The sequence below is a fragment of the Streptomyces sp. NPDC000878 genome (assembly GCF_053599695.1).
The window spans coordinates 114,114-203,067 of the sequence record NZ_JBSFMT010000010.1; the positions used below are offsets into that span (position 1 = coordinate 114,114).

Genomic DNA, 88,954 nt, shown 5'->3' on the forward strand with positions numbered 1-88,954 from the left:
GGCTCATGCCCTCCATTCAGCCGCAGTTTTACCTCCGAGGCAAACCCCTTGCCTCAGAGGCAAACTGTACGGCTCCCCCTCGCCGACCCGTCCCTCTCCTACCGCTTGGCCACCGCCTCCTACCTGTTGGCCACCGCCTGCTTGACCAGTGTCTTCCCGAAGTCCCACATCAGCCCGCTCCCACCGTGCGCGTCGTCCATCACGGCGGTGAAGGCGTCCACGAACCGGTCCACCTCCCGTTCGCCGACGACCAGCGGCGGAATCAGCTTGATCACCTCCAGGTGATCGCCGGAGACCTGGGTCAGGATCCGGTGCCGTTGCAGCAGCGGTACGACGACCATCTGGGCGAAGAGCCCCTTGCGCGCGGCCTGGAGCATGGTCCAACGGCTGCGCAGCTTCAGCGACTTGGGCTTACCGAACTCGATGCCGATCATCAGGCCCCGGCCGCGTACGTCGGCCAGCAGCTCGTACTTGTCGACCAGCGCCGCCAGCCGCGACCTCAACTGGTCGCCGGTGGCCCGGGCGTTGGCGACGATCTGCTCGTTCTCCATGACCGACAGCACGGCGAGGCCCGCTGCCATGGCCTGGGCGTTGCCCCCGAAGCTGGCCGAGTGCACGAGGACGCGGTCGATCGACGAGTAGACCTTCTTGAAGATCCACTCCTTGCCGAGGGTGGCTCCGACGGGCACATACCCGCCGGAGAGCGCCTTGGCCACGCACACCAGGTCGGGCTCGACCCCCTCCTCGTGCTGATAGGCGTAGAAGTCACCGGTCCGCCCGAGGCCGGTCTGCACCTCGTCCGCGATGAGCAGCGCCTTGTGCTTGTGCAGCAACTCCTGCGCGGCGCGCAGATATCCGGGGGGTGCCTCGTGCACGCCCTTGCCCTGGATCGGCTCGACGATCAGGGCGGCCACGTCGCCCTTCTTCAACTCCCGTGCCAAGGCGTCGAGATCACCGAGCGGTACGGCCGTGTCGGGCAGCAGCGGGGCGAAGCCGTCCCGGAAGCCGTCCTCGCCGTTCACCGACAGGGAGCCGGTGGTCAGGCCGTGGAAGGCGTGCGCGCAGTACAGGACGCGCGGCTTCCCGGTGGCATACCGGGCGAACTTCAGCGCGGTCTCCACCGCCTCCGTTCCGCTGTTGCCGAAGAACACCCGGTCCAGATGCGGGCTGTGGGTGAGGAGCCGCTCCGCGAGCAGTCCGGGCAGTGGCTGGCAGTCGAAGCGGGTGAGGTCGGCGAGCTGGGCGTCGAGGACGTCGTGCAGCGCCTTGCGCACCACGGGGTGATGGCGGCCGAGGCCCATCACCCCGAACCCGGCGAGCATGTCGAGGTAGTCGTTGCCGTCCGCGTCCCAGAAGTACGCGCCCTCGGCCCGCTCGTAGACCTTGTCGAAGCCGATGGTGTGCAGCATGCGCGGGAGCTGGTGGTTGAGGTGCTTGGCATGCAGCTCGTAGCGTTCGGCGCCGCGCTCGGCCAGCAGCGCGCCGAGGTCGAACTCCCCCGACGGGGAACCGGGTTCAGCGGTCGTCATTCCTGTTTCTCCTTGGCCTTCCCCTTGGGCGGCTCTTCCTTGGACAGCTCGTCCTTGACGGCCAGCCCTGCGCTGATCCGCCCTGCGATCTCGACGGGCGTGAGGCCGATGTCGGCGAGCACCTCACCGCGCTTGGCGTGCGCGAGGAACTGCTCCGGGATCCCGAACCGCCGTACGGGTACGTCGACATCGGCATCGCCGAGGGCGAGCGCGACCGCCGCGCCGACCCCGGACGCCCGGCTGTTGTCCTCGACGACGGCCACCATCCGGTGTCCGGCGGCGAGCCCCGGCAGCGCGGGGTCGACGGGCTTGACCCAACGCGGGTCCACGACCGTGCAGTTGATGCCGCGTGCCTCCAGCAGCTCGGCGGCCTGGAGACACACCGGGGCCATCACCCCGACGGCCACCAGGAGCACCTCGGCGGCCTCCTCGGACCGGTGCAGGACATGCATGCCGCCCACATGGCCGACCGCCTCGATCGCCGGCCCCACCGACTCCTTGGGGAACCGGATCAGCGTGGGCGCGTCGTCGACGGCCACCGCCTCCCGCAGCTGGGCGCGGAGTTGGTCGGCGTCGCGCGGTGCGGCGATCCGGAGTCCCGGCACGACCTGGAGGATGGACAGGTCCCACATCCCGTTGTGTGACGCGCCGTCAACTCCCGTGACACCGGCGCGGTCCAGCACGAACGTCACCCCGCACCGGTGCAGCGCGATGTCCATCAGCAACTGGTCGAAGGCGCGGTTGAGGAAGGTGGCGTACACGGCGACGACGGGATGCAGACCCCCTGTCGCCAGCCCCGCCGCCGAGACGGCCGCGTGCTGCTCGGCGATCCCGACGTCCCACACCCGGTCGGGGAACCGCTCGGCGAACTTGCCGAGGCCCACGGGATGCAGCATGGCCGCCGTGATCGCGACGACGTCGTCCCGCTCCTCCCCGATCTTCACGATCTCGTCGCCGAACACCGAGGTCCAGGAAGGCCCGTTGGAGGGCGCGAGGGGCTCGCAGGTGAGCGGGTCCATCACCCCGACGGTGTGGAAGTGGTCCTCCTCGTGCGAACGCGCGGGCTCGTAACCGCGGCCCTTCTCCGTCAGACAGTGGATGAGCACGGGTCCGTGGAAGCGTTTCGCGCGCCGCAGCGCGGACTCCACCGCCCCGATGTCGTGCCCGTCGATCGGGCCGACGTACTTCAGCCCCAGGTCCTCGAACATGCCCTGCGGCGCGAACGCGTCCTTGAACCCCTTCTTCGCGCCGTGCAGCGACTCGTAGATGGTGTTGCCGATGACGGGCGTGCGCAGCAGGACGTCCTTGCCCCAGGCCAGCACCTGCTCGTAACTGTCCGTCGTCCGCAGGGTCGCGAGATGGTTGGCGAGGCCGCCGATGGTCGGCGAGTAGGAGCGTTCGTTGTCGTTGACGACGATGATCAGGGGCCGGTCCTTGGCCGCCGCGATGTTGTTGAGCGCCTCCCAGGCCATCCCGCCGGTGAGCGCGCCGTCGCCGATGACCGCGACGACATGCCCCTTCTCGCCCTGCACCTCGCGGGCCTTGGCGAGCCCGTCGGCCCAACCGAGTGCCGTGGAGGCGTGGCTGTTCTCGATGACGTCGTGCTCGGACTCCTCACGCGAGGGATAGCCGGACAGGCCGCCCTTGCCGCGCAGCTTGGAGAAGTCCTGACGTCCCGTCAGAAGTTTGTGTACGTAGCTCTGGTGGCCGGTGTCCCACAGGATGCGGTCGACCGGTGACTCGAAGACGCGGTGTAGCGCGATGGAGAGTTCCACCACCCCCAGATTGGGGCCGAGGTGGCCGCCAGTCCTGGCGACCGCGTGCACCAGGAACTCCCGTATCTCGTCGGACAGTTCACCGAGTTCCACCTCGGACAGCGCCTTCAGGTCGCGTGGTCCCCGGATGTTCTCCAGAATTGTCACGCTCGGGCCCCCTCTTCTTCCGTACTCGTCAGCCCGTGCTGCTGTTCAGCTCACGGTGACCGCCGGTTCCCCCGACGCGACGCCGTCCTGCTCCATCTGTTCGGCGATCTTCATCGCCTCCTCGATCAGGGTCTCCACGATCTTCGACTCGGGCACGGTCTTGATGACCTCGCCCTTGACGAAGATCTGCCCCTTCCCATTGCCGGAGGCGACCCCGAGGTCCGCCTCCCGTGCCTCGCCGGGGCCGTTGACCACACACCCCATGACGGCGACACGCAACGGCACTTCCATGCCCTCCAGACCTGCCGTTACCTGGTCGGCGAGCTTGTAGACGTCGACCTGGGCCCGCCCGCAGGACGGACACGACACGATCTCCAGCCGACGTTGCCGCAGGTTCAGCGACTCCAGGATCTGGATGCCGACCTTGACCTCCTCGGCGGGCGGCGCCGACAGCGAGACCCGGATGGTGTCCCCGATGCCCTCGCTGAGCAACGCCCCGAAGGCCACAGCCGACTTGATGGTCCCCTGGAAGGCGGGACCGGCCTCGGTGACGCCCAAGTGCAGTGGGTAGTCGCACTGTTCGGCGAGCTGGCGGTAGGCGTTCACCATGATCACCGGGTCGTTGTGCTTGACCGAGATCTTGATGTCCCGGAACCCGTGCTCCTCGAACAGCGACGCCTCCCACAGCGCCGACTCGACGAGCGCCTCCGGCGTCGCCTTGCCGTACTTCTGGAGCAGCCTCCGGTCCAGGGAACCGGCGTTGACGCCGATGCGGATCGGCGTGCCGTGGTCGCCTGCGGCCCGCGCGATCTCCCGCACCTTGTCGTCGAACTGCTTGATGTTGCCGGGATTGACGCGCACGGCCGCGCAGCCGGCCTCGATCGCGGCGAACACGTACTTCGGCTGGAAGTGGATGTCGGCGATCACCGGGATCTGCGACTTGCGCGCGATGGTGGCGAGGGCGTCCGCGTCGTCCTGCGTGGGGCAGGCGACGCGGACGATCTGGCAGCCGGACGCGGTGAGTTCGGCGATCTGCTGAAGCGTGGCGCCGATGTCCGACGTACGCGTCGTCGTCATCGACTGGACCGACACCGGGGCCCCGCCCCCGACCGCCACCGGCCCGACCTCGATCCGCCGGGAGACCCGGCGCTCGGCGATCGGACGGACCGGTACCTCGGGGACGCCCAAGGAGATGGCGGTCACGACGTCACTCCCTGTTCCCGGCGACGGTCTCGCGCATGGCGCGCAGGGACTCCTTCAGGGACCCCATGGTGGCCATGACGGCCGTCGGCTCGTAGCCGCAGTGCGCCATGCAGTTGGCGCACCGGTCGTCCTTGCCGCGGCCGTAGGAGTCCCAGTCGGTCTTCTCGATGAGGTCCTTGTACGTGGTCACGTACCCGTCGCTCATCAGGTAGCAGGGCTTCTGCCAGCCGAACAGCGAGTAGTTCGGGATCGCCCACGCCGTGCACGGGAAGTCGACCTTGCCCTCCAGGAAATCCAGGAAGAGCGGGGAGTGGTTGAGCCGCCAGCGCCGCCTGTTCCCGCCGCCGAAAGCCTTCTTGAACAGCTCGCGGGTCTGCTCGACGCCGAGGAAGTGCTCCTGGTCGGGGGCCTTCTCGTAGGCGTAGGCGGGCGAGATCATCATCTCGTCGACCTGGAGGTCGTCGTTGAGGAAGTTGAGCACCTCGATGATGGTCTGCGGGGTGTCGGTGTTGAAGAAGGTCGAGTTGGTGGTGACCCGGAAGCCGCGCTTCTTGGCCTCCTTGATGGCGGCCACGGCCTCGTCGAACACCCCCTCCTTCGCGACGGACTCGTCGTGCCGCTCACGCAGACCGTCGATGTGCACGGCGAACGCGAAGTACGGCGAGGGCGTGAACTTGTCCATCTTCTTGCGCAGCAGCACGGCATTGGTGCAGAGGAAGACGTACTTCTTCCTCGCCACCAACTGCCGCACGATCTCGTCGATATGAGGGTGCATCAGGGGTTCGCCGCCCGCGATGGACACCATCGGGGCCCCGGATTCGAGGACCGCTCCGACGGCCTGGGCGACCGGCATGCGCTGCTTGAGCACCCCGGCCGGGTGCTGGATCTTGCCGCAGCCCTCGCACGCCAGGTTGCAGGCGTAGAGCGGTTCGAGTTCGACGATCAGCGGGAACTTGTCCCGCTTGCGGAGTTTCTGTTCGGCCAAATATGTAGCGATCTTGATGGTCTGGCGGAGCGGCATGGCCATCTGACTCACCTCCTGGGGAGCAGCAAGGAACGGTGCCATTCGACAAATGCTGGAAGGACCGAACGAAGAACGCGGAAAGCTGATATTCCACCGCGTACCGTGCCGATCCGGACGAGTTCATGTTCTGGAGCGTCCACGACCACCCGTACGGCCGCAACCGGGCGCACGCCCGTGCGCACGGCGCTGTGGAGCGTGGCCGCCGACTCCATGTCGACCGCGATTGCGCCGGTCGCGAGCAGATCCGCCCGCTCATGGCCGCGTACGACGTGGTCGGAGCCGGTGAGAGGGCCGGTGTGGACCGTGCGTCCGGGGACGGCACGCACCAGTTCCTTGACGAGAAGTTCGACGCCGTCACAGCGGGTGACGCCGCGCGGGTCCCGGGTCTCCTCGGCGACCACCAGGTCACCGGGGTGCATCCCCGGGGCGAGTCCCGCGCAGAAGCCCGTGGCCAGCACGACGGCGTCGCGCAGCGCCGGGCCGGCGAGGGCCCGGGTGACGGCCGCCTCGGCCGCCTCGGGCCCCATGCCCGTACGCAGCACGGTGACGGGCCCGTCGCCGCGCGTGCCCCGGCGCAGGGCGAGCCGTTCGATGCCGAGCGCACAGGCGATCAGCAGCGGGGCCGGCTCGGGCTGCCTGTCCATCAGCCCCCCTTGACCTTGCCGGACGACTCGGCGAACGGCTCTCCGTGGACGTACCGGCCGAGCGCGGTGAGCGGGAAGACCTGGCGGTAGAGGTGGTAGTTGATCGAGAAGTCCCAGGGGAAGCCGGTGCCGGTGAAGTAAGGCTCGTCCCAGGAGCCGTCCGGCAGCTGGGTCGCGGCGAGCCACTCGACACCGCGTTCGACGGCCTTGGAGTCGTGCTCCCCGGCGGCCAGCAGGGCGAGCAGCGCCCAGGCCGTCTGGGAGGCGGTCGAGGCGCCCCGGCCGCTCCAGCCCTTGCTGTCGTTGTAGGAGCGCAGGTCCTCGCCCCAGCCGCCGTCCTCGTTCTGGACCTTCTCCAGCCAGTCCACCGCGCGCCGGATGGCCGGGTGCGCGGCGGGCAGGCCTGCGGCGGCCAGCGCGGGCACCACGGAGCCGGTGCCGTAGACGTAGTTGACGCCCCAGCGGCCGAACCACGAGCCGTCGGGCTCCTGTTCGGCGAGCAGCCACTCGATGCCGCGCCGGGTGCGCGGATCGTGGGACATGCCCTCGACGGCGAGCATCTCCACGACATGCGCGGTGACGTCGGCGGACGGCGGGTCGATGACCTCCCCGAAGTCGCAGAACGGCAGCTTGTTGGGGAGCGAACTGGTGTTGTCGACGTCGAACGCGCCCCAGGCGCCGTTCTTCGACTGCATCCCGAGGTTCCAGCGGACCCCGCGCCCGATGGCCTTCTCGACCCGCTCCGGATCGTGGTGCCGGACCCGGCGCAGCGCCAGGACGACCTCGGCGGTGTCGTCGATGTCGGGGTAGTTGTCGTTGTGGAACTCGAACGCCCAGCCGCCCGGCGGCAGTTCGGGCCGGCGTACGGACCAGTCGCCGGGTCTGACCACCTGCTCACCCAGCATCCAGTCGGCGGACCTGACCAGTTGGGGATGGTCGGCGGGCACGCCCGCGTCGGCGAGGGCGATGACGGCGAGGCAGGTGTCCCACACCGGCGACTGGCAGGCCTCGATCATCCGGGCCCCGTCCTCGCGCCACACCGTGAAGCGGTCCAGGGACTCCAACCCGGCCCGCATGACCGGGTGTTCGAGGTCGTAGCCGAGCAGGTGCAGGGCGATCACCGAATAGACGGCGGGCGGCTGGATGCCTCCCCAGCAGCCGTCGTTCTCCTGGCGCTCGATGATCCAGCGGGCGGCGGCGTTCATGGCGGCCTTGCGCAGCCTGCGTACCGCGACCTTGCGGTAGCCGTGCAGGGCCTTGTCGAGCCGCTGGAAGGCACCGTCCCAACTCACCAGCGGGGCAAGGGACTTGCCCGGGTTCGGCATCCCGGCGTCGGTGTGCAGCTCGTCGAGCGGGAAGGGCGCCGGGCGGACCGGGCGTTTCGCGCTGACGATGGTGAGCGGCACGATGGTCTGCCGGGCCCAGCAGCCGAAGTCGTAGATGTTGAGCGGCATCCACTTCGGGAAGTAGATGAGTTCCGGCGGGAGTTCGGGAAGGTCGTCCCACTTCCACCAGCCGAACAGGGCCAGCCAGATCCGGGTGAAGACCCGGGCGGCGGCGATGCCTCCCCGGTCCCGGATCCAGGCGGACGCCTTCGCCATGTGCGGCGCGTCCGGGGCGTCCCCGGCCAGCCGCAGGGCGACGTACGCCTCGATGGTGGCGGAGAGATCTGAGGGTCCGCCGTAGAAGGTGGCCCAGGTGCCGTCGTCGCGCTGCTCGCCACGGATGAACAACGCGGCTGCCTGGATGGTCTGTTCGTCGCGGATGCCCAGGAACTGACGGAGCAGGAGATCCTCGGCGTCCATCGTGACGTTGGTCTCGAGGTCGCCCTTCCACCAGCCCTGGGCGTCCTGCCGCGCGAGCAGATGATCGGTGGCGCGCCGCACGGCACGCACGGCGGCATCGTGAACCCCTGCCGCCACAGGGGCGTCGGTGTCGGTTTCGCTGGCCGAGGCAGCGCGGGGCGGCAGTGCCCCGGTGCTTCCGTCGGTCGTCGCTGTCATGGCTTCCCCTTCGTGCAAAGTGGCATGTCTCTGCTGTGGGTCCGCCGTCGGCCGGTGCGCCGCTGAACGCGGCGCCGGTCGGCGACTACGCGAGGCTTATTCGACCGATAGTGATCATCTCTTTCGTACGACGACGAAGTCGGCGAGCGCCGTGAACTGCGCGCGCACCCGGTCGGGCATGTCGATGGCGTTCAGCGCGTCGACGGCGATGGTGTGCTGCCGGCGCGCCTCCTCGGCGGTCCACTCCCGGCCGCCCGCCTGTTCGATCAGGGCGGCGCGGACGGCGAACTCCTCCTCGGAGAAGTTCTCGAAGTCACTGCTCTTCGCGTCGGCGGCGAGGAGTTCGCCGAGCCGCTCGGCGGCCGGGCCGCTCGCCGCGAGGGCGGCGACGACGGGCAGGGACTTCTTGCGCTGGCGCAGGTCGCTCCAGGTCTGCTTGCCGGTGGCCTCCGGGTCGCCCCAGATGCCGAGGAGGTCGTCGACGGCCTGGAAGGCCAGGCCGAGGTGGTAGCCGTACTTCTCCAGGGTGTCGGCGGTGCGGTCGTCCGCGCCGCCGAGGACCGCGCCGATGGAGCTGGCGCAGGCGAGCAGGGCGCCGGTCTTGTTGCCCTCCATCTCCAGGCACTCCTCGACGCTGACGCGGTCGCGGTGCTCGTAGGAGATGTCCTGCGCCTGGCCGTCGATGAGGGCGCGGGTCGCGGTGGTGAGGCGGCGGGTGGCGCGGCCGGCCTCGACGGTGCCGAGTTCCAGGAGGATCTCGTTGGCGAGGGCGAACAGGGCGTCGCCGACGAGGATGGCCTGGGCGGGGCCGTGCACCTTCCAGACCGTGTCGCGGTGGCGGCGCTGTTCGTCGCCGTCCATCAGGTCGTCGTGCAGCAGCGAGAAGTTGTGCACCAGCTCGACGGCGACCGCGCCGGGGATGCCGACCTCGGGGTCGGCGCCGGTGACCTCGGCGGACAGCACGGCGAGCGCGGGGCGTACGGCCTTGCCGCCGTCGCCGGCCGCGGGGTTGCCCTGGGCGTCGATCCAGCCGAAGTGGTAGGCGGAGACGGTGTCCATGGGGGCGGCGAGACGGTCGATGGCCGTCCGCAGCACCGGGGTGGCCAGGGTCCGGCCGCGCTCCAGGAGCGCGGTCACGTCCACTACGTCGGCAGCCTTCGGGGCCGGGGGCACAGTGGGCACAGTCTCTCCTCTTGGTGCGGTGCTGGGGGTGCGGGGGCCCGTCGCGTGCTGATGGTCGAGCATCAGGCCGCCTCCTCGACGTCGAAGAGGTGGTGGCGGGGCCGGCCCAGGGCGCCCAGTGCGGCGCCGGCCGCACTGACGCCGCTGCGGACCGCACTCTCCATGGTCGCGGGCCACCCCGTGGCGGTCCACGAACCGGCCAGGTACAGGCCGGGGGTCTTGGTGCGGGCGCCGGGCCGCAGCCGTCCGACGCCCGGGGTGGGGGCGAACGTCGCTGTCCGCTCCCGGGTGACGAAGAAGTCCCGTACCTCGGCGCCCCGCGCGCGGGGCAACAGCCGCTCCAGCTCCGGCAGATACCGCTCGCGCAGCGCCGCCACGGGTTCGTCGATCTCGTCGTGCGCCGCCGACTGCGACAGCGCCAGGTACTGGCCGTCGCCGCCGAGCCCGGACGCCTCGGTCCGGTCGAACACCCACTGCACCGGGCTGCCGAGCGCCGCGAGGAACGGCGTGCTCAGCACCTTCCGGTCGTACACCACATGCACGTTGAGGATGGGCGCGGTGCCGATCTCCAGCAGCCGCTCGGGGGCGTCGAGCGCACCCGCGGGCAGAAGATCATGCGCTTCCTGCTGGGCCACGGCGAGCACGACGGCGTCCGCGTCGAGCGTCTCGCCGGGAACCTGAACGCTCCAGCGCCCGTTCTCGTTGTGTTGGATGGAGGTGACGCGTGTACGGACTTCGGTACGCACGCCCGCGGAGTCGAGCGCCTTGCGGGCCAGAGTGTCGTGCAGTTCGCCCAGCGGGACGCGCGCCCAGCCGATGTCGGCCGCGCCCGGGTCGGACAGCAGACCGGTCTTGAACACCATCGCGGCGAGCCCGAGGGACGAGTCCCCGGCCACCGCGTTGAGGGTGGCGACCCCCACCAGGTCCCACAGTGCCTCGACGGCACGCGGCGACTGACCGTGCGCGGCCAGCCAGCTGCCGAAGTCCTGTGCGTCCAGCGCCGGGTCCGCGAGGTCCAGCGCCTTCAGCGCGAGTGCGGCACGCCCTACTCTGGCGCGCTCCGCGAGCGAGAGGTGCGGATACGTGGCCAGGCTGCGCCCGAGATGCAGCGGCACCGGCAGCGCATCGCGCCGGAGTCTGCCCAGGCGCCGCCCGACGGGTTTCGCCACGTCGACGACCGGCACATCGAGACGTGCCTGCACCGGAGCGAGTTCGGCGGCGTCGATGCGGTCGAGGAACCAGCGGTAGGCGGTACAGCAACGCAGGTACACATGCTGGCCGTTGTCGACGGTGAGTCCGTCGCGCTGGAAGGAGAAGGCGAGCCCGCCGAGCCGCGGCCGGCCTTCGAGCAGTGTGACGCGGACTCCGGCGTCGGCCAGGGACAGCGCCGCGGTGATGCCCGCCAGTCCGCCGCCGACCACCACGGCGCTCTTCTCACCGTGGTGGCCCGGACGTTCTCCGGGCTGCGAACCGTCGCTCATCGCGCACTCCCCCCTGTGCACCCACCGTGCCGGACGAACGCCGCACGGCAGGCCGTTGAAGTCAGGGACGCCGTCCCCGACCGGAGGGTTGCGCACCGTTTCGTCTCGGTCACATCACCTTGGACCGGATTGTCCATCAGGCCCGCCTCCTGACGGTCCGCCGGGAGACATGCCGGGCGTCCAGACCGGACAGGCCGCGCACCGCGACGTACGCCTTCTCGCGTCCGGGCAGCGAGACCCGGCCGCGCAGCACGGCCTCCGGCTCGCGCTCGATGCGGTCGAGGAGCCGTCGGTAGATGCCGGCCATGGCGGCGACACAGGCGCCGCTGCGCCGGTCGAGCATGGGCAGCAGGCCGTAGCCCTCGGCGAACAGGGCGCGGGCACGCCGCACTTCGAAGTGGACGAGGCCCGCGAAGTCGGAGCCCTCCGGCGGGTTCGGCCCGTTGAACCCGGCCGAGCAGCCGAACTTGGCGAGGTCGTCGGAGGGCAGATAGGTCCGCCCGCCCTCGGCGTCCTCGCGGACGTCCCGCAGGATGTTGGTGAGCTGGAGCGCGAGCCCCAGCGTGTCGGCGTACTCCGAGGCGCGTTCCGCTCCCCGCGCGCCCTTCTCGGTGCCGAACACGCCCAGGGACAGCCGCCCGATGGCCCCGGCCACACAGCGGCAGTAGACCTTCAGGTCGTCCCAGGTCTCGTACGTCTCACCGCGTACGTCCATCACGACGCCGTCGATGAGTTCGTCGAGGCCGCCGAGAGGGATCGGGAAGTGTGTCCCCGCGTGGCTGAGGGCGACCGCGACGGGGTCGGTGTCGTCCTCGTCGACCGCGCCCTCGCGCACCCGGCCGAGCAGTGCTCTGGTGTCCTCCAGCCGTGCCGCCTTGACCTCGGGGGCCAGTGTGCCGTCACCGATGTCGTCGACGCGTCGCGAGAACGCGTACAGGGCGGACATGGCACGCCGCTTCGGCGTCGGCAGCAGTCTGATGCCGTACGCGAAGTTGCGGGCCTGCTGCCCGGTGACGGCCTCGCAGTAGCTGTAGGCGGCGAGTACCGGTGCGGACACGTGTGGTTCCGACTCCACGGTCCGGATCACCCCTCTCCTCGCAGAGTTGTGCCCACCTGGCGCAGCAACTGGATCCTGCCGGGCTTGGGCGGGCCGGGAAGTACGTCGTATTCGGCGGCGGCGATCGCCTGGATCGCCGCCTTTCCCCCCGCCACGAAACCCGCGAGCAGCAGCTTCAGCCTGCCGTGGACGCTACCCACGAGGGGGGTGCCTTCATTCAGCAGGTCACGGGCGCGTTCCGCTTCGTATGCGATCAGTGCGCGCACCGACGCTCCTGCGGTGGGGACGGCGAGATCCGCCTCCTGGACGTGAAAGCGCTTCATGTCCTGGGCGGGCAGATAGATCCGGTCGCGGCCGAGGTCCTCGGCGACGTCCTGGAGGTGCTCGACGATCTGGAGGGCCGTGCACACGGCGTCGGAGCGGCGGATCCGCTCGGGCGTCGCGGTGCCGGTGACGGCGAGGACGAGACGGCCGACGGGGTTCGCGGACAGCTCGCAGTAGGCGAGGAGATCGTCGTACGTCTCGTACCGCTTGACCAGTTGGTCCTGGCGGTTGGCGGCGATCAGCCCGAGGAACGGCTCGGGGGTGAGCGAGCGGCGGCGCACGGTCGGCTGGAGCCGGCGCAGCAGGGGATGCCGCGAGGTGCCGTCGAAGACCCTGCGCAGGTCGGCCTCGAAGGCGTCGAGGAGGACGAGCCGGTCGTCGGCCGCTTCGGGGGCGACGCCGAGCAGACGGGCGTCCGCGCCACCGGGGGCCAGGTCGCCGTCGCCGATGTCGTCGACGAGTCGGGCGAAGCCGTAGACGGCCATGAGGTCGGTGCGCCAGGCCTTGGGCAGGAAGAACGGTGCCACGGGGAAGTTCTCGTCCGCGGCCTTGTCGAGCGTGCCGCGCTCCGGGTCGGCGGTGCGCGCGGGACCGGTCGCCGTCACCGTTCGCTGCCCGGGGCGGGGACGGCACACGCTGTGGGGAGCTGGGGAGTTTCCGTAGCCATCGCCGTCACATCTCCCGTTCTACACTGCTGACCCAATGGGCACTATTTCGGACACGCCGCCCAGCCGTCCGCGCGGCGGTCCGATGCCGGGTGTCGCGCGGTATCGCCCTACTTGCCGCGATTCAGCACTGGTACAGCTTACGTTGTACAACGCGGCGTGGTCCGTCGGGGTGTCCTGCGCATCACAAGAACGAACCGATTGGCGTCAAGATTCCTGGGGCGGGCCGGAGTTGACGTTTCCTTTGCAGACGCGGGGCCCCGCCGGAACAGTTCCGGCGGGGCCCCGATTTCACCCGGCGACCCGCCGGGCGACTGTCCGCTACTTGCCGGTGAACTTCTCGTACTCCTTGAGCACCTCGTCCGTCGGCCCGTCCATGCGCAGTTCGCCGCGTTCCAGCCACAGGACGCGGTCGCAGGTGTCGCGGATGGACTTGTTGTTGTGACTGACCAGGAACACCGTGCCGGCGTGCTTGCGCAGCTCGCGGATGCGGTCCTCGGAGCGCTTCTGGAAGGACCGGTCGCCGGTCGCCAGGGCCTCGTCGATCATCAGTACGTCGTGGTCCTTTGCGGCGGCGATGGAGAACCGCAGCCGCGCCGCCATGCCGGAGGAGTAGGTGCGCATCGGCAGGGTGATGAAGTCGCCCTTCTCGTTGATGCCCGAGAAGTCGACGATCTGCTGGTAGCGCTCCCTGATCTCCTCGCGGGACATACCCATCGCGAGGCCGCCCAATATGACGTTCCGTTCGCCCGTGAGGTCGTTCATCAGGGCGGCGTTGACGCCGAGGAGGGAGGGCTGCCCGTCCGTGTACACGTGCCCCTTCTCGGCGGGGAGCAGGCCGGCGATGGCTCGCAGCAGGGTCGACTTGCCGGAGCCGTTGGAGCCGATCAGGCCGACGGCCTCACCTCGGTAGGAGGTGAAGGAGACGCCCCGTACGGCGTGCACCTTGCGTACGCCGGGTGACTCGCCGCGCCTGATGATGCGGCTCAGGGCGGAAGTGGCGCTGCCCTTGCCGGTCTTGGCGCCGTTGACGCGGTAGACGATGTGGAGTTCGTCCGCGATGACAGTGGGGATCTTGCCCCCGGGAATCGGGTCAGCCACGGCCGTACCTCTCCTCCGCCTTCCAGAAGTACACGAAACCGCCGAGGGCGAGGAGCGCGGCCCAGCCGCCCGCTACCGCCCAGACGTGCGGGGGCAGGTTCTCCGAGCCGTAGCCGTCGATGAGCGCGAAGCGCATCAGGTCCATGTAGATGGCGGCCGGGTTCCACTGCAGGACGTCGGCGAGCCACTGGGGCTTGTCGGCGAGCATGACCGGGATGGAGAACATCACGCCGGACGCGTACATCCACGTACGCATCACGAACGGCATCAGCTGGGCGAGGTCCGGGGTGGACGCGCCCCACCGGGCCATGATCAGCGCGAGGCCGGTGTTGAAGAGGAACTGGAGGACCAGCGCCGGGATGATCAGCAGCCAGGACGCCTTGGGGTAGCTGCCGAAGCCGACCGCCACCACGAACAGCACGATCATCGAGAAGAGCAGCTGCTGGAGCTGTTGCAGCGCGAAGGAGACCGGCAGGGCGGCGCGCGGGAAGTGCAGGGCGCGCACCAGGCCGAGGTTGCCGGAGATAGCGCGGACGCCCGCCATCACCGAGCTCTGCGTGAAGGTGAACACGAAGACGCCCGTGACGAGGAACGGGATGTACACCTCGCGCGGCATGCCTCGGTCGGCTTCGAGGATCACGCCGAAGATGAAGAAGTACACGGCCGCGTTCAGCAGCGGTGTGGCCACCTGCCACAACTGGCCGAGTTTGGCCTGGCTGTACTGGGCGGTCAGTTTCGCCTGCGAGAAGGCGAGGATGAAGTGACGCCGTCCCCAGAGCTGGCGGACGTACTCGACGAGTCGGGGACGGGCGCCGCTCACGGCGAGCCCGTACTTCGCGGCGAGTCCGGCCGCGGAGAGGCCGTCGTCGGGTGACGGTCGGTCGCTCACCGCGACACCGCCGTCATGCGTTGTCTCACTCACAAATGGAAACTTTCGTCTTCAATATGCGCAGCTGAACGGGGCAGAGCACGGGCCGGGGAGCAGAATGCGGTCGGCCCGTGGGGCTCTCAGGGAGAGCTTGTCAGATCACTGGGGGGCGGCCCAGTCGGGTCAGCCGCCACACCGTACGCCACCGGATGGGCCGACGGGGTCCGCACGGGGTGGTCAGGCCCTCCTTGAACCCGCCCCACCAGGCTCTGAGCGCCGGGCGGGAGGGCCTTCGGAGGAGTGTGAGGAGCAGCCAGTCCCCCAGATACACGGGAACGAGGGGTGCCGGGAGGTTGCGGCGGGCCAGCCAGACCCGGTTGCGGGCGACCATGCGGTGGTAGACCGCGTGCCGCGAGGGCGCGGTCGTGGGGTGGTAGAGCAGCATGTCGGCCCGGTAGTCGATCATCCAGCCCGCGTCGAGGGCCCGCCAGGCCAGGTCGGTCTCCTCGTGGGCGTAGAAGAACTCCTCGGGGAGGATGCCCACTTCGGCGAAGACCTTCGTACGGACGGCGTTGGCGCCGCCCAGGAAACTCGTGACGCGGGAGCTGCGCATCGGGTCCGTGGTGCCCGGGCGGGGCACATGGCGGCGCTGGGTGAGGCCGGTGTCGGGGTCGGCGATGCGGAAGCTGATGATGCCGAGTTCCGGGTCGTCGGTGAAGGCCCGGCGGCACAGCTCGGCGGTGTCCTGGTGGCCGAGGAGGCCGTCGTCGTCCAGGAACATCAGGACGTCGACGTCGCCGCCGGCCGGGCCGAACGCCTCGATGCCGACGTTGCGTCCGCCGGGGATCCCGAGGTTCTCGGGCAGTTCGACGGTCCGTACGCCCTCGGGGAGGTCGGGGACGGGCGAGCCGTTGCCGACCACGACGATCTCGACCGGGTCGCCCTCCTGTTTGGCGATCGAGTCGACGAGGGCGCGCAGTTCGTCGGGGCGGTTGCCCATGGTGATGATCACCGCGCCGACTCTCATGGCGCTCCTCACCGCAGCCTGCTGGAGGCGAGGATGGACACGAGGTGCAGCACGGTCTGGAGGATGGCGATACCGGCCAGTACGGCGATACCCAGACGGGTCCAGAACAGGCCGCCGCCGAAGGCGTCGAGGATCGCCACGAAGAGGATGAACAGGCTCGCCTCGACGCCGCCGATCAGCCGGTGGAACTTCAGGGCGGCGGCAGCCTTGCGGGCCAGGGCGAGCCCCTCGGAGCGCGGCACCGACAGCTCCTCCTTGGCCGCTTCCAGGCCGCTGCGGGACCGCGCCACGTCCACCAGGTCGGTCTCGGCCTTGATCAGGATCGCGCCGAGGGCGGCCAGGGTGCCGAGGAACGCCCACAGCCACTCGGGCGCCCCGGAGCCGTCCCACAGGTCGGCGCCGCGCAGCCCGAAGCCGATCAGCAGGGCCGACTCGGACAGGTAGTGGCCGATGCGGTCGAGGTACACGCCGGTGATCGAGGTCTGGTTCCGCCAGCGGGCGATCTCGCCGTCGACGCAGTCGAGGAGCAGGTACAGCTGGATCAGTACGGCACCGAGAACGGCCCCGGTGAGGCCGGGCACCAGGAGGGCCGCGCCCGCCAGACCGCCCGCGACGACCATCAGGTACGTGAGCTGGTTGGGCGTGATCCTGGTGTCCACCAGGTACGGGTCGACCCGCAGGGACACCTCGCGCATGTAGAGGCGTCCCGCCCAGTGCTCGCCGCTGCGCCGGTCCTTCACCCCTTCGGGGTGGACGACAGGGCGTAGTTCAGCTACCGATGGCCTTGACATAGTCCGCGTACGTGTCCTTGATCTGGTCGTTCGTGAGGTCGAGGTGTTCCAGGATCGTGTAGCGACCGGGTCTGGTCTGCGGGGCGTACTCGACGACCCGTACGAACTCGTCCGTGGTGAAGCCGATCTCCTGCGGCAGCACCGGCAGCCCGTGTCGGCGCAGCACCTCGGCCATGTACGCCGACTCCTCGTGCGCGCCCCGCAGGTACATGGCGAAGGCGGCGCCGAGGCCGCACTGTTCGCCGTGGCTCGCGGCGCGCCTGGGGTACAGCAGGTCGAAGGCGTGGTTGATCTCGTGGCAGGCGCCGGAGGAGGGGCGGGAGTCGCCCGAGACCGACATGGCGATACCGGTGAGGACCAGCGCCTCGGCCAGCACCTGGAGGAACGCGTTGTCGCCGACCCCGCCGGGGTGGCGCAGCACGGCCTCGCCCGCCTGGCGGGCCATCGCGGCGGCGAGCCCGTCGATCTTCTCGCCGTTGACCTCGCACGCCAGTTCCCAGTCGGCGACCGCGGAGATGTTCGACATGGCGTCGCCGATCCCGGAACGCACGAACCGCGCCGGGGCCTCGCGGATCACGTCGAGGTCGATCACGACGGCGATCGGGTTCGGTACGCCGTACGAGCCGCGCCCCGCGTCGTTGTCGAGGGTGGCGACCGGGGAGCACAGGCCGTCGTGCGCGAGGTTGGTGGCGACGGCGACCAGCGGCAGGCCCACGCGGGCCGCGGCGAACTTGGCGCAGTCGATGATCCGGCCGCCGCCGAGGCCGACCACGGCGTCGTAGTGGCCGGACTTGATGGCATCGCCCAGTTTGACCGCGTCGTCGATGGTGCCGCCGGCGACCTCGTACCAGCTCGCGCCGGGCAGCGCCGGGGCGAGCCGCTCGCGCAGCCTGGCGCCGGAACCGGCGCTGATCGCGACGGCGATCTTCCCGGAGTGCGAGATCCGCTGGTCGAACAGCACGTCCGCCAGATGGTTCAGGGCCCCCCGGCGGATGTCGACGACGACCGGCGAGGGGATCAGCCTCGTCAGTACCGGCACGCGATCTCCCGTCCTCGGGCGAGATCGTCGTGGTTGTCTATCTCGACCCACGGGACCTCGCCTATGGGCGCCACGTCGATCCTGAAGCCGCGGTCGACCAGTTCCTGGTAGCCGTGTTCGTAGAACTGCTGGGGGTCGGTCTCCCACACGGTCTTCAGGGCGTCGGCCAGTTCGGTGGCGGCGACGCCCTCGATGAGGGTGACGCCGATGTACTCGCCGGTGGCCTCGGCCGGGTCCATCAGCTTGGTGATCCTGCGCACGCCCTTCTCCGGGTCCACGATCACCTTCATCTCCTCGTCGGCGAGATCCTTCACCGTGTCGAGGGCCAGGATGATGCGCTTCCCGTCACCGCGCGCGGCGAGCAGGGTCCGTTCGACGGAGACGGGGTGCACGGTGTCGCCGTTGGCGAGGATGACCCCGTCGGCGAGGGCGTCCCGGCCGCACCACAGGGAGTAGGCGTTGTTCCACTCCTCGGCGCGGTCGTTGTCGATGAGGGTGAGCTTCAGCCCGTACTTCTCCTCCAGGGCCGCCTGCCGCTCGTACACGGTCTCCTTGCGGTATCCGACGATGATCGCGACCTCGGTGAGGCCGATCTCGGCGAAGTTGGCGAGGGTGAGGTCGAGAACGGTGGGGCCGTTCTCGTCGCCCGCGGGGCCGACCGGCACGAGAGCCTTGGGCAGGCTGTCGGTGTAGGGGCGCAGACGCCGTCCGGCGCCGGCCGCCAGCACGAGGCCGATCATGCGGGTTCTCCTTCGTCGTGTACGGCGGGCGCGCCGCCCTGGTGGGCGGCCACCCAGTAGCGGATGCTCTCGGCGAGCACCAGCAGGGCCACGGCCACGGCGAGGACCGTGAGCGCGACCACGAACTGCGAGGCACTGAGCAGCGCGGCCAGTACGACGACCACCAGCGTCCGGCCCTCGTGCCCTCCGCTCGCCCGTACCAGCCAGCGCGGGGGCGCTCCGGCGTTGCCACGGATGCGGTACACCGTGTCGTAGTGATGGTAGGCGACGGCGGCCACGAGGCCGAAAGCTGCGGGAAGTGCTCCGTTTACCTCCGCTTTGCCCGCGAGAAGGAGGACTGTGCCGTATTCGGCGGCCCGGAAGAGCGGGGGGACGAGCCAGTCGAGGCGGCCCGTGAGGGGCAGTGCGACCGCGCCGCCCGCGCTGAGCACGTACAGCACGGTGAGGGCGACGGGGATCGGGCTGCCGTAGGAACACACCCATACGGCGAAGATCAGCACCGCCGTGCCTTCCAGCGCGACGAGGAGGCGCGAACCGCCCACTGTGCGCCCGGGGATGCGCGCGACCGACTCCGCGAGCGGCCCGCTGTCCGCCAGGTCCGCCAGGGCTTGTGCGCCGCGCTCGGTGCGCTGCGCCGTTCGGGTGAGTGAGCGCAGGACGCGCCCCGCCGTGGTGTACGCCGCCGCGAAGCCGCAGCCGATGAGCAGCACGGTGAAAGTGATCCGCGGGGTCGTCACGGCCGTCAGTACGGCGATCAGGGCCCAGCGCTCGCCGATCGGCAGGACGATCATCCGCCGTACCCAGACCGTCCAGCCGACGCTGTCGAGGCGGTCGGAGAGGGCGGCCGTGGGGCTGGTGTTGGCGGTCGCGTCGTGGTTGGCCTCGTTGAAGGAGAAGTCGACGACGTGCCGGCAGGTCTGGAGGATCATCGCGCCGAGGGCGAGGGCCCATACGTCGTCGCCGCCCCGGGCCGCCCCGAGGGCGAGGCCCGCGTAGTAGGCGTACTCCTTGGCGCGGTCGAAGGTGGCGTCCAGCCAGGCGCCGAGCGTCGAGTACTGGAGGGAGTAGCGGGCGAGCTGGCCGTCCGTGCAGTCCAGGACGAAGGAGAGGAGCAGGAGCACGCCCGCCGCGACGAAGCCACCGCGCGTGCCGGTGGCCGCGCAGCCGGCCGCGATCAGCGCGGTGAGCAGCGAGGCGGTGGTGACCTGGTTCGGGGTGAGGCCGCGGCGGGCGCACCAGCGGGCCAGGTAGCGGGAGTACGGGCTGACGCAGAACGTGGTGAAGAAACCGTCCCGGGACTTCACGGCCGACTTCAGGCGTACGGCCTCGTCGTCGACGGCGGCGACGGCCTGCCGTGCCTCGTTGCGGGCCTGCGGGTCGGCGGGGACGGCGGCGGTCAGGCTGCCCAGTTCGGGGCGGTGGACGTCGGCGCCGTCCGCCTCCAGGGCGAGGGCGATGCGGTCGGCGAGGCTGTCCACGGCGACGGCGGAGGCGGCTTTGCCGGGGCCCGTGGGGGCGTCCGCGTCCGTGGAGATCTCCCGGGCCAGTACGCGCGTCAGGGCCGTGCGGCCGGCGTCTGGCTGTGCCGTCACGGCGCCCGGTACGGCGGCGAGCGGGAAGCGGGGGTCGGTGAGGCCGAGGCGCAGGGCGTGGAGGTGGCCTACGAAGCGGGCGTCGACGATGGCGACCCGCTCGTCGCAGGGTGCCTCGGCGAGGAGGGTCTCGGTGCCGGCGACGTCGGTCGCGCTCCGCACGTCGAAGCCGAGGGACCGCAGATCGTCCTCGATCGACGATCCGGGAACCGGCTGACCCGTGAGGATGGCGGTCGGCAACCGAACTCACTCCCTGGACACCGACGCGTGCACGCCGGTCATTTACATGATGGTGGGGGAAACCCTGACCCACGGTGGCCGGGCAGCATGTCGGCAGAGGTTATCGGATGAGGCCGCGACCGTGTTCACCGGCTGTTCACGGTCGGATCCGTGGCAGACCGGTGACCGCCTCGGCCCGGTCATCATGAGTGTCCCGGCCCGCCGCGCACAAACCGTGACCCGGGCCGGGGACCGCTCCCGCCGCCGTCGCGGACCCGCACCGGAGTGATCCGTGAACTCCTGACCTGCGGTTCGTTTCCGCAGGTCAGGGCACATGACAACGGTGTTCAGTGCCGCGTTGCCACATACCCCCCACCCGTAGTTCACTGATCACGGGACAGGGTTCGGAACGACACAGGAGGCGGCTTCCATGGGGGCTGGGCACGATCACGGACACGCGCACGGCGCACCGGCCACGGGTACGGCGGCAGCGGCGTACCAGGGGCGGCTGCGTATCGCGCTGGCCATCACGCTCACCGTCATGGTGGTCGAGGTGATCGGCGGGGTCGTCGCCGACTCGCTCGCGCTGATCGCGGACGCGGCGCACATGGCGACGGACGGGCTGGGCCTCGGCATGGCGCTGCTCGCGATCCACTTCGCGAACCGCCCGCCGAGCGGCAACCGCACCTTCGGGTACGCCCGCGCCGAGATCCTGGCCGCGCTCGCCAACTGTCTGCTGCTGCTCGGCGTCGGCGGATACGTCCTGTACGAGGCGATCCAGCGGTTCGTCACGCCCGCCGAGACCGCGGGCGGCGTGACCGTCGTCTTCGGTCTGATCGGCCTGGTCGCGAACATGATCTCGCTCACGATGCTGATGCGCGGCCAGAAGGAGAGCCTGAACGTGCGCGGCGCCTTCCTGGAGGTCGCGGCGGACGCGCTGGGCTCGCTCGCGGTGCTGATCTCGGCGTTGGTCATCATGGCCACGGGCTGGCAGCGGGCCGACCCCATCGCCTCGGTCGTCATCGGTCTGATGATCGTCCCGCGCACCGTCAAACTGCTCCGCGAGACCCTGAACGTGCTCCTGGAGGCGGCTCCCCGGGGCGTCGACATGGCGGAGATGCGGGCTCACATACTGGCGCTGCCCGGCGTGGAGGACGTACACGATCTGCACGCCTGGACGATCACCTCCGGGATGCCGGTGCTGTCGGCGCACGTGGTCGTCAGTTCGGACGTGCTGAGCGGGATCGGGCACGAGAAGATGCTGCACGAGCTTCAGGGCTGCCTGGGCGACCACTTCGACGTGGAGCACTGCACCTTCCAGTTGGAGCCGGGCGGGCACGCGGAGCACGAGTCCATCTGCCACTGAGACCGCTTCCGCGCGCGTCACCAACGGAACGCAGCCGTCCGGCGCGCGCCCGCGTCCCCTCCTTCAAGCCCCCCTTGCGGGCGGTTCCTCGGCCGGGGAACAGGGCACGATTGACTATCCGGTCGCTGTCCGGGGGCTTTCGCGCCTGACATGCGGGGGGTGCCGCGAAGTGCCGGGAGTGCCGGATTCGTACGGCAGACTTGGGGCTCGAAGACCGAGGCGAAGGATGGGTATGCCGATCACACCTGCCACCGCGACGCACAACAGTTCGTCGAACGGCACCGCAGAAGCGATCTTGCTCGAGCTGGTCGACGAGAACGGCACGACGATCGGAACCGCCGAGAAGCTCTCCGCCCATCAGCCGCCAGGCCTGCTGCACCGGGCCTTCTCCGTCTTCCTCTTCGACGAGCAGGGCCGACTGCTGCTCCAGCAGCGCGCGCTGGGCAAGTACCACTCCCCCGGTGTCTGGTCCAACACCTGCTGCGGCCACCCCTACCCCGGTGAGGCGCCCTTCGCGGCGGCGGCCCGGCGGACGTACGAGGAGCTGGGGATCTCCCCGTCGCTGCTCGCCGAGGCGGGCACGGTCCGCTACAACCACCCCGACCCGGAGTCGGGCCTGGTGGAGCAGGAGTACAACCACCTGTTCGTCGGGATGGCGCAGTCGCCGCTCGCACCGGACCCGGAGGAGGTCGGGGACACGGCCTTCGTGACCCCGGCCGAACTGGCGGAGCGGCATGCGAAGGAGCCGTTCTCGGCCTGGTTCATGACCGTGCTGGACGCGGCCCGCCCGGCGGTCCGGGAGCTGACGGGCCCGACGGCCGGCTGGTGACGGCAGCCGCTAGGGCCTGTCCGGCGGACAGGCCCTAGGGCATCAGCTGCGCGGGGGTGAGCGGCAGGGCCGCCCAGACGACCTTGCCTCCGCTCGCCGTGTGTTCGATGTCGCACACCCCGCCCGCCTCCCTGGCGATCTCGCGGACCAGGAGCAGTCCGCGTCCGCCGGTCCGGCCGTGGTCGGCCTCCAGGGCGGTGGGGCGGTAGGGGTGGTTGTCCTCCACGGACACCCGCACCCACTCGGCGCCGACGGCGACCTCCACGGCGAGCGTCGGCGACAGGAGCGCCGCGTGCCGGACGGCGTTCGTCGCCAGCTCCGAGACGATCAGCAGCAGCCCGTGCACCAGGTCGGGCGAGGCGGGTACGCCCTGCCGGTACAGCAGGTCCCGGACGGCGTGCCGTGCCTGCGGGACGGAGGCGTCGACGGCGGGAGCGGTGAACCTCCAGACCCCTTCGTAGGGAAGCGGATCCAGGGGTCTCCGCTCCATGGGTACGCCGTCGTCCGCTGGGCGTGCGTCCGACTCGCGCCCATGGTTCTCCATCGTCCGGTCGCCGCCCTCGCGCTCGATTGTCACCACACGACGAGTGTTGGTAACGCCGGGTCCCCACCGGAGAACTGAACAGAAGTCAGCACGTATCGAGCGCTTCTGACGCATGGCGTGCGACGCAAGCGCGTATGCGACTGGACCTGGCCATCTCGTGCCGACTTCGTGAACTATTCGGGTTGTACGGGTTTGCCTGCCGCCCTCGTCGGGCCTTCGGCACCGGCGGATACGATCCGGCCCATGGAGCCGCAGCTGACCCACAGTGCCGCCGACGGGGTCGCCACCGTCGTCATCCGCAACCCGGCCAAGCGCAACGCCATGACGGCCGGCATGTGGCGGGCGCTGCCGCCGCTGCTCGACACCCTGGCCGCCGATCCGGACGTGCGTGTCCTGGTGCTCACCGGGGCGGGCGGGACGTTCTGCGCGGGGGCCGACATCTCGACGCTCCAGGGTTCGCCGGAGGAGGCGCAGCGGCTGGCCGTGCTGGCGGAGGACACCCTCGCGGCCTTTCCGAAGCCGACGCTGGCGGCGGTGCGCGGACACTGTGTGGGCGGCGGGGCGCAGCTCGCGGCGGCCTGTGATCTGCGGTTCGCCGAGGAGGGGGCGCTGTTCGGGGTGACACCGGCGAAACTGGGCCTGGTGTACCCGGCGTCGTCCACCCGGCGGCTCGCGGCCCTGGTGGGTCCGGCAACGGCCAAGTACCTCCTGTTCTCGGGCGAGCTGATCGACACCGAGCGGGCACTGCGCACCGGGTTCCTCGACGAGGTGCTGCCCGGGGGCGAACTCGACAAGCGGGTCGCGGAGTTCACCCGGGTCCTCACCTCGCGCTCGCGCCTCACCCAGGCGGCGGCGAAGGAGTTCGCGAACGGGAGCACCGACCGGGACGCGTACTGGGCCGAGCAGGCGCGGGACGGCGGCGAGGCGGCGGAGGGGGTGGCCGCGTTCCTGGAACGGCGGCGGCCGGACTTCTCCTGGACGGGTCCGGCCTCGTCCACGTGAGGGGTGGTGCTCGTGCCGGTCTCGCTCCGCCGGAAGGGCTGGAAGGGCGTGGCAGGCAGTGCCGCGAAGTGTTGTCGGTCTGCTGCGGCAACGTCGTGGCTGGTCGCGCCCGCGCGGCGGAGCCGCATGTTGGCACAGCCCCGCGCCCCTTTGGGGCGCGGTTGTCAGTGTCACCTGCCACAATTGCCGCGCAACCTCAGTGGAGAAGGCGGTACGGGATCGTGACGACACCCCTCGTAGGGTCCATCGAAGGCAGGATCGCCGAGGAACTCGGCGTACGGGAGCGGCAGGTGAGAGCCGCCGTCGAGTTGCTCGACGGGGGTTCGACGGTTCCCTTCATCGCCCGCTACCGCAAGGAAGCGACCGAGATGCTCGACGATGCGCAGCTGCGCACGTTGGAGGAGCGGCTGCGCTATCTGCGGGAGCTGGAGGAGCGGCGGGCCGCGATCCTCGATTCGGTGCGCGAGCAGGGCAAGCTGACGCCCGAGGTCGAGGCGCAGATCCGCGGTGCGGAGACGAAGGCGCGCCTGGAGGACATCTACCTGCCGTTCAAGCCGAAGCGGCGGACGAAGGCGCAGATCGCGCGCGAGGCGGGCCTTGAGCCGCTGGCCGAGGGCCTGCTGGGCGACCCGTCCGTCGACCCGCTGGCGGCTGCGGCGGCCTTCGTGGACGCCGACAAGGGCGTCGCCGATGCGCAGGCCGCGCTGGACGGCGCCCGCGCGATCCTCACCGAGCGGTTCTCGGAGGACGCCGACCTGATCGGCGAGGTGCGCGAGCGGATGTGGGTGCGCGGGCGGCTGGCCGCCAAGGTGAAGGAGGGCAAGGAGGAGGCGGGCGCCAAGTTCGCCGACTACTTCGACTTCGCCGAGCCCTTCACCGCCCTGCCCTCGCACCGCATCCTCGCGATGCTGCGCGGCGAGAAGGAGGACGTCCTCGACCTGGTCCTGGAGCCGGAGGAGCCGACGGAGGGCCCTTCCTCGTACGAGGGGATCATCGCCCACCGTTTCGGGGTCGCCGAGCGCGGCCGTCCCGGCGACAAGTGGCTCAAGGACACCGTGCGCTGGGCCTGGCGGACCCGGATCCTGGTGCACCTCGGCATCGACGTGCGCCTTCGGCTGCGTACGGTCGCGGAGGACGAGGCGGTCAACGTCTTCGCGGCGAACCTGCGCGACCTGCTGCTCGCCGCCCCGGCCGGCACGCGCGCGACGCTGGGGCTCGACCCCGGATTCCGTACGGGCGTGAAGGTGGCCGTCGTGGACGCGACGGGCAAGGCCGTCGCCACGGACGTGATCTATCCGCACGTACCGGCGAACAAGTGGGACGAGGCGGTCGCCAAGCTGGCCCGCCTCGCCAAGGAACACGCGGTCGACCTGATCGCGATCGGCAACGGTACGGCGTCCCGCGAGACGGACAAGCTCGCCGGCGAACTCATCACCAAGCACCCGGAGTTGAAGCTCACCAAGGTGATGGTGTCCGAGGCGGGCGCGTCCGTGTACTCGGCATCGGCGTTCGCCTCGCAGGAACTGCCGGACATGGACGTGTCGCTGCGCGGGGCGGTGTCCATCGCGCGGCGGCTGCAGGACCCGCTGGCCGAACTGGTGAAGATCGACCCGAAGTCGATCGGGGTCGGGCAGTACCAGCACGACCTGTCCGAGGTGAAGCTGTCGCGGTCGCTGGACGCGGTGGTCGAGGACTGTGTGAACGGTGTCGGTGTCGACGTCAACACGGCGTCCACGCCGCTGCTCTCGCGGGTCTCCGGCATCTCCTCCGGGCTCGCGGAGAACATCGTCGCGCACCGGGACGCCAACGGGCCGTTCAAGTCGCGGTCCCAGCTGAAGGGGGTCGCGCGGCTCGGGCCGAAGGCGTACGAGCAGTGTGCGGGGTTCCTGCGGATCCGGGGCGGGGACGATCCGCTGGACGCGTCCAGTGTGCACCCGGAGGCGTATCCGGTGGTGCGGCGGATGGTGAAGTCGGCGGGGAGCGGGGTGGCTTCGCTGGTCGGGAACACGGCGGTGCTGCGGTCGTTGCGGCCCGATGACTTCGTCGACGAGACGTTCGGTCTGCCGACGGTGACGGACATTCTGCGCGAGCTGGAGAAGCCCGGGCGTGACCCCCGGCCCGCCTTCAAGACGGCCACCTTCAAGGACGGGGTCGAGAAGATCGGCGACCTGTCCTCCGGGATGGTGCTGGAGGGTGTGGTCACGAACGTGGCCGCGTTCGGGGCGTTCGTGGATGTCGGCGTCCACCAGGACGGGCTGGTGCATGTGTCCGCGATGTCCAAGACGTTCGTCAAGGACCCGCATGACGTCGTGAAGTCCGGTGACATCGTCAAGGTGAAGGTGCTTGACGTGGACATTCCCCGGAAGCGGATTTCGTTGACGCTGCGGTTGGACGACGAGGCGGTGCCTTCCGGGGAGCAGCAGGGGGGTGGGGGGCGGCCTCAGCAGCGTGGGGGTCGGCCGCCTCAGCCTCGGCAGCAGCGGCAGGGGCAAGGTGGTGGAGGGGCTCGGCAGGGGGCGCCCGCGCCCGGGAACAGTGCGATGGCGGATGCCTTGCGGAAGGCGGGGTTGGTGGATCCCAAGCGGAGGTGAGTACGGGTGCCGGGTGCCCTTCGCTGTGAGGGCACCCGGTGCTGGTGCTGAGGGGCGGGTAGGTCGCGCAGCCCGGCGCTGTACGGGGTGCCGCCCTCGGTGGGACGGGAGCCGCCCCTAGCGGCACGCATGCCCGCAGCGAGGCGGGCCTGCTTTCAGGGGCGCGGGGAACTGTGCGACCAGCCCCCACCGGGCCGCGGCCGAGCGAACTACGGCAGCTCCGTCACCTTGCCGGCAGCCACCTCGAAGCGCCGCGTCACCCGTACCGCGTCCAGCATTCTGCGGTCGTGGGTGACCAGGAGGAGCGTGCCCTCGTAGGAGTCGAGGGCCTGTTCCAGTTGTTCGATGGCCGGCAGGTCGAGGTGGTTGGTCGGCTCGTCCAGGACCAGGAGGTTCACGCCTCGGCCCTGGAGAAGCGCCAGGGCTGATCTGGTGCGCTCGCCCGGGGACAGCGTCGCCGCCGGACGCAGGACATGCTCCGCCTTCAGACCGAACTTGGCCAGGAGGGTACGGACCTCCGCCGGTTCCGTGTCCGGGACCGCCTCGCAGAACGCGTCCAGCAGGGCCTCGGGGCCGTGGAAGAGTTTGCGGGCTTGGTCGACCTCCCCGACCACCACACCCGAGCCGAGCGCGGCGTGCCCCGCGTCCAGCGGGACGCGGCCCAGCAGGGCGCCCAGGAACGTCGACTTGCCGGCACCGTTCGCTCCCGTGACCGCGATCCGGTCCGCCCAGTCGATCTGGACGCTCACCGGACCGAGGGTGAAGCCCGCGCGGCGCACCTCCGCGTCCCGCAGGGTCGCGACCACCGAGCCGGAACGCGGGGCCGCCGCGATCTCCATGCGCAGTTCCCACTCCTTGCGCGGCTCCTCGATCACGTCCAGGCGTTCGATCATGCGCTGGGTCTGACGCGCCTTCGCGGCCTGCTTCTCACTGGCCTCGCTGCGGAACTTGCGGCCGATCTTGTCGTTGTCGTTGTTCGCCTTGCGCCGGGCGTTCTTGACGCCCTTGTCCATCCAGCCGCGCTGCATCTGGGCCCGGTCCTGGAGGGCGGAGCGTTTGTCGGCGTACTCCTCGAAGTCGTCGCGGGCGTGCCTGCGGGCGACCTCGCGCTCCTCCAGATAGGCCTCGTAGCCGCCGCCGTACAGCCTGATCTGCTGCTGGACCAGGTCGAGTTCGAGGACCTTCGTCACCGTGCGGGTGAGGAACTCCCGGTCGTGGCTGACGACGAGCGTGCCGGCACGCAGGCCCTTGACGAAGCGTTCCAGGCGCTCCAGACCGTCGAGGTCCAGGTCGTTCGTCGGCTCGTCGAGCAGGAAGACGTCGTAGCGGGACAACAAGAGCGAAGCCAGGCCCGCCCTTGCCGCCTGGCCGCCCGACAGGGACGTCATCGGCTGGTCCAGGTCCACGGTCAGGGCCAGGGAACCCGCGACCTCCTCCGCCCGTTCGTCCAGGTCGGCGCCGCCGAGGTCGAGCCAGCGCTCCAGGCTCGTCGAGTACGCGTCGTCCGCACCCGGGGAGCCGTCCACGAGGGCCTGGGTCGCCTCGTCCATGACCCGCTGGGCCTCGGCCACGCCCGTGCGGCGCGCGAGGAAGTCGCGGACGGTCTCGCCCTCCCGACGCTCCGGCTCCTGCGGGAGATGACCGACGCTCGCGGTCGGCGGGGAGAGGCGCAGTTCGCCCTGCTCGGGCGTGAGCAGCCCGGCCAGCATCCTGAGCAGCGTGGACTTGCCCGCGCCGTTGGCACCGACGAGCCCGATCACGTCTCCGGGCGCGACGACGAGGTCGAGCCCGGAGAAGAGCGAGCGGTCGCCGTGGCCGGCGGCGAGGTTCTTGGCGACGAGGGTGGCAGTCATCAGGGTGCCGATCCTAACCGCCGCCCGCACTCCGCCGCGTCCGGGATTTCACCGGGCCATCGGCTCCACCAGCACGGTTCCCGACGTACGCGCCACGATGAACGACTCCCCCCTCACCGCCTTCGCGTCCAGTTCGATGCGGTGTCGGCCGGGTTCGAGGATGCCGTCGAAGACGTCGTGCGTCTGGGTGCGGTACAGGCGGTCCAGGCGGTACGCGGTGAGGTGGACGCGGCAGGTCGAGGTGACCTCTATGCCCGCCTCGCCGTCGGCCGCGACCAGGCGGGTGAGGCGGCGCCGTTCCAACGGGCTGCGGTCCAGGGCGTGTTCGATCTGGGCGACGAGAAGCGGGACGATCGGGGCGAGCCCGTCGACGTACGCCACCTCGACGCCCGCGTGTTCGAAGGAGCGGCGTACGGCGGCACGTTCCTCCTCGTCGACCGCGCGGCCGAAGGCGACGGCGCCGTAGCCGCGCAGTTCGTCGGCGGGGACGTCCGTGGCGTCCCGGGTGATGTCCGCGCCGATCCCTATGGTGCGCAGGGCGGCGGCGAGCTTGGCGAGGACGGCGACCCGGGCGCCGATCAGCAGCACCCGGCGGCGGGCAGCGCCCGGCTCCACGGACTCCGTGGCCTCCGCGGTGTCGAGGAGGGAACCGAGAGCCTCCCGGTACTCGGCGCCCGGGAAACGGAAGGGCCCGATGCCGTGGTAGCCGTTCAGCTCCAGGTCGGCGTGGGTGTCCGTCTGCCAGGCGAAGTCGCGCCACACATAGTCGTCGCCGTCCTTCTCGATGGCCGCGGTCACGGCACCGCACGCGAGGTCCGCGCACTCGGGACAGCCGTAGATGACGTACCGGCCGCCCTCCAGGGGTGCGTCGGCCTCCAGGAGCAGGCCGCGGACCTGGGCGGTGAAGATCGCGGGTGGGACGTCGGAGGCGAGCGGGGAGACCGCGTCGAGGTCGGAGAGCTGGTAGAGGAGGGGACGGCCGTCGACGATGAAGTCGAGGAAGTCCCGGTGGACTTGGTAGTCACCGTTGGCGAGGACTCCACCGGCACGCATCGCCGGTGCCAGGCCGAAGGTCGCGTACTCGGCAGACATGCTGTGAGTATCCCCAGACTGGGAGCGATCTGAGCACGGCATGACATATTCCGCTACCGTCCCCGCGTGGAGACGCGGCGGAGTGGTGACGTGATCGTGGTCGGCGGCGGGGTCATCGGCCTGACGACGGCGGTCGTACTGGCAGAGCAGGGCCGGCGGGTCCGGGTGTGGACGAGGGAGCCCGCCGAGCGGACCACCTCGGCAGTTGCGGGTGCGCTGTGGTGGCCGTACCGGATCGAGCCGGAGGCGCTCACCTGGGAGTGGGCGCTCGCGTCGTTCTCCGTCTACGAGGAACTGGCGGAGCGGCCCGGGGAGACGGGCGTACGCATGGTCGAGGGTGTACAGGCCGGGCAGCGGCTGGACGAGCTGGGGCCGTGGGCCGCGCGGATACCGGGGCTGCGGGAGACGGGTGAGGGCCTTTGGGCGCGGCTGCCGTTGATCGACATGCCGGTGCATCTGGGGTGGCTGCGGGAACGGTTCCTCGCGGCGGGCGGGGTGGTGGAGGAACGGTCCGTCGGGAGTCTCGCCGAGGCGACCGGGGCCGACGGGGTGGACGTCGTCGTCAACTGCACGGGGCTGGGCGCCCGCGATCTCGTTCCCGATCCGGGGGTACGTCCCGTGCGGGGGCAGTTGGTCGTCGTGGAGAACCCGGGGATCACGACGTGGTTCACGGCAGCGGGGCACTCCGGCTCGAAGACCACGTACTTCTTTCCGCAGCCGGGCGGGCTCATCCTGGGCGGCACGGCAGAGGATGACGCGTGGTCGCTCGTGCCTGATCCGGTGGTGGCCGAGGAGATCGTGCGGCGCTGTGCGGTTGTTCGGCCGGAGATCGCGGGGGCGCGGGTGCTGGATCATCGGGTTGGGCTGCGGCCCGCCCGTGGGGCTGTGCGGCTGGAGCGTGAACTCCCTGCCGACGGGCGGGTGTTGGTGCACAACTATGGGCACGGTGGGGCGGGGGTTACGGTCGCTTGGGGCTGTGCGCGGGACGCTGCGCGGCTTGTCGGGGGGTGAGTGGGTTTGTTTTTTGCTGCGGGTCGGTGGGGGCTGGTCGCGCAGTTCCCCGCGCCCCTGTCGGGGGCGCTGGCGCGCCACCCGACATCACCGGCCCAGCCCCCCTCCGCCACGGACAACCCGGTTCCGGCCCCCCTCCGCCACGGACCACCCGCCTCCTGCCCGCTCAGCAGGCCGTGTCCGGCTCCCCCTCCGTCAGGTGGTACGGGGCCCGCTCGTCCAGCAGCAGTGGTACGAGCGCGCGCAGTGACTGGCGCAGGGGGACATAGGCGCCGTCCTCCCCGTCCGGGCGTACCCGTACTCCGTGCAGCGACAGCTCGTCGGCCACCTCCGTGTACTGGTCCCCGGTGAGCCGGTAGCCGCACGCCGGGTCCTCGATCACCTCGGACGGTTCGGCCGGGTCGTTGTCCGCGCCGCCGAGGTAGACCGGGCCGGTGTCCCGGTAACCGGCCAGGCGGGCGGCGCCGGTGGCCGCGTCGAGCTGTCGGCCCCGTTCCCCGGCGAAGCTGAACAGGCCCTTCAGGGCGGCCAGCTGGGAGTCCACCCGGCGCCGGTTGTTGTCCGGCTCCGGCGTGCCCTCCGTCAACGGCTCGACGCGGCTCTCGATCAGCAGCCCGACCGCGTGCTTCACGCCGGACATGTTCCGCAGGATGCGCTCCTGCCCGTCCCCGGCGACCTGCCGGATCGGGTCACCGGTGACCGGGTCGGTCCAGATGCCGTACGTGCCGGTCGTGAACCCGGCGCTCCCGGCGGCCGGCCGGACGTACGTCTGCGACAGGGTCTGTGCCTCGGAGTGCACGGCCGCGTCGGTGTTGAGGTTACGCGGCCAGAGGTCGAACAGGTCCTTCTCGTAGTACAGGGGGGTCGCCCCGTACTCGTGCAGGTCGTAGACGACGTCGGGTTGGCGGTCGCGCAGGACCGTCGCCATCGCCCGTGCTTCCGCCGTCTGGAGGGACAGGTGGTCGCGGTTGATGTCGATGCCGTCGCTGTTGCCCCGGGTGTCGGCGGCCCGGCCGTCGGGGTTGGCCGTGGGGACGACGAGCAGGGTGGTGCGGGACAGGAACTCCTTCGTCCGCGCGTCCTTCGCGTATGCCAGGTCGCGGATCGTCGTGAGACAGGCCTCGCGGCCGGACGGCTCGTCGCCGTGCTGGCTGCAGATGAGCAGCACGGTGCGGGTGGTCGGGCGTTCACCGATGCGTACGAGTTGGACGGGGCGGTTCTGTTTGGTGGTGCCGATGCCAGTGAGCGTCACGCGGGCGCTTGCCCGGTCGACGGCGGTGAGGAAGTCCTGTTCCTCGGGCTGGCTGGTCCAGCGGGCGCCGTTCGTCTGCTCGAATCCCGTGCGTGGGGGCGCCGGTTGGGCCTCGGCCGCGTAGGCGGGGGCCGACAGCAGGGGTGCGGCGAGGGCTGCGGCGATCACCGTGGCAAGACGCGGTTTCATATCGCTCCCGGGATGCGGTGGGCGGCGCGCGGGTCGCGTACGCCGTCGAGGAGGGACGGGCTCGGGGTGGCCGTGACGGTACCGGCCGTGGCCTGCGCGAACGCGCCCGCACCGCCGACGAGGGGCACCCTGGCCGTCGTACGGGACAGGTCGAGCGTGAGGGTAGGGGTGGTCGACGGCGGGTCGATGAGGTCCTTGTCCGTGCCTGCGACGATCAGGGCTAGGCGGTGGCCCGCCGGGATCACGTGGTCGCTCGCGTGCAGGTCGAGGGCGATCGTGTACGGCTTGCCCGGGGTGAGCGGGGCGCCCTTCGCGGCCGAGGCGTGGTTGCCCAGGTCGGCCCAGCCGCGGCTGAGGATCGTGTAGTCGACGGCCGTCGTCTTCGCCTGCGTCACGCGGAAGCAGGAGCTGTCGCCGGTGGTGCCCGGGCCCCAGCAGGTGCGGTCGGTGAGCGTGGTGATGCCCTCGGCTGCGTCGGCGTAGTCCCGGATGGTGTCGGGGCCGAGGTCGACCAGGACGGCGGTCAGGTGGGCGGTGGTGGTGGTCGGGGTGGCCGTCACGGTCACCGTGGACGAGCCGGACACGCGCAGGTCGGCGGCGAGTGGTGCGGTGGTGAAGCCGGCCTTGCCCGGTGTCGAACTGTCGATCTGCGCCGACCAGTCGGTCTCGCTCAGGGTCGGGTCGTCGGTGAACTTCTCCGTGCCGGACTGCTTGCGCAGGCCGAGGGTGCCGACGCCGGGCTGTTCGCCGGTGCCGGGGCGCAGGGTCACCGTGTCCGTGGAACGAGGCGGCCAGACGGACGAGGTGACCCACTGGTCGGGGTGGCGCTCGATGTCGGCCATGGGCTCGTCGTCGATGCCGTTGTCGTAGCCGAGGAGTTCGTGGTCGAACCAGCGGTGCAGGGTGTCCACCCAGGTGGCGCGGCGGAAGTCGAAGGGGTCGACGTGGCCGGTCTGGGAGAGCCAGATCTTGCGCTCGACGCGGTTCTTCGCGAGGGCGTCCCACCACTGGCCGAAGTGCTTGGGGCGGACGTTGAGGTCCTGCTGGCCGTGGATGACGAAGACGCTGGCCTTGATCTTCCGGGCGTCCTTCACGTAGTCGCGCTCGGTCCAGAAGGACGTCCAGTCGCCGGTGCGAGGGGCTCCGGCCACGATCTTCTGCTGTACGGCGGCGCACTTGGCGCGGGCGGCCGGGCTCTCGACGTAGTCCGACAGCCAATCGGGGCCGGAGTCGTAGAGGGGGGCGCCCTTGGCGAAGTAGTAGTCGTACCAGGAGGAGATGGCGCTGATCGGGACGATCGTCTCCAGGCCCTTGACGCCCGTGGCGGCGACGCCGTTGGCGATCGTTCCGTCGTAGCTCTTGCCGATCATGCCCGTCTTGCCGTTGGTCCAGGTCGCCTTGGCGCGGTCGGTGCCGGTGCGGGTGGTGTAGGCCTTGGCGCGGCCGTTCAGCCAGTCGACGACGGCCTTCGCGGACTGGATGTCGGAGCGTCCGCCGACGTCGACGCAGCCGTCGGAGCGGTTGGTGCCGGCCAGGTCGACGCCGACGAAGGCGTAGCCGCGCGGTACGAAGTAGTTGTCGTAGAACAGCGGCATCTGGACAACGTTGCCGTTCGCGTCGTACGTCTTGCGCTGACTCTCGTTGCCGCGTCCGCAGCAGGAGTAGTAGGGGCTCGCGTCCATGATCACGGGTACCTTGCGGCCCTGCGCGGCGAGTTCGCGCGGCCGGACGATGTCGACGGCCACGCGGTCGGTCTTCCCGTCGCTGTCGCCGTCGAGGCCGGTGTCCACCCAGACGGCCTCGCGGATCGCGTTGTCGTACGAATAGACGGGTCTGCTCTCCCGTGGGGCGCTGTGGGCGACGGCCGGGGTGAGCAGGGCGGCCATGAGGGCGGCGGTGGCCGCCGTCGCGAGCGTTCTCCAGGTCGTGAAGCGCGTGCGTTTCGGCATGTGCCGGACGGTACTGCGGTCAACTCCCGTGCAAAAGAGGGTCTCTTGGGCCCATGACGGCCGAATGGCGATCGTGTGACAGGGGTGGCCATGGACACACCTGGCCTCACAGATGACGAATCGGCTCACGGATTTCCTTAAGCATCCATAGCGATTCGCCATCTCCTCGGGCCAGGCCGCGTGTGAGTGCGGTGGTCGAATGTGTGACCTTTACGCGGGGGTGTCGTTGAGCTGATCGGATGACAGCACCACGAGCGGGAGGGGGCATTGGTGGGACGGAAGCTGCCGCTCGGTGAGGGTGAGACTGCCCGTACGGCCTGCGCCCGTGGCCTGCTGCGCGCCGCAGTTGACGAGAAGTCGGGTGAAGTCCTGTCGGCTGGTGTGCTGGTGGAGCGGGTGGGGTGGGCTGCTGATCTTGTGTCCGGGATGGTCACCGCCCTGCTGGCCGAGCGCTGGAACACCGTCGATGTGGGCGTGCTGGCCGGTGGCGAGGATGCCGGGGGCCGGGCGCTGCCGTCGAACGCGTGGATGGCCCTGCGCCGTCTGGGCTGGACCGTCGGCCCGGCCGAGGACATCCGGGTCAATGACCGCATCGTGCGGATGGCTCAGGAGACGGCTGGGCGCACGCTGCGCTCGGCGAAGTGGCGCGCCGACCTCACTACCGGGGTTCTCGCGACCTGGCCCGCGGACCCCGCCAAGCGCACCCCGGACGAGTGGGACGCGGTACGTGCGGCGGTGCCCGGCGGATGGTTCCTGCCGTCCAATGTCATCAAGGGCCGGACCCGGCAGGTCGCCGCCTTCGTGAACAAGCATCGCCGGATGCCGGTCGATGTGTTCGAGGTGGAGACGGCCCCCCGCGTCGCGCGGATGCTGTTGCTGTCCGCGTGTGACGGGCAGCAGGCCACCATCGAACGCGCCGACGATCACAGCCGGGCACTGCTGCGCCTGCAACTGCCCACCCGCCCCGACCCGCGTTCCTACGCGAACTGGACGTGGGTGGCCTGCCCCATCACGCTACCGCCGACAATCCCCGCGAACGCGGTGCTGCACCTGCCCACCCTGCGCATCGACCAGGGCAGGGTGCGGGCCGATCTCGCCTACACCCACCCGGTCCCGGAGCCGCAACGGAGCGGGCATGTGGTCGCGCTGGGCGTGGACTGGGGCCTGAACACCCTGCTGTCCGCCGGGGCCGCCCGCCTCCACGACGACGGCACCATCACCGCCCTCGGGGCCGGTGGCATGTTCCGCGCCGCAGGCGTCCTGGCGAGACAGCACCGGCTGCGCCGCCTGTCCGAACACCTGCACACCAAGGCCGACCTCCCCCACGCTCGGCTTCGCTCGCGCGGGGGGACCCCCATCCAGCGGCTCACCGGCGGGTGCGAACAGCACGCCCTGACCGGTCGGCATGCGGTCCTGGCCGAGGAGATCCGGCACGTCTCCACTCGCCGGTCGAACCTCAACGACGCCCTCGCTGCGGCTGCCGCCCGTTGGGCCGTGGACCAGGCCATCGCCGCCGGGGCGAGCGTCATCCACGTCGAAGACCTCCGCTCCGTGGAAGCCCGCGGCATGGGCCGCACCCACAACACCCGCATGTCCCAGCAGATACGCGGACAGATCGTGGACCGGATGCGGCACCTCGCCGCCGAGACCGGTATCACCGTCCCGGCCCGGGGCACCTCCAAACACTGCCCCCGGTGCCTGGTGCCGCTGCGGCATCGCAAGGCCCCCGACCGGCCCACCACACCCGGCTGGAGATGGGCCCTCTGCCCCTCCTGCGGCTGGCAGGGCGACCGCGACCAGGGCGCCTGGCAGCGCATCGCCGCACGCGGCCTCACCCACCAGACCAAAAGCGTCACCGATCGCACCAGCGGCGCCATGGCCATCCCCACGGTAGTGGAGAAGCTCGAAGCGGGCGCGGTCGTCACACCCGAGCCGAAGACCAGCCGGACGGACCGGTCCAAGACCGGACCCACCCGGCGACACGCAGCACGTCCGACGCCCAGGCGACGCCGGACATCCTCCCCTACCCGCCCCCCGGGTCCGGTAGGCCAGCGTCCGGAGGGACACGCACCAACGGGCCGGACCCGGCTGCCCCGCGCAGCCCACCGGCACCAGAGCGTGACGACGATCAGCACACCCACCACCAGCCGGCACCGGCCGCGAGGAGCAGCACTGGGTGCAGGCTTCCACCTGCACGCCCACGCCACCCCTCCACAGTGGGAAATCCCGTTGCCAGACACCACGTCTGACATGGGATCGCTTAGCCAATCAGAGACGCTGCGAACAGACTTCTGGAACGGGATCGCGGCGACCAACTCCGTGCACGACGTGCACGGAGACGCGATCCTCACAAGTACGCGGATCCGCCTGACACGTTGAGGGTCTGGCCGGTCAGGAAGCCGCTGCCCTCGTCGATCACGTACAGGAGTGTCGAGACGAGGTCGGACGGCAACTGGGTGCGCGGTACGGCCTGTTGGGCGCGGACGTGCTCGAAGCCGCCGTCCGCGCCGACCGTCCGCTCGGCCGTCGCCGTACGGACCATGCTGGGGGCGATCGCGTTGACCGTGATGCCGCAGGGGCCGAGGGCCGAGGCGAGGGCGCGGGTGAAGCCGATCAGGCCCATCTTCGAGGTGACGTAGGGGACCATCGTCGGCGGGGCGGTGAGGACGGCCGCCGAGGCGATGTTCACGATGCGCCCCCAGCCCGCAGCCCTGAGGTGCGGCAGTACGGCCTGGGTGACCAGGAAGGGTGCTTCCAGGTTCACGCGCATCACGCGCCGCCACTCCTCCGGGGTCGTCTCCTCGAAGGGCGAAGAGGGGTAGACGCCCGCGTTGTTGACGAGGATGTGCAGGGTCCCGAAGCGGTCGATGACGCGTTCCAGCGCCTGCCGTACCTGGGTCTCGTCGGTGAGGTCGGCGGTCAGCTCCAGGTAGTCCAGGACCTTTCCGGCGGTCTCGGGCTGCGGGACCAGGTCCAGGCCCGCGACCCGGTAGCCGTGGCCCGCGAGCGCCACGGCGAACTCGTGGCCGAGGCCCTGTGCCGCGCCGGTCACCAGTGCGGTACGCGTCTCCATGGGGCGAGTGTGATGAGGCCCCGGCCGCTCGGCAAGAGCGCATTTCACTCGCCGGAACGGCCCGGTTGCCGCCCGCGCCCAGGGGGCCCACGCTGCGGTGCACCCCCCGCCACCGTTGCAGCCGCCCGTACGGGAGCCGTGCCCGATGACCGAGACCGAGCGTGCCGTGGACGACGCCGAGCGCGCCCGCGAACAGGACGGCGGGCGGCGGCGGTTCAGGGTGCCGCCGCGGCTCGCCGGGCTGCTGCCGCGCCGGGTCGTACGGGACGAACTGGGCGTCCTGCTCGTCCTGGGGCTGCTGATCGCGGGCATCGGCATTCCGTATCCCGACTTCCTGGCGAGCGACAACCTGCTGTCCACCGCGCACAACTCCGTGTACATCTCGCTGATGGCGTGCGGGATGGTGTTCGCGCTCGCCATGCGCGAGGTCGATCTGTCGGTGGGCGGCACTTACGCGATGTGCCTGGTGGTGGGGGCGCTGCTGGTGCGGGAGGGCACTCCGCCGTGGCTCTCGGTGCCGGTGATGCTGGCCACCGGGATCCTGCTCGGGGTGTTCAACGCGCTGGTCACGACACTGCTCGCGCTGCCGTCGTTCATTGTCACGCTGGGTACGCTGCTGCTGTTCCGGGGGGTCGGGCTGGCCCTCGCGGACGGCAAGCAGATCACCGATCTGCCGTTGGACGACTCGTTCTTCACCCTCGCGGGCGGCGACGCGGGCGGAGTCCCGTTCGCGCTCTGGGTGCTGCTCGCGGTGGTCGTCGTCCTCTCGGTGGTGCTCGCCCGCACCCGCTTCGGAGCCCGGGTGCGGGCGATCGGCTCCAACCCCGACGCCGCCGCGTTCAGCGGAATCCCCGTCGTCCGCACCCGAGTTCAGGCCCTGGCTCTGTCCGGCCTCACCACCGCTTGCGCCGCCGCCCTCGCCCTCGCCTTCTACGGCGCAGGCGACCCGACGCTCGGCCAGGGCTACGAGTTGCAGGCCATCGCCGCGTGCATCATCGGCGGCACCCCGCTGGCCGGCGGACGTGGTTCGGTGATCGGTGCGGTGGCCGGGGCGATGATCCTGTCGGTCGTGGCCGCCGGGCTCGTGTTCTTCGAAGTCCCCATCAACTGGACGTCGTTCGCGACCGGCGGGGTCATCCTCGTCGCGGTCGCGGCCGACAGCGCGCTGCGCCGGACCGGACGTCGACGCAAGTAACTCCCTCCACCTCACCGCCAACTCCCCACACCGAAACGCCAAGTGCCCCTGTGAGCCGCTCCCTTGGAGGCCCCGATGCACCGCCGACTCCGTACGCTGTCCGCCGCCCTCGGCGCACTGGTACTGATGGCCGCCGCCGGATGCGGCGACTCCGACAGCGGTTCCGCCGGTTCGGGCGGGAAGCTCAAGATGGGCATAGCGGTCGCCAACATCTCTCTCAACTTCGCGCACGAGATGGTCCTCGGCGCGGAGAGCGCCGCCGACCACGCGGGGAACATCGACTTCAAGGCGGTCGGTCCGCCCAACACCGACGGGCCCGCCGAGGTGCAGCTCTTCCAGAACCTGACCGCCCGCGCCAAGGACGGCATCGTCCTGGAGAACCTGGACCCGCCGATCTTCACCCGCCCGGCCGCCCGCGCCGTCGACCAGGGCATCCCGATCGTCGCCCTGGACACCTCCCCCACCGACGGCAGCAAGGTCACCTTCTATGTGGGCAACGACAACTACGCGCTGGGCGAGTTGATGGCGACGGAGGCCCTGAAGCGGCTCGGCGACGACCCGAAGGGCGAGATCGTCATCGGCGTGCCCAACCCCGGGACGCCGGTGCTCGACAACCGGGCCGAGGGGATCGCCGACACGTTCGCGCAGAAGGCGCCGAACGTCAAAGTCCTCGGCCCCTTCCAGACGTACAGCGATCCCGGGCAGAACTACAGCTCCTGGTCGGCGCAGGTCAACGCGCACCCGGACGCGCTCGCCTTCCTCGGGGTCGGGGACGCCGACAGCTACAACCTCGCCAAGATCAAGAAGTCGGAGGGCGGGAAGTGGCTGACAGCGGGCTTCGACGTCGACCCGAAGACGCTCGACGCGGTCAAGGACGGCTCGAACTTCGTCACCATCGACCCGCAGCACTTCCTCAAGGGCTATCTGTCGACGGCGATGCTGATCGAGGCGGTCCGGGAGAACGACGGGAAGCTGCTCGACGGCTGGTTCCTGTCGCCGGGCGGGGTGGTGGACTCCTCCAACATCGACGAGATCATCACCCGCCAGAAGTCCGCGGAGGCGGCGTACGACTGGTACAAGCCGACGATCGACAAGCTGCTCGGCGACCAGCAGGCCAACATCAAGCCGCTGAAGGACGCGCGCTGAGATGACGTACGGCGATGTCCTGGTGGCGGAAGGACTGGTCAAGTCCTACGGCGGGGTACGGGCGTTGGACGGCGCCGGGATCAGGCTGCGGGGCGGCGAGGTGCATGCGCTGGTCGGTGAGAACGGGGCCGGCAAGTCGACGCTGGTACGCATCCTTTCGGGGACGCTGGCAGCGGACGAAGGGGCGGTACGACTGACCGACGACACCCAAATCGCTGTCGTCTCGCAGGAGTTGAGCCTCTTCCCCGACCTCACCGTGCGGGAGAACCTCTTCCCGCACCGTCCGCCGCGCCGCTTCGGCCTGCTCGACCACGGCGCCATGGACCGGGCGGCCCGGCCGGTCCTCGCCGACCTGGGCCTCGATGTCGAGCCGGGCACCCTGCTCGGCGAACTCCCGTTGGCGGACCAGCAGTTGACGGAGATCGCCCGCGCCCTCCTGCGCCGCCCCGGACTCCTGGTCCTCGACGAACCGACGTCGGCGCTCCCGGCCGCCGCCGTGGACCGCCTCGAACGCGTCCTGCGCACCCTCACCGGGCGGGGCATCGCGGTCCTGTACGTCACCCACTTCCTGGAGGAGGTGATGCGCTTCGCGCAGCGCGTGACGGTCCTGCGGGACGGCCGGGTCGCGCTGGCCGGGGTGCCACGGGCCGAACTCGACGTACCCGAGCTGGTGACGGCGATGCTCGGCGGCCGGCCCGAGCCACCGGCCCGCCGGACGCGCAAGGCGGTCGACACCTCACCGCCGCCGGTGGTGCTGTCCGGGGTGAGTGTGCCCGGACGGCTCAGGGATGTGACGTTCACCGTGCGGGCGGGCGAGGTCGTCGGGGTCGCGGGGCTCCAAGGGGCGGGCCATCTGGGCGCGTTGGAGGTGGTGTGCGGCCGTACGGCGGTCTCCGCGGGGCGGGTCGACATAGGAGGCCGGGGGCAGCCGCGTTCGCTGCGGGCGGCCGTACGGGCCGGGGTCGCGTTCGTACCGAGCGACCGGAAGCGGTACGGGCTGATGACCGGGCGGACGGTGTGGGAGAACGCGACGGCGGTGAGCTGGCTGGCGCTGGGCAGGGGCGGTGTCATGCCGTCGAGAGCCCAACTGGTGCGTGGGACGACTGATCTGACGGAGCGTCTGCGGCTGCGCGGCGGCCCGCACGACATCGTGGGCCGACTCTCCGGCGGCAACCAGCAGAAGGTCGTCTTCGCGAAGTGGCTCGCGACCGACCCGGCGATCGTGGTCCTGGACGATCCGACGCGGGGCGTCGACGTCGGCGTACGGGCCGAAATGCACCGTATCGTCGGCGAGTTGGCGGCGGGCGGCGCGGCCGTCCTGGTCGCGTCGACGGACCTCGCCGAACTGACGGAGGTGTGCGACCGGGTGCTGGTGTTCGTGCGGGGGCGGATCACGGTGGAGGTGCACGGGGAGCGGCTGACGGAGCACGAGTTGGCGGTGGCGATGCAGCGGGGGGTGCCGAGGGCGGGGTGAGGGGTGTGATGGGCGAGGGATGACGGGTGAGGGGTGACGGGGACGGGTGACAGGGTGATGGGAAAGGGGCGTGTGGTTCAGGCCGAGAGTCGCCTGGTCAGTGCCCTGGCCGCCGCACACACATGGGCGCCGACCCGGTCCACGTCGAGGCGGCGGGTGCCGCCGGTCACCGAAATGGCGGCGACGGGGCGGGAGTCGCGGCCGTAGACCGGGGCAGCGACCGCCGAGATACCTACCTCGGCCTCCTCCAGGTTGACGCCGTAGCCACGGGCCCGGGTCAGGGCCAGGTCGCGGGCGAGTTGGCCGGGCAGGGTGAGGGTGCGGGGCGTGAGGCGGGGCAGGGAGGCCCGGGGCAGCCGGGGGTCATGGGCGAGGAAGATCTTGCCGGTGGCCGTGCAGTGCGCGGGCAGCCGCCCACCCGTGCGGGAGACGATCGGCGTGGCTCGGCGGCCGGTGATCTTCTCCAGGAACAGGGTGTCGGTGCCGTCCGGCACGGCCAGGTGCACGTTCTCCTTCGTCGCGTCGTGCAGATCGCCGAGGAACGGCAGTGCCGTGTCCCGCAGTTCACGGACGGACGGCGCCGACTGGCCGAGGACGAAGAGGGCGAGCCCGATGCGGTACGAGCCCTCGGGGGTACGTTCGACGAGCCCCAGCCGGACCAGTTCGCCGATCAGCCGGTGCGCGGTCGGCTTGGGCAGCCCGGTGCGCAGGGCGAGTTCGGCGAGGCTCAGCGCGGTGTCGGAGTCACCGCAGACCCGCAGCAGCGTCACGCCCCGCGCGAGCACCGACTTCGGAACCGGTCCGTCCGTCATGGGGAGATGGTCGGGCCATGGGGGCCGGGTGACAAGACGCGCGTGACTATGAGTCCGGAACGTCGCCCTACTGCTGCCGCAGCGGTACGTCGAGCAGCAGCGGCCTCGTCAGCTCGCCCGCCCCGGCGACGATCTCCCGTACGTGCTCGGCGCCGGTCGCCCGTACCGCGTCGACGCCGAAGAAACGGGCCGCCTGGGTGAAGTCGAGCGGCCCCAACTCCGTGCCGGGGCAGACCCCTTGGCCGCCCATCGCCGCGTAGGTGTCCTGGAGGGTCCGGTACACACCGTTGTTCATGACGACGAAGAGCACAGGGGCCTGCGTGCGGGCCGCGCTCCACAACCCCTGGAGCCCGAACAGAGCGCATCCGTCCCCCAGTACGGCGACGACCGGCCGCCCGGGCTCGGCGAGCGAGCGTCCGACGGCGGCACCGATGCCCCAGCCCAGCCCGCCGCCGACGGTGTGCGTATAGCTTCCGGGCCGGTCGAGCCGTACGAGCCGACGCAGCAACAGCCCTACTGTGATGGCCTCTTCGACCACCACGGCGTCCGGCGGCAGCCCCCGCGCCACGGCGTGCGCGGCGGCCCAGGGCGCGAGCGGTGCCGGGGAGTACGCGGCCAGGGCGGCGGCCTCCGCCCGCTCCCGCTCGGCGCTGTGCCGCTCACCGGCGCGCAGGATCCGGGCCTTCGCGGTGTGCGCGGGCACCTGGCTGCGCAGCAGCTCGGCCAGCTTGTCGAGAGAGGGCGCGAGCGCGCCCACCAGCCCGGCGTCGACGGGGAAGTTACGGCCGATCTCGTCCGGGTCGGAGTCCAGCTGTACGACGGTGACGCCGGGCGGGAGCGCGGGCCCGGGCGTGTAGTGGTGAGGCGTGAAGGCGTGGGCGCCCACGATCAGGACGGTGTCGTACGGGGAGAGCGCGGCGCGGATCGCGTCGTGGCGGGGCGGGAGCATGCCCGCGTGGAGGGGGTGGGTCGTCGGGAAGTCGAGCCAGTCGGCCATGGGCTGGTGGTGGACGGTGGCACCGCAGGCCTCGGCGGTCCGGACCAGGGCGTTCACCGCGTCCTCGCGGCCGACTCCGTCACCGGCGACGATCACGGGGCGGGCGGCGGCGCCGAGGAGAACGGCGGCCCCGTCGAGCCCTGCGGCCGGCCCGGGCCGGGGCGGGACGCTGCGGGCAGGCACCTCGACCTCGGTGTCCTCAGCGAACAGGTCCATGGGGACGGAGAGGAAGACGGGCCCGGCCGGGGGCCTGACGGCCAGGGCGAAGGCGCGGCGCAGGGCGAGGGGCAGGTCGTGGGCGTGCTGGATGTCGAAGGTGGCCTTCACGGCGGGGGCGGCGAGGGAGACGAGGTCGCCGGAGAGCATCGGGTCCTGCTGGAGGTGGCGGCGGTCCTGCTGGCCTGCCATCACGACGAGGGGGGTGCGGGAGCGGCGGGCGTTGAGCAGCCCGATCAGTCCGTTGGCAAGCCCGGCGGCGATGTGGAGGCTGACGAAGGCGGGGCGGCCGGTGGCACGGGCGTATCCGTCGGCCATGGAGACCACGGCGCCTTCGTGGACGCCGAGGACGTATTCGGGGGTGTCTGCTTCGGTGCCCTCGGTGTGCGCGAGGGCGGCGAGGAAGGGGAGTTCGGTGGTGCCGGGGTTGCCGAAGACGCGGTCCACGCCTTCGCCGCGCAGGATTTCCAGCAGGGCGAGGGCGGGACGGGATCCCATGGGGGCTCCTCGGGGGCGGTGGGACGAGGACCGGTTTGGTTGCCAGTCAGCGTCCGATGCCGGTGCACGAGGGGACAAGGGGGGCGTGTCGCTGAGCGATACGGTTTCTCGCCCCCGCCGCCCTTACCCGTCCCATCCTTCTGGGGGCTGCGCCCCCAGACCCCCCTTTCGCGCCGAACGCGCTCGTCCTCAAACGCCGGACGGGCTGATGGTGCGGGCCGGTGCTGAAGTGCGGTGGGGGTGAGTGGGCGGGGGAAATGGTGGGCTGGGCGCGGTTGTCGTCGAACGCCGGCCGGGGTTGGTCTTTCAGCCCGTCCGGCGTTTGAGGACAAGGCCCGTTCAGGGCCGTAGGGGGGTCTGGGGGCGCAGCCCCCAGGGGATGGGAACGGGTAGGGGCGGCGGGGGCGAGAAAACTACCGGTCCCCGAACCCCTCCCCCTTCTCCGCCCTCTCCACCAGCAACCCCGGCGGAGCAAACCGCTCCCCATACCGCTCCGCCAACTCCCGCGCCCGCGCCACAAACCCCGGCAGGCCGCCCTCGTACCCGTTGATGTACTGGAGGACACCCCCGGTCCACCCCGGGAACCCGATCCCGAAGATCGAGCCGATGTTGGCGTCGGCGACCGACGTCAGCACGCCCTCCTCCAGCAGCCTCACCGTGTCCAGCGCCTCCGAGAACAGCATCCGTTCCTGCATGTCCACGAAGGGAATCTGCGTACCGTTCCCACCCTCCGCACCCTCACCACGCCCGAAGTACTCCCGCAGCCCCGGCCACAGCCCCGCCCGCCTGCCGTCCTCCCCGTACTCGTAGAACCCGCCGCCCCCACTCCGCCCCGTACGGCCGAACTCGTCCACCATCCGGTCGATCACCGCCTCCGCGGGATGCGTCGGCCACGTACCGCCCGCCTCCTCCACCGCCCGCTTGGACTCCGCCCGGATCTTGCGCGGCAGGGTCAGCGTCAGTTCGTCCATCAGGGAGAGGACCTTCGCCGGGTAGCCCGCCTGTGCCGCCGCCTGTTCGATCGACGCGGGCTCGATGCCCTCGCCGACCATCGCCACGCCCTCGTTGATGAAGTGCCCGATGACCCGTGAGGTGAAGAAGCCGCGTGAGTCGTTGACGACGATCGGGGTCTTCCTGATCTGGCGGACCAGGTCGAAGGCGCGCGCCAGCGCCGCCTCCCCCGTCCGCTCACCCTTGATGATCTCGACGAGCGGCATCTTGTCGACCGGCGAGAAGAAGTGCAGCCCGACGAAGTCGGCCTGGCGTTCGACGCCTTCGGCGAGGGCGCTGATCGGCAGCGTGGAGGTGTTGGAGCACAGCAGCGCGTCCGGGTCGACGAGGTGCTGGATCTCCTGGAACACCTTGTGCTTCAGCGCCGGGTCCTCGAAGACCGCCTCGATGACCGCGTCGCAGCCGGCCACGTCCTGCGGATCGGCCGTCGGCGTGATGCGGGCGAGCAGTTCGTCCGCCTTCTCCTGGGTCGTACGTCCCCGGGAGACGGCCTTCGCGCACAGCTTCTCGGAGTAGCCCTTGCCCCGCGCCGCCGCTTCCGCCGAGACGTCCTTGAGGACGACCTCGATGCCCGCGCGGGCGCACGAGTACGCGATTCCCGCGCCCATCATCCCGGCGCCGAGCACCGCCACCCTGCGCACCGGGCGCGGCTCGAAGCCCCTGGGCCGGTTGGCGCCCGAGTTGACGGCCTGGAGGTCGAAGAAGAACGCCTGGATCATGTTCTTCGAGGTCTGTCCGGCGGCCAGTTCCACGAAGTAGCGGGCCTCGATGACCTGCGCGGTCTCGAAGTCGACCTGGGCGCCCTCGACGGCCGCCGCGAGGATGGCGCGCGGGGCCGGGTAGGGCGCGCCGTTCGTCTGCTTGCGCAGGTTGGCGGGGAAGGCGGGCAGGTTCGCCGCGAACTTGGGGTTGGCGGGGGTACCGCCCGGGATGCGGTAGCCGGGCTTGTCCCAGGGCTGGTGCGACTCGGGGTTGGCGTCGATGAAGGCGCGGGCCTTGGCCAGCAACTCGTCCTGCGTGGCGGCCACTTCGTCGATCAGGCCGTTCTTCAGGGCTCGCGGGGCGCTGTACTGGGTGCCCTGGAGCAGCACCTTCAGCAGCGCGTCGGCGATGCCGAGCATGCGTACCGTACGGACGACTCCGCCGCCTCCGGGGAGGAGACCGAGGGTGACCTCCGGGCAGCCGATCTTCGTGCCCGGCGTATCGAGCGCGATCCGGTGGTGGCAGGCCAGCGCGAGTTCGTAACCGCCGCCCAGGGCCGCGCCGTTCATCGCCGCGACCACCGGCTTGCCGAGGGTCTCGATGCGGCGCAGGTTCCGCTTGATGGCGAGGCCGCCCTCGAAGAGTTCCTGGGCCGTCTCGGGGGTGACCTTGATGAGGTCGCGCAGGTCGCCGCCCGCGAAGAACGTCTTCTTGGCGGAGGTGAGGATGATGCCGCGGATCGTGTCCTTCTCGGCCTCCAGCCGGTCGGTGACCACCGCGAGGGAGTCACGGAACGCCTGGTTCATGGTGTTCGCGGACTGGTCGGGGTCGTCGAGGACGAGGGTGACGAGACCGGTGCGGTCCTGTTCCCAGCGGATGGTGGTGCTCTGTGTCATGACGGGGATCTCCGTGGAAGCTCAGAGGTCTTCAGAAGTCTTTGGTGGTGCCGAATCGGCCGAATCGGCTGAATCCGCCGGGAGTTCAGATCCGCTCGACGATCGTCGCGATGCCCATCCCGCCGCCCACGCACAGCGTGGCCAGGCCGTACCGCTTGTCCTGGCGCTCCAGTTCGTCGACGAGCGTGCCGAGGATCATCGCGCCGGTGGCGCCCAGCGGGTGGCCGAGCGCGATGGCACCGCCGTTGACGTTGATCTTGTCGAGGGAGAGGCCCATGTCGCGGGCGAAGCGGAGGACGACGGCCGCGAACGCCTCGTTGATCTCGACGAGGTCGATGTCGTCGATGGTCAGCCCGGCCTTGGCGAGCGCCTTGCGGGTGGCGGGCGCCGGGCCGGTGAGCATGATGGTGGGCTCGGAGCCGGACACGGCGGCGGAGACGATCCGCGCGCGCGGACGCAGCCCGTAGCGCTCGCCGACCTCCTGGGAGCCGATGGCGACCAGCGAGGCGCCGTCCACGATGCCGGAGGAGTTGCCCGCGTGGTGGACGTGGTCGATCTTCTCGACCCAGTGGTACGTCTGGAGGGCCACCGCGTCGAAGCCGCCCAGGTCGCCGATGTCCGCGAACGAGGGCTTCAGCCGGGCCAGGGAGTCGGCGGTGGTGCCGGGACGCAGGTGTTCGTCGTGGTCGAGGACGACCAGGCCGTTGCGGTCCTTCACCGGGACGAGGGACCGCTCGAAGCGGCCGTCCTTCACCGCGGTCGCCGCCCGCTCCTGGGACAGCGCCGCGTACTCGTCGACATCGCGCCGCGAGAAGCCCTCAATGGTGGCGATGAGGTCGGCGCCGATGCCCTGCGGCACGAAGTTGACGGCGAGGTTCGTCATCGGGTCGTTGAACCAGGCGCCGCCGTCCGAGGCCATCGGCACCCGGGACATCGACTCGACGCCGCCCGCGAGGACGAGGTCCTCCCAGCCGGAACGCACCTTCGCGGCGGCCATGTTGACGGCTTCCAGACCCGACGCACAGAAGCGGTTCTCCTGGACGCCGGCCACCGTGTCCGGCAGTCCCGCGACGACTGCGGCGACCCGCGCGATGTCGGAGCCCTGGTCGCCGACCGGCCCGACCACGCCCAGCACGACGTCGTCGATCGCGGCCGGGTCGAGGTCCGGGAAGCGGTTCCGGATCTCGTGGATGAGGCCTACGACGAGGTCGACGGGCTTGGTGCCGTGCAGGGCTCCGTTCGCCTTGCCGCGCCCGCGCGGGGTGCGGATCGCGTCGTACACGTACGCTTCGGTACTCACTGGAAGGCCTTTCGGGGAGGGTTGGGCGAGCGGGCGTCGGCCGGGGTCAGCCGCCATCCTTCAGGAGTCGGGGCACGTCCCAGTCGCGCGCCACGTCCGCCGTGTCGGCGCCGGGCTGGGCGGGGCCGCTGTGGATCGACGTGTGGGTGACGGAGAAGCGGGGTGCGGGGGCGGGCTGGGTGATGCCGCCGTGGTCGGTGAAGGTGCCGCGGGCGGCGAGGTGCGGGTGGTGCGGGGCCTCGCGCAGCGAGAGAACGGGCGCCACACAGGCGTCGGAGCCCTCGAAGACCGCCGTCCACTCGTCCCTCGTACGGGATTTGAAGCGCGCGGTGACGGCCTCGCGCAGGTCGTTCCAGCGGGTGATGTCCTTGCGGGCGGCGGAGTGGTCCGGGAGGCCGAGCAGGTCGAGGAACTCCGCGTAGAACTGCGGTTCCAGCGCGCCGACCGCCATGTACCGGCCGTCGGCGGTCTCGTAGGTCCCGTAGTACGGGCAGCCGCCGTCGAGGAGGTTGGCGCCGCGTCGGTCCTGCCAGCCGCCCGCCGCGAGCATGCCGTGGATCATCGTGGCGAGATGGGCGGCGCCGTCGACGATCGCGGCGTCCACGACCTGGCCGGTGCCCGTCGCGCGCGCGTGGTGGAGGGCGGCGAGGACGCCGACGACGAGGTAGAGGGAGCCGCTCGCGTAGTCGCCGAGGAGGTTGGCCGGGGCGGGCGGCGGTGCGTCCGGGCTGCCGATCAGGCCGAGGGTGCCGGTAGGGGCGAGGTAGGCGATGTCATGCCCGGCGCGGCGGGCGAGCGGGCCCTCCTGGCCCCAGCCCGTCATCCGGCCGTAGACGAGCCTCGGGTTGCGGGCGTGGCAGCTCTCGGGGCCGATGCCGAGCCGCTCGGCGACACCGGGGCGGTAGCCCTCGACGAGGATGTCGGCGCGGGCGGCGAGGTCGAGGACGCGGGAGGGGCCGTCGGGCGCCTTCAGGTCGACGATCACCGACCGCTTGTTGCGGTTCGTCACGTCGTACTCGGGGTCGATGGCGAGTCCGGTGCCCCCGGGCCGGTCCACGCGGACCACGTCGGCGCCCAGGTCGGCGAGGAGCATCGCGGCGAACGGGCCGGGCCCGATGCCCGCCAGCTCGACCACCCGCACCCCCGTGAGCGGGCCGCCTCCCGCCGCCTCCGCCACTGACATCGAGCCCTCATCTCCCGTGACACCACCGACAACCGATGCGACACCAGCGATGCTAGGAACGCGTTCCACTCCGCACAAGACTTCGCCGGGCACATATTAAGCAAGCGCTTGGCCAAGCCCTTCCCGCCACTGGCAGTCACGGACCGGCCGCACGCCTCCACTCCCCCTCACGCTAGCCTCGACCACCGACAACGGCGTGGGACGCACAACGAGAGGTGTCATGAGCAGGCCGAGCAGGATGGAACGCCCGTACGACATCGTGCTGTTCGGAGCCACCGGCTTCGTCGGCACACTCACCGCCGAGTACCTCGCCGCGCACGCGCCCGAAGGTCTGCGCTGGGCGGTCGCCGGCCGCAGCCGGGACCGGCTGGAGTCGCTGCGCGAGCGCCTCGTGGGCCTCGGCAAGGCCGCCGAGGTCGGGGTGCTGGAGGCGGACGTGTCCGATCCGGCCTCGGTCCGCGCGCTCGCCGGGCACGCGCGCGTGCTGGCCACGACGGTGGGCCCCTATCTGACGTACGGCGAGGAACTGGTCGCCGCCTGTGCGGACGCCGGCACGGACTACCTGGACCTCAGCGGGGAAGCCGAGTTCGTCGACCTGGTGTACGTCCGGCACGACGCACGCGCGCGGGAGACCGGCGCCCGGCTGGTGCACGCCTGCGGTTTCGACTCCGTCCCGCACGACCTGGGCGCGTACTTCACCGTCTCGCAGCTTCCAGAAGGGGTGCCGCTGACCGTGGACGGGTTCGTGCGCGCCGACGCGATGTTCTCGGGCGGCACGTTCGCCTCGGCGCTCAATCAGCTCTCCAGGGGGCCGCAGCTGCTGGCCGCCGCACGCGACCGCAGGCGGCACGAGCCACGGCTGCTGGGCCGCCGGGCGACCGCCCCCTCGGGCGTGCCCCGGTACGCCAAGGAGGTCGACGCCTGGGCGCTGCCGCTGCCCACCATCGACCCGCAGGTCGTGGTGCGTTCGGCCCGCGCGCTGGAACGGTACGGCCCCGATTTCCGTTACCGCCATTACGCGGCGGTACGACGGCTGCCCATCGCGGTGGGCGGGGTGGCCGGGGCCGGTGCGGTGTTCGTGGCGGCCCAAGTGCCGCCCGTGCGGCGCTGGTTGTCCGGGCGGCTGGAGCCCGGGGACGGGCCGAGCGCGGAGAAGCGGGCGAAGAGCTGGTTCACCGTGCGGTTCGTGGGCGAGGGCGGCGGTCGGCGGGTGTTCACGGAGGTCGCGGGCGGCGACCCCGGCTACGACGAGACGGCGAAGATGTTCGCCGAGTCGGCGCTCTCCCTGGCCTTCGACGACCTCCCGGCGACGTCCGGGCAGGTCACCACCGCCGTGGCGATGGGCGACGCGCTGATCGACCGCCTGCGCAAGGCGGGGATCACGTTCCGGGTGGCGGCGAGCCTCTGACGGACAGGCCCGTCAGAGGTTCACTGGGCCCAGCCGGTGACCGTGTAGATCATCCCGACGATCCAGGCGAGTCCCGCCAGTACGGCGACGATCAGCGCGGCCGTGACGGCGCGCTCGACGGGCTGGGCGGGGCTGGCGGCGGGCTTCGGGGCGCGGTGCGTGGTCATGGACACAGCCTGCCGACAGCTCCGGCCCGCCGACATCCGTACAGGTACTCAGAACACATACTCAGATGATCACTTGAGTCCCTCGGGAGCTCCCCGGCTCCCCTGCTCCTTCAGGCGGTCACTTCCTTCAGGGCCTGCCGGCACAGGGCGTCCGCCCGGCGTGTCGTCTCCGGGAGGCGGTAGTCCGGGGTGAGCGCCAGGACGTGGGCGCAGGCCGTGTCGAGGGTCGTGCGGTGGCCGACCGAGACGAACACCGGCTTGACCGCGTCCCGGGTGCGCAGGGCACGGCCGACCTCCTCCGGGCCCGCCAGGAGTGGGGCCGCCGATCCACACCGGGCGCCCGGCTCCTCGTACGTGAAGGTGAACGGGTTCTTCGCGACGCCGATCGTGGGGAGCCCGGTGAGGACGCCGAGGTGGCTGGCGAGGCCGAAGCGGCGCGGGTGGGCCAGGCCGTAGCCGTCGCAGACGACGAGGCCGGGCGGTACGGGCAGCGTGTCGAGGGCGGCCAGGACGGCCGGGATCTCACGGAACGCGAGCAGGCCGGGCACGTACGGGAAGGGGACCCGTCCGACGGCCGTGGCCTCGGCGACGACGTCGAGGCTCGCCGCGTCCAGGACGACCGCGGCGGCCACGACGAGGTCCCGTTCGTCGTCATAGGCGACGTCGACGCCCGTGACGTGCCCCGTCCCGGCCGGCGGTCCCGGCTCGTCGAGCACCACCCGCGACCGCAGCTCGTCCTGGACCGCGCGGGCGTCGTCCTCGGTCGTGGGCCAGTCCGCCGGAACGGGCACGCTCGTCGTCATCTCCATGGTGCCGACGAGCGTACGGCCCCCGCGCCACAGGTCACTTGCCGCCCAGGGCCCGCTTCAGCTGCTCCTTGTTCATGTCCGAGCGGCCGTGCACGTTCCGCCGCCTGGCCTCCTCGTAGAGCTGGTCGTACGTCGGCCCCTGGGCGCCCTTGTGCGAACGCAGACCGCCGCGCCTGCCGGACGACATGTCCTCGGTGGACGTACGGCTGGCGGTCTTGGACTCGCCGGCGCGGGCGCGTTCCTTGTTGACGGTCCGCGCGGCGATCTCCTCGGCGCGCTTCTCGCTCTCGCCCCGGTCGAGAGCGCTCTCCTTGATGTGTTCGTACTGGCGTTCCCGCTTCGGGCTGGCACCGCGTGGCATGGCCGTTCACTTCCTTCGCTCGCGCTGTCCTCTCGGGCTGGTGTCGGTGAACGGGTACCCAGGCCTCACGATTCGAGCCGTGCCACGCGCCCCTTCTCCCCGGCGGCCCAGCAGCCCAGGTCGGGGGTGCAGTCCACGGTGTCGTACGAGCCCGTGTCGACGGTCTTCCAGGTGCGCCCGGCGTCCGTGGTGAGGTCCGTGCCGGTCGGGCCGACCGCGAGCGCGGCCGTGCGGCTGTACGGGAGCCAGGCGACGCCGGAGCGGTAGGCGGGCGGGGATGTCGCCGAGGTGGTCCAGGTACGGCCGCCGTCCGCGGTGACCGCTCCCGCGCGCGGGGAGGCCTGGTCGGCTCGGTAGTCGCCGCCGACCGCGAGTCCGTGCGTGCGGTCGCGGAAGGCGAGCGCGAAGACACCGCGCGCGCCGTCGCCCGCCGGGATCGGTGTGTCGGAGGCCGTCCAGGTGAGCCCGCGGTCGGCGGAGTGCAGCACACGCGCGCGTGCACCCCCGCCCGTGGCCAGCCAGACGTCACGCGGCCCGGAGCTGACCAGGCACTGCCCGCTCGCCGCGAAGCCCGCCTCGCCGTCCAGCGCGGCCGGCATGCCGTCATTGGGGAGCACCTTCCAGGAGCGTCCGCCGTCGCTGGTGGAGAGGATGCGGAACTTGCCGTCCACGGGGTCGCTCATCGCGAGGCCGTGGCTGCGGTCGAAGAAGGTGAGGCAGTCGTAGAAGGCCCTGGCGTCGGTGTTGCGGAAGGACTCGGTCCAGGTCGTGCCGCCGTCGTCGGTCCGGTAGACCCGGGAGGCCTCGCCCTCACCGATGGCCAGGACCACGGCGCGCCGCGCGTCGAACGCCTCGATGTCCCGGAACTGGAGTTCGGCCGCGCCCGGCGGAGAGACGTTCCGCCAGCTCGCCCCGCCGTCGGTGGTGCGCAGTACGGTGCCCGCGGTACCGGCGACCCAGGCGGTGTTCCGGCTGACGGCGGACAGTCCACGGAACCGGACGTCGGCGGCGCCGCTGTCCTTCGGCGCCCAGTGCGGCGCCCGGTGCCCGGAGGCGGCGCCCGTCCCCTCGTACGCCTGCGCGGGGGCGGCCAGTCCGGCGGCCACGGCGGCGAGTGCCGCCGCGTACGCACCCGCCGCCACCATTCGCCCTGTCCGTCTCGTCCGGCTCGCCCGTATCGTCCGGCTCGCCTGTCGCTTCGTGCCCAAGATCCTCATGGCGGGCGAAGGTAGCATTGAATCCTCCCCTCCCTGGAAGGGAAGGGGATTCCTGGCTCAGGCCGCCTCCTGGAGCAGCGCTCCAGGAGGTCTTCTGCCATCGGCACCAGCCGGGTTGAGACCAGCCCGGACGAGCATGACGCGTGCGGAGTTCTTGTCCCGTGGGGACACGTTTGCGCACGCGGTGCAGGTGTAGGTGCGCTCACCCAGCGGCAGTGCGTGCTTGGCTCTCGCATCGCAGCGCGCGCAGTCCATCGTGGTGTACGCGGGGTGGACAAGGCGGATGTCCCGCCGGTGCTTGCGGCCCATCCCGATCAGAGCGGCCTTGGTGGCGCCGACAGCGGCGTCAGCGGCCTTACGGGCCATCGTGGTCTTGGCGAGGAACTTCGGGCGGAAGTCCTCGACAGCGATGGCATCGTGGTCACGGACAACCTTCTGGGCCCACTTGCGGCCGGTGTCCTCACGCTGCCGGGCTGCCTTCTTGTACGCCTTCGCCCGCAGTCTCTTCGCCTCGCGGTAGCCCTTCGATCCGGGCTGGCCCTTCTTCGGCTTGCGGCGGGCCATCATCCGGTCGTACCGGGCCACCTTCGCCCGCGCCTTCCCACCGTGCCCGGCGTGCGGCAGGTCGTGCGCGTCGGACGTGGTGGTCGCCGTCTCCTTCACACCCCAGTCGACGCCGAGGACGCGGCCGGTCCGAGGCAGCAGCTGGACCTGAGCGGGTTGAGGGTCGCCAGTGCCTCGTGCTTCTTCTTGTACGTGGGCATCCCGGCCCTGCGTGCCATGGGCAGGCGCTCGGTGATGTCCTTGTGCGCCTTGGCGCGGGAGCGGCCGAAGTCTCGGATGATCTGCTGCTGGACAACCGACGAGCCCTCACGCAGCCACGGCGTACGGGCGCGGGCCTCGGTCAGCATCCTGTCGAGCTGAGCCGGGCCGCACGTGGCCTTCTGGCCGGTGGCCTTGTTGCGCAGGTGCACGGCCCTGGACTTGGCGACGCACTCATTCCACACCCAACGGCATCGGTCCCACTCCGCCGCCAGGGCGGTGCAGGCCGTGGACGACACACGCAGCCGGAAGGTGTACCGGGTATGCCCGACCTCCGCAGCCGCCCCCACCTGCGCCATCTCGCCCCCTCACGGTCCCCGACCGGGACACCGTGCCGTCCCGAACCCTCCGAAGGACCATACGTACGACAACCGCACACACATCCCCCGATCCCACGTCCGCCACCCCAACCAGCGATCACAGGCACACGCGTTCGCTTCACCTCGGCGATGCCGACAGCGGTTGGACGCTCCACGCCCTGAACCGAACGCGGCGACGCCCCACGTCGCGACACCCGGATGCGATTCCTCCCCGCAAGAAACAGGTGAATGAACTCGGTGACAGAGGTCACTCGAAATTCAGGTGCACTGATTGGCTCATTCCGGCGTCTCCTTCAGTGTGCGGCCCGTTCCATCCAGGAGTCCGGCCAACCGTCACAAGGGAGCAGGCGTTGTCCACCACCGTCATCGAGCAACTCGTAGAGGCCCGTCTCGTCGCCGCCGCACCGCGGATGCCGAGCATTCCCGCAACGCTCACCTACGACCGGAGCGACCCGTTCGCGGTCCGGATGACCTTCCCCGCGCCGGCCACACTGGAGGGCGTGGAGGTCTGCTGGACGTTCGCCCGTGAACTCCTCTCCGACGGCATGCGGGAGCCGCAGGGCCACGGCGACGTCCGGGTGCGGCCGTACGGCTACGACCGCACGGTCCTGGAGTTCCACGCCCCCGAGGGCACCGCGGTCGTCCATGTCCGCTCGGGCGAGCTGCGCCGCTTCCTCGCGGCCACCACGGAGCTGGTGCCCGTCGGCCTGGAGCACCTGCAGACCGACCTGGACCACGACCTGGCGGAGCTGATGCGCGACGCCCTGTGACAGCCCCTGTGGCAGCTCCGTTTAATGCTTTGACAGCCTGAAACGCCTCTTCCTACGCTTGCAGCGGTCCTGTTGCCGTCGATTGGAGAAGGACGTTGCTCTACTGAGGTCCTGAGACACCGCGCCCCACACCCTCCAGTGGTGTGTGTGCGCAGCGTGCGACCTCGGTGTTCGAGCCGTCCGTGCCTCCCTCCGGAGCAGGGCCTTTCTCGTGTCACCCGGACACTCCCGCCCGCCGCCCGTCGGTGTCTCGATACGCGCTTGCCCAGACCGCATCAAGCAACCGCGAGGCCGTATGTCCGCCACCACCTCCATCGCCATCACCTCCCTGTCCTTCGCCTGGCCCGACGGCACCGCCGTCTTCGAGGGCCTCGACGTCGCCGTCGGCCCCGGCCGCACCGGGCTCGTCGGCGTCAACGGCTCAGGAAAATCAACCCTGTTGAAGCTGATCGCCGGTCAGCTCCGGCCCGCCGACGGCACCGTCCGTGTCGCGGGCGACATCGGCTACCTCCCGCAGAACGTCACCCTCGACACCGCCCTGCGCGTCGACGAGGCACTCGGCATCGCCGCCAAGCGGGCCGCGCTGCACGCCATCGAGGCGGGTGACGTGGCCGAGGGGCACTTCGAGACGATCGGCGACGACTGGGACGTAGAGGAACGCGCCCTGGTCACGCTCGGCGAACTCGGGCTCGGCCACATCGAGTTGGACCGCACGATCGGCGAGATCTCGGGCGGCGAGTCGGTCCTGCTGCGGCTGGCCGCGCTGCTCCTCGCCCGCCCGGACGTCCTCCTGCTGGACGAGCCGACCAACAACCTCGACCTGTACGCGCGTCGGCGCCTCTACACCGCTGTCTCGTCCTGGCCCGGGGTGATGGTCGTGGTCAGCCACGACCGTGAACTCCTGGACCTGGTCGACCAGATCGCCGATCTGCACTCCGGCGAGGTCACCTGGTACGGCGGCAACTTCTCGGCGTACGAGGAAGTGCTCGCCACCGAACAGGAGGCCGCCGAGCGGATGGTGCGCGTCGCCGAGGCCGATCTGAAGAAGCAGAAGCGCGAACTGGTCGACGCCCAGGTCACTTTGGCCCGGCGCAAGCGGTACGGGCAGAAGATGTTCGACCAGAAGCGCGAGCCGAGGGCTGTCATGCGGGTGCGCAAACGCACGGCGCAGGTGTCCGCCGGCAAGTACCGCATCCTGCACGAGGAGAAGCTCGCCGGCGCGAAGGAACGCCTCGACGAGGCGGTGGACGCCGTACGGGACGACGACGAGATCCGCGTCGACCTGCCGTACACGGCCGTACCGCCGGGCCGTACCGTACTCACGCTCCTGGACCTGGAGTTGGCGTACGGAGCGAGCGCGGGCTCCTTCGATCTGCGCGGGCCGGAGCGGGTCGCGCTGATCGGGCGCAACGGGGCGGGCAAGACGACGCTGCTGCGGACCATCTCCGGGGAGCTGGCACCGGTCTCCGGCGAGGCACACGCGCACGTGCCGCTGCGATTTCTGCCGCAGCGGCTCGACGTTCTCGACGACGAGCTGACCGTCGCGGAGAACGTGGCCCGGTTCTCGCCCGCCGCCACCAACAACCGGGTCCGTGCCCGGCTGGCCCGCTTCCTGTTCCGGGGCGCCCGCGCCGACCAGCCGGCGGCGACCCTGTCGGGCGGCGAACGCTTCCGCGCCGCCCTGGCCGCCCTGATGCTGGCCGAGCCCGCACCCCAGCTGCTGATGTTGGACGAGCCGACCAACAACCTGGACATGGCGAGCGCACGACAGCTCACGACGGCCCTGGAGTCGTACGAGGGCGCACTGATCGTCGCCAGCCACGACCTGCCGTTCCTGGAGTCGATCGGGATCACCCGGTGGCTGCTCCTCGACGGCGAACTGAGGGAGATCTCCCCGGAGGAGGTGGGCTGACCGACGGGCGGCCGACGGGCTGATCGAGGCGTTCCAGGCAGGGGTGCGGGCCCCTGTCTGACCTCCGGGGCTTTTGTCCGCACCGGCCCGCCCTGCATGATGTGCGCGGACGCCCCCTGCGATTCGGAGTTCCGCCCGTGCCCAGCAAGAAAGCCCTCATACGCCGCCCCAGCCCGCGCCTGACCGAGGGCCTCGTCACGCACATCGAGCGTGAGGAGGTCGACGCCGGCCTCGCCGCACGGCAGTGGGAGGCGTACGCGGAGGCGCTGCGCACGCACGGCTGGGAGACCGTCGAGGTCGATCCGGCGGACGACTGCCCGGACTCGGTGTTCGTCGAGGACGCGGTGGTCGTCCACCGGAACGTCGCGCTGATCGCCCGGCCCGGCGCCGAGTCCCGGCGCGGTGAGACGGGCGGCGTCGAGGAGGCGGTGGCCCGCCTCGGCTGCTCCGTGAACTGGGTCTGGGAGCCGGGCACCCTGGAGGGCGGTGACGTCCTCAAGATCGGCGACACCCTCTACGTCGGGCGGGGCGGACGGACGAACGCCGCCGGTGTGCAGCAGCTCAAGGCCGTGTTCGAACCGCTCGGCGCCCGGGTCGTCGCCGTACCGGTGAGCCAGGTGCTGCATCTGAAGTCGGCGGTCACGGCGCTGCCGGACGGGACCGTGATCGGGTACCCGCCGCTGGTGGACACCCCGTCCCTCTTCCCGCGCTTCCTGCCGGTGCCGGAGGAGTCGGGAGCGCACGTGGTGCTGCTGGGCGGCGGGAAGCTGCTGATGGCGGCGAGCGCGCCGAAGACGGCCGAGCTGCTCGCCGACCTCGGGCACGAGCCGGTGGTCGTCGACATCAGCGAGTTCGAGAAGCTCGAGGGCTGTGTGACATGCCTCTCGGTGAGACTCCGGGATCTGTACATCTGACCGGGCGATCGGGGTACCCGTTCAGCTCTGGACCTGCGGGTCCGGGGCCGTGGCGCGTATCGGCCGTGAACCCGCTGATCAGCGATCTTTACCGCACTCTTAACCTACGGTCGCGTAACCTACGGAAACGTAGCCTACGATGCCGTAGGTTACGTACTGGAAGCCCGCTCACCCGCTCGCACGTCATTCTGGAGCATTCATGACGATCACTTCTCCGCACCTCGGCAGCCCGTCCGGCGCCTGGACCGACGCCCGGCTGCTGTTCGCCCTGGAAGAAGTGGTCGAGACGGAACTCAACCGGCACCTGAAGGTCGCCAAGGACTGGATGCCGCACGAGTACGTGCCGTGGAGCGACGCCCGCAACTTCCCCGGTTTCTTCGAGGACGGCGAGGCCTGGGGCAAGGAGCAGTCCAAGGTCACCGAGCTGGGCCGGATCGCCCTGGTCGTCAACCTGCTCACCGAGGACAACCTCCCCAGCTACCACCACGAGATCGCCAGCCTGTTCGGCCGCGACGGCGCCTGGGGCACCTGGGTGCACCGCTGGACGGCCGAGGAGGGCCGGCACGGCATCGTGATGCGCGACTACCTGCTCGCCTCGCGCGCGGTCGACCCGGACCAGCTGGAAGCCTTCCGGATGGCCCACATGGCCGAGGGCTTCGAGTCGGACAACCGGCACTCGATGCTGCACTCGGTGGCCTACGTCGCCTTCCAGGAGCTGGCCACCCGCGTCTCGCACCGCAACACCGGCCACCAGTCGGGCGACCCGGTCTGCGACCGCATGCTGGCCCGCATCTCGACCGACGAGAACCTGCACATGGTTTTCTACCGGAACCTGCTGAAGGCCGCCTTCGACCTCGCTCCCGACCTGACCATGCAGGCGGTCCGGGACGTGATCGTCAACTTCCGGATGCCCGGTCACGGCATGCCCGGCTTCGAGCGGGCCGCCGCGCAGATGGCGATCGGCGAGGTCTACAACATGCGCATCCACCACGACGACGTCCTCCAGCCCGTCCTGCGCCACCTGAAGGTCATGGACATGGGCGACCTCGGCCCCGAGGGTCTCCAGGCGCAGGAGGAGCTGGGCATGTTCATGGGCGGCCTGGACTCGGAGGCCTCGAAGTTCGACGAGAAGCTCGCGGCCCGCAAGGCCCGCATGGCGGCCCGCGCCGCCGGCTGACCGACCTCGGCCCTCCGGTCGCTCGGATCCGCCTAGGGATCTCCGCGCCGGTGATCCCGGCCGGCCCGCTTTCCGCCGGGGCCCGCGGCGGAGCCGCTGACATCACAGCCCCCGGAAACTCACTCGTACGCCGTCACCTCGTCCAGCGCCGCGTCCCGTACGTCGGCCTCGGGGTGGCGGCGCAGTGCTGTCAGCCGCTCGCGCCAGGGCGCGGCCCAGTCCGTACGGCTGCCCAGCGCCCCGGTGACGGCCACCGCGAGCAGCCCCTCGGCATGGCCGCCGTGGGCGGTCAGACGGCCGACCTCGGCCAGCAGCACCTCGGGGTCACCCTCCTGTTCCCGGCACTCCAGGCGTGTGCCGAGTTCACCGGCGGTGCGGACGGCGAGGGCGGGGCGGCCCGCGGTGAGCGCGGCCAGCTGTCCGAGAGGGGGCGGCTGGGCGTCGAGGTCCAGGTGGTACGCCGCCAGGGTCGCGGCCTGCGGTACGTGGGTGTCGTACCTGGCGAGCAGCTCGCTCGCGGCGAGGGCGGCGGGCCGGGCGGATGCGGCGGCCGGTCTGCCGTACTGGACGAGGCAGGAGACGACGTACTCGACCCGACGCCGGGCCGGACGGTCGCGCCGCTCCCCCGCGTCCAGGTCGGCGTCGTCGGCCGCCGGGTGCTCGGCGAGGGTCCGCAGGGCCTCCAGGAGCCAGTGCGCGCCCTGCGGGGAGCCCTCGGCGACGGTCACCAGGCCTCTGGCCGCCACATGCCAGTTCGTCCGGTCGTCGAGGTTGGTCGCGGCCCGGACCAGCACCGCGGGCGCGTCCGGCGACCAGGGCGTCCAGTGGGCCAGGGCGCCGAGGGCGAGGGCTGCGGTCTCGGGGTCGTCGGTGGCGCACACGGCGTGTACGAGGTGGGCGTAGCGCTCGCGGTGGGGTTCGGGCAGGTCGAGGGGGCCGACCCGCAGCACGGCCCGGCGCAGCACCGGCTCGGCGACGGCCGCGTCACGCAGCACCTCCCAGACCGGTTCGTGCGCCACGAGCGCGCCCGCGAAGGCCACACACGCGGTACGGACGTCGCGGTGGGCGCCGGGCCGCCCGTACGTCTCGCAGAGCAGCGTCGCGGCCGACGGCGCCGGGAGCCGGGTCGCGGCGAGCCGGACCGCCTCCTTGCGGCTGGTCACCTTGACGTCCGGCGCGCGCAGCACCTCGGCCAGCTGTCCTGCCAGCAGCGACGGCGGCGCGTACCGGGAGGCCCGGGTGGCCGCGTGGACGGCGACGCGGGCCCGGTCGCCGCCCGCGTGCGCGAGCAGGTCGGGCAGCGCCTCGTGGGGCCGGTCGGTGCGGGAGAGCGCGGCGAGAGCGGCCTCGGCGAGGACGACGTCCCCGGAGCCGGTCCACTGCCGTACGAGCGCGGCGCCGAACTCCGGGACGTACGCGGCCTGTTGAATCGCGCCGACCCGACGGTACAGCGGCAGCGCGGAGTCGTCGGCGACGTCCGCCAACTGCCGTACGAACTCTCGCTGTTGGCGGGGTCGCCAGCGTCGGACGCCGTCGTGGCCCGGTGCGGTCCAGGTCTCGCGCTTCGGGAGGAAGCGGCCGTACGGCGGGGTCTCGGCGAGGAACGGGTCGAGCAGGTCGGTGCGGCGGCGGGCGAGGATGTGCCAAACCGACGGCAGTGCTCCGGCGGAGGGTTCGTGGGCGAGGATGCGCGCGACGCGTTCGTCGCGGGTGGTGCGCGGCTCCAGCCAGAGGCCGATCGCCGTGCGTACGGTCTCGTCCTTGCCGCCGTAGCGGATCGCCTGCCAGAGCAGGTCCTGGAGTTCGGCCATGCCCGCGGCACGGCGTCCGACGGCGCGGGCGAGGGCGAACGTGAGGCTGTAGTCGGCCTTTTCGGCGCCCGCCTCGATCCATGGGCGCAGCGCCTCGTACACACGGTGTTCCTGGCCGCGTGCGAGGGTCCGGTCGAGGCGGCCGAGGTCGGCGGTACCGGTGTGGCCGGTGATGCGGACCAGGGTGCGCAGCGCCCAGTTCACCAACTCCCGTGGCCCGCCCGCCGCGTGCTCGCGCAGCACCGCCAGCGCGAGGGTGCTGAGCCGCTGCCGGGTGAGGGCGGAGGAGTCGCGGGACTCGACGGCGTCGGCGGTGATCCGGTCGAGGTGCGGTTCGGCGTCCTCGGTGAACAGCGCCGCGCGGATGTCGGCCAGCGCCCCCAACGCGGCCGAGCGAACGGGGTCCTGCTCGTTCCGCAGCCGTCCCATGTCCGCCAGTACGGCGGTGACCGCGGCCGGGTCGGCGGAGCGCGCGGCGTTGCGGATCAGCAACGGCCAGGCCAGGGCGCGGTCTTCGGCGGCGGGGCGGCGGGTGGCGTCGATGAGCGCGGCGCGTGCCTCCTCGACGGGCAGGAACGATTCGACGAGGAGTACGGCGTGCCAGGCGGCGCCTCGCTCACGGGCGGCGGCGGCCATCCGGCGCGCCTCGTCGGGTGCGTGGGTGCGCGGCAGCGCCGCCAGGATCGCGTGGTCGACGGTGACGGAAGCCGTACCCCGGCCCTCCTGCACGGCCGTGAGGAAGGCGTGGCGGTTGGCGGGTGGCATGGCGGCGAGCAGCACCGGGAGGTCTCCGGAAGCAGCCAACACCCTTCCATGGGCGATGAGTTCGGGAGCCCCGGAGCGGGCCAGCGTGCGCAGCACGGAGGTGTTCAGCCGGCGCACACCCAGGCCGGCCCAGCCGGGCGTGCCGAGCAGGCGCAGTACGCGCTCGGGGGCCTCGGCGGCGAACATGCCCATACGGGAGGTGAGTTGACGGGGGAACACTCTGGGCGGCCGTCGCTCCAGGAAGCCGAGGACGCGCAGGGGGTCGTGCGGCGCGACGGCGGCCACGGCTGCGGCGAAGGCCTCCCACCAGGAGTCGTTCAGCGCGGTCGGCAGTTCGGCCAACTCCCGCTCCACCACGTCGAGCAGGAGGTCCGGATGGCGTCGGGCGAGCGCCCGGCAGCCGTCGAACGCATGGAACAGCTCAGGCAGCAGCCGCGCCACCGTGTCCGCAGTACACCCGGGCAGGAGTCGTGCCGCCTCGGCGTCGCCCCAGTCCTGCCGCACTCCGTCCAGCAGCCGGTCGGCGAGTGCGGTGCGCCCGCCCGCGACGATCGCGCGCAGCAGGTCCCGGCGTACCGTCTCGGAGGCGTCGGTGAGCCCCGACTCGTAGGCGGAGTCGGGGATTTGAAGGCTGTCGGCGGCCCGCAAGGCATGCCCGCGCACAAAGGGGTCGGGGTCGACGATCCGGTCCGCGATCCATTCGGTGTCGCGACCGACGGCCGCGGCGACGACCGCGAGGTCACGTCCGTACGACCCGCGTTCCTCCAGCTCCGTCAGCACCGGTCGCAGCGGTGTGAACTCCCTTGCGCGTGCGGCGAGTTCGCGCATGCGCTGCGGGTACGGAAGCGGGTCGAGAGCGTTCAGCAGACTGTCGACCTGCTGCTGCGGGGTACGGGGCATGAGCTGGATTGTGCCCGCTCGGAAGCGGTCGGCGTACGGGAATTGCCGTCCGAGAGGTCAGCGGGAGGTCAGTGGGTGGTGGGCGAGGTGCGCCGGAGGTGGAGCCGTTCCTTCTCGGAGAGACCGCCCCAGACGCCGAACCGTTCGTCGTTGCTGAGCGCGTACTCCAGGCAGGCGGGGCGCATCTCGCACATCCCGCAGATGCGCTTCGCCTCGCGCACCGAGCTGCCGGGCTCGGGAAAGAAGAAGTCGGCCCCGGTCTCCGCGCACAGGGCCTGCGCCTGCCAGGCGCCGTCCATCGGGGTGATCGTCTCGTAGTGCATGCACGAGATCGTGCCGGACGGCGAAAAACGTTCGCTCAACGTCCGATCAACGCCGGATGCAGGAGCCGTCCATCGCGCGGCCCCGGCATCCCGCCGTTCGTAGGATCATGCTCCCGTCGGATGCGCGAGCGCACGGCGGCGCGCGGAGTGTCTTGGAACAAGGCGCGTCTCCCTCTTCACCCAGGGTGACCGCCTCCAGCGCCCACCGCGCACTGCGGCACTCCGGCAGCGATTGTCAGTGGGCGGTGCAAGACTCGGCAGAGCAGGCAACGGGTCCCTCGCAGAAGGCGGGGCCCCACAGAGGAGGGCAAAGATGCTCACCACCCGTTTCGTGACCGGCGCTCCGAACTGGATCGATCTCGGCACCCCCGACATCGAGGGTGCCACCGCCTTCTACCGTGCGCTCTTCGGCTGGGACTTCCGGTCGGCGGGCCCCGAGGCCGGCGGGTACGGCTTCTTCCAGCTGGGCGGGAGGACCGCCGGGGGCGGCATGCAGATGACCGAGGAGCAGGGGGGTGCGCCGTCCTGGACGGTGTCCTTCCAGACCCCGGACGTCGACGCCACCGTCAAGGCCGCCGAGCAGGGCGGGGGTGCCGCGCCGATGCCCCCCATGGACGTGATGGACGCGGGCCGGATGGCCGTCCTCACCGACACCGCCGGCGCCGTCTTCGGCCTCTGGCAGCCCGCCCGGATCAAGGGCCTCGAAGTGACCGGCGAGCCCGGCTCCCTGTGCTGGGTGGAGCTGTACACGCATGACGTGCCCAAGGCCGCCGCGTTCTACGGCAAGGTGCTGGGTCTGGAGACGTCGGGGGTGCAGTTCCCGGGCGGCTCGTACACCTGTGTCAACCCGGCGGGCGCCGGGGAGGACGGGATGTTCGGCGGCGTCATCGACATCGCCGACGACCCGACGGGCACGGAAACCACCCCGTACTGGCTCCCGTACTTCGAGGTCCCCGACACCGCCGCGACGGTCGCCAAGGCCCAGGAACTCGGCGGCCAGATCCGAATGCCGGCCACGGAGGTGGAGAGCGTAGGCACCGTCGCCAAACTGACGGACCCGTACGGGGCCCGCTTCGCGGTGATCAAGAGCGTGCAGGTGTAGCGCCCCAAAGGGGCGCGGGGAACTGCGCGACCAGCCACGACGGCGCCGCAGCGGACCGACAACCCAACGCGGCACCCCCAGTGGAGTGCCTAAGCCGAGGCGCGCCGAACCAGCGTCGTCGGCAGCACCACACTCGACGCCGCGTCCACCCCGCCGCCCAGCAACAGCCGCGCCATCAACCTCCCCATCTCCTCTATCGACTGACGCACCGTGGTCAGCGGCGGGTCGGTCTGCTCGGCGACCGCCAGCATGTCGTCGAAGCCAACCACGGCAACATCCGACGGCACCCCCCGCCCACGTTCACGCAGAACACGCAACGCACCCGACGCAGCAAGATCGTTCGCGGCAAACACGGCATCCAAGTCCGGACGCCGGTCCAACAGCTCCCGCATCGCCCGCTCCCCGCCCGCCGGAGTGAAGTCGCTCTCGGCGATCAGCCGCGGGTCGGCGTCGGGCGCGACCTCCCGGAACCCGTCGAGCCGGTCCGCCGCCGAGGTCTGGTCGAGGGGGCCCGTGATGTGCGCGATGCGCGTCCGCCCCAGGTCGACGAGATGCCGTACGGCCGCCCGCGCGCCGCCCCGGTTGTCGCTGTCGACGTACACGGCATCGCGTGTGCCCTCGCTCCACCCGGGCCGGCCACCGAACACGGTGGGCACGCCGGCGCGCTGGACCAGGCCGGGCAGCGGGTCGTCGAGGTGCAGGGAGAAGACGAGGGCCCCGTCGACATGCCCGCCGGCGAGATACCGGCCGACGCGGGAGTGGTCGTCGCGCCCCTCGGTGAGCAGCAGCACGAGCTGGGAGTCGTGGGCCGTCAACTCCTTGCTGATGCCCCGGAGTTGGAGGGCGAAGAAGGGGTCGGCGAAGACCCGGGTCTCCGGTTCGGCGATGACGACGGCGACGGCGTCGTGCCGCCGGGTCACCAGGGAGCGGGCCGCCTGGTTGGGCACGTACCCGAGTTCCTCCACGGCCTGCCTGACCCGTTCGACAAGGGGTTCGCGCACGCCGTCCCCGCCGTTCACGACACGTGACGCGGTGGCCCGGGAGACACCTGCCCGTGCGGCCACGGCCTCCAGGGTGGGACGCGACGCGGTCTCGGTCACTTCGGGGCTCCTCATCGGCGGTTGCCGATCAGGATAGTCCCGGACTGGCACCGGATGAGAGCGCTCTCGGAGCCGGTCAGTGCTCGTGCGAAAGCTGCGACTCCCCCGCCCCACCAGAAGCACCAGACGCACCCGCAGCGCCCTCCGCACCCACAGCGCCCTCAGCACTCGCGGCACCGTGCGGCTCGTACCCGGGAATCGTCCCGTCCGTCTTCCGTACCAGGAACAGCCCCGCCATCCCCATGTCCGAGTGGCTCTGCACATGGCAGTGGTACATCCACGCGCCCGCGCCGACCCCCTCCCCCGCGATCACCTGGAAGCCGAAGGAGTCCGCCGGGCCCACGATCTTGTTGTCGAGGACCTGACTCGGGTCGTCGGGGCCGGTGAGCAGGCCGGTGCGGTTGTCCGCCCAGCGATGACCGTGCATATGGAAGGTGTGGTAGTACTCGCCGTGCGTGATCATCACGAACTCGACGCGATCCCCCACCGTGGCCTCGAAGTTGGGGCTCTGGTGGCCGGGCCGGTTGTTGATCGTCATGTCGTTGAAGACGATCGTGTACGTGGTGTCCGGGAGGATGTCTCCCTTGCGCCGGACGATCACCGGGCCGTAGAGGCCCTTGCGGATGCCGCCGGTGCCGTGTTCGGTGCCGACGACATGGTCGTGGTAGTGCCAGTAACCGGCGCTGCCCGCCCGCCAGGTGCCGTCCGTGCGACGGCCCGGGGAGTGGGTGCGCCAGGTGTAGGTGCGGCTGCCGCCGGGCTCGACCTCGCTGTGCGACAGTTTCGTCCCGTCGCTGGAGATCTCGTAGTCCAGGCCGTGGACGTGCAGACTCACGGCCACCTCCGTCGTGTTCTCCAGGGTGATGTGCGCAGTGTCGCCCTCGTTCAGCTCGATCAGCGGGCCGGGGACGGACGCGGTGCCCTTCGCGAAGCCGTAGCCCATCTGCCCGTCGACGAGCCGCTCGGCGTACAGCTGGATGTGCCGTACCTCGCCGCCGGCCGGGGCCGTCTTCGGGGGTAACGCGGCTGTGGCGGTCGCGCTGCCCGCCTCCGGGGCGACCGACAACGATGTCGCGACGGCCGCGCCGCCGAGCAGCATCCGCCGGTTGAAGTCACGTCTGTCCATGCCGAACTCCCCACCCTGGTACGGAAGATGCGCAGCGGGAACGAGAGGAACCGCTGAGACGGTAGCGGCCCGCCACCCGTTTATCCACACCCAGGACAAAGTTCGTGCGATCCCGGTCATACCTCTTGGCGGGCCGTCCAAAGGGGTCTAGCTTCCTTGGCGTTTGCTGTGACCGAAGAGGGGTGGGTGACCACATGCGGTTCACATCGCATCAAAAACCTATGGCTTTACGAGAGTTGAGTGGGCGGAGACGGGCCTGGGCGGCCACCGTGGCCGCCACGGTCGTCACCGCAGGGCTGCTGTCGGGGCCGGCCGCAAATGCGCGGCCGGCCCCCGAGCCCTCCGTGACAACGATGTCCGTCAAGTCGCCGCCCGGCGGCAGCGGTGTACGTGTCCTGGTCTTCCACGGTTCGGCGGCGGCCGGGGACGAGTCTCCGGTCGTGAACGCCGGGATCGAGGCGATCGAGCGGATCGGGCTGTCCGGCCCGGTGGAGCAGCGCTACGAGGTCGAAGCCACAGGCGACGCCTCCGTGTTCACGGACGGGGCCCGGCTCGGGACCTTCAACGCGATCGTCTTCCTGACCGGGGGCGGTGACGTCCTCGACCCGGAGCAGGAGGCCGGGCTGGAGACGTACATGGAGGCCGGCGGCGGTTTCGTCGGTGTCCATGACGCGGCCCGGGCGGAACCGTACTCCGACTGGTTCACGGGGCTGGTGGGCGCCCGACCGGCGGCGACCAGTCCAACGGCCGTGCAGCGGGCGACCGTTGAGGTCGGTGACCGGAGGCATCCGGCCACCAAGGACCTGCCGGTGCAGTGGAAGCGGCCGGACCAGTGGCTGAACTGGGTGAAGAACCCGTCCGGCGAGGTGCACACCGTGGCCCGGGTGCGCGAGTCGACGTACCAGCCCGGTGCGAGCGCCAACGGCTGGGACCACCCGGTGAGTTGGTGCCGTGACTACGACGGCGGACGTTCCTTCTACACCGCGATGGGCGGCACGGTGTCGTCGTACGACGAGACGGACTTCCGTACCCATCTGCGCGGGGCGCTGCTGTGGACGACCCGGCTGGCCCAGGCCGACTGCAAGGCCACCATCAACGGCAGCTACAAGGCGGAGCGGCTGACGCAGCCCAACCAGCCCGGACAGAGCGACCAGATCGGTGAGCCGCACGGGCTGGTGACCGCGCCCGACGGGCGGGTGTTCTACATCGGCCGGGGCGGCGCCGACTCGTCCCAGCCGGTGGTCACCGACTGGAACAACCCGGACATCGGCAAGGGCAAGGGGCAGATCCACGTCTACGACCCGAGGACCAAGAAGGTCACTCTGGCGGGCGAGTTGACCGTCTTCGGCAACAAGGGCGGCGGGGACGAGCTGATCAAGGTCGAGGAGGGGCTGCTCGGGATCGAGCTGGATCCGTCCTTCGAGCGCAACGGCTGGGTGTATCTCCACTACACACCCCACTCGCGGATCAACCGCGACACCAGGATGGCCGAGCGGTACGTCTCCCGTTTCACGCTCGACCTCGCCACCAACCGGCTCGACCTGAACAGCGAGAAGGTGCTGCTCAAGTGGCCGGTGCAGATCCACAGTTGCTGCCACTCGGGCGGCGGGATGGCCTGGGACTCCCAGGGCAATCTGTACATCGCCACCGGTGACAACAACTCCAGCCAGTTCAGCGAGGGTTACTCCGGCAACAACCCCCAACCGGCCTACAAGGGCGTGTCGTTCGCCGACGCCCGGCGCACCGCCGGCAACACCAACAACCTCAACGGCAAGATCCTGCGCATCCATCCGGAGTCCGACGGCACATACACCCTGCCCCAGGGCAACCTGTTCACGGGACAGGAGACCGACGAGGGCGGCGGCAAGACGCGCGGCGAGATCTATGTGATGGGGGTCAGGAACCCGGCCCGTATCGCCGTCGACAAGACGACGGACACCCTGTACGCGGGCTGGGTCGGTCCGGACGCGGGCGCGCCCTCGACCACCTGGGGCCCGGCGAAGTACGACACGTTCGCCGTCATCACCAAGGCGAGCAACCGGGGTTGGCCGTACTGCATGGGCAACAAGCAGCCCTACCGCGACCGCAATCTGCCCGATCCGTCGAAGCCGCTGGGCTGGTACGACTGCGACCACCCGAAGAACGAGTCGCCGAACAACAACGGCCTGGTCAACCTGCCGCCGGTCACCGGCAACAACATCTGGTACTCGCCCCAGGGCGGTGCCCCGGACTTCCCGCGCGACGCGAACGGCGTCCCGTCCTACAAGCAGGCGGAGAGCACGTATCTGCTGCCGTGGCTGAAGGGCGGCGGCCAGGCCGCGATGAACGGTCCGGTGTACCGCTACGACGCGGCGAGCGCGAGCACGACCAAGTGGCCGGCCTACTGGGACGGCAAGTGGTTCGTCGGCGACTTCTACGACGCCGACCAGCCGCGCAACGCGGTGCTCACCGATCCGAAGACCCAGGGCGACGGCGGACTGCCCGTCCACTCCGAGTCGTTGAAGAAGATCGTGCCGATCGGGAACGACGGCATCAAGAACCTCATGGACTGGAAGTTCGGTCCCGACGGCGCGCTGTACGTCCTCGACTACGGCCGGGGTTTCTTCACCTCGGACGCCAAGTCGGCGCTGTGGCGGGTCACTTACACCGGCGGGGGCCCGACGCCCGCGGTCGGCGATCTCGCGAGGGGAGCAGCGGAGTGACACGCAGACGCAGACACCTCTGGACGGCCCTGTTGGCGTCCCTGTTGATGGTCCTCGGACTGACGTCGGCGGCGGGAGCGCGCACCGCTGCCGAGCCGGCCGCCGAGCCCGCAGCCGCGCAGGTCCTCACCTGGACGGCGGGCGACGACATCACCAAGTACGCCTCCGTACCGGCCACGGCGGTGGCGGGCGCGACGACGATCGTCTTCGAGAACAGTGTGGCGACGGGCAACACCATGGGAATGCCGCACACGTTGACGTTCGACGTCGTGGACCCCGAGTACAACAACGACGTGCCGCTCAACATCCTCGCCAACCCGAACGACGACCAGGGCGGCCGGCACACCGCCGAGGTCACGCTCACCCCCGGCCGCTACCGCTACTACTGCACGATTCCGGGCCACGGCCAGATGCAGGGCATCCTCGTGGTCACGGAGGGCTCCGGCTCCGACACGACGGCCCCGGAGACCTCGGCGACCGTCACCGGTGCGCAGAACTCGCAGGGCCAGTACGTCGGTTCGGCGAGCGTGGCGATCGGCGCGACCGACGAGGGCTCGGGCGTCGACCGGGTCGAGTACGCGATCGGGGCCGACGGCGCCTGGCAGCCGTACACCACGCCGGTCGTGATCGACCAGGTCGGCAGCCATACGGTGCGCTACCGGGCGTTCGACAAGGCGGGGAACGCCGCTGCCGAGAAGAGCGTCGCGTTCACGGTGGTCCCGCCGCCGACGGAGGACACGGCGCCGCCGGAGACCTCGGCGACGGTGAGCGGCGAGCAGAACCCGGACGGGGCGTATCTCGACATGGCGACGGTGACCGTCTCCGCGTCGGACACCGGGTCCGGGGTCAACACGGTCGAGTACGCGGTGAACAGCGGGAGTTGGCAGGCGTACACCGGTCCGGTGATGGTGCATCAGGTCGGCAGCCACACCGTCCGCTACCGCGCCACCGACAAGGCGGGCAACGTCTCCGCCGAGAAGAGCGTCGCGTTCACGGTCGTGGCACAGCCCGCCGAGGACACGACCCCGCCCGTGACCGGCGTGACCGTCGAGGGCACCCGGAACGCGAACGGCGCCTACGTCAACAGCGCCAAGGTGACCGTGAGCGCGACGGATCACGGCGGTTCAGGCGTCGCCACGGTCGAGTACTCGCTCGACGGCGGCCCCTATCTGGCGTACACCGCACCGGTGGTCGTCGACCGGGCGGGCGCGCACACCGTCACGTACCGGGCGAGCGACAAGGCGGGCAACACCAGCGACGCCCGCCCGGTGAGCCTCACGGTCGTGGCGGGCGGCGGGGTTCCGGCGCCCAACTGCCCCGAGTACGACGAGCGGTTGACGGTGATCGTCGGCACGGTCGACTCGGGTGTGCCCAACCGGGTCACCAACAACCGGTGCCGGATAGGCGAGTTGATCGAGGACGAGCGGGAGTGGACGTCCCACGCTCTGTTCCTCAAGCACGTACGGACCGTGCTCGACCAGCTCTTCAAGGACGGCGCCATCGACGAACGCGAGGACGCGGCGATCGACGAGGCGGCCCGCGAGTCCGGCATCGGCAAGCCGGGCCAGACCGAGGGCTACCGCACGATCCTGGACGGTACGCCGGAGTCCTTCGCCAAGTGGCAGCAGGTGGGCGGCGGTTCGTTCGCGCCGAACGGCGACGGGTCGATCACCAGCGGCACGACGGTCGGGGGCCTGGGCATGCTGTGGTTCCCGGAGCGAAAGTACGGCGACTTCTCCCTGAAGCTCCAGTGGCGTGACGACGCACCGGGCACGGGCAACGCCAACTCCGGTGTGTTCGTACGCTTCCCGTGGGTCCACGACCACCCGGAGGAGACCCGCCCGGAATGGGTCGCCATCAAGTACGGGCACGAGGTGCAGGTGCTCGACCGGCCCGACGGCGACATGTACAAGACCGGCTCCATCTACGGCTTCGACCGCGTGGGGCTCGCCGCGGCGGGTGTCACGCAGAAGGGCACCTGGAACGACTACGAGATCCGGGTGGTCGACCAGCACTACTCGATCTACCGCAACGGCGTCCTGATCAACGAGTTCGACAACATCGGCGGCCAGGACTTCACCCCGCCCCGCTCGGACGACCCGGGCACGGACGGCCGACGGTTCGCGTCCGGATACATCGGCCTCCAGGTCCACGGCACGACCGACGTGGTCTCGTACCGGGACATCCGGATCAAGGACCTGTAACCATCTCCGTGTACAGCCAAGTCGGCGAACTCAGTCCTTCCGGGCCCGACTTGGCTGCACACGCTTGGGCTCGCCCGGCATCTTCGGGTACTCCGGGGGATACGGCAGGTCACCGAGTCCGTGCTCGTGTTCGTCGCGCCGGGCGAGTTCGAGCAGGGCGTCGAGGGAGAAGGCGTGGTCGTCCATGTCGGCGTGGACGTCGCCGAGTTGGGCAAACCGTTCGGGCATGGTGGCGAGGTCGAAGTCGCGGGGCTGAGCGTCACCGACCTCGTCCCAGCGCAGGGGTGCGGAGACAGGAGCGTGCGGCCGAGGCCGTACGGAGTAGGCGGAAGCGATGGTGCGATCTCTCGCCGTCTGGTTGTAGTCGACGAAGATCCGCTCCCCGCGTTCCTCCTTCCACCACTTGGTCGTCACCTGCTCCGGCATCCGCCGCTCCAGCTCCCGCCCGACGGCGATCGCCGCCCGCCGCACCTGCGTGAACGTCCACCGCGGCTCGATCGGCACGAAGACATGCAGCCCCCGCCCGCCGGAGGTCTTGGGCCAGCCTCGCAGCCCCCCGAACTCGTCGAGCACGGCCCGCAGTTCGTGCGCGGCGCGGACGGCGTCGCCGTAGTCCGTACCGGGCTGCGGGTCGAGGTCGATGCGCAGTTCGTCGGGGCGGTCGACATCGGCGCGGCGCACCGGCCAGGGGTGGAAGGTGAGGGTGCCGAACTGGGCGGCCCACAGCACGGCGGCGACCTCGGTCGGGCACATCTCGTCCGCGCTGCGACCGCTGGGAAAGGTGATGTGGGCGGTCGGAATCCAGTCGGGCATGTTCTTGGGCGCCCGCTTCTGGAAGAAGTTCTCGCCGGCCACCCCGTCCGGATACCGCTCCAGGGTGGTGGGCCGGTCACGCAGCGCACGCAGGATGCCGGGGCCGACGGCGAGGTAGTACTGGGCGAGATCGAGCTTGGTGAAGCCACGCTCCGGAAAGAAGATCTTGCCGGGGCTGGACAGCCGTACCGTCCGCCCGAACGCCTCCAGCTCCACCGCTTCACCCATGTGAGTCACGGTAGGCGTACCGCGTGAAGCTCGCATACCGGGCGATTACGGGCGGGGGCGCGCAGAATCGAGCTATGGATCTGCCGGTCATGCCCCCCGTGAAACCCATGCTCGCCAAGTCCGTGGCCAGGATCCCCCCGGACATGCACTACGAGGCGAAGTGGGACGGCTTTCGGGCCATCGTGTTCCGGGACGGCGCCGAGGTCGAGATCGGGAGCCGTACCGGAAAGTCCCTGACCAGGTACTTTCCCGAGCTGGTGGCCGCCCTGCGGGAGCGGTTGCCCAAGCGGTGTGTGGTGGACGGGGAGATCGTGATCGCGCTCGGTGGGCGGCTCGACTTCGACGCGCTGACCGAGCGGATCCACCCGGCCGCGTCCCGGGTGCGGACGCTGGCCGAGCGGACGCCCGCCTCGTTCGTCGCGTTCGATCTGCTGGCGCTGGCCGACGAGTCGCTGCTCGACGTTCCGCTGACCGACCGGCGCGCGCTGCTCACCATGGCCTTGTCCGGCGTAACCGCGCCCGTGCATGTGGCGCCGGCGACCACGGACATCGAGGTGGCCCAGCGGTGGTTCGAGCAGTACGAGGGGGCCGGGCTCGACGGTGTCATCGCCAAGCCGCTCACCCTGCTCTACCGGCAGGACGAGCGGGCGATGTTCAAGATCAAGCACGAGCGGACGGCCGATGTCGTGGTCGCCGGGTACCGGCTGCACAAGAGCGGGCCGATCGTGGGTTCGCTGCTGCTCGGGCTGTACGACGCCCGGGGCACCCTCCAGCACGTCGGGGTGAGCGCCGCGTTCCCGATGAAGCGGCGGGCCGAACTCGTCGAGGAGCTGGAGCCGCTGCGGCTGGCGGACGTGAGCGAGCATCCGTGGGCCGCCTGGGCGGACGAGGCGGCGCACGAGGCCGCGCGGCTGCCGGGGGCGCCGAGCCGGTGGTCGACGAAGAAGGACTTCTCGTGGATCCCGTTGCGGCCCGAACTGGTGGCCGAGGTGGCGTACGACCACATGGAGAACGGGGTGCGCTTCCGGCACACGGCCCGCTTCCGCCGCTGGCGCCCGGACCGTACGGCCGACAGCTGCACGTACGACCAGTTGGAGGAGCCGGTGGGGTACGACCTCGCGGAGATCCTCGGCCCGGAGGGCTGAGGTCACCCCCGGGGGACCTCACACGTGGGCCGTTCGGCCCCTTCACCGCGCGCGATCAGAATCAATCGGGTATGGCCACCAATGAACAGATAAGCGCACAATCGTAGATACGGACTGGTGGCGACGGTGGACATGCGACAGATCGCGCGAACGGCACGCACACGGCGCCGCGGAACGGCCACGGCGGCGCTGGTGGCCGCCGCCCTGACGGCCTCCCTGATGGCCGGCTGCACCTCGGGCGACCGCCCCTCGGACGACGGCCGCGGGCAGACCCACAGCCGCAGCCAGGAACCCGACCAGCGCGAATCCGAGGGGCACGACCCGATGAGTGCCGGCTCGGCCCTCGCCGTGAAGATCGACAACGTCCGCGCGGCCCGCCCCCAGACGGGCCTGGAGGCGGCGGACATCGTGTACGCCGAGCAGGTCGAGGGCGGTCTGAGCCGGCTGATGGCGGTGTACGCGACGCGGCTGCCGAAGGCCGTCGGGCCGGTGCGCAGCGCACGCGAGTCGGACCTGGAGCTGCTGCGTCAGTTCGACGAGCCGACGCTCGCCTTCTCCGGGGCCCAGGGCAAGCTGCTGCCGCTGATCGACAAGGCGCCACTGAACGCCGAGTCGCCGTCGTCGGCCGCTTCCGGCGCGTACTACCGGGGCGCCGGCAAGGCGGCACCGCACAACCTCTACCTGCGACCACAGCGGCTGCTCGACGCCGCACCCGGAGCGGCGGCGCTGACGACCGGCTTCCGGTACGGCGCCGCCCCCGAGGGCGGGACCCCGGCCGACTCGCGCACCGTCCGCTTCCCGTCGGCGCGCTTCACGTTCACCTGGGACGCGGACCGGCACGCCTGGCTGGTGTCGATGGACGGCACCCCGGCCCTCGCGACCGACGGCGAGCGGCTCGCCGCTCCGACGGTCGTCGTGCAGTACGTGAAGGTGCGCGAGTCACGGTTCCACGACGTCCTCGGCAACAACTCGCCGTACACCCAGACCGTGGGCTCGGGCCGGGCCCAAGTCCTGCGCGACGGGCGGGTGTTCGAGGTGGAGTGGCGGCGCGGGTCGGCCGCGGACGGGACGGACTTCACGACGGCGGACGGTACGCCGGTGAACTTCGCGAAGGGCCAGGTGTGGGTGGTGTTCGCGACGGCGTGACCAAGTCCCCGTACGGCTCAGGCGCGGTGGCCCAGGCGTTCCTCGATCGCCGACTCCGCGTCGGCCCTGGCGGCGCCGAGCGCCTCCCGTGCCTCCTCGGCCGAGGCGAAACCGAGGGCCGCCGCCAGCTCCGGCCAGCCGGTGCCCGCGGCGAGCAGTGCCTCGGCGGCGGCTCCGGCGGCGACGAGCGAGGCGCGGCGGGCACGGTCGAGTTCGGCGAGCGTACGCAACATGTCGGGCGCCGTCGCGGCATCGGCGAGACCGCCCTGGGCCGCGCGCCGGGCCTGGTCGGCGGTGACCCACCAGTCGGCAGGGGTGTGCGGGGGCCGGGTGCCGAGGGTCGGGCTCACGGGGGGTTCGCCTTCCGTGCCGGGTGGCGTGCTGCGTGGAACCCCAGGGTAGCCCCGCGATCCGAACAGTGGAACTACTGGTCCGTCCAGCGGACCAATGGCACCCCATCGCCACCACCGGCGATCGCGGTCACCCATCGCCGACCCGGTCAGCCCATGGCCGACTTGCGACCGACCACCTCACACGCGATCGGCCACCTCACGCCTCGAACGGCAGCCCCGCCCGCCCCAACTCCCCCGCCGCCCCGCGCAGCGCCCCCGCGAACCGCGTCACCCGCTCCTGCGTGAACCTCGTACTCGGCCCGCCGAAGGACAGCGCGGCCACCACGGCCCCGGTTCTCCCCCGCACCGGCACCGCCACCGCCGACAGACCCTCCTCGCGTTCGCCGTGACTCACGGCGTACCCGTGGTCGCGGGCCTCCTCGATCCAGGTCCGCAGGGTCGCCAGATGCGCGGCCCCGTGCGGCGAGGCCTCCGCGACCCGGAGCAGCAGCGCGTCGGGGGCGTCGAGGAGCAGGGCCTTGGCCACGCCGCCCGCCCAGAGCGGGAGTTCGTCGCCCACCCGCACGACCTGGCGCAGCGCCTGCGGTCCCTCCTCCTGGGCGATGCAGACACGGCGGATGTCCCGGCGTACGTACAGATGCACGGTCTCCTTGTGCTCGGCGGCGAGGTCGCGCAGCAGCGCCTGGGCCGCGGCCGGCAGTCGCCAGGCCTGTTCGGCGAGCCGGGACCAGCGCAGCAGTGCGGGGCCCGCGATGTAGCGGCCGTGCTCGTCGACCCAGAGGAGCCCGTTGAGCCGCAGGGTCTGGAGCAGTCGCAGCACGGTGGTCTTCGGCAGCCCGGAGGCGCTGACGATCTCGCGGATGGTCAGCGCGGGGCGGACCTCGTCGAAGAGTCCGAGGATGTCGATGGCCCGCTGGACGGTACGCATCCCCGCGGGTTCGGACTCGGTCGCGGCCCCTGCCCCTGCCCCGGATGCTCCGGCTGCCATCGCTGTTCCTCCTCGGCTCCGGACCGGCCGTCCCATGGTCAGGGCGGCGGTCTCGCCCCTGCACGGTATCCGTTCCAGGTCCGCTGGGCGGACCCGGTGGCAGGAAGCGAACCAGGTCAGCGCTGGGAGGCGAGCGGTTCCGCCGGGTTGCGCAGGCCTTCCGCGGCGTCGGCGACGCGCTGGATGAGGTCGAGGAACACGCTCTGTTCGTCGGCGGAGAGCGGGGCCAGGAAGACCTGGTTCATCCGGGCCGTCCGCACGGTCAGCTTGCGGTGGGTGCGCACCCCGTCGTCCGTGGGGCGCAGCAGGGAGCGGCGGCCGTCCTCCGGGTCGCGCACCTTGTCGATGAGGTCCCGGCGGCCGAGCCTGCTGACGACCTCGGCGACCGTGGACCGGTCGAGGCCCACCCGCTCCCCGACCGTGCGCTGGTCCATGCCGGGTTCGGCGACCAGCGCGTTGAGGACCGCGAACTGCGGTGAGGTGATCTCCTCGGAGACCATCGTGTTCCACAGCAGGTAGTGCGCCTGCTGCAGTCGCCGGGCGAGGTGCCCGGGGTGGGTGGAGAGGTCCACCGCGGCCATGTCAGCTCCTGGGGTCGTCTGCATGGGCGTACAGAATTTCGTTGGTGTACTGACGATACAGCCCTCCCCTCCCCCCTGTCTCCCGTCTGAACACAGGCCTTCCACCTGCTATTTTCCCACCCCTCTTGACGGCGTGACCCGTGGGTGGCAGCGTGAAGGAAACCTTGCTGAAATACTCAGTGCCCTGAGTAATCGCGCACAGGGACACACGGAAGACGCTCGGAAGAGATGGGGCTTCACGGATGGACAAGGTGGTCGCCACAGCCCTGGAGGCGGTGGCCGATGTGCCGGACGGCGCGTCGCTCGCGGTGGGCGGGTTCGGGCTCAGCGGAGTGCCGAACGTGCTGATCCAGGCGTTGTACGAGCGCGCGGTCTCGGGCCTGTCGGTGGTGTCCAACAACTGCGGGGCCATGGAGTCCGGCCTCGCGGTACTGCTCGCGGCGGGCCGGATCGCCCGCGTCACCGGCTCGTACATCGGCGCGAACAAGGAGTTCGCCCGCCAGTACCTGGCCGGTGAACTGGAGGTCGAGCTGATCCCGCAGGGCACGCTCGCCGAGCGGCTGCGCGCCGGCGGCGCCGGTATCCCCGCCTTCTTCACGCCCGCCGGCGTCGGCACCCAGGTCGCCGAGGGCGGACTGCCCTGGCGGTACGACGGCCAGGGCGGCGTCTCGCTGGCCTCACCGCCGAAGGAGGTACGGGAGTTCGACGGCACGGAGTACGTGCTGGAGCGCGGTATCCGCACCGACTTCGCGCTGGTCAGGGCCGCCAAGGGCGACCGGCACGGCAACCTCGTCTTCAACAAGTCGACCCGGAACTTCAACCCCCTCGCGGCCATGGCCGGCCGGATCACGGTCGCCGAGGTCGAGGAGCTGGTCGAGCCCGGCGAGATCGACCCGGACGCCGTGCATCTGCCGGGCATCTTCGTGCAGCGGGTCATCGCCCTCACCCCCGAGCAGGCGAGCGCCAAGATGATCGAGCAGCGGACGGTGAGCAGCTGATGGCCTGGACACGTGAGGAAATGGCCGCGCGGGCCGCACGCGAGCTGCGCGACGGGCAGTACGTCAATCTCGGCATCGGGCTGCCGACGCTGATCCCCAACTACCTCCCGGCCGACGTCGAGGTGATCCTGGAGTCGGAGAACGGCATCCTGGGCACCGGCCCCTACCCGACCGACGACCATGTCGACCCCGACCTGATCAACGCGGGCAAGGAGACGGTGACCGTGCTGCCGGGCGCCTCCTTCTTCGACTCGGCGCTCTCCTTCGGGATGATCCGGGGCGGGCACATCGACGTCGCCGTGCTGGGCGCCATGCAGGTGTCCGCCGGGGGCGACCTGGCGAACTGGGCGATCCCGGGCAAGCTGATCACCGGGATCGGCGGCGCCATGGACCTCGTGCACGGGGCCCGCACGGTCATCGTGGTCATGACGCACACCGCGAAGGACGGCTCCCCGAAGATCCTGGAGCAGTGTGAACTCCCCCTCACCGGCAAGGCGTGTGTGAACCGGGTCATCACCGATCTGGGTGTTCTCGACGTCAACGAGGACGGGCTGGTGCTCGTCGAGACCGCGCCGGGTGTCACGGTCGAGGAGATCGTGACGAAGACCGCCGCGAAGGTCCGTATCCCCGAGGAGATCCAGTCGTGAGCCGTCTCAAGGACGTCTACATCGTCGACGCCGTCCGCACCCCGATCGGCCGCTACAACGGTGGCCTCGCGTCGGTGCGCCCGGACGACCTCGGCGCCCACGCCATCCGTGAACTCCTCGCCCGTACGCCCGACCTGGACCCCTCGCGCATCGAGGACGTCTACTTCGGCAACGCCAACGGCGCCGGCGAGGAGAACCGCAACGTCGCCCGCATGGCCGGCCTGCTCGCCGGGCTGCCCACCTCCGTCCCCGGGGTGACGGTCAACCGCCTGTGCGCCTCCGGCCTCGAAGCCGTGATCCAGGCCGCGCGCGCCATCGCCGTCGGCGACGCCTCCATCGCGCTCGCCGGTGGCGTGGAGTCGATGACCCGGGCGCCGTACGTGCTGCCCAAGAACGACCGGCCCTTCCCCGCCGGGCACACCGAGCTGTACTCGACCACCCTCGGCTGGCGCATGACCAACCCGAAGATGGATCCGCAGTGGACCATCCCGCTGGGCGAGTCCGCCGAACTCATCGCCGACAAGCACAAGATCAGCCGCGAGCAGCAGGACGAGTTCGCCCTCGCCAGCCACCAAAAGGCCGCCGCGGCACAGCAGTCGGGCCTGTTCGACGCCGAACTCGCCCCCGTCAGCATCCCCCAGCGCAAGGGCGACCCGGTCGTCTTCGGCGCCGACGAGTCCGTACGTGCCGACGCCTCCCTGGCGGCCATGGCCAGGCTCAAGCCGTCCTTCCGCACGGAAGGCGGCACGGTCACGGCGGGCAACGCCTCCCCGCTCAACGACGGCGCCGCCGCCCTGCTTCTGGTGGACGAGGAGGGGCTGAAGGCCACCGGCCGCGAACCCCTCGCCCGGGTCTCCGCGACCGGCGTCTCTGCCATCGACCCGGACTACTTCGGCCTCGCCCCCGTCGAAGCCGTCAACCGGGCACTCGCCAAGGCGGGCAAGGCATTTGACGATCTGTCAACTCTCGAACTGAACGAGGCGTTCGCCGCCCAGGTCCTCGGCTGTGTCGCCGAATGGCCCGAGTTCGACCCGGCGATCCTCAATCCGCAGGGCGGGGCCATCGCCATCGGCCACCCGCTCGGCGCATCCGGCGCCCGCCTCGCCGGGACCGTCGCCCACCAACTCGCCCGCCAGGGCACGGGAGTCGGTGTCGCCACCCTCTGCATCGGCGTGGGCCAGGGCCTCGCCCTCGTCCTCGAACGCTAGGAACTCCCCATGGCTCTCTCCCAGTCGGACATCGACATCGAGGTCGGCGACCTCCAGGACGCCTACGACAAGGCCGTCGCCGAAGGCGCCCCCGTACAGAACCATCCGCCGCGCGACTACGCCCCGTACCGCAGCTCGGTGCTCCGCTACCCCAAACAGCCGCTGGTCGCGGTGAACGGCGGGGACCCGGAGACGGTCGAGCTGTCCGGGCCGGTGTTCGGTGCCACCGACATCACCGACATCGACAGCGACCTCACCGTCCAGCACCAGGGCGAGCCGCTCGGCGAGCGCATCACCGTCTCCGGCCGGCTCCTCGACCGCGACGGGCGGCCCGTGCGCGGCCAGCTGATCGAGCTGTGGCAGGCCAACGCCTCCGGCCGGTACGCGCATCTGCGGGACCAGCACCCGGCACCGCTCGACCCCAACTTCACCGGTGTGGGGCGGGTCCTGACGGATGATCAGGGGCGGTACAAGTTCACCACGATCAAGCCGGGCGCGTACCCGTGGCGCAACCACACCAACGCCTGGCGGCCCGCGCACATCCACTTCTCGGTCTTCGGCACGGCGTTCACCCAGCGGCTCGTGACCCAGATGTACTTCCCGAACGACCCGCTGTTCCGCTACGACCCGATCCTGCGCTCGGTGACCGACGAGGCCGCCCGTGACCGGCTGGTCGCCCAGTACAACCACGACCTGTCCCAGCCCGAGTTCTCGCTCGGCTACGAGTGGGACATCGTCCTCGACGGTCCCTCCGCCACCTGGATCGAAGAAGGCCGCGACTGATGAGCGTCTCCCCGCAGAAACCTCTCCCGACCCCGTCCCACACCGTCGGCCCCTTCTACGGCTACGCGCTCCCCTTCCCCGAGGGCGAGCAGGTCGCGCCCAAGGGCCACCCGGACACGATCACCCTCCACGGGTACGTCCTGGACGGCGAGGGCGACCCGATCCCCGACGCCCTGCTGGAGTTCTGGCAGGCGGCGCCCGACGGCTCCCTCACCGGCGCCCCCGGCTCACTGCGCCGCAACCCGGTGACGGGCGGCTACCTGGGCCGCAACGGCACCGACTTCACGGGCTTCGGGCGGGTCGCCACCGACGCCGACGGCCACTTCGCGCTGTACACGCTGCCCCCGGGCAACGCCGGTCTGCCGTACATCAGCGTCTGCGTCTTCGCGCGCGGTCTGCTGCACCACCTGTACACGCGCGCGTATCTGGCGGACGGCGCCGACCCGCTGCTCGACTCGCTGTCGGCCGAGCGGCGCGCCACGCTGGTCGCCGCCGAGGGCGAGCGGCGGACGTACCGTTTCGACATCCGCCTTCAGGGCGAGGGCGAGACGGTCTTCCTGGAGTTCGAGTGACACCACCTGCCGATGCCGCTACCGACGACGACGCCGACACCGGCCTGCTCTCCCCCGGGTGGGCCGGTTCCCCGGCGGCCTCCGCGACGAGCGACACCGCGTATCTGCGGGCCCTGCTGGACGCCGAGGCCGCGCTGACCCGCGCGCAGGCCGGGCTGGGGCTGGCGCCCACGGAAGCGGCGGAGGCGGTGGACACAGCGGCAGGCTCCCTGTCCGCCTTCGACGTACGGTCGATCGCGCTGCGCGCCCGGGCCGGCGGCAACCCGGTGATCCCGCTGGTCGCGGACCTGACGGCGGCGGTCGGCACGGAGTACGGGCCGTACGTCCACCGGGGTGCGACCAGCCAGGACATCCTGGACACGGCGACGATGCTGGTCGCCGCCCGCACCCTGGACCTGGTCCTCGCGGACCTCGACCGCACCGCACGGGCCCTCGCCCGCATGGCCGCCGACCACCGCGACACCGCGATGCCGGGCCGCACACTCACCCAGCACGCCGTACCGACGACCTTCGGTCTGAAGGCGGCGGGCTGGCGCTCGCTGGTGCTGGACGCACGCGACCGCCTGACGGCCGTACGCCACCGTCTCCCCGCCCAACTGGGCGGCGCCGCAGGCACCTTGGCCGCGTTCACCGTGTTCGGAACCACCGACACGCAGGCCCTGGTCGCCGCCTACGCCCGCGAACTCGGCCTCGCCGAACCGGCGTTGCCCTGGCACACCCTGCGCACCCCGGTCGCGGACCTCGCCGGGGCGCTCGCCTTCACGGCCGGGTCCCTCGGGAAGCTCGCCGCCGATGTGCTCGCCCTCGCCCGTACCGAGATCGCCGAGGTCTCCGAGGGCAGCGGCGGCGGTTCGTCGGCGATGCCGCACAAGGCGAACCCCGTACGGTCGACGCTGATCGCCGCAGCCGCCCGGCGCGCGCCGCAGCTCGCGGCCACCCTGTACGGCACGCTGGTAGCCGAGGACGAACGGCCGGCCGGTGCCTGGCACGCCGAGTGGGAGCCGCTCAGGGAGCTGCTGCGGGTCACCGGGGGCGCCGCCCGGGACGCCGTCGAACTGACCGAGGGACTGCGGGTCCACGCGGATGTCATGCGCCAACACCTGGGCCTCACCCACGGGTTGATCGTCTCCGAGCGCCTCGCCGCCGAACTCGCGCCCGTGCTGGGCCGGGCCCGCGCGAAGGCACTGCTCACCGAAGTGGCCGCCCGTACCTACACCGAGGGCCGATCGCTCGCCGAACTCCTCGCAGAGGAGCCGGAGTTGAAGGACCTGCCCCTCGACGAGCTGATCGACCCCGCCCGTTACACCGGCTCCGCCGGAGACCTCACCGACCGTGCTCTGGAGCGACCGTGACCGACAAGCTGCTGCACCACCGCGTCGAGGGCTCCGCCACCGCTCCCCCGCTGCTGCTCGGACCCTCGCTCGGGACGTCGTACGCCCTCTGGGACAAGGTGGCGCCCGAGCTGTCCGTGACGCACCGGGTGGTCCGCTGGGACCTGCCCGGGCACGGGGGTTCGGCGCCCGACCTGATCGGGCCCGGGGCCACCATCGGCGACCTGGCCGCGCTGGTGCTGGCGCTCGCCGACTCGCTCGGGATCGAGCAATTCGCCTACGCGGGCGTCTCGTTGGGCGGCGCCGTCGGTCTGCATCTGGCCGTCCACCACCCGGAGCGCGTGTCCTCGCTCGCCGTTCTCTGCTCCTCGGCCCACTTCAACGGCAGCAAGCCGTGGGAGGAGCGGGCCGCGCTGGTGCGGAGCGAGGGGCTGGCCGGGCTCGCGGACGGTGCCGACGCACGCTGGTTCACCTCCGGGTTCACCGTGCCGGAGCTGGTGGCGGACCACCGGAACGCCGATCCGGACGCGTACGCCGCCTGCTGCGACGCGCTCGGCGCCTTCGACCTGCGCGACCGGCTCGCCGAGATCGGCGTACCCACGCTGCTCGTCGCCGGGCGGCAGGACCCGGCCACTCCCCCGGCCCATCTGCGGGAGATCGCGGACGCCGTGCCCGGTGCCACGCTCGTCGAGTTGTCGGGCGCCTCGCATCTGGCGGTCGCGCAGTGCCCGGAGGCCGTACTGGCCGCGCTGCGCCCGCACTTCGGGACGGTCGCCCGGCGGGGCATGGAGGTGCGGAGGCAGGTGCTCGGCGACACGCACGTGGACCGCGCCCAGTCGCGCCAGACACCCTTCACGGCCCGCTTCCAGGACTTCATCTCGCGTTACGCGTGGGGCGAGATCTGGACCGACCCGACGCTCACCCGGCGCGAACGCAGCATGATCACGCTCACCGCGCTGGTCGCCCACGGCCACTACGACGAGCTGGCGATGCATGTCCGCGCGGCCCGCCGCAACGGGCTCACCCCCGAGGAGATCGGCGCGGTGCTGCTCCAGACGGCCGTGTACTGCGGGGTCCCGGCGGCCAACTCGGCGTTCGCGGCGGCGCAGCGCGTCTTGGCGGAGGAGGACGGCGCGGTGCCGGACGGCCCGGAAGGGTGACCCTGCCGGTCGTAGTCCCAGCAGCATCTCGTGCGTGCCTCCCTCCCGTGCCTACGGTGGAGGCATGTCCACTGTTCTGATTACCGGCGCCACTTCGGGGCTCGGCCGGTACGTCGCCTTCGAGCTGGTCCGCTCCGGTCACACCGTGCTCGCCCACGGGCGCGACCCCGGCCGCACCGAGCAGCTCGTCACGGAGCTGCGGACCGAGGGCGCGGCCGAGGGATTCGTCGCGGACCTGGCCTCGCTGGCCGCCGTACGGAAGCTGGGCGCGGAGGTCTCGGCCGCGCACCCGAGTCTCGATGTGCTCGTCAACAACGCGGGCGTCGGGGCCGGTCCGCCCGGCTCCGGCCGTGAACTGAGCGTCGACGGGCACGAGTTGCGGCTCGCGGTGAACTACCTCGCGCCGGTCGTCCTGACCCGCGCCCTGCTGCCGACGCTGCGCGCGGGCGCGCCCTCACGGATCGTGAACGTCGGCTCGGCCGGTCAGGCGCCCCTCGACTTCGCCGATCCCGAACTCACCCGTGGCTACAGCGGAACCACGGCGTACGTCCGCAGCAAGTTCGCGCTCGCCGCCCACACCTTCACCCTGGCCGAGGAGTTGGCGGCCTGGGACATCTCCGTCAACGTGCTGCACCCGGCCACCTACATGGACACCACGATGGTCCGCGAGGCCGGTGTCGCCCCCTGGTCGAGCGTCGCCGACGGTGCGGCGGGCGTTCTCGCGCTGGTGACCCGGGAGTCGGGCAGCGGACGGTACTTCGACGGTACGAGCCCGGCGCGGGCGCACGAGGAAGCGTACGGGGAGGAGGTGCGGGGGCGCCTGGAGAAGGTCACGGAGCAGTTGCTCCGGGTCTGACCCGCACCGGGCGCCCCCGTCGGTCAGCGCAGGCCCCGGCCCGTCTCCAGGACGTCCCGGGCCTGGGCCACCAGGCCGTCGGCGCCGCACGACTTGGCCAGGGTCAGGCCGCGTTGGATCTCGGCGACGGAGCGGGCGAGGATGCCGTACTCGACGCGTGCCGCCGCGTGTTCGTACTGGCAGGGTGACGCCTCCAGGTAGGCGACCGCCTGGGCGGCCAGCCGGACCGCGCGCTGGCCGGTCTCCAGGCTCGCTGCGCAGCGGAGGGCCTCGCCGATGGCGGTGTCCGTGCCGAAGCGCTCGGCATTGCGGCGGGCATCGGAGGCGAGTGTGGCGGCGCGGAGCGGGTCCTCCGTCGCCAGGGCCCGGGCGAGGTCGACGGACCAGGTGGCGAGCACGGGGTTGTGGAAGCCCCGCGCGGTCGCCGCCTTCTCCGCGGCCTCCAGTTCGTTGATGCCCTCCTTGGTCCGGCCGACGGCGAGGAGCAGCCTGCCGCGTACGGCGCGGGGTTCGGGCAGCACGATGGTGGACGGGTAGGGCGGGGCGAAGCCGTACTGCTCGGCGATGTCCCAGGCGTCCTGGACATGGCCGCGGGCCAGCAGTGTGTCGACGAGGTTGCAGGTCGCCGACCAGTACAGGGGCAGGCCGCGCCCGACGCGTTCGGCGAGCCGCAGGGACTCGCGCAGGGAGGTCTCGGCCTCTCTGAGGCGGCCCCGCCTGCGGTGCCCGAGACCGACGTACGCATGGGCGAGGGAGAGGTGGCCGCCGCTCCAGCCCGCCGTCTCGTAGGCGCGCAGGGCCTCCGTGTAGAAGGCCTCGGCGCGGTCGAGACGGTCGGTGTAGGCGTACGAGCAGGCCAGCATCAGCAGCAGTTCGATGCCCCACTCGGGGTCGGTCCAGCCGAGCCCGGGGGCGAGGCGGCCGTTGACGAGGGCGCGGTCGCACACCTCCACGACCTCCTCGGCGTTCTCACCGTGGGTCATGGCGTCGAAGCCGCGCAGCATGAGCAGCGCGCGCTCGGAGTTGTCCCGGCCGGTGCAGGGGCGGGCCAGGTCGGCGAGGCGCTCGGAGCGGCCCGGCGCGGGCGCGTCGCCGCCGTGGAGGCACTCCAGCATGAACTGCGCCCCCTGCAACCGCATGCGGGCAGGGCCAGGCTGGTGCCGGGCAGCCTCCTCCTCGACCGTACGGACCGCCTCCTCCATCTGGTTGTTGTGCAGCAGGGCCTGGGAGAGACGGACGATCGCGTCGACACGCAGGGCGCCTTCCAGGCCGGGCAGCGCGAGCGCGGTCTGGAGGTGTCCGATGGTGGTGGCGGGCGAGGTGAGGAGGGTGACGCAGCCCAGTTCGTAGAGGACGTGCGCGTGACTCTCGGGGCGGGGCGGTTCCAGCAGGGCGCGTTCCAGACAGCGGCGGGCCGCGTCCGGGGCGCCGACCATCTGGTGCTCGCGGGCGGCCTCCCGAAGCTGCTCGACGAGTTCCTCGTCGTCGTCCGGATAGACGTGCAGGAGGTGGCGGGACGCCGCGGCGGCACCCTTCCCGGACTCGGTGACGACCTGGGCGGCGATGCCGTGCATGGCGGTGCGCATGCCGTCCGGGATGGAGTCGTAGACGGCGGTGGCGATCAGCGGGTGGACGAACTCCAGCTCGCTGTCGGTGATGTGCCCGACCCTCAGATCGGGCTCGGTGAGGATGCGTTCGGTGCACAGGAGGTTGGCGCAGCGGTAGGCGTCGTTGGGGCCCAGGGTGGCCAGCCGGGCCACGAGGTCCACGGTGATGCCCGAGCCGAGGATGGCCGCCGCCTGGGCGAAGCGGGTGGCCGCCAGGCCCAGGTCCTGGAGCCGGGCGACGAGGCCGCCGCCGCGCGCCGAGTTGTTGAGTTCGCGCAGGCTTCCGCAGGACGCCTCGACCGGGGCCAGTCCGGCGTCCTGGACCTTGGCGAGGAGCTCGACGGTCTCGTACGGGTTGCCGGCGGTGACCGCCCACACCTCGCGGCAGAACGGGCCGTCGGCGTGCGGGCCGAGGGTGGCGCGGGTGAGGCCCGCGGCGGCTACCGGGGTCAGTGCGTCGAGCGCGGCGACGGGGCCCGCCGTCCGGGCGATCGCCTCCAGGTGGGCGGCGCTGTCGCCGGTGGCCTCGTCGGGCCTGCGGGCGACCACGACGAGGACGGACAGGTCGTCGAGCCGCTCGGCGAACGCGGCCAGCCAGCGCAGGGTCTCCTGGTCGGCCCAGTGGGCGTCGTCGATGAGCAGGACGAGCGGCCAGTCACGCTTGGCGAGCCGCCGTACGGCCGCGACGAGGCCGTCGCACACGCCCTGCGGGTCGGCCATGCGGTCGCCGGGTTCCGCGATGCCGAGGGCGGGACCGGCGATGTCGTACCAGTCGCCGAGGTACTCGCGGGCCTCCTCCGGCATCAGCGACAGCAGCGCGGGCTGCAGCAGCTGGCGTACGACGTTGAAGGGGACCGACTTGAGGGTCTCGCCGCCGCGTGCCGACCACACCGTGCAGTTGCGCTTCTCGGCGATGCGCCGGGTTTCGGCCATCAGCGCGGTCTTGCCGAGGCCAGCCTCGCCGGTGAGGAGCAGCAGACTGCCGGCGGAGGCGCTGTCGGCGCGCAGGGCGTCGATCGCCCGCTCGGCGGCGGCGAGTTGTGTGTCGCGCTCCCACAGGGCGGCAGAACCGGCCGTCCCGGGCCGTTCCTCCGTCATCCCGCTACCTCCCCAAGTCGCCTGAACGACGTACAGAACTTGAGACTAGCCGCCCGGCTGCCGAAGTGGAGGCGGGTCCGCGCAGGTGTTGCCGGGACGAGTGACAGGGAGTGCGGCAGGGCGACGCGGCGGGCCCGCCACCAGCAGTCGTGAAAGTTATTGACAGTCAACAACCCCTGAAATGAAGCTAATTTTCCATCACGGCGGGCGCACATCCGCCCTTCGTCGCGCCCCCTCGACCGCCCCGCCCGCGCCCCCGGAAAGGATCTCCATGAGCGCGCCCACGCCCGCCCACGACCTGCGGACCCCCCGGCCGGAGCAGTCCCGCCGAGCCCTGTTCGCGGGTTCGGTGGGGAACTTCATCGAGTGGTACGAGTTCGGCGTCTACGGCTACTTCGCGACGGTGATCGCGGCCCGTTTCTTCACCCCGGAGGGCGGGAGCGAGGCCGAGGCGCTGGTGAGAACGTACGCGTCCTTCGCGCTGGCGTTCTTCTTCCGGCCGGTGGGCGCGGCCGTGTTCGGCCGGCTCGGCGACCGGATCGGCCGGCGTCCGGTGCTGATCCTGGTGATCGCCCTGATGACGGGCGCCACGACGTTGATCGGCGTACTGCCGACGTACGACACGGTCGGCGCCCTCGCGCCCTGGCTGCTGACGCTGCTCCGGGTGGTCCAAGGGCTGTCGGCGGGCGGGGAGTTCGGGGGCGCGGTCTCCGTGATGACCGAGTTCGCGCCACCGGGGCGGCGCGGTCTTTACGGGTCGTGGCAGTCGTTCACGGTGGCCCTGGGGCTGCTGGCCGGGGCGGGCGCGGCGGCGCTGCTCGCCACGCTGCTCACCGAGGCCCAACTGGGCGACTGGGGCTGGCGGTTGCCGTTCCTGCTGACGCTGCCGCTGGGGCTGGGCGCGCTGTGGCTGAGGCTGCGGCTGGAGGAGACCCCGGACTTCGAACGGGCGACCGCCACTGCCACGGACACTGCCACGGAGAGCCCACCCGCCCGCGAGGTCGCGCGGGCCGTCGCTGTGGGCGCCGGGCGGATCATGGGCTGGGCCGCCGCCGGGTACACCTTCCTCGTCGTGCTCCCCTCCTACCTCCAGAGCACCCTGCACGCGAGCTTCCAACAGGCGCTGCTCGCCACGGTGTTGGCCAATCTGGGGTTCGCGGCGACGATCGTCCCGGCCGGCTGGTTCAGCGACCGGGTCGGGCGGCGGCCGGTGATGCTGGCCGGGGCGGTGCTGGTCGTGCTCCTGGCGGTGCCGCTGCTCAACCTCCTTCAGGACGCGGGCACTTCGAACGCGGTGAAGGGGGCGGCGGTGTTCGGGGCGGGCGCGGTGGTCGGGCTGATGGCGGGTCCGGGCCCGGCGATGCTCGCCGAACTGTTCCCGACGAGCGCGCGCTACACGGGCCTGGGCCTCGCCTACTCCCTCTCCAACGCGGTGTTCTCGGGGTGCGCAGGCCTGATCATCACCGAGACGGTGAAGCGGACGGGGAACGTGGACATCCCCGCCTACTACGCGGCGACGGTGTGCGCGGTGAGCGTGCTCGCGCTCGCCGCCTCCCCCAAGGGCGTTACCGGAAAGGCGGGTTGAGGGCATGCGGGTGATCGGTCTGATGTCCGGAACGTCGTACGACGCCATCGACGCGGCGGCGGCCGAGCTGACCCTCGTCGGCGACAGCCTCGTACTGCGCCCGCTGGGAATGGTGAGCGAACCGTACGACGACGGCCTGCGGGAGGCGCTCGCGGCGGCGCTGCCCCCGGCCGCCACCTCGCTGGCCGAGGTGTGCCGCCTCGACACCCGGATCGGGCGGGCCTTCGCGGCGGCGGCCGTCCGTGCGGTGGGCGAACTGTGCGGCGGGGAGGCCGAGTTGGTCGCCTCGCACGGCCAGACCGTGTACCACTGGGTGGACGCGGGCCGAGCCCACGGAACACTCCAACTCGGCCAGCCCGCCTGGATCGCCGAGGCGACCGGACTGCCCGTGGTCGCCGACTTCCGCCCGCGCGACATCGCCGCCGGGGGCCAGGGCGCCCCGCTGGTCAGCCTGGTCGACCTGCTGTGGCTGCGCGGCCTGCCGGGCACCCCCGTCGCCCTGAACCTCGGCGGCATCGCCAACCTCACCGCCCCGGACGGCACCGCCTTCGACACCGGCCCGGGCTGCGCCCTGATCGACGCGGCGGCGAGGGGCTTCAGCGGCGGCCGGCTCGCGTACGACGCCGAGGGCGCCCTCGCCGCCCGGGGCACCGTCCACGGACCGCTGCTGCGCCGACTCCTGGACGAGCCGTACTACGCGCTACCGGCACCCCGGACCACCGGCAAGGAACTGTTCCACCTCGGCTACCTCCAGGACGCCCTGGCCGGCCTCGGCACCCTGTCCGCCGAGGACGTGATCGCCACCCTCACGATGCTCACGGCCCGCACGGTCGCGGACGCCGTCCGTGCGGTGGGCGCGACAGAGGTGATCGCCTCGGGCGGCGGCACCCGCAACCCCGTACTGATGGCGATGCTCGGAGCCCGCCTCCCCGGGCTGACCCTGCGCACCTCCGACGAACTGGGCCTGCCGTCCACGGCCAAGGAGGCGTACGCGTTCGCGGTCCTCGGCTTCCTGACCGCACACGGCCTGGCGGGCACCCGCCCCGGCAGCACGGGCGCCCGGCATCCCAGCATCCTCGGCTCGATCACCCCCGGCCGCGAAGGACTGCGACTGCCCCCGGCGGCGGAGAAGGCCCCGGTACGGCTGCTGGTGGAAGGGGCCTGACCTCCCACCGCTCCGCTGATCGCGGCCACGATGCAGTGAACTCCGTTGGTTGGGCGGTTCGTTGTCGAGCGCGGGCCCGGTGGGGGCTGGTCGCGCAGTTCCCCGCGCCCCTAAAGGACAAAAGACCCGGCCCTGCGGGCCTGAAAAGCACGGGGCGCAGCCCCTGCTTTTCAGGGGCGCGGGGAACT

Annotated in this window: 72 protein-coding genes and 1 pseudogene (1 of these 73 running past the window's edge); 29 read left to right on the forward strand and 44 right to left on the reverse strand. The window is 71.2% G+C overall.

Features of this window, described 5'->3' with window-relative positions; all coding sequences use genetic code 11:
- The 19 genes from ACWDR4_RS12330 to ACWDR4_RS12420 all read right to left on the reverse strand — a co-directional run.
- Positions 1 to 16, reverse strand: partial view of a helix-turn-helix domain-containing protein gene (locus tag ACWDR4_RS12330; protein WP_450407258.1) — the 5' portion only. It extends 608 nt beyond the left edge of the window; the window shows 16 of its 624 coding nt (coding positions 1-16); its start codon is at positions 14 to 16; its stop codon lies beyond the left edge, outside the window.
- Between the two features lie 103 nt (positions 17 to 119).
- Positions 120 to 1,529 (reverse strand): aspartate aminotransferase family protein, encoded by a 1,410-nt coding sequence (locus ACWDR4_RS12335; RefSeq protein WP_450407261.1) that lies wholly within the window; start codon positions 1,527 to 1,529, stop codon positions 120 to 122.
- Positions 1,526 to 3,451: a 1-deoxy-D-xylulose-5-phosphate synthase gene (gene dxs / locus ACWDR4_RS12340; RefSeq protein ID WP_450407264.1), complete on the reverse strand. Its 1,926-nt coding sequence runs from the start codon at positions 3,449 to 3,451 to the stop codon at positions 1,526 to 1,528. The genes ACWDR4_RS12335 and dxs overlap by 4 nt, the downstream gene beginning before the upstream one ends.
- 45 nt (positions 3,452 to 3,496) lie before the next feature.
- Complete coding sequence (ispG, locus tag ACWDR4_RS12345; RefSeq protein WP_369030974.1) at positions 3,497 to 4,654, reverse strand: flavodoxin-dependent (E)-4-hydroxy-3-methylbut-2-enyl-diphosphate synthase; 1,158 nt, start codon at positions 4,652 to 4,654, stop codon at positions 3,497 to 3,499.
- Between the two features lie 4 nt (positions 4,655 to 4,658).
- On the reverse strand, positions 4,659 to 5,681 hold the full coding sequence (gene hpnH, locus ACWDR4_RS12350) for an adenosyl-hopene transferase HpnH (protein WP_450407266.1): 1,023 nt from the start codon (positions 5,679 to 5,681) through the stop codon (positions 4,659 to 4,661).
- A gap of 5 nt (positions 5,682 to 5,686) precedes the next feature.
- Complete coding sequence (locus ACWDR4_RS12355) at positions 5,687 to 6,322, reverse strand: phosphorylase family protein (protein ID WP_450407268.1); 636 nt, start codon at positions 6,320 to 6,322, stop codon at positions 5,687 to 5,689.
- Positions 6,322 to 8,325, reverse strand: a complete 2,004-nt coding sequence (gene shc / locus ACWDR4_RS12360) for a squalene--hopene cyclase (protein ID WP_450407271.1) — start codon at positions 8,323 to 8,325, stop codon at positions 6,322 to 6,324. The genes ACWDR4_RS12355 and shc overlap by 1 nt, the downstream gene beginning before the upstream one ends.
- 114 nt (positions 8,326 to 8,439) lie before the next feature.
- Positions 8,440 to 9,507 carry a polyprenyl synthetase family protein gene (locus tag ACWDR4_RS12365; RefSeq protein WP_450407273.1) on the reverse strand — a complete coding sequence of 356 codons (1,068 nt, stop codon included), beginning with the start codon at positions 9,505 to 9,507 and terminating at the stop codon, positions 8,440 to 8,442.
- Between the two features lie 62 nt (positions 9,508 to 9,569).
- Positions 9,570 to 10,988: a hydroxysqualene dehydroxylase HpnE gene (hpnE, locus tag ACWDR4_RS12370; RefSeq protein WP_450407276.1), complete on the reverse strand. Its 1,419-nt coding sequence runs from the start codon at positions 10,986 to 10,988 to the stop codon at positions 9,570 to 9,572.
- On the reverse strand, positions 10,985 to 11,125 hold the full coding sequence (locus ACWDR4_RS12375; protein ID WP_450407278.1) for a DUF6380 family protein: 141 nt from the start codon (positions 11,123 to 11,125) through the stop codon (positions 10,985 to 10,987). The genes hpnE and ACWDR4_RS12375 overlap by 4 nt, the downstream gene beginning before the upstream one ends.
- Positions 11,125 to 12,075: a presqualene diphosphate synthase HpnD gene (gene hpnD / locus ACWDR4_RS12380; RefSeq protein WP_450407280.1), complete on the reverse strand. Its 951-nt coding sequence runs from the start codon at positions 12,073 to 12,075 to the stop codon at positions 11,125 to 11,127. The genes ACWDR4_RS12375 and hpnD overlap by 1 nt, the downstream gene beginning before the upstream one ends.
- A complete protein-coding gene (gene hpnC / locus ACWDR4_RS12385; protein WP_450407282.1) occupies positions 12,072 to 12,974 on the reverse strand; it encodes a squalene synthase HpnC in 903 nt (300 codons plus the stop codon). Before hpnC ends, hpnD begins: the two co-directional genes overlap by 4 nt.
- A gap of 381 nt (positions 12,975 to 13,355) precedes the next feature.
- A complete protein-coding gene (locus tag ACWDR4_RS12390; protein WP_450407283.1) occupies positions 13,356 to 14,135 on the reverse strand; it encodes an ABC transporter ATP-binding protein in 780 nt (259 codons plus the stop codon).
- A complete protein-coding gene (locus tag ACWDR4_RS12395; protein ID WP_450407286.1) occupies positions 14,128 to 15,057 on the reverse strand; it encodes an ABC transporter permease in 930 nt (309 codons plus the stop codon). Before ACWDR4_RS12395 ends, ACWDR4_RS12390 begins: the two co-directional genes overlap by 8 nt.
- 100 nt (positions 15,058 to 15,157) lie before the next feature.
- Positions 15,158 to 16,030, reverse strand: a complete 873-nt coding sequence (locus ACWDR4_RS12400; RefSeq protein WP_450407288.1) for a glycosyltransferase family 2 protein — start codon at positions 16,028 to 16,030, stop codon at positions 15,158 to 15,160.
- Between the two features lie 8 nt (positions 16,031 to 16,038).
- A complete protein-coding gene (locus ACWDR4_RS12405) occupies positions 16,039 to 16,821 on the reverse strand; it encodes a CDP-alcohol phosphatidyltransferase family protein (RefSeq protein ID WP_450407290.1) in 783 nt (260 codons plus the stop codon).
- Positions 16,799 to 17,860, reverse strand: a complete 1,062-nt coding sequence (locus tag ACWDR4_RS12410; RefSeq protein WP_450407291.1) for an iron-containing alcohol dehydrogenase family protein — start codon at positions 17,858 to 17,860, stop codon at positions 16,799 to 16,801. The genes ACWDR4_RS12405 and ACWDR4_RS12410 overlap by 23 nt, the downstream gene beginning before the upstream one ends.
- Entirely contained in the window at positions 17,848 to 18,600 is a 753-nt protein-coding gene (locus ACWDR4_RS12415; protein WP_450407294.1) for a phosphocholine cytidylyltransferase family protein, read from the reverse strand. The genes ACWDR4_RS12410 and ACWDR4_RS12415 overlap by 13 nt, the downstream gene beginning before the upstream one ends.
- Positions 18,597 to 20,432 carry a DUF5941 domain-containing protein gene (locus tag ACWDR4_RS12420; protein WP_450407295.1) on the reverse strand — a complete coding sequence of 612 codons (1,836 nt, stop codon included), beginning with the start codon at positions 20,430 to 20,432 and terminating at the stop codon, positions 18,597 to 18,599. The genes ACWDR4_RS12415 and ACWDR4_RS12420 overlap by 4 nt, the downstream gene beginning before the upstream one ends.
- Before the next feature lie 409 nt (positions 20,433 to 20,841).
- On the opposite strand from ACWDR4_RS12420, the gene ACWDR4_RS12425 reads away from it, so the two are divergent.
- Complete coding sequence (locus ACWDR4_RS12425; RefSeq protein ID WP_450407298.1) at positions 20,842 to 21,777, forward strand: cation diffusion facilitator family transporter; 936 nt, start codon at positions 20,842 to 20,844, stop codon at positions 21,775 to 21,777.
- Positions 21,778 to 22,009: 232 nt separating this feature from the next.
- Positions 22,010 to 22,606: an isopentenyl-diphosphate Delta-isomerase gene (idi, locus tag ACWDR4_RS12430; protein ID WP_369030991.1), complete on the forward strand. Its 597-nt coding sequence runs from the start codon at positions 22,010 to 22,012 to the stop codon at positions 22,604 to 22,606.
- A gap of 34 nt (positions 22,607 to 22,640) precedes the next feature.
- Here the strand turns inward: idi and ACWDR4_RS12435 are convergent, their stop codons facing one another.
- Complete coding sequence (locus tag ACWDR4_RS12435) at positions 22,641 to 23,150, reverse strand: ATP-binding protein (RefSeq protein ID WP_450407433.1); 510 nt, start codon at positions 23,148 to 23,150, stop codon at positions 22,641 to 22,643.
- A gap of 243 nt (positions 23,151 to 23,393) precedes the next feature.
- Here ACWDR4_RS12435 and ACWDR4_RS12440 point away from each other — a divergent pair, with 243 nt between their 5' ends.
- On the forward strand, positions 23,394 to 24,152 hold the full coding sequence (locus ACWDR4_RS12440) for an enoyl-CoA hydratase/isomerase family protein (RefSeq protein ID WP_450407300.1): 759 nt from the start codon (positions 23,394 to 23,396) through the stop codon (positions 24,150 to 24,152).
- 221 nt (positions 24,153 to 24,373) lie between these two features.
- Positions 24,374 to 26,743: a Tex family protein gene (locus tag ACWDR4_RS12445; protein WP_450407303.1), complete on the forward strand. Its 2,370-nt coding sequence runs from the start codon at positions 24,374 to 24,376 to the stop codon at positions 26,741 to 26,743.
- A gap of 209 nt (positions 26,744 to 26,952) precedes the next feature.
- Here the strand turns inward: ACWDR4_RS12445 and ACWDR4_RS12450 are convergent, their stop codons facing one another.
- Both ACWDR4_RS12450 and ACWDR4_RS12455 read right to left on the reverse strand, forming a co-directional pair.
- Positions 26,953 to 28,596 carry an ABC-F family ATP-binding cassette domain-containing protein gene (locus ACWDR4_RS12450; RefSeq protein ID WP_450407305.1) on the reverse strand — a complete coding sequence of 548 codons (1,644 nt, stop codon included), beginning with the start codon at positions 28,594 to 28,596 and terminating at the stop codon, positions 26,953 to 26,955.
- A 48-nt stretch (positions 28,597 to 28,644) separates the two neighbouring features.
- On the reverse strand, positions 28,645 to 29,688 hold the full coding sequence (locus ACWDR4_RS12455) for an oxidoreductase (protein WP_450407306.1): 1,044 nt from the start codon (positions 29,686 to 29,688) through the stop codon (positions 28,645 to 28,647).
- 66 nt (positions 29,689 to 29,754) lie between these two features.
- On the opposite strand from ACWDR4_RS12455, the gene ACWDR4_RS12460 reads away from it, so the two are divergent.
- A complete protein-coding gene (locus ACWDR4_RS12460) occupies positions 29,755 to 30,699 on the forward strand; it encodes an FAD-dependent oxidoreductase (RefSeq protein WP_450407309.1) in 945 nt (314 codons plus the stop codon).
- Between the two features lie 166 nt (positions 30,700 to 30,865).
- Here the strand turns inward: ACWDR4_RS12460 and ACWDR4_RS12465 are convergent, their stop codons facing one another.
- Together ACWDR4_RS12465 and ACWDR4_RS12470 are read right to left on the reverse strand one after the other, a co-directional pair.
- Complete coding sequence (locus tag ACWDR4_RS12465) at positions 30,866 to 32,140, reverse strand: M14 family metallopeptidase (protein ID WP_450407312.1); 1,275 nt, start codon at positions 32,138 to 32,140, stop codon at positions 30,866 to 30,868.
- Positions 32,137 to 34,089 carry a Xaa-Pro dipeptidyl-peptidase gene (locus tag ACWDR4_RS12470; protein ID WP_450407314.1) on the reverse strand — a complete coding sequence of 651 codons (1,953 nt, stop codon included), beginning with the start codon at positions 34,087 to 34,089 and terminating at the stop codon, positions 32,137 to 32,139. Before ACWDR4_RS12470 ends, ACWDR4_RS12465 begins: the two co-directional genes overlap by 4 nt.
- Before the next feature lie 270 nt (positions 34,090 to 34,359).
- Here ACWDR4_RS12470 and ACWDR4_RS12475 point away from each other — a divergent pair, with 270 nt between their 5' ends.
- On the forward strand, positions 34,360 to 36,468 hold the full coding sequence (locus tag ACWDR4_RS12475; RefSeq protein ID WP_450407315.1) for a zinc ribbon domain-containing protein: 2,109 nt from the start codon (positions 34,360 to 34,362) through the stop codon (positions 36,466 to 36,468).
- Here the strand turns inward: ACWDR4_RS12475 and ACWDR4_RS12480 are convergent.
- Positions 36,437 to 37,162 (reverse strand): SDR family NAD(P)-dependent oxidoreductase, encoded by a 726-nt coding sequence (locus ACWDR4_RS12480; protein WP_450407318.1) that lies wholly within the window; start codon positions 37,160 to 37,162, stop codon positions 36,437 to 36,439. The genes ACWDR4_RS12475 and ACWDR4_RS12480 overlap by 32 nt on opposite strands.
- Positions 37,163 to 37,307: 145 nt before the next feature.
- Here ACWDR4_RS12480 and ACWDR4_RS12485 point away from each other — a divergent pair, with 145 nt between their 5' ends.
- The 3 genes from ACWDR4_RS12485 (at position 37,308) to ACWDR4_RS12495 (ending at position 40,977) form a co-directional block, all read left to right on the forward strand.
- Entirely contained in the window at positions 37,308 to 38,357 is a 1,050-nt protein-coding gene (locus ACWDR4_RS12485) for an ABC transporter permease (protein ID WP_450407320.1), read from the forward strand.
- 75 nt (positions 38,358 to 38,432) lie between these two features.
- Positions 38,433 to 39,503, forward strand: coding sequence for a sugar ABC transporter substrate-binding protein (locus ACWDR4_RS12490; RefSeq protein ID WP_450407322.1), 1,071 nt, complete (start codon positions 38,433 to 38,435; stop codon positions 39,501 to 39,503).
- 1 nt (position 39,504) lies between these two features.
- Positions 39,505 to 40,977 (forward strand): sugar ABC transporter ATP-binding protein, encoded by a 1,473-nt coding sequence (locus ACWDR4_RS12495; protein WP_450407325.1) that lies wholly within the window; start codon positions 39,505 to 39,507, stop codon positions 40,975 to 40,977.
- 77 nt (positions 40,978 to 41,054) lie between these two features.
- Here the strand turns inward: ACWDR4_RS12495 and ACWDR4_RS12500 are convergent, their stop codons facing one another.
- The 5 genes from ACWDR4_RS12500 to ACWDR4_RS12520 form a co-directional block, all read right to left on the reverse strand.
- Positions 41,055 to 41,789, reverse strand: a complete 735-nt coding sequence (locus tag ACWDR4_RS12500; protein ID WP_450407327.1) for an IclR family transcriptional regulator — start codon at positions 41,787 to 41,789, stop codon at positions 41,055 to 41,057.
- A gap of 67 nt (positions 41,790 to 41,856) precedes the next feature.
- Positions 41,857 to 43,500, reverse strand: coding sequence for a thiamine pyrophosphate-binding protein (locus tag ACWDR4_RS12505; RefSeq protein WP_450407329.1), 1,644 nt, complete (start codon positions 43,498 to 43,500; stop codon positions 41,857 to 41,859).
- A gap of 413 nt (positions 43,501 to 43,913) precedes the next feature.
- Positions 43,914 to 46,109, reverse strand: coding sequence for a 3-hydroxyacyl-CoA dehydrogenase NAD-binding domain-containing protein (locus ACWDR4_RS12510; protein WP_450407332.1), 2,196 nt, complete (start codon positions 46,107 to 46,109; stop codon positions 43,914 to 43,916).
- Between the two features lie 85 nt (positions 46,110 to 46,194).
- Positions 46,195 to 47,409, reverse strand: coding sequence for an acetyl-CoA C-acetyltransferase (locus tag ACWDR4_RS12515; RefSeq protein WP_450407334.1), 1,215 nt, complete (start codon positions 47,407 to 47,409; stop codon positions 46,195 to 46,197).
- A 46-nt stretch (positions 47,410 to 47,455) separates the two neighbouring features.
- Positions 47,456 to 48,592 (reverse strand): CaiB/BaiF CoA transferase family protein, encoded by a 1,137-nt coding sequence (locus ACWDR4_RS12520; RefSeq protein WP_450407337.1) that lies wholly within the window; start codon positions 48,590 to 48,592, stop codon positions 47,456 to 47,458.
- A gap of 220 nt (positions 48,593 to 48,812) precedes the next feature.
- On the opposite strand from ACWDR4_RS12520, the gene ACWDR4_RS12525 reads away from it, so the two are divergent.
- A complete protein-coding gene (locus tag ACWDR4_RS12525) occupies positions 48,813 to 50,000 on the forward strand; it encodes a saccharopine dehydrogenase family protein (protein WP_450407340.1) in 1,188 nt (395 codons plus the stop codon).
- A gap of 20 nt (positions 50,001 to 50,020) precedes the next feature.
- Here ACWDR4_RS12525 and mmpA read toward each other — a convergent pair whose 3' ends face one another.
- The 5 genes and pseudogenes from mmpA to ACWDR4_RS12550 all read right to left on the reverse strand — a co-directional run bounded on the left by mmpA (position 50,021) and on the right by ACWDR4_RS12550 (position 53,675).
- Entirely contained in the window at positions 50,021 to 50,167 is a 147-nt protein-coding gene (gene mmpA, locus ACWDR4_RS12530) for a morphogenic membrane protein MmpA (RefSeq protein ID WP_235473531.1), read from the reverse strand.
- A gap of 110 nt (positions 50,168 to 50,277) precedes the next feature.
- Positions 50,278 to 50,976, reverse strand: coding sequence for an endonuclease V (locus ACWDR4_RS12535; protein ID WP_450407344.1), 699 nt, complete (start codon positions 50,974 to 50,976; stop codon positions 50,278 to 50,280).
- Positions 50,977 to 51,010: 34 nt separating this feature from the next.
- The gene (locus ACWDR4_RS12540) at positions 51,011 to 51,337 is read right to left on the reverse strand and encodes a plasmid stabilization protein (protein ID WP_450407347.1); all 327 of its coding nucleotides are present in this window, start codon (positions 51,335 to 51,337) and stop codon (positions 51,011 to 51,013) included.
- Between the two features lie 65 nt (positions 51,338 to 51,402).
- Positions 51,403 to 52,482: a WD40/YVTN/BNR-like repeat-containing protein gene (locus tag ACWDR4_RS12545; protein ID WP_450407350.1), complete on the reverse strand. Its 1,080-nt coding sequence runs from the start codon at positions 52,480 to 52,482 to the stop codon at positions 51,403 to 51,405.
- 129 nt (positions 52,483 to 52,611) lie between these two features.
- Positions 52,612 to 53,675: pseudogene (locus ACWDR4_RS12550) on the reverse strand (RNA-guided endonuclease InsQ/TnpB family protein).
- Between the two features lie 431 nt (positions 53,676 to 54,106).
- On the opposite strand from ACWDR4_RS12550, the gene ACWDR4_RS12555 reads away from it, so the two are divergent.
- From ACWDR4_RS12555 to ACWDR4_RS12570, 4 genes are all read left to right on the forward strand, one after another.
- A complete protein-coding gene (locus ACWDR4_RS12555) occupies positions 54,107 to 54,466 on the forward strand; it encodes an SsgA family sporulation/cell division regulator (RefSeq protein WP_450407435.1) in 360 nt (119 codons plus the stop codon).
- A gap of 295 nt (positions 54,467 to 54,761) precedes the next feature.
- Positions 54,762 to 56,378, forward strand: a complete 1,617-nt coding sequence (locus ACWDR4_RS12560; RefSeq protein ID WP_450407352.1) for an ABC-F family ATP-binding cassette domain-containing protein — start codon at positions 54,762 to 54,764, stop codon at positions 56,376 to 56,378.
- A gap of 137 nt (positions 56,379 to 56,515) precedes the next feature.
- Positions 56,516 to 57,292, forward strand: a complete 777-nt coding sequence (gene ddaH, locus ACWDR4_RS12565; protein WP_450407354.1) for a dimethylargininase — start codon at positions 56,516 to 56,518, stop codon at positions 57,290 to 57,292.
- A gap of 199 nt (positions 57,293 to 57,491) precedes the next feature.
- Positions 57,492 to 58,469 (forward strand): acyl-ACP desaturase, encoded by a 978-nt coding sequence (locus tag ACWDR4_RS12570; protein WP_450407357.1) that lies wholly within the window; start codon positions 57,492 to 57,494, stop codon positions 58,467 to 58,469.
- A gap of 119 nt (positions 58,470 to 58,588) precedes the next feature.
- On the opposite strand, the gene ACWDR4_RS12575 is transcribed toward ACWDR4_RS12570, so the two are convergent.
- Both ACWDR4_RS12575 and ACWDR4_RS12580 read right to left on the reverse strand, forming a co-directional pair.
- The gene (locus ACWDR4_RS12575; RefSeq protein ID WP_450407359.1) at positions 58,589 to 61,945 is read right to left on the reverse strand and encodes a hypothetical protein; all 3,357 of its coding nucleotides are present in this window, start codon (positions 61,943 to 61,945) and stop codon (positions 58,589 to 58,591) included.
- A 68-nt stretch (positions 61,946 to 62,013) separates the two neighbouring features.
- Entirely contained in the window at positions 62,014 to 62,268 is a 255-nt protein-coding gene (locus ACWDR4_RS12580) for a WhiB family transcriptional regulator (RefSeq protein ID WP_450407361.1), read from the reverse strand.
- 313 nt (positions 62,269 to 62,581) lie between these two features.
- Here ACWDR4_RS12580 and ACWDR4_RS12585 point away from each other — a divergent pair, with 313 nt between their 5' ends.
- Entirely contained in the window at positions 62,582 to 63,370 is a 789-nt protein-coding gene (locus tag ACWDR4_RS12585; RefSeq protein WP_450407364.1) for a VOC family protein, read from the forward strand.
- Between the two features lie 89 nt (positions 63,371 to 63,459).
- Here ACWDR4_RS12585 and ACWDR4_RS12590 read toward each other — a convergent pair whose 3' ends face one another.
- Positions 63,460 to 64,470 (reverse strand): LacI family DNA-binding transcriptional regulator, encoded by a 1,011-nt coding sequence (locus ACWDR4_RS12590; protein ID WP_450407366.1) that lies wholly within the window; start codon positions 64,468 to 64,470, stop codon positions 63,460 to 63,462.
- 76 nt (positions 64,471 to 64,546) lie between these two features.
- Entirely contained in the window at positions 64,547 to 65,596 is a 1,050-nt protein-coding gene (locus tag ACWDR4_RS12595; RefSeq protein ID WP_450407368.1) for a multicopper oxidase domain-containing protein, read from the reverse strand.
- Between the two features lie 221 nt (positions 65,597 to 65,817).
- On the opposite strand from ACWDR4_RS12595, the gene ACWDR4_RS12600 reads away from it, so the two are divergent.
- The gene (locus tag ACWDR4_RS12600; protein WP_450407371.1) at positions 65,818 to 68,298 is read left to right on the forward strand and encodes a ThuA domain-containing protein; all 2,481 of its coding nucleotides are present in this window, start codon (positions 65,818 to 65,820) and stop codon (positions 68,296 to 68,298) included.
- Positions 68,299 to 68,345: 47 nt separating this feature from the next.
- Positions 68,346 to 70,502, forward strand: a complete 2,157-nt coding sequence (locus ACWDR4_RS12605; protein ID WP_450407438.1) for an OmpL47-type beta-barrel domain-containing protein — start codon at positions 68,346 to 68,348, stop codon at positions 70,500 to 70,502.
- Between the two features lie 30 nt (positions 70,503 to 70,532).
- Here ACWDR4_RS12605 and ligD read toward each other — a convergent pair whose 3' ends face one another.
- On the reverse strand, positions 70,533 to 71,543 hold the full coding sequence (gene ligD, locus ACWDR4_RS12610) for a non-homologous end-joining DNA ligase (RefSeq protein WP_450407374.1): 1,011 nt from the start codon (positions 71,541 to 71,543) through the stop codon (positions 70,533 to 70,535).
- Between the two features lie 74 nt (positions 71,544 to 71,617).
- On the opposite strand from ligD, the gene ACWDR4_RS12615 reads away from it, so the two are divergent.
- Positions 71,618 to 72,688 carry an ATP-dependent DNA ligase gene (locus ACWDR4_RS12615; protein WP_450407376.1) on the forward strand — a complete coding sequence of 357 codons (1,071 nt, stop codon included), beginning with the start codon at positions 71,618 to 71,620 and terminating at the stop codon, positions 72,686 to 72,688.
- Between the two features lie 132 nt (positions 72,689 to 72,820).
- The gene (locus tag ACWDR4_RS12620; protein WP_450407441.1) at positions 72,821 to 73,834 is read left to right on the forward strand and encodes a DUF3048 domain-containing protein; all 1,014 of its coding nucleotides are present in this window, start codon (positions 72,821 to 72,823) and stop codon (positions 73,832 to 73,834) included.
- 17 nt (positions 73,835 to 73,851) lie between these two features.
- Here the strand turns inward: ACWDR4_RS12620 and ACWDR4_RS12625 are convergent, their stop codons facing one another.
- The 3 genes from ACWDR4_RS12625 to ACWDR4_RS12635 all read right to left on the reverse strand — a co-directional run bounded on the left by ACWDR4_RS12625 (position 73,852) and on the right by ACWDR4_RS12635 (position 75,756).
- The gene (locus ACWDR4_RS12625) at positions 73,852 to 74,184 is read right to left on the reverse strand and encodes a hypothetical protein (RefSeq protein WP_450407379.1); all 333 of its coding nucleotides are present in this window, start codon (positions 74,182 to 74,184) and stop codon (positions 73,852 to 73,854) included.
- A 199-nt stretch (positions 74,185 to 74,383) separates the two neighbouring features.
- Positions 74,384 to 75,175: an IclR family transcriptional regulator gene (locus ACWDR4_RS12630; RefSeq protein ID WP_450407382.1), complete on the reverse strand. Its 792-nt coding sequence runs from the start codon at positions 75,173 to 75,175 to the stop codon at positions 74,384 to 74,386.
- A gap of 116 nt (positions 75,176 to 75,291) precedes the next feature.
- Positions 75,292 to 75,756, reverse strand: coding sequence for a MarR family winged helix-turn-helix transcriptional regulator (locus ACWDR4_RS12635; RefSeq protein ID WP_450407384.1), 465 nt, complete (start codon positions 75,754 to 75,756; stop codon positions 75,292 to 75,294).
- Positions 75,757 to 75,998: 242 nt separating this feature from the next.
- Here ACWDR4_RS12635 and ACWDR4_RS12640 point away from each other — a divergent pair, with 242 nt between their 5' ends.
- The 8 genes from ACWDR4_RS12640 to ACWDR4_RS12675 all read left to right on the forward strand — a co-directional run bounded on the left by ACWDR4_RS12640 (position 75,999) and on the right by ACWDR4_RS12675 (position 83,311).
- Positions 75,999 to 76,754 carry a CoA transferase subunit A gene (locus ACWDR4_RS12640; RefSeq protein WP_235473584.1) on the forward strand — a complete coding sequence of 252 codons (756 nt, stop codon included), beginning with the start codon at positions 75,999 to 76,001 and terminating at the stop codon, positions 76,752 to 76,754.
- Complete coding sequence (locus ACWDR4_RS12645; RefSeq protein WP_450407387.1) at positions 76,754 to 77,401, forward strand: CoA transferase subunit B; 648 nt, start codon at positions 76,754 to 76,756, stop codon at positions 77,399 to 77,401. Before ACWDR4_RS12640 ends, ACWDR4_RS12645 begins: the two co-directional genes overlap by 1 nt.
- Complete coding sequence (locus ACWDR4_RS12650; protein WP_450407389.1) at positions 77,398 to 78,609, forward strand: thiolase family protein; 1,212 nt, start codon at positions 77,398 to 77,400, stop codon at positions 78,607 to 78,609. Before ACWDR4_RS12645 ends, ACWDR4_RS12650 begins: the two co-directional genes overlap by 4 nt.
- Positions 78,610 to 78,618: 9 nt before the next feature.
- Positions 78,619 to 79,392 carry a protocatechuate 3,4-dioxygenase subunit beta gene (gene pcaH / locus ACWDR4_RS12655; RefSeq protein WP_450407391.1) on the forward strand — a complete coding sequence of 258 codons (774 nt, stop codon included), beginning with the start codon at positions 78,619 to 78,621 and terminating at the stop codon, positions 79,390 to 79,392.
- Positions 79,392 to 79,964 carry a protocatechuate 3,4-dioxygenase subunit alpha gene (gene pcaG, locus ACWDR4_RS12660; protein WP_450407393.1) on the forward strand — a complete coding sequence of 191 codons (573 nt, stop codon included), beginning with the start codon at positions 79,392 to 79,394 and terminating at the stop codon, positions 79,962 to 79,964. The genes pcaH and pcaG overlap by 1 nt, the downstream gene beginning before the upstream one ends.
- Positions 79,961 to 81,316 carry a 3-carboxy-cis,cis-muconate cycloisomerase gene (gene pcaB, locus ACWDR4_RS12665; protein ID WP_450407395.1) on the forward strand — a complete coding sequence of 452 codons (1,356 nt, stop codon included), beginning with the start codon at positions 79,961 to 79,963 and terminating at the stop codon, positions 81,314 to 81,316. Before pcaG ends, pcaB begins: the two co-directional genes overlap by 4 nt.
- Positions 81,313 to 82,455, forward strand: a complete 1,143-nt coding sequence (pcaDC, locus tag ACWDR4_RS12670; RefSeq protein WP_450407397.1) for a bifunctional 3-oxoadipate enol-lactonase/4-carboxymuconolactone decarboxylase PcaDC — start codon at positions 81,313 to 81,315, stop codon at positions 82,453 to 82,455. The genes pcaB and pcaDC overlap by 4 nt, the downstream gene beginning before the upstream one ends.
- 64 nt (positions 82,456 to 82,519) lie before the next feature.
- The gene (locus ACWDR4_RS12675; protein ID WP_450407399.1) at positions 82,520 to 83,311 is read left to right on the forward strand and encodes an SDR family NAD(P)-dependent oxidoreductase; all 792 of its coding nucleotides are present in this window, start codon (positions 82,520 to 82,522) and stop codon (positions 83,309 to 83,311) included.
- 23 nt (positions 83,312 to 83,334) lie between these two features.
- Here ACWDR4_RS12675 and ACWDR4_RS12680 read toward each other — a convergent pair whose 3' ends face one another.
- Positions 83,335 to 86,016 (reverse strand): ATP-binding protein, encoded by a 2,682-nt coding sequence (locus ACWDR4_RS12680; protein WP_450407402.1) that lies wholly within the window; start codon positions 86,014 to 86,016, stop codon positions 83,335 to 83,337.
- Between the two features lie 271 nt (positions 86,017 to 86,287).
- On the opposite strand from ACWDR4_RS12680, the gene ACWDR4_RS12685 reads away from it, so the two are divergent.
- Together ACWDR4_RS12685 and ACWDR4_RS12690 are read left to right on the forward strand one after the other, a co-directional pair.
- Positions 86,288 to 87,601 carry an MFS transporter gene (locus tag ACWDR4_RS12685; protein ID WP_450407404.1) on the forward strand — a complete coding sequence of 438 codons (1,314 nt, stop codon included), beginning with the start codon at positions 86,288 to 86,290 and terminating at the stop codon, positions 87,599 to 87,601.
- A gap of 4 nt (positions 87,602 to 87,605) precedes the next feature.
- Complete coding sequence (locus tag ACWDR4_RS12690; RefSeq protein WP_450407406.1) at positions 87,606 to 88,766, forward strand: anhydro-N-acetylmuramic acid kinase; 1,161 nt, start codon at positions 87,606 to 87,608, stop codon at positions 88,764 to 88,766.
- Positions 88,767 to 88,954: the final 188 nt, after the last annotated feature.

What these genes read in the sequence shown, in the direction of transcription:
- ACWDR4_RS12500 (WP_450407327.1), bottom strand. Translation starts at nt 41,789, where the DNA reads ATGACGGACGGACCGGTTCCGAAGTCGGTGCTCGCGCGGGGCGTGACG.
- ACWDR4_RS12615 (WP_450407376.1), top strand. Translation starts at nt 71,618, where the DNA reads ATGGATCTGCCGGTCATGCCCCCCGTGAAACCCATGCTCGCCAAGTCC.
- ACWDR4_RS12455 (WP_450407306.1), bottom strand. Translation starts at nt 29,688, where the DNA reads ATGTCTGCCGAGTACGCGACCTTCGGCCTGGCACCGGCGATGCGTGCC.
- idi (WP_369030991.1), top strand. Translation starts at nt 22,010, where the DNA reads ATGCCGATCACACCTGCCACCGCGACGCACAACAGTTCGTCGAACGGC.
- ACWDR4_RS12525 (WP_450407340.1), top strand. Translation starts at nt 48,813, where the DNA reads ATGAGCAGGCCGAGCAGGATGGAACGCCCGTACGACATCGTGCTGTTC.
- ACWDR4_RS12465 (WP_450407312.1), bottom strand. Translation starts at nt 32,140, where the DNA reads ATGAAACCGCGTCTTGCCACGGTGATCGCCGCAGCCCTCGCCGCACCC.
- ACWDR4_RS12645 (WP_450407387.1), top strand. Translation starts at nt 76,754, where the DNA reads ATGGCCTGGACACGTGAGGAAATGGCCGCGCGGGCCGCACGCGAGCTG.
- ACWDR4_RS12575 (WP_450407359.1), bottom strand. Translation starts at nt 61,945, where the DNA reads ATGCCCCGTACCCCGCAGCAGCAGGTCGACAGTCTGCTGAACGCTCTC.
- ACWDR4_RS12405 (WP_450407290.1), bottom strand. Translation starts at nt 16,821, where the DNA reads ATGTCAAGGCCATCGGTAGCTGAACTACGCCCTGTCGTCCACCCCGAA.
- ACWDR4_RS12470 (WP_450407314.1), bottom strand. Translation starts at nt 34,089, where the DNA reads ATGCCGAAACGCACGCGCTTCACGACCTGGAGAACGCTCGCGACGGCG.
- ACWDR4_RS12435 (WP_450407433.1), bottom strand. Translation starts at nt 23,150, where the DNA reads ATGGAGAACCATGGGCGCGAGTCGGACGCACGCCCAGCGGACGACGGC.
- ACWDR4_RS12635 (WP_450407384.1), bottom strand. Translation starts at nt 75,756, where the DNA reads ATGGCCGCGGTGGACCTCTCCACCCACCCCGGGCACCTCGCCCGGCGA.
- mmpA (WP_235473531.1), bottom strand. Translation starts at nt 50,167, where the DNA reads ATGACCACGCACCGCGCCCCGAAGCCCGCCGCCAGCCCCGCCCAGCCC.
- hpnH (WP_450407266.1), bottom strand. Translation starts at nt 5,681, where the DNA reads ATGGCCATGCCGCTCCGCCAGACCATCAAGATCGCTACATATTTGGCC.
- ACWDR4_RS12355 (WP_450407268.1), bottom strand. Translation starts at nt 6,322, where the DNA reads ATGGACAGGCAGCCCGAGCCGGCCCCGCTGCTGATCGCCTGTGCGCTC.
- ACWDR4_RS12580 (WP_450407361.1), bottom strand. Translation starts at nt 62,268, where the DNA reads ATGCACTACGAGACGATCACCCCGATGGACGGCGCCTGGCAGGCGCAG.
- ligD (WP_450407374.1), bottom strand. Translation starts at nt 71,543, where the DNA reads ATGGGTGAAGCGGTGGAGCTGGAGGCGTTCGGGCGGACGGTACGGCTG.
- ACWDR4_RS12585 (WP_450407364.1), top strand. Translation starts at nt 62,582, where the DNA reads ATGCTCACCACCCGTTTCGTGACCGGCGCTCCGAACTGGATCGATCTC.
- ACWDR4_RS12375 (WP_450407278.1), bottom strand. Translation starts at nt 11,125, where the DNA reads ATGGACAATCCGGTCCAAGGTGATGTGACCGAGACGAAACGGTGCGCA.
- hpnE (WP_450407276.1), bottom strand. Translation starts at nt 10,988, where the DNA reads ATGAGCGACGGTTCGCAGCCCGGAGAACGTCCGGGCCACCACGGTGAG.
- ACWDR4_RS12555 (WP_450407435.1), top strand. Translation starts at nt 54,107, where the DNA reads ATGCCGAGCATTCCCGCAACGCTCACCTACGACCGGAGCGACCCGTTC.
- ACWDR4_RS12490 (WP_450407322.1), top strand. Translation starts at nt 38,433, where the DNA reads ATGCACCGCCGACTCCGTACGCTGTCCGCCGCCCTCGGCGCACTGGTA.
- ACWDR4_RS12560 (WP_450407352.1), top strand. Translation starts at nt 54,762, where the DNA reads ATGTCCGCCACCACCTCCATCGCCATCACCTCCCTGTCCTTCGCCTGG.
- ACWDR4_RS12450 (WP_450407305.1), bottom strand. Translation starts at nt 28,596, where the DNA reads ATGACTGCCACCCTCGTCGCCAAGAACCTCGCCGCCGGCCACGGCGAC.
- ACWDR4_RS12600 (WP_450407371.1), top strand. Translation starts at nt 65,818, where the DNA reads ATGGCTTTACGAGAGTTGAGTGGGCGGAGACGGGCCTGGGCGGCCACC.
- ACWDR4_RS12570 (WP_450407357.1), top strand. Translation starts at nt 57,492, where the DNA reads ATGACGATCACTTCTCCGCACCTCGGCAGCCCGTCCGGCGCCTGGACC.
- ACWDR4_RS12545 (WP_450407350.1), bottom strand. Translation starts at nt 52,482, where the DNA reads ATGGTGGCGGCGGGTGCGTACGCGGCGGCACTCGCCGCCGTGGCCGCC.
- ACWDR4_RS12540 (WP_450407347.1), bottom strand. Translation starts at nt 51,337, where the DNA reads ATGCCACGCGGTGCCAGCCCGAAGCGGGAACGCCAGTACGAACACATC.
- ACWDR4_RS12620 (WP_450407441.1), top strand. Translation starts at nt 72,821, where the DNA reads ATGCGACAGATCGCGCGAACGGCACGCACACGGCGCCGCGGAACGGCC.
- ACWDR4_RS12685 (WP_450407404.1), top strand. Translation starts at nt 86,288, where the DNA reads ATGAGCGCGCCCACGCCCGCCCACGACCTGCGGACCCCCCGGCCGGAG.
- ACWDR4_RS12485 (WP_450407320.1), top strand. Translation starts at nt 37,308, where the DNA reads ATGACCGAGACCGAGCGTGCCGTGGACGACGCCGAGCGCGCCCGCGAA.
- ACWDR4_RS12495 (WP_450407325.1), top strand. Translation starts at nt 39,505, where the DNA reads ATGACGTACGGCGATGTCCTGGTGGCGGAAGGACTGGTCAAGTCCTAC.
- ACWDR4_RS12630 (WP_450407382.1), bottom strand. Translation starts at nt 75,175, where the DNA reads ATGGCAGCCGGAGCATCCGGGGCAGGGGCAGGGGCCGCGACCGAGTCC.
- ACWDR4_RS12680 (WP_450407402.1), bottom strand. Translation starts at nt 86,016, where the DNA reads ATGACGGAGGAACGGCCCGGGACGGCCGGTTCTGCCGCCCTGTGGGAG.
- ACWDR4_RS12415 (WP_450407294.1), bottom strand. Translation starts at nt 18,600, where the DNA reads ATGATCGGCCTCGTGCTGGCGGCCGGCGCCGGACGGCGTCTGCGCCCC.
- ACWDR4_RS12425 (WP_450407298.1), top strand. Translation starts at nt 20,842, where the DNA reads ATGGGGGCTGGGCACGATCACGGACACGCGCACGGCGCACCGGCCACG.
- ACWDR4_RS12480 (WP_450407318.1), bottom strand. Translation starts at nt 37,162, where the DNA reads ATGGAGACGCGTACCGCACTGGTGACCGGCGCGGCACAGGGCCTCGGC.
- shc (WP_450407271.1), bottom strand. Translation starts at nt 8,325, where the DNA reads ATGACAGCGACGACCGACGGAAGCACCGGGGCACTGCCGCCCCGCGCT.
- ACWDR4_RS12675 (WP_450407399.1), top strand. Translation starts at nt 82,520, where the DNA reads ATGTCCACTGTTCTGATTACCGGCGCCACTTCGGGGCTCGGCCGGTAC.
- pcaG (WP_450407393.1), top strand. Translation starts at nt 79,392, where the DNA reads ATGAGCGTCTCCCCGCAGAAACCTCTCCCGACCCCGTCCCACACCGTC.
- ACWDR4_RS12640 (WP_235473584.1), top strand. Translation starts at nt 75,999, where the DNA reads ATGGACAAGGTGGTCGCCACAGCCCTGGAGGCGGTGGCCGATGTGCCG.
- pcaH (WP_450407391.1), top strand. Translation starts at nt 78,619, where the DNA reads ATGGCTCTCTCCCAGTCGGACATCGACATCGAGGTCGGCGACCTCCAG.
- ACWDR4_RS12335 (WP_450407261.1), bottom strand. Translation starts at nt 1,529, where the DNA reads ATGACGACCGCTGAACCCGGTTCCCCGTCGGGGGAGTTCGACCTCGGC.
- ACWDR4_RS12510 (WP_450407332.1), bottom strand. Translation starts at nt 46,109, where the DNA reads ATGACACAGAGCACCACCATCCGCTGGGAACAGGACCGCACCGGTCTC.
- ACWDR4_RS12520 (WP_450407337.1), bottom strand. Translation starts at nt 48,592, where the DNA reads ATGTCAGTGGCGGAGGCGGCGGGAGGCGGCCCGCTCACGGGGGTGCGG.
- ACWDR4_RS12605 (WP_450407438.1), top strand. Translation starts at nt 68,346, where the DNA reads ATGGTCCTCGGACTGACGTCGGCGGCGGGAGCGCGCACCGCTGCCGAG.
- ACWDR4_RS12440 (WP_450407300.1), top strand. Translation starts at nt 23,394, where the DNA reads ATGGAGCCGCAGCTGACCCACAGTGCCGCCGACGGGGTCGCCACCGTC.
- ACWDR4_RS12690 (WP_450407406.1), top strand. Translation starts at nt 87,606, where the DNA reads ATGCGGGTGATCGGTCTGATGTCCGGAACGTCGTACGACGCCATCGAC.
- ACWDR4_RS12400 (WP_450407288.1), bottom strand. Translation starts at nt 16,030, where the DNA reads ATGAGAGTCGGCGCGGTGATCATCACCATGGGCAACCGCCCCGACGAA.
- ACWDR4_RS12535 (WP_450407344.1), bottom strand. Translation starts at nt 50,976, where the DNA reads ATGGAGATGACGACGAGCGTGCCCGTTCCGGCGGACTGGCCCACGACC.
- ACWDR4_RS12505 (WP_450407329.1), bottom strand. Translation starts at nt 43,500, where the DNA reads ATGGGATCCCGTCCCGCCCTCGCCCTGCTGGAAATCCTGCGCGGCGAA.
- ACWDR4_RS12595 (WP_450407368.1), bottom strand. Translation starts at nt 65,596, where the DNA reads ATGGACAGACGTGACTTCAACCGGCGGATGCTGCTCGGCGGCGCGGCC.